General features: G+C 62.9%; 120 protein-coding genes, 1 tRNA gene and 3 pseudogenes (1 of these 124 cut by a window edge). 59 read left to right on the top strand and 65 right to left on the bottom strand.

What is annotated here, in order from left to right; translation table 11 throughout:
- Nucleotides 1-40: 40 nt before the first annotated feature.
- Nucleotides 41-478: a DUF2267 domain-containing protein gene (locus tag NKJ08_RS03130; protein ID WP_352529097.1), complete on the bottom strand. Its 438-nt coding sequence runs from the start codon at nucleotides 476-478 to the stop codon at nucleotides 41-43.
- Nucleotides 479-669: 191 nt separating this feature from the next.
- Here NKJ08_RS03130 and NKJ08_RS03125 point away from each other — a divergent pair, with 191 nt between their 5' ends.
- Complete coding sequence (locus NKJ08_RS03125) at nucleotides 670-1227, top strand: Hsp20/alpha crystallin family protein (RefSeq protein ID WP_352781202.1); 558 nt, start codon at nucleotides 670-672, stop codon at nucleotides 1225-1227.
- A gap of 85 nt (nucleotides 1228-1312) precedes the next feature.
- Here the strand turns inward: NKJ08_RS03125 and NKJ08_RS03120 are convergent, their stop codons facing one another.
- Nucleotides 1313-1741: a CBS domain-containing protein gene (locus NKJ08_RS03120; protein WP_023677862.1), complete on the bottom strand. Its 429-nt coding sequence runs from the start codon at nucleotides 1739-1741 to the stop codon at nucleotides 1313-1315.
- Nucleotides 1742-2098: 357 nt separating this feature from the next.
- Between NKJ08_RS03120 and NKJ08_RS03115 the strand changes: the two genes are divergently transcribed.
- The 4 genes and pseudogenes from NKJ08_RS03115 to NKJ08_RS03100 all read left to right on the top strand — a co-directional run bounded on the left by NKJ08_RS03115 (nucleotide 2099) and on the right by NKJ08_RS03100 (nucleotide 6899).
- Complete coding sequence (locus NKJ08_RS03115) at nucleotides 2099-2851, top strand: phosphoribosyltransferase (protein WP_352781200.1); 753 nt, start codon at nucleotides 2099-2101, stop codon at nucleotides 2849-2851.
- An 11-nt stretch (nucleotides 2852-2862) separates the two neighbouring features.
- Nucleotides 2863-3546, top strand: coding sequence for a dienelactone hydrolase family protein (locus NKJ08_RS03110; RefSeq protein ID WP_352781198.1), 684 nt, complete (start codon nucleotides 2863-2865; stop codon nucleotides 3544-3546).
- A gap of 127 nt (nucleotides 3547-3673) precedes the next feature.
- Entirely contained in the window at nucleotides 3674-4174 is a 501-nt protein-coding gene (locus tag NKJ08_RS03105) for a DUF6496 domain-containing protein (protein ID WP_352781196.1), read from the top strand.
- 192 nt (nucleotides 4175-4366) lie between these two features.
- Nucleotides 4367-6899: pseudogene (locus NKJ08_RS03100) on the top strand (NAD-dependent epimerase/dehydratase family protein).
- Between the two features lie 134 nt (nucleotides 6900-7033).
- Here NKJ08_RS03100 and NKJ08_RS03095 read toward each other — a convergent pair.
- Together NKJ08_RS03095 and betI are read right to left on the bottom strand one after the other, a co-directional pair.
- Entirely contained in the window at nucleotides 7034-8335 is a 1302-nt protein-coding gene (locus NKJ08_RS03095) for a flavin monoamine oxidase family protein (protein ID WP_352529109.1), read from the bottom strand.
- A gap of 76 nt (nucleotides 8336-8411) precedes the next feature.
- Entirely contained in the window at nucleotides 8412-9128 is a 717-nt protein-coding gene (gene betI / locus NKJ08_RS03090; RefSeq protein WP_502896071.1) for a transcriptional regulator BetI, read from the bottom strand.
- Between the two features lie 113 nt (nucleotides 9129-9241).
- Here betI and NKJ08_RS03085 point away from each other — a divergent pair, with 113 nt between their 5' ends.
- The gene (locus NKJ08_RS03085) at nucleotides 9242-9460 is read left to right on the top strand and encodes a hypothetical protein (protein ID WP_352529177.1); all 219 of its coding nucleotides are present in this window, start codon (nucleotides 9242-9244) and stop codon (nucleotides 9458-9460) included.
- A gap of 2 nt (nucleotides 9461-9462) precedes the next feature.
- Entirely contained in the window at nucleotides 9463-9723 is a 261-nt protein-coding gene (locus tag NKJ08_RS03080; protein WP_352529113.1) for a hypothetical protein, read from the top strand.
- 54 nt (nucleotides 9724-9777) lie between these two features.
- Here the strand turns inward: NKJ08_RS03080 and NKJ08_RS03075 are convergent, their stop codons facing one another.
- The 4 genes from NKJ08_RS03075 to NKJ08_RS03060 all read right to left on the bottom strand — a co-directional run bounded on the left by NKJ08_RS03075 (nucleotide 9778) and on the right by NKJ08_RS03060 (nucleotide 12893).
- Nucleotides 9778-10836, bottom strand: a complete 1059-nt coding sequence (locus NKJ08_RS03075) for a dipeptidase (RefSeq protein WP_352529115.1) — start codon at nucleotides 10834-10836, stop codon at nucleotides 9778-9780.
- Nucleotides 10837-11022: 186 nt separating this feature from the next.
- A complete protein-coding gene (locus tag NKJ08_RS03070; protein WP_352529117.1) occupies nucleotides 11023-11322 on the bottom strand; it encodes a GNAT family N-acetyltransferase in 300 nt (99 codons plus the stop codon).
- Nucleotides 11315-11950: an alpha/beta hydrolase gene (locus NKJ08_RS03065; RefSeq protein ID WP_352529119.1), complete on the bottom strand. Its 636-nt coding sequence runs from the start codon at nucleotides 11948-11950 to the stop codon at nucleotides 11315-11317. The genes NKJ08_RS03070 and NKJ08_RS03065 overlap by 8 nt, the downstream gene beginning before the upstream one ends.
- A 10-nt stretch (nucleotides 11951-11960) precedes the next feature.
- Nucleotides 11961-12893, bottom strand: a complete 933-nt coding sequence (locus tag NKJ08_RS03060) for a VOC family protein (protein ID WP_352529121.1) — start codon at nucleotides 12891-12893, stop codon at nucleotides 11961-11963.
- A 222-nt stretch (nucleotides 12894-13115) separates the two neighbouring features.
- Between NKJ08_RS03060 and NKJ08_RS03055 the strand changes: the two are divergent.
- Nucleotides 13116-14660, top strand: a pseudogene (locus tag NKJ08_RS03055) (alkaline phosphatase family protein); the annotation flags it as partial.
- Nucleotides 14661-14735: 75 nt separating this feature from the next.
- Here NKJ08_RS03055 and NKJ08_RS03050 read toward each other — a convergent pair.
- The gene (locus NKJ08_RS03050) at nucleotides 14736-16094 is read right to left on the bottom strand and encodes a PRC-barrel domain-containing protein (RefSeq protein ID WP_352529125.1); all 1359 of its coding nucleotides are present in this window, start codon (nucleotides 16092-16094) and stop codon (nucleotides 14736-14738) included.
- Between the two features lie 253 nt (nucleotides 16095-16347).
- On the opposite strand from NKJ08_RS03050, the gene NKJ08_RS03045 reads away from it, so the two are divergent.
- The gene (locus tag NKJ08_RS03045; RefSeq protein ID WP_352529127.1) at nucleotides 16348-17268 is read left to right on the top strand and encodes a diacylglycerol/lipid kinase family protein; all 921 of its coding nucleotides are present in this window, start codon (nucleotides 16348-16350) and stop codon (nucleotides 17266-17268) included.
- A gap of 44 nt (nucleotides 17269-17312) precedes the next feature.
- Here NKJ08_RS03045 and NKJ08_RS03040 read toward each other — a convergent pair whose 3' ends face one another.
- Nucleotides 17313-17486 carry a hypothetical protein gene (locus tag NKJ08_RS03040; protein WP_352529129.1) on the bottom strand — a complete coding sequence of 58 codons (174 nt, stop codon included), beginning with the start codon at nucleotides 17484-17486 and terminating at the stop codon, nucleotides 17313-17315.
- Between the two features lie 146 nt (nucleotides 17487-17632).
- Here NKJ08_RS03040 and NKJ08_RS03035 point away from each other — a divergent pair, with 146 nt between their 5' ends.
- Complete coding sequence (locus tag NKJ08_RS03035; RefSeq protein WP_502896072.1) at nucleotides 17633-19159, top strand: sensor histidine kinase; 1527 nt, start codon at nucleotides 17633-17635, stop codon at nucleotides 19157-19159.
- A gap of 58 nt (nucleotides 19160-19217) precedes the next feature.
- Here the strand turns inward: NKJ08_RS03035 and NKJ08_RS03030 are convergent, their stop codons facing one another.
- Both NKJ08_RS03030 and NKJ08_RS03025 read right to left on the bottom strand, forming a co-directional pair.
- Nucleotides 19218-19697, bottom strand: a complete 480-nt coding sequence (locus NKJ08_RS03030) for a hypothetical protein (RefSeq protein ID WP_352529131.1) — start codon at nucleotides 19695-19697, stop codon at nucleotides 19218-19220.
- A 10-nt stretch (nucleotides 19698-19707) separates the two neighbouring features.
- On the bottom strand, nucleotides 19708-20034 hold the full coding sequence (locus NKJ08_RS03025) for an ElaB/YgaM/YqjD family protein (protein ID WP_352529133.1): 327 nt from the start codon (nucleotides 20032-20034) through the stop codon (nucleotides 19708-19710).
- A 301-nt stretch (nucleotides 20035-20335) separates the two neighbouring features.
- Between NKJ08_RS03025 and NKJ08_RS03020 the strand changes: the two genes are divergently transcribed.
- On the top strand, nucleotides 20336-20656 hold the full coding sequence (locus NKJ08_RS03020) for a response regulator (RefSeq protein WP_502896073.1): 321 nt from the start codon (nucleotides 20336-20338) through the stop codon (nucleotides 20654-20656).
- 31 nt (nucleotides 20657-20687) lie between these two features.
- Here NKJ08_RS03020 and NKJ08_RS03015 read toward each other — a convergent pair whose 3' ends face one another.
- Both NKJ08_RS03015 and NKJ08_RS03010 read right to left on the bottom strand, forming a co-directional pair.
- Entirely contained in the window at nucleotides 20688-21239 is a 552-nt protein-coding gene (locus NKJ08_RS03015; RefSeq protein ID WP_023678544.1) for a sigma-70 family RNA polymerase sigma factor, read from the bottom strand.
- 3 nt (nucleotides 21240-21242) lie between these two features.
- Nucleotides 21243-21446, bottom strand: coding sequence for a NepR family anti-sigma factor (locus NKJ08_RS03010; RefSeq protein WP_023720919.1), 204 nt, complete (start codon nucleotides 21444-21446; stop codon nucleotides 21243-21245).
- Between the two features lie 216 nt (nucleotides 21447-21662).
- Between NKJ08_RS03010 and NKJ08_RS03005 the strand changes: the two genes are divergently transcribed.
- The 5 genes from NKJ08_RS03005 to NKJ08_RS02985 all read left to right on the top strand — a co-directional run bounded on the left by NKJ08_RS03005 (nucleotide 21663) and on the right by NKJ08_RS02985 (nucleotide 25162).
- A complete protein-coding gene (locus NKJ08_RS03005) occupies nucleotides 21663-22457 on the top strand; it encodes a response regulator (protein WP_352451151.1) in 795 nt (264 codons plus the stop codon).
- Between the two features lie 236 nt (nucleotides 22458-22693).
- Nucleotides 22694-22858, top strand: a complete 165-nt coding sequence (locus NKJ08_RS03000; RefSeq protein WP_352529136.1) for a DUF1328 domain-containing protein — start codon at nucleotides 22694-22696, stop codon at nucleotides 22856-22858.
- Nucleotides 22859-23049: 191 nt separating this feature from the next.
- Nucleotides 23050-24084 carry a sensor histidine kinase gene (locus tag NKJ08_RS02995; protein WP_352775531.1) on the top strand — a complete coding sequence of 345 codons (1035 nt, stop codon included), beginning with the start codon at nucleotides 23050-23052 and terminating at the stop codon, nucleotides 24082-24084.
- A 423-nt stretch (nucleotides 24085-24507) separates the two neighbouring features.
- Nucleotides 24508-24834 (top strand): hypothetical protein, encoded by a 327-nt coding sequence (locus NKJ08_RS02990; protein ID WP_352529140.1) that lies wholly within the window; start codon nucleotides 24508-24510, stop codon nucleotides 24832-24834.
- A gap of 82 nt (nucleotides 24835-24916) precedes the next feature.
- Nucleotides 24917-25162 (top strand): YMGG-like glycine zipper-containing protein, encoded by a 246-nt coding sequence (locus NKJ08_RS02985; RefSeq protein ID WP_006328050.1) that lies wholly within the window; start codon nucleotides 24917-24919, stop codon nucleotides 25160-25162.
- 96 nt (nucleotides 25163-25258) lie between these two features.
- On the opposite strand, the gene NKJ08_RS02980 is transcribed toward NKJ08_RS02985, so the two are convergent.
- The 4 genes from NKJ08_RS02980 to xylF form a co-directional block, all read right to left on the bottom strand.
- Nucleotides 25259-26899, bottom strand: a complete 1641-nt coding sequence (locus tag NKJ08_RS02980) for a CHASE domain-containing protein (protein WP_352529142.1) — start codon at nucleotides 26897-26899, stop codon at nucleotides 25259-25261.
- A 122-nt stretch (nucleotides 26900-27021) separates the two neighbouring features.
- The gene (locus NKJ08_RS02975; RefSeq protein WP_352529144.1) at nucleotides 27022-27822 is read right to left on the bottom strand and encodes an ATP-binding cassette domain-containing protein; all 801 of its coding nucleotides are present in this window, start codon (nucleotides 27820-27822) and stop codon (nucleotides 27022-27024) included.
- A 119-nt stretch (nucleotides 27823-27941) separates the two neighbouring features.
- Entirely contained in the window at nucleotides 27942-29273 is a 1332-nt protein-coding gene (locus NKJ08_RS02970; protein ID WP_352529146.1) for a sugar ABC transporter permease, read from the bottom strand.
- A 142-nt stretch (nucleotides 29274-29415) separates the two neighbouring features.
- Nucleotides 29416-30456: a D-xylose ABC transporter substrate-binding protein gene (xylF, locus tag NKJ08_RS02965; protein ID WP_352529176.1), complete on the bottom strand. Its 1041-nt coding sequence runs from the start codon at nucleotides 30454-30456 to the stop codon at nucleotides 29416-29418.
- A 285-nt stretch (nucleotides 30457-30741) separates the two neighbouring features.
- Here xylF and NKJ08_RS02960 point away from each other — a divergent pair, with 285 nt between their 5' ends.
- Entirely contained in the window at nucleotides 30742-31986 is a 1245-nt protein-coding gene (locus NKJ08_RS02960) for an ROK family protein (protein ID WP_352529148.1), read from the top strand.
- Nucleotides 31987-31995: 9 nt separating this feature from the next.
- Here NKJ08_RS02960 and phoB read toward each other — a convergent pair whose 3' ends face one another.
- The 6 genes from phoB to pstS form a co-directional block, all read right to left on the bottom strand.
- Entirely contained in the window at nucleotides 31996-32685 is a 690-nt protein-coding gene (gene phoB, locus NKJ08_RS02955; RefSeq protein WP_031212149.1) for a phosphate regulon transcriptional regulator PhoB, read from the bottom strand.
- Between the two features lie 16 nt (nucleotides 32686-32701).
- Complete coding sequence (phoU, locus tag NKJ08_RS02950) at nucleotides 32702-33409, bottom strand: phosphate signaling complex protein PhoU (RefSeq protein ID WP_352529150.1); 708 nt, start codon at nucleotides 33407-33409, stop codon at nucleotides 32702-32704.
- Between the two features lie 32 nt (nucleotides 33410-33441).
- Nucleotides 33442-34245 (bottom strand): phosphate ABC transporter ATP-binding protein PstB, encoded by an 804-nt coding sequence (gene pstB / locus NKJ08_RS02945; protein WP_352529152.1) that lies wholly within the window; start codon nucleotides 34243-34245, stop codon nucleotides 33442-33444.
- Nucleotides 34242-35093 (bottom strand): phosphate ABC transporter permease PstA, encoded by an 852-nt coding sequence (pstA, locus tag NKJ08_RS02940; RefSeq protein WP_352529154.1) that lies wholly within the window; start codon nucleotides 35091-35093, stop codon nucleotides 34242-34244. Before pstA ends, pstB begins: the two co-directional genes overlap by 4 nt.
- 3 nt (nucleotides 35094-35096) lie before the next feature.
- Complete coding sequence (gene pstC, locus NKJ08_RS02935) at nucleotides 35097-36065, bottom strand: phosphate ABC transporter permease subunit PstC (RefSeq protein WP_502906301.1); 969 nt, start codon at nucleotides 36063-36065, stop codon at nucleotides 35097-35099.
- A gap of 80 nt (nucleotides 36066-36145) precedes the next feature.
- A complete protein-coding gene (gene pstS / locus NKJ08_RS02930; protein WP_352529158.1) occupies nucleotides 36146-37207 on the bottom strand; it encodes a phosphate ABC transporter substrate-binding protein PstS in 1062 nt (353 codons plus the stop codon).
- 658 nt (nucleotides 37208-37865) lie between these two features.
- Between pstS and NKJ08_RS02925 the strand changes: the two genes are divergently transcribed.
- A complete protein-coding gene (locus NKJ08_RS02925; RefSeq protein WP_352529160.1) occupies nucleotides 37866-38219 on the top strand; it encodes a hypothetical protein in 354 nt (117 codons plus the stop codon).
- A 91-nt stretch (nucleotides 38220-38310) separates the two neighbouring features.
- On the opposite strand, the gene NKJ08_RS02920 is transcribed toward NKJ08_RS02925, so the two are convergent.
- Complete coding sequence (locus tag NKJ08_RS02920) at nucleotides 38311-39306, bottom strand: DUF2865 domain-containing protein (RefSeq protein WP_352529162.1); 996 nt, start codon at nucleotides 39304-39306, stop codon at nucleotides 38311-38313.
- 331 nt (nucleotides 39307-39637) lie between these two features.
- On the opposite strand from NKJ08_RS02920, the gene NKJ08_RS02915 reads away from it, so the two are divergent.
- Nucleotides 39638-39853, top strand: a complete 216-nt coding sequence (locus NKJ08_RS02915; RefSeq protein ID WP_352529164.1) for a hypothetical protein — start codon at nucleotides 39638-39640, stop codon at nucleotides 39851-39853.
- A 146-nt stretch (nucleotides 39854-39999) separates the two neighbouring features.
- Here the strand turns inward: NKJ08_RS02915 and tolA are convergent, their stop codons facing one another.
- The 6 genes from tolA to NKJ08_RS02885 form a co-directional block, all read right to left on the bottom strand.
- Nucleotides 40000-40404 carry a cell envelope integrity protein TolA gene (gene tolA / locus NKJ08_RS02910; RefSeq protein ID WP_352529166.1) on the bottom strand — a complete coding sequence of 135 codons (405 nt, stop codon included), beginning with the start codon at nucleotides 40402-40404 and terminating at the stop codon, nucleotides 40000-40002.
- Nucleotides 40405-40754: 350 nt separating this feature from the next.
- A complete protein-coding gene (locus NKJ08_RS02905; RefSeq protein ID WP_352529168.1) occupies nucleotides 40755-41621 on the bottom strand; it encodes a glutathione S-transferase family protein in 867 nt (288 codons plus the stop codon).
- 27 nt (nucleotides 41622-41648) lie between these two features.
- Complete coding sequence (locus tag NKJ08_RS02900) at nucleotides 41649-42230, bottom strand: VOC family protein (protein ID WP_352529170.1); 582 nt, start codon at nucleotides 42228-42230, stop codon at nucleotides 41649-41651.
- A gap of 282 nt (nucleotides 42231-42512) precedes the next feature.
- Nucleotides 42513-42587 (bottom strand) — tRNA-Glu (locus tag NKJ08_RS02895).
- 90 nt (nucleotides 42588-42677) lie between these two features.
- A complete protein-coding gene (locus tag NKJ08_RS02890; RefSeq protein WP_352522778.1) occupies nucleotides 42678-43085 on the bottom strand; it encodes a VOC family protein in 408 nt (135 codons plus the stop codon).
- Nucleotides 43082-43465, bottom strand: a complete 384-nt coding sequence (locus NKJ08_RS02885) for a fimbrial protein (RefSeq protein WP_352781188.1) — start codon at nucleotides 43463-43465, stop codon at nucleotides 43082-43084. The genes NKJ08_RS02890 and NKJ08_RS02885 overlap by 4 nt, the downstream gene beginning before the upstream one ends.
- Before the next feature lie 26 nt (nucleotides 43466-43491).
- Here NKJ08_RS02885 and NKJ08_RS02880 point away from each other — a divergent pair, with 26 nt between their 5' ends.
- Complete coding sequence (locus tag NKJ08_RS02880; protein WP_352775520.1) at nucleotides 43492-44532, top strand: RluA family pseudouridine synthase; 1041 nt, start codon at nucleotides 43492-43494, stop codon at nucleotides 44530-44532.
- 187 nt (nucleotides 44533-44719) lie between these two features.
- Nucleotides 44720-45631, top strand: coding sequence for an RNA polymerase sigma factor RpoH (rpoH, locus tag NKJ08_RS02875; protein ID WP_023720954.1), 912 nt, complete (start codon nucleotides 44720-44722; stop codon nucleotides 45629-45631).
- A gap of 54 nt (nucleotides 45632-45685) precedes the next feature.
- Here rpoH and NKJ08_RS02870 read toward each other — a convergent pair whose 3' ends face one another.
- A complete protein-coding gene (locus NKJ08_RS02870; protein ID WP_352523063.1) occupies nucleotides 45686-45814 on the bottom strand; it encodes a DUF2274 domain-containing protein in 129 nt (42 codons plus the stop codon).
- 534 nt (nucleotides 45815-46348) lie between these two features.
- Here NKJ08_RS02870 and NKJ08_RS02865 point away from each other — a divergent pair.
- The gene (locus NKJ08_RS02865) at nucleotides 46349-46756 is read left to right on the top strand and encodes a hypothetical protein (RefSeq protein ID WP_352522781.1); all 408 of its coding nucleotides are present in this window, start codon (nucleotides 46349-46351) and stop codon (nucleotides 46754-46756) included.
- A 183-nt stretch (nucleotides 46757-46939) separates the two neighbouring features.
- On the opposite strand, the gene NKJ08_RS02860 is transcribed toward NKJ08_RS02865, so the two are convergent.
- The 4 genes from NKJ08_RS02860 to NKJ08_RS02845 all read right to left on the bottom strand — a co-directional run bounded on the left by NKJ08_RS02860 (nucleotide 46940) and on the right by NKJ08_RS02845 (nucleotide 49436).
- Complete coding sequence (locus NKJ08_RS02860) at nucleotides 46940-47812, bottom strand: MBL fold metallo-hydrolase (RefSeq protein ID WP_352522782.1); 873 nt, start codon at nucleotides 47810-47812, stop codon at nucleotides 46940-46942.
- Nucleotides 47813-47962: 150 nt separating this feature from the next.
- On the bottom strand, nucleotides 47963-48619 hold the full coding sequence (locus tag NKJ08_RS02855; protein ID WP_352522783.1) for a peroxiredoxin: 657 nt from the start codon (nucleotides 48617-48619) through the stop codon (nucleotides 47963-47965).
- Between the two features lie 174 nt (nucleotides 48620-48793).
- The gene (locus tag NKJ08_RS02850; protein WP_254816554.1) at nucleotides 48794-49159 is read right to left on the bottom strand and encodes a cell division protein ZapA; all 366 of its coding nucleotides are present in this window, start codon (nucleotides 49157-49159) and stop codon (nucleotides 48794-48796) included.
- A 4-nt stretch (nucleotides 49160-49163) separates the two neighbouring features.
- On the bottom strand, nucleotides 49164-49436 hold the full coding sequence (locus tag NKJ08_RS02845) for a DUF4164 domain-containing protein (RefSeq protein WP_006200774.1): 273 nt from the start codon (nucleotides 49434-49436) through the stop codon (nucleotides 49164-49166).
- A gap of 260 nt (nucleotides 49437-49696) precedes the next feature.
- Here NKJ08_RS02845 and tkt point away from each other — a divergent pair, with 260 nt between their 5' ends.
- The 3 genes from tkt (at nucleotide 49697) to NKJ08_RS02830 (ending at nucleotide 54975) form a co-directional block, all read left to right on the top strand.
- Nucleotides 49697-51688: a transketolase gene (tkt, locus tag NKJ08_RS02840; RefSeq protein ID WP_352775512.1), complete on the top strand. Its 1992-nt coding sequence runs from the start codon at nucleotides 49697-49699 to the stop codon at nucleotides 51686-51688.
- Between the two features lie 158 nt (nucleotides 51689-51846).
- The gene (gene gap, locus NKJ08_RS02835; protein WP_352775509.1) at nucleotides 51847-52857 is read left to right on the top strand and encodes a type I glyceraldehyde-3-phosphate dehydrogenase; all 1011 of its coding nucleotides are present in this window, start codon (nucleotides 51847-51849) and stop codon (nucleotides 52855-52857) included.
- Nucleotides 52858-53085: 228 nt separating this feature from the next.
- Nucleotides 53086-54975, top strand: a complete 1890-nt coding sequence (locus NKJ08_RS02830) for a potassium/proton antiporter (RefSeq protein WP_352781187.1) — start codon at nucleotides 53086-53088, stop codon at nucleotides 54973-54975.
- Nucleotides 54976-55257: 282 nt separating this feature from the next.
- Here NKJ08_RS02830 and NKJ08_RS02825 read toward each other — a convergent pair whose 3' ends face one another.
- Nucleotides 55258-56175: a polyprenyl synthetase family protein gene (locus NKJ08_RS02825; RefSeq protein ID WP_352522787.1), complete on the bottom strand. Its 918-nt coding sequence runs from the start codon at nucleotides 56173-56175 to the stop codon at nucleotides 55258-55260.
- A gap of 78 nt (nucleotides 56176-56253) precedes the next feature.
- Between NKJ08_RS02825 and NKJ08_RS02820 the strand changes: the two genes are divergently transcribed.
- From NKJ08_RS02820 to NKJ08_RS02810, 3 genes are all read left to right on the top strand, one after another.
- On the top strand, nucleotides 56254-57012 hold the full coding sequence (locus tag NKJ08_RS02820; protein ID WP_352522788.1) for a transglycosylase domain-containing protein: 759 nt from the start codon (nucleotides 56254-56256) through the stop codon (nucleotides 57010-57012).
- Nucleotides 57013-57151: 139 nt separating this feature from the next.
- Nucleotides 57152-57334, top strand: coding sequence for a 50S ribosomal protein L32 (gene rpmF / locus NKJ08_RS02815; RefSeq protein ID WP_006203806.1), 183 nt, complete (start codon nucleotides 57152-57154; stop codon nucleotides 57332-57334).
- A gap of 197 nt (nucleotides 57335-57531) precedes the next feature.
- On the top strand, nucleotides 57532-57933 hold the full coding sequence (locus NKJ08_RS02810; RefSeq protein WP_352522789.1) for a hypothetical protein: 402 nt from the start codon (nucleotides 57532-57534) through the stop codon (nucleotides 57931-57933).
- A 10-nt stretch (nucleotides 57934-57943) separates the two neighbouring features.
- On the opposite strand, the gene NKJ08_RS02805 is transcribed toward NKJ08_RS02810, so the two are convergent.
- From NKJ08_RS02805 to NKJ08_RS02795, 3 genes are all read right to left on the bottom strand, one after another.
- A complete protein-coding gene (locus tag NKJ08_RS02805) occupies nucleotides 57944-58375 on the bottom strand; it encodes a GlcG/HbpS family heme-binding protein (protein WP_352522790.1) in 432 nt (143 codons plus the stop codon).
- Between the two features lie 100 nt (nucleotides 58376-58475).
- Nucleotides 58476-58706 (bottom strand): hypothetical protein, encoded by a 231-nt coding sequence (locus NKJ08_RS02800; protein WP_023678501.1) that lies wholly within the window; start codon nucleotides 58704-58706, stop codon nucleotides 58476-58478.
- A gap of 77 nt (nucleotides 58707-58783) precedes the next feature.
- The gene (locus NKJ08_RS02795; RefSeq protein ID WP_352781185.1) at nucleotides 58784-59308 is read right to left on the bottom strand and encodes a winged helix-turn-helix transcriptional regulator; all 525 of its coding nucleotides are present in this window, start codon (nucleotides 59306-59308) and stop codon (nucleotides 58784-58786) included.
- Between the two features lie 97 nt (nucleotides 59309-59405).
- Between NKJ08_RS02795 and NKJ08_RS02790 the strand changes: the two genes are divergently transcribed.
- Together NKJ08_RS02790 and NKJ08_RS02785 are read left to right on the top strand one after the other, a co-directional pair.
- Entirely contained in the window at nucleotides 59406-60248 is an 843-nt protein-coding gene (locus tag NKJ08_RS02790; protein ID WP_352522792.1) for an alpha/beta fold hydrolase, read from the top strand.
- Nucleotides 60249-60309: 61 nt separating this feature from the next.
- Nucleotides 60310-60966 carry a glutathione S-transferase family protein gene (locus NKJ08_RS02785; protein WP_352522793.1) on the top strand — a complete coding sequence of 219 codons (657 nt, stop codon included), beginning with the start codon at nucleotides 60310-60312 and terminating at the stop codon, nucleotides 60964-60966.
- A gap of 42 nt (nucleotides 60967-61008) precedes the next feature.
- Here NKJ08_RS02785 and NKJ08_RS02780 read toward each other — a convergent pair whose 3' ends face one another.
- The 3 genes from NKJ08_RS02780 to NKJ08_RS02770 form a co-directional block, all read right to left on the bottom strand.
- On the bottom strand, nucleotides 61009-61296 hold the full coding sequence (locus NKJ08_RS02780; RefSeq protein ID WP_352522794.1) for an ArsR/SmtB family transcription factor: 288 nt from the start codon (nucleotides 61294-61296) through the stop codon (nucleotides 61009-61011).
- 31 nt (nucleotides 61297-61327) lie between these two features.
- Complete coding sequence (locus NKJ08_RS02775) at nucleotides 61328-62575, bottom strand: MFS transporter (protein WP_352522795.1); 1248 nt, start codon at nucleotides 62573-62575, stop codon at nucleotides 61328-61330.
- A gap of 96 nt (nucleotides 62576-62671) precedes the next feature.
- Nucleotides 62672-62866, bottom strand: a complete 195-nt coding sequence (locus tag NKJ08_RS02770) for a DUF1192 domain-containing protein (protein ID WP_023678495.1) — start codon at nucleotides 62864-62866, stop codon at nucleotides 62672-62674.
- Between the two features lie 108 nt (nucleotides 62867-62974).
- Here NKJ08_RS02770 and NKJ08_RS02765 point away from each other — a divergent pair, with 108 nt between their 5' ends.
- The 3 genes from NKJ08_RS02765 (at nucleotide 62975) to NKJ08_RS02755 (ending at nucleotide 65311) form a co-directional block, all read left to right on the top strand.
- Complete coding sequence (locus NKJ08_RS02765) at nucleotides 62975-63985, top strand: NAD(P)H-quinone oxidoreductase (protein WP_352522796.1); 1011 nt, start codon at nucleotides 62975-62977, stop codon at nucleotides 63983-63985.
- Between the two features lie 132 nt (nucleotides 63986-64117).
- On the top strand, nucleotides 64118-64258 hold the full coding sequence (locus NKJ08_RS02760; RefSeq protein ID WP_023720976.1) for a DUF1127 domain-containing protein: 141 nt from the start codon (nucleotides 64118-64120) through the stop codon (nucleotides 64256-64258).
- 357 nt (nucleotides 64259-64615) lie between these two features.
- Nucleotides 64616-65311 carry a DUF1013 domain-containing protein gene (locus NKJ08_RS02755; RefSeq protein WP_352522797.1) on the top strand — a complete coding sequence of 232 codons (696 nt, stop codon included), beginning with the start codon at nucleotides 64616-64618 and terminating at the stop codon, nucleotides 65309-65311.
- Nucleotides 65312-65370: 59 nt separating this feature from the next.
- Here NKJ08_RS02755 and NKJ08_RS02750 read toward each other — a convergent pair whose 3' ends face one another.
- From NKJ08_RS02750 to NKJ08_RS02740, 3 genes are all read right to left on the bottom strand, one after another.
- Nucleotides 65371-66090, bottom strand: coding sequence for a helix-turn-helix transcriptional regulator (locus NKJ08_RS02750; protein ID WP_023678491.1), 720 nt, complete (start codon nucleotides 66088-66090; stop codon nucleotides 65371-65373).
- 18 nt (nucleotides 66091-66108) lie between these two features.
- Nucleotides 66109-66516: a hypothetical protein gene (locus tag NKJ08_RS02745; protein WP_352522798.1), complete on the bottom strand. Its 408-nt coding sequence runs from the start codon at nucleotides 66514-66516 to the stop codon at nucleotides 66109-66111.
- 142 nt (nucleotides 66517-66658) lie between these two features.
- Complete coding sequence (locus tag NKJ08_RS02740) at nucleotides 66659-66826, bottom strand: hypothetical protein (protein ID WP_254816537.1); 168 nt, start codon at nucleotides 66824-66826, stop codon at nucleotides 66659-66661.
- Between the two features lie 204 nt (nucleotides 66827-67030).
- On the opposite strand from NKJ08_RS02740, the gene NKJ08_RS02735 reads away from it, so the two are divergent.
- Nucleotides 67031-67192, top strand: a complete 162-nt coding sequence (locus tag NKJ08_RS02735; protein WP_352522799.1) for a hypothetical protein — start codon at nucleotides 67031-67033, stop codon at nucleotides 67190-67192.
- A gap of 13 nt (nucleotides 67193-67205) precedes the next feature.
- Here the strand turns inward: NKJ08_RS02735 and NKJ08_RS02730 are convergent, their stop codons facing one another.
- From NKJ08_RS02730 to NKJ08_RS02695, 7 genes are all read right to left on the bottom strand, one after another.
- On the bottom strand, nucleotides 67206-67937 hold the full coding sequence (locus NKJ08_RS02730; protein WP_352522800.1) for an SGNH/GDSL hydrolase family protein: 732 nt from the start codon (nucleotides 67935-67937) through the stop codon (nucleotides 67206-67208).
- Between the two features lie 84 nt (nucleotides 67938-68021).
- Nucleotides 68022-68759 (bottom strand): DUF899 domain-containing protein, encoded by a 738-nt coding sequence (locus NKJ08_RS02725; protein ID WP_352522801.1) that lies wholly within the window; start codon nucleotides 68757-68759, stop codon nucleotides 68022-68024.
- 147 nt (nucleotides 68760-68906) lie between these two features.
- Nucleotides 68907-69932 (bottom strand): class I fructose-bisphosphate aldolase, encoded by a 1026-nt coding sequence (locus NKJ08_RS02720; RefSeq protein ID WP_352522802.1) that lies wholly within the window; start codon nucleotides 69930-69932, stop codon nucleotides 68907-68909.
- Nucleotides 69933-70072: 140 nt separating this feature from the next.
- On the bottom strand, nucleotides 70073-71269 hold the full coding sequence (locus NKJ08_RS02715) for a phosphoglycerate kinase (protein WP_352522803.1): 1197 nt from the start codon (nucleotides 71267-71269) through the stop codon (nucleotides 70073-70075).
- A 265-nt stretch (nucleotides 71270-71534) separates the two neighbouring features.
- Nucleotides 71535-72389 (bottom strand): lytic transglycosylase domain-containing protein, encoded by an 855-nt coding sequence (locus NKJ08_RS02705; RefSeq protein ID WP_352522804.1) that lies wholly within the window; start codon nucleotides 72387-72389, stop codon nucleotides 71535-71537.
- Nucleotides 72390-72393: 4 nt separating this feature from the next.
- Nucleotides 72394-73647, bottom strand: coding sequence for a flavodoxin-dependent (E)-4-hydroxy-3-methylbut-2-enyl-diphosphate synthase (gene ispG / locus NKJ08_RS02700; RefSeq protein WP_352522805.1), 1254 nt, complete (start codon nucleotides 73645-73647; stop codon nucleotides 72394-72396).
- 201 nt (nucleotides 73648-73848) lie between these two features.
- Complete coding sequence (locus tag NKJ08_RS02695; protein WP_023678481.1) at nucleotides 73849-74028, bottom strand: YdcH family protein; 180 nt, start codon at nucleotides 74026-74028, stop codon at nucleotides 73849-73851.
- Between the two features lie 239 nt (nucleotides 74029-74267).
- Here NKJ08_RS02695 and NKJ08_RS02690 point away from each other — a divergent pair, with 239 nt between their 5' ends.
- Nucleotides 74268-74471, top strand: coding sequence for a YdcH family protein (locus tag NKJ08_RS02690; protein ID WP_023678480.1), 204 nt, complete (start codon nucleotides 74268-74270; stop codon nucleotides 74469-74471).
- Nucleotides 74472-74503: 32 nt separating this feature from the next.
- Here the strand turns inward: NKJ08_RS02690 and NKJ08_RS02685 are convergent, their stop codons facing one another.
- A complete protein-coding gene (locus NKJ08_RS02685; protein ID WP_352775495.1) occupies nucleotides 74504-75307 on the bottom strand; it encodes an IclR family transcriptional regulator in 804 nt (267 codons plus the stop codon).
- Between the two features lie 128 nt (nucleotides 75308-75435).
- Here NKJ08_RS02685 and NKJ08_RS02680 point away from each other — a divergent pair, with 128 nt between their 5' ends.
- From NKJ08_RS02680 to NKJ08_RS02625, 12 genes are all read left to right on the top strand, one after another.
- On the top strand, nucleotides 75436-76317 hold the full coding sequence (locus NKJ08_RS02680; RefSeq protein WP_352522807.1) for a transporter substrate-binding protein: 882 nt from the start codon (nucleotides 75436-75438) through the stop codon (nucleotides 76315-76317).
- Nucleotides 76318-76388: 71 nt separating this feature from the next.
- On the top strand, nucleotides 76389-77054 hold the full coding sequence (locus NKJ08_RS02675) for an amino acid ABC transporter permease (protein WP_352522808.1): 666 nt from the start codon (nucleotides 76389-76391) through the stop codon (nucleotides 77052-77054).
- A gap of 1 nt (nucleotide 77055) precedes the next feature.
- Nucleotides 77056-77706: an amino acid ABC transporter permease gene (locus NKJ08_RS02670; RefSeq protein WP_352522809.1), complete on the top strand. Its 651-nt coding sequence runs from the start codon at nucleotides 77056-77058 to the stop codon at nucleotides 77704-77706.
- A 4-nt stretch (nucleotides 77707-77710) separates the two neighbouring features.
- Nucleotides 77711-78505 (top strand): amino acid ABC transporter ATP-binding protein, encoded by a 795-nt coding sequence (locus NKJ08_RS02665; protein ID WP_352522810.1) that lies wholly within the window; start codon nucleotides 77711-77713, stop codon nucleotides 78503-78505.
- Nucleotides 78506-78539: 34 nt separating this feature from the next.
- Nucleotides 78540-79001, top strand: a complete 462-nt coding sequence (locus NKJ08_RS02660; protein ID WP_352781181.1) for a RidA family protein — start codon at nucleotides 78540-78542, stop codon at nucleotides 78999-79001.
- Nucleotides 79002-79025: 24 nt separating this feature from the next.
- The gene (locus tag NKJ08_RS02655; protein WP_352522812.1) at nucleotides 79026-80231 is read left to right on the top strand and encodes an aminotransferase class V-fold PLP-dependent enzyme; all 1206 of its coding nucleotides are present in this window, start codon (nucleotides 79026-79028) and stop codon (nucleotides 80229-80231) included.
- A 176-nt stretch (nucleotides 80232-80407) separates the two neighbouring features.
- Nucleotides 80408-81355 carry a metallophosphoesterase family protein gene (locus NKJ08_RS02650; RefSeq protein WP_352781179.1) on the top strand — a complete coding sequence of 316 codons (948 nt, stop codon included), beginning with the start codon at nucleotides 80408-80410 and terminating at the stop codon, nucleotides 81353-81355.
- 11 nt (nucleotides 81356-81366) lie between these two features.
- Entirely contained in the window at nucleotides 81367-81714 is a 348-nt protein-coding gene (locus NKJ08_RS02645) for a cupredoxin domain-containing protein (RefSeq protein WP_352522814.1), read from the top strand.
- 25 nt (nucleotides 81715-81739) lie between these two features.
- Complete coding sequence (locus NKJ08_RS02640) at nucleotides 81740-82297, top strand: sigma-70 family RNA polymerase sigma factor (RefSeq protein ID WP_352522815.1); 558 nt, start codon at nucleotides 81740-81742, stop codon at nucleotides 82295-82297.
- Nucleotides 82294-83127, top strand: a complete 834-nt coding sequence (locus tag NKJ08_RS02635) for an anti-sigma factor family protein (RefSeq protein ID WP_352775487.1) — start codon at nucleotides 82294-82296, stop codon at nucleotides 83125-83127. Before NKJ08_RS02640 ends, NKJ08_RS02635 begins: the two co-directional genes overlap by 4 nt.
- Before the next feature lie 124 nt (nucleotides 83128-83251).
- Nucleotides 83252-83749 (top strand): 5-(carboxyamino)imidazole ribonucleotide mutase, encoded by a 498-nt coding sequence (purE, locus tag NKJ08_RS02630; protein ID WP_352522817.1) that lies wholly within the window; start codon nucleotides 83252-83254, stop codon nucleotides 83747-83749.
- Nucleotides 83746-84822, top strand: a complete 1077-nt coding sequence (locus NKJ08_RS02625; RefSeq protein ID WP_352522818.1) for a 5-(carboxyamino)imidazole ribonucleotide synthase — start codon at nucleotides 83746-83748, stop codon at nucleotides 84820-84822. Before purE ends, NKJ08_RS02625 begins: the two co-directional genes overlap by 4 nt.
- A gap of 9 nt (nucleotides 84823-84831) precedes the next feature.
- Here the strand turns inward: NKJ08_RS02625 and NKJ08_RS02620 are convergent, their stop codons facing one another.
- Nucleotides 84832-85251, bottom strand: a complete 420-nt coding sequence (locus NKJ08_RS02620) for a lysozyme inhibitor LprI family protein (protein ID WP_352522819.1) — start codon at nucleotides 85249-85251, stop codon at nucleotides 84832-84834.
- Nucleotides 85252-85489: 238 nt separating this feature from the next.
- Here NKJ08_RS02620 and ykgO point away from each other — a divergent pair, with 238 nt between their 5' ends.
- The 3 genes from ykgO to NKJ08_RS02605 all read left to right on the top strand — a co-directional run bounded on the left by ykgO (nucleotide 85490) and on the right by NKJ08_RS02605 (nucleotide 87443).
- Nucleotides 85490-85615, top strand: a complete 126-nt coding sequence (gene ykgO, locus NKJ08_RS02615; protein WP_006327841.1) for a type B 50S ribosomal protein L36 — start codon at nucleotides 85490-85492, stop codon at nucleotides 85613-85615.
- A 95-nt stretch (nucleotides 85616-85710) separates the two neighbouring features.
- Nucleotides 85711-86295 (top strand): tetratricopeptide repeat protein, encoded by a 585-nt coding sequence (locus NKJ08_RS02610; RefSeq protein ID WP_352522820.1) that lies wholly within the window; start codon nucleotides 85711-85713, stop codon nucleotides 86293-86295.
- An 86-nt stretch (nucleotides 86296-86381) separates the two neighbouring features.
- Nucleotides 86382-87443, top strand: coding sequence for an alpha/beta fold hydrolase (locus NKJ08_RS02605; RefSeq protein WP_352775484.1), 1062 nt, complete (start codon nucleotides 86382-86384; stop codon nucleotides 87441-87443).
- A gap of 21 nt (nucleotides 87444-87464) precedes the next feature.
- Here the strand turns inward: NKJ08_RS02605 and pyk are convergent, their stop codons facing one another.
- Entirely contained in the window at nucleotides 87465-88895 is a 1431-nt protein-coding gene (gene pyk / locus NKJ08_RS02600) for a pyruvate kinase (RefSeq protein WP_352522822.1), read from the bottom strand.
- On the bottom strand, nucleotides 88892-89338 hold the full coding sequence (locus NKJ08_RS02595; protein ID WP_352703963.1) for a DUF1036 domain-containing protein: 447 nt from the start codon (nucleotides 89336-89338) through the stop codon (nucleotides 88892-88894). The genes pyk and NKJ08_RS02595 overlap by 4 nt, the downstream gene beginning before the upstream one ends.
- A gap of 287 nt (nucleotides 89339-89625) precedes the next feature.
- Here NKJ08_RS02595 and NKJ08_RS02590 point away from each other — a divergent pair, with 287 nt between their 5' ends.
- The 4 genes and pseudogenes from NKJ08_RS02590 to NKJ08_RS02575 all read left to right on the top strand — a co-directional run bounded on the left by NKJ08_RS02590 (nucleotide 89626) and on the right by NKJ08_RS02575 (nucleotide 92628).
- Nucleotides 89626-90423 (top strand): N-formylglutamate amidohydrolase, encoded by a 798-nt coding sequence (locus NKJ08_RS02590; RefSeq protein WP_352522823.1) that lies wholly within the window; start codon nucleotides 89626-89628, stop codon nucleotides 90421-90423.
- A gap of 27 nt (nucleotides 90424-90450) precedes the next feature.
- A complete protein-coding gene (locus NKJ08_RS02585; protein WP_352522824.1) occupies nucleotides 90451-90759 on the top strand; it encodes a DUF1244 domain-containing protein in 309 nt (102 codons plus the stop codon).
- 62 nt (nucleotides 90760-90821) lie between these two features.
- A pseudogene (locus tag NKJ08_RS02580) lies at nucleotides 90822-91276 on the top strand (cupin domain-containing protein).
- Between the two features lie 170 nt (nucleotides 91277-91446).
- Entirely contained in the window at nucleotides 91447-92628 is a 1182-nt protein-coding gene (locus NKJ08_RS02575; protein WP_352522825.1) for an MFS transporter, read from the top strand.
- Here NKJ08_RS02575 and NKJ08_RS02570 read toward each other — a convergent pair.
- Complete coding sequence (locus tag NKJ08_RS02570) at nucleotides 92586-93497, bottom strand: LysR family transcriptional regulator (RefSeq protein ID WP_352522826.1); 912 nt, start codon at nucleotides 93495-93497, stop codon at nucleotides 92586-92588. The genes NKJ08_RS02575 and NKJ08_RS02570 overlap by 43 nt on opposite strands.
- Before the next feature lie 93 nt (nucleotides 93498-93590).
- Between NKJ08_RS02570 and NKJ08_RS02565 the strand changes: the two genes are divergently transcribed.
- Nucleotides 93591-94550, top strand: coding sequence for an SDR family oxidoreductase (locus tag NKJ08_RS02565; protein WP_352775480.1), 960 nt, complete (start codon nucleotides 93591-93593; stop codon nucleotides 94548-94550).
- A 65-nt stretch (nucleotides 94551-94615) separates the two neighbouring features.
- On the opposite strand, the gene NKJ08_RS02560 is transcribed toward NKJ08_RS02565, so the two are convergent.
- The 6 genes from NKJ08_RS02560 to NKJ08_RS02535 form a co-directional block, all read right to left on the bottom strand.
- Nucleotides 94616-94774 carry a DUF3309 family protein gene (locus tag NKJ08_RS02560; protein ID WP_023678456.1) on the bottom strand — a complete coding sequence of 53 codons (159 nt, stop codon included), beginning with the start codon at nucleotides 94772-94774 and terminating at the stop codon, nucleotides 94616-94618.
- Between the two features lie 93 nt (nucleotides 94775-94867).
- Nucleotides 94868-98044 carry an efflux RND transporter permease subunit gene (locus NKJ08_RS02555; protein WP_352781174.1) on the bottom strand — a complete coding sequence of 1059 codons (3177 nt, stop codon included), beginning with the start codon at nucleotides 98042-98044 and terminating at the stop codon, nucleotides 94868-94870.
- A 2-nt stretch (nucleotides 98045-98046) separates the two neighbouring features.
- Entirely contained in the window at nucleotides 98047-99258 is a 1212-nt protein-coding gene (locus NKJ08_RS02550) for an efflux RND transporter periplasmic adaptor subunit (protein WP_352522829.1), read from the bottom strand.
- Nucleotides 99259-99540: 282 nt separating this feature from the next.
- Nucleotides 99541-100671 carry a patatin-like phospholipase family protein gene (locus tag NKJ08_RS02545; protein ID WP_352522830.1) on the bottom strand — a complete coding sequence of 377 codons (1131 nt, stop codon included), beginning with the start codon at nucleotides 100669-100671 and terminating at the stop codon, nucleotides 99541-99543.
- Nucleotides 100672-100697: 26 nt separating this feature from the next.
- Complete coding sequence (locus NKJ08_RS02540) at nucleotides 100698-101480, bottom strand: 3-hydroxybutyrate dehydrogenase (RefSeq protein WP_352522831.1); 783 nt, start codon at nucleotides 101478-101480, stop codon at nucleotides 100698-100700.
- Nucleotides 101481-101680: 200 nt separating this feature from the next.
- Nucleotides 101681-102769 (bottom strand): citrate synthase/methylcitrate synthase, encoded by a 1089-nt coding sequence (locus NKJ08_RS02535; protein ID WP_352522832.1) that lies wholly within the window; start codon nucleotides 102767-102769, stop codon nucleotides 101681-101683.
- 91 nt (nucleotides 102770-102860) lie between these two features.
- On the opposite strand from NKJ08_RS02535, the gene NKJ08_RS02530 reads away from it, so the two are divergent.
- Nucleotides 102861-104009, top strand: a complete 1149-nt coding sequence (locus NKJ08_RS02530; protein WP_352781172.1) for a citrate/2-methylcitrate synthase — start codon at nucleotides 102861-102863, stop codon at nucleotides 104007-104009.
- A 66-nt stretch (nucleotides 104010-104075) separates the two neighbouring features.
- Here the strand turns inward: NKJ08_RS02530 and phaR are convergent, their stop codons facing one another.
- Nucleotides 104076-104684 carry a polyhydroxyalkanoate synthesis repressor PhaR gene (phaR, locus tag NKJ08_RS02525; RefSeq protein ID WP_352522834.1) on the bottom strand — a complete coding sequence of 203 codons (609 nt, stop codon included), beginning with the start codon at nucleotides 104682-104684 and terminating at the stop codon, nucleotides 104076-104078.
- 278 nt (nucleotides 104685-104962) lie between these two features.
- Here phaR and NKJ08_RS02520 point away from each other — a divergent pair, with 278 nt between their 5' ends.
- The 3 genes from NKJ08_RS02520 to NKJ08_RS02510 form a co-directional block, all read left to right on the top strand.
- On the top strand, nucleotides 104963-106150 hold the full coding sequence (locus NKJ08_RS02520) for an acetyl-CoA C-acetyltransferase (RefSeq protein WP_352522835.1): 1188 nt from the start codon (nucleotides 104963-104965) through the stop codon (nucleotides 106148-106150).
- 91 nt (nucleotides 106151-106241) lie between these two features.
- Nucleotides 106242-106967, top strand: a complete 726-nt coding sequence (gene phbB / locus NKJ08_RS02515; RefSeq protein WP_352522836.1) for an acetoacetyl-CoA reductase — start codon at nucleotides 106242-106244, stop codon at nucleotides 106965-106967.
- Between the two features lie 729 nt (nucleotides 106968-107696).
- On the top strand, nucleotides 107697-108713 hold the start of the coding sequence (locus tag NKJ08_RS02510; protein ID WP_352775472.1) for a helicase-related protein. The gene runs 2385 nt beyond the window's last position; the window shows 1017 of its 3402 coding nt (coding positions 1-1017); it begins with the start codon at nucleotides 107697-107699; the stop codon falls past the right edge of the window.

Raw genomic sequence — 108713 nt, 5'->3', positions numbered from 1 at the left:
AGAATTACGATCGAGAACCCGCTTCGAGGACGGGCGCCATTCACGCCGCTTGCTGAGCTTCCGCGACACGTCTGATTTCTCCTGGCAGGGATTCCCAGATCTTGTGCATCTGTCCCTCTCCGACATGACGGGCAAGCACCTTTGACACGACCCTGAACGCATCCTTGGAATCGACCGGACGGGTGAATTCCAGCTCCGCCTTGATCTTGGCCAGAAACTCATCGAGCGACCGCATCTTCTCGGGAGCTTTGGAAGGCTGATATCGGTCGTAGTAGGCGCCGCGCACGAGAAGCGGCAGCTGCGAGCCGAGGTGGGCTGCAACATCCGGCTGCATGCGGTCCCGCAGGGCGTGGAGCACCGCTCCGAGAACGTGCCAGGCGATCTGCCGATCCGGCCCAATCTCGTCCATGATCTCGTCGAGCCAGATGTTCGTGGTCTGCAGTGTCTTGTCGAATACGTCGAGTCCGGTGGCGCTCATCGAAATCCTCCTTCCGTTCAAATCCGATTACGGCGGATGTGACCAAACAGTCCTGCCTGCCGGTTGTTCCCCGATGCGCATTCCGCGGTGCACATTCCCTGTCGTCGGCGGCTCCGTTCTGACGGGATTCGAGCTGGCTTTTGCCGCCGGTTTTCGACCCGCCTTTCTCGGCCGGCGCTCGGAACATCCTCATGGGTGGACGAGTTTTATTTGCTGTCGCCGATTGCATGGCGGCGAGCGATGCAAACAGGAAAAACAGGAGAAGAACCATGGCAAACCGTGACTTGGCGTCCTGGACGCCATCCCGAAGTCTCTATCCATCCGGACGAGATCCGCTTACGTCATTCCACCGGCAGATCGATCGCCTGTTCGACGACTTCTTTGCGCCAATGGCCGAAGCGACTACGGCCGGCGATCTTTGGCCGAGCGTCGACGTATATGAAACAGACCAAGCCTATAAGATTACCGCCGAATTACCGGGGCTCGAGCAGAAGGACGTTGAGCTCAAGCTGCGCGACAACACCCTCTCCATAACGGGCGAGAAGCGTTCCGAGCACAAGGAAGGCGTTGGCGGCCGCACCTATAGCGAACGCAGTTATGGCCGGTTTCAGCGGACCATCCCCCTGGATGTGGAGGTCGATGCCGACAAGGTACAGGCCACTTTCAAGAACGGCGTTTTGGCCGTCGAGCTTCCGAAGAACCCCGCTGCAAAGGACAAGACGCGCCGCATAGAAGTGAAAGCGCGATAGATGCCAAACTGAAGGCTGCCTGAGCAGGCGGCGTTCAGCCCGATGGAGAAACGGCCAGCACGGCGGCAACCGCGCGGGCGAGTGTCTAGCGCCGGGGATCGTCCGTCGCCTCGGAAACGCCTTCGAGTGCGATCTTGGCGGCTTCCTCATCGGTCCGACCGAGGTCGGCCAGGGCAATGACGCCGACGAGGCGCTTGTCATGGTTGATCACCGGAAGGCGCCGCACCTGATGCTTGGCCATGATCTTCGCCGCATCGGTGATATCGGCATCGTCGAAACACCAATAGACATGCTCGGACATGACCTCGCGGACGGTCGTGTTGCCGGCTGAGCGCTCCTCGGCGACGCCGCGCATCACGATGTCGCGGTCCGTCACCATGCCGACCAGCCTGTCATTCTCGCCGACCGGAAGAGCCCCGAGATTGTCGGCCCGCATTTTCCGGGCGGCATCCCTGATTGTCGTGTTCGGGCCGACCAGTTCGGTCCGACGGCTCATGATCTCCTGAACTTGCATGGGATATTCCTCTCTCTGATTGCCGAGGCAACAAGTCGCCAAAACGCGGCCGTTGCTGCGGATCGCGAGATTGCCGGGTGGCCGGACGAGGCTTGTACGGATCACTATCTGCAGTCTTCTTCTCGATCCGCGCCAATGCGTGTGCCGGCACCTCGCGATCGAAACTATTCTTGGAACGTCCAAGCAGCGAGCGAGTTCCAAAATAGTGCCGGCGCAGCAGGCTTGCTCACGGGAGTAGCCGCAGGCTTGCTAACGGGAGTAGCCGCAGGCTAGCCGTACTGGTTGACTTGGCCAAGGCTCAAGCAGGCTGGTGAAAAACATCCACTGGGAAAAACAGATGCACGCGGATTGAAGATCATGGCTATCATCTTTTCAGATCGCCGCGAGGCCGGGCGGCGACTCGCCGGGGAGCTCGTTCGCTTTGCCGGGCGCGACGACGTCATCGTGTTGGCGCTGCCCCGAGGCGGCGTGCCGGTCGGCTACGAGGTCGCGCAGACACTCAAGGCACCGCTCGACGTCTTCATCGTGCGCAAGCTCGGCGTTCCCGGTCACGAGGAGCTGGCCATGGGGGCGATCGCGCCCTCCGGCGTACGTGTCCTGAACGACGAAATCGTCAGCGGTCTCGCGATCCCGCCACATGTCGTCGACGCGGTCGCCGCAAAGGAGGAAAAAGAGCTTCTGCGCCGCGAGCACCTCTATAGGGGCGGGCGGCCCCCACCGCAGTTGAACGGACAAACCATTATCCTCGTGGATGACGGGCTTGCGACCGGATCGACCATGCGGGCGGGGATCAAGGCGCTTCGAAAAAGCCACGCCGCCCGTATCGTCGCGGCCGTTCCCGTCGGCAGCCCCGACACTTGCGACGCGATGCGGGCAGACGCCGACGAGGTCGTTTGCGCGACGACGCCGGAGCCGCTCCTCGGTGTCGGCCGGTGGTACGTGGATTTCTCACAGACAAGCAATGAAGAGGTCCGCGTGCTCCTCGCCAAATCCGTGCCCAAGCCCGCTGCTTCCAAAGAGGTCTCGCTATCCGAAGAGGCCCCGCTATCCGAAGAGGCATCAGCCGGGCACGCGGCCGCCGGCTCGGTGCGCAGCAAAAGATCAACGTAGCGGAGGTGGGAATGGACCGGGTTTCACTCAGCGAGCAGGTCGTGCGTGTTCCCGCGGGTCGCGTAACGCTTGAGGGCAATCTGTCGTTGCCCCCGGATGGCCACGGCCTTGTGCTCTTCGCCCATGGCAGCGGAAGCAGCCGCCACAGCCCGCGCAATCGCTACGTGGCCGAACGGCTAAACGAGGCGAACCTCGCCACGTTCCTCGTCGACCTGTTGACGGCCGAAGAGGAGCGGATCGACCAAGTCACGGCCGAGTTGCGCTTCGATATCGGGCTGCTCGCGGACCGGCTGGTCGGCGTCACGGACTGGCTCGGCGCCTCGCCGGACACGTCGGTGCTGCGTCTTGGCTATTTCGGCGCGAGTACGGGCGCCGGTGCCGCCCTGGTGGCGGCGGCCGAGCGGCCCGACCAGGCCGCGGCCGTGGTTTCGCGTGGTGGCCGGCCCGATCTTGCAGCGCTCGCCCTGCCGCACGTCCGGGCGCCGACCTTGCTCGTCGTCGGAGGCGCGGACACGCAGGTGATCGCGCTCAACCGCTCGGCGCTGGCGGCGCTCCACTGCGAGAAGGAGCTCGCCATCGTCCCTGGCGCGACGCATCTGTTCGAAGAGCCTGGCGCCCTGGACGAAGTCGCGGACCTCGCGAGCCGATGGTTCTTGCGCCATCTGATTTCGGAGAGATCGGCGTCGACGTCCTGACGGCTGGGTCTTGGATCACCAGCTCTGGGATCATTTGCGTCGTCAACGCGTTAGGGCCTCCGATAGGACAGAGACAGCGCGCACTCGCAACCCGAATGGCTGCCGCAACCTGTATGGGAGAAGGGCAATGCCGGACAAGAAAACCATCGAGAAGGCCCGAAAGGACAAGCGCGAGGGCAAATCGCCGAGCACGCAGGCTGGCGAGTTCGTGCACGAGGAGATCGACAAAATCCGCCACGGTGAGCACGGCGCACGCTCAACCCAGCAGGCCATCGCCATCGGGCTTTCCGAGGCGAGACGCGCAGGCGTAGACCTGCCCCCGCCCAAAAAGGGCAAGGTGAAGGAGAGCACGCGCAAAAGCGCCGAATACGCCTATGAGGCCGGCCAGGGCGAACGCAGGCCGAAACGCCGCCCGCGGGTCTCGAAAGCCGTCTCCAAGGTGCTCGAGCACGAGCCGAAGAGCACGGCGTCGCACGAGGCGCTCTCGCAGCAGGCCAAGCGTGCGGCCGCGCCCCGGCCGGCGGAGGCGCGCTCGGCCGCCGCGAAGAAGGCCGCCGAAACGAAAGGCGCTCGCGGAAGGAAGCAGGCAGCGCAGAAGGCCGCCAGAACGCGGGCACGCCACGCATAGTTCACGACGGCAGTTCGCCTCCAGGAAACCCGATATGGCTGCCCGAACGACCGATATCGAGCTCCGTTCCGGCAACATGATGCCCTGCATGGGCCTTGGAACGTGGCAGCTCACGCAGGACATGAACGTCGCGGCCTTGGTATCGGCAATAGTCGGCAGGAGACCGGTCAAGGCAATCGAGTGTGCCTCGAGATGACCGGCAAAACCCGTCCCACCGTCCTGATCACAGGCAGCAGCGGGTTTCTGGGCCAGGCGATTGCTCGCGGCCTGATGGAGCGCTACGACATCATCGGCCTTGATGTTGCCAGGCGGCCCTTGCCCGGCGTCGAGACGATCGAGATCGACATTACCTCGGACGCGAGCGTGGCGAAGGCGCTGGCCGAGGTGCGCGAGCGGAGCGGCGGCCGCATCGCGTCGGTGATCCATCTCGCGGCTTATTACGACACGACCGGCGAGGACAATCCGAAGTATGGCGCGGTGACCGTCGAGGGGACGCGCCGGCTGCTGAACGCGCTGAGGGGGCTCGAGACGGAGCAGTTCGTGTTTTCGAGCACGTTGCTGGTGCATGCGCCGAGCCCGGCGAAGGGCGCCAAGATCGACGAGGAGTCGCCAATCGATCCGGCCTGGGCCTATCCGAGATCGAAGGCCGAGACCGAGACGCTGATCCTGAAGGAGCACGGCGACATCAAGATTGCGATCCTGCGACTGGCGGGTGTCTATGACGAGGATTGCCACGCGGCCTTCATCGCTCAGCAGATCGCCCGCATTTTCGAGCGCATGCCGACCGCCTATCTCTTCACCGGCGACATCACCACCGGCCAGCCCTACCTGCACCTGGACGATCTCGTCGACGCCGTGGTGCGCACCGTCGACCGCCGCGACGAGCTTCCCGACGAGACCGTACTGCTGATCGGCGAAGAGCGGACGCCGTCTTACGACGAGATGCAGAAGCAGATCGGGCGACTCTTGCATGGCGAGACCTGGCGGACCCTGTCCCTGCCAAAAGAGGTGACGAAGCTCGGCGCCTGGATGCAGGAGAAGATCCTCGACCAGGAGACCGACATCAAGCCATGGATGATCGAGAACGCCGACGACCACTATGAGATCGACATCTCCCGCGCCGGGCGCCTGCTTGGCTGGAAGCCGCGGCACAGCCTGACCGCTACCTTGCCGCAAATGATCCGGCGGCTGAAGGCGGACCCCACCGACTGGTACAAGAAGAACAAGCTCGAACCGTCGGCGGGCGCCGCTTCCGCGCCCGAACTCGACCAGGCCGCCGAAAGGCTGCGGCGCCCGCTCGAGCGCTCGGACGACGAGGTCGAGGCGGAAACCGAACGCCACCGGGCCGCAACCCTCTGGGCGCCGCTGACCAACATTGCGATCGGGCTGTGGCTCGTGGCATCGCCCCTTCACGCTCGGCCTGTTCGATCCCGCCGCGGCGCCGATTCCGCCGGCGCTCGGGCATGAGATCGCCTCGCCGGAGATGCGAGACGGCAGGCTCGGCATCAGCGAGATCGTATCCGGCCTCGCCATCCTGTCGCTGACGCTTCTCGGCATGCGCCGGCGCTGGCACGGCCTGCAATGGATCACGGCCATGATCGGCGTTTGGGTGATGTTCGCGCTGCTCCTGTTCTGGACCACCAGCGCCGGGGCCTACGCGACCGACACGCTGGCCGGCATGCTGATCGTCGCGTTCGCGGTGATGATCCCGCCGACGCCGGGCATCAGCCGGCGTGCCCCTGCCGCCGATGACGACCGGCCGCTCGGCTGGAGCTATTCGCCCTCCCTCTTCACCCAGCGCATCCCCATAATCGGCCTCGCCTTTGTCGGCCTGTTCGTCTCGCGTTATCTCGCTGCCTATCAGCTTGGCCACATCGATGGCCTTTGGGATCCGTTCTTCGATCCGGGCGAAGCGCCGGCCGGCAATGGCAGCGAGGCGGTGGTCACCTCCTGGGTCTCCAAGGGCTTTCCGATCGCCGATGCCGGGCTGGGCGCCTTCGCCTATGCGCTGGACATCCTCGCCGGCGCGATCGGCGATCGCCGTCGCTGGCGCACCATGCCGTGGATGGTGCTGCTGTTCGGCTTGCTGGTCATCCCGCTCAGTGTGGTCAGCGTCGGCTTCATCATCATCCAGCCGCCGCTCATCGGAGCGCTGTGCACGCTCTGCATCGTCCAGGCCGCCGTCACGGTCGTGCTCATCCCCTATTCGGTCGACGAGGTGCTGGCGAGCTGTCAGTATCTTTGGCGTGCGAAACAGGCGGGAGAGCCGTTCTGGCGCACATTCTGGTGCGGCGGTCCGGCACTTTCGGAGGACCAGACGCCGACGCCGGATCTCGACCGGCCGCTATCGGCTGTGGCGCGGGACTTCGTCACCGGCGGTGTGAACTTCCCGTGGACCGTTGTCGCGAGCACGCTCGCCGGCGCCCTGCTGATGATCACGCCGCTTGTCTTCGGCACAAACCCGCCGCTCTACTTCAGCGACCATGTCACCGGCTGCCTGATCATTATGGTCGCCGTTACGGCGATGGGCGAAGTGGCGCGCGCCGTTCGCTTTCTGAACATCGCGCTTGGAGCCTGGGTTGCCTTCTCTCCCTTCATCCTCGCCGGCGGCGCGGCTGCGAGCCTCGCCAATCTGGCGATCGGAGCGCTGCTGGTCGGGCTCAGCCTGCCGCGCGGCACGCGCAGCGCTGCCCATTATGGCGGCTGGGACCGGGCCATCGTCTGAGGACATTCGGCAGCGCCGGACGTGTCGAGATGAGAGATCGCCGAGGCTAGTCAAAGTAGGGTCGGCGGCTTGACCAGCAGGCCGAGCTGTGGCAATGCGCGTCGATCCCGCTCGGCACCTCGATACCGCCTCGCTTATGACCCCGAGGCTCTGCTGGCGATGGCCGACTTAATAATTTTTCGAGCAGCAATGCGGCCGGCGACGATGGCGCCCTCGACATAGCCCGGAAATGATGGCGACAGCTCCGACGAGGCGAAATGGATCGGCGACGCGCCGGCGCGGATAATGCGTTCGGCATCGGTTGCCGTCGCATCGACAATCAGATCGCTGTAACCGCCGCCGCTCCAGCGATCCCCAGTCCAGTCGCGATAACTGAGATCGATAATGCCAGCCGCCTCGATACCAAGCGCCTCTTCCAGCTTTGACGTCACCTTTGCGCGTAATGCCGCGTCGTCCAGATCCCGCCAGCGCTGCGCCAGCGGCCCGCCGATGAAGACGACAAGTGCTGCATGATCCTCGTCCCTACTGGCATCGCAGGCAAAAAGCCCGTGCGGGTCGCGCCACATCACCATGCCGCTCAAGCCCCTGTCGCGCCAGAAAGCCCTGGGGTAGCGCACCAGCATTTTGATCACCGCGCCGCTTTGCCAGAAGCCGAGGGCTCTCTTCAGCACAGCCGGCAGCGGCGGCACGAAATCCACTCTCGAGGCCATCATCGGCGGTACGGCGACCAGTACCGCTCGTGCCTCGATCGCGCCGGCAGGCGAAACGACGCGAACCCCTCCCGGCCCGTGCTCAATGGCCTCGACAGCTGTATTCAGCCGCAGTCGATCGCCGAGATCCCGCGCAAGATCATCCGCCAGCGAATGCATGGTTTCGCCCACGAAATACTGCAGCTCCGACACCTCGTTGGTGATGCGGCGATCATTGTCGATCAAGTACCACAGCGGCAGCCTTTCCATTGCCAGGCACCACAGGCCCTCGATCATCGACCGAAAGGCGGCCTTCGCATCATCGGGATCGGCCTGGCGATCGAGCCATGCCGCGACCGTCAAGCCGGCAATGGTCGGGTCGTTCGGTGCGATCGCATTCATCCGCTCGCGCATTCGCATCGCGGTGCCGTAAGTGCGCCCGGCTTGCGCCTCGCTCATTCGCGGCTGCGTGACGAATTCGCCTGCGACATGGGTCTCGACCAATGTCTTGCCGCGCGTTCGCACCAGCGCCATCAATTCCGGCATGTCTTCGCACAGGAACTGGCCGCCGCTGTCGATCCGCTCGCCGAGCCCGTTCTGCACGGCTTCGACGCGGCCGCCGACACGGTCGCGGGCTTCGAGCAGCACGACATCGATCCCGGCGTGGTTCAATTCACGCGCGGCCGACAGGCCGGTGAAGCCGGCGCCGACAATGGCCACATCGGCTCGTTCGATCTTGAACTTCATTAGCCGGCCTTGATCTTCTCGAATGTCAGGGGCCGGATCATTGTCTTCATTGCTGGTCCACCCTCTTTTTGATGGTTCACGCCGGCCTGGCACCGCGGGCTGCAGAGTTCGGATAGTGCTTGGGGAATGCCGCAGACAGGAACTCGTTCGCGGCCCGCAGCGCCACCTCGCGTGTGCTGCCTTCGGTGCCCATCATCAAACGCAGCCACAGACCATCCAGCATGGCGCTGAGCGCCAGCGCCATGACTTGCGGCTCATAGGCATAGAAGCCGCTCTGCTTGAGCGCCGCGCAAAGATCGATGAAGATGTTCTGGTAGACGGCATCGCGTGCGCTGCTCAGCGCCTGATATTTCGGTCGCGATTTGGCCTCGCCCCAGAAGGCACACCAGGCAGCCAGCTTGCGCTTGTTGCAGATCGAGCGGTCGAAATCGGCCGCCACCAATGCCTGCAGCTGGCGGGCGGGATCATCGCCGGCCTTTTGCAAGGCGCTGCGCCAATGCGCCGAATACTCGTCATGCATGTATTGCAAAGTGGCGACGAGCAGCTTCTCCTTGCTCTCGAAATGGAAATTGACGATGCCGCGCGACAGGCCGGCGCCGTCGGCGACGTCGGCCATAGTCGTTTCCGAATAGCCGCGCTTGGCCAATGAATCGATAGTCGCTTCGATCAGTTGAACCTGCCTTGTCTCTTTCGCCGCTTTGCGGCCGCGCTTATCGGAATCGCTTTTTCGCGCCGGTTCGAGGAGGGCTTTGCGCGCCTCTGTTGTCTTCATCGGGGTGATGGTCTCCAGCATCGCCGGCTAGCCGACTGGCTTCGGCCGCGAAGATCAGTGGGACGGTGTTTGGCACTGTCAAGCACCTTCTGCATGGCAGCCCATATTCGAATGTTCTCGTCGAGATTGCATCCTTGGAGAAAACGACGTCGAAGGCACCGTCGGCGAAAGGCAGCGATCCCGGCGATGCAGACCAGATCAGCGCCGCCGAGCCCGCCTGCAGCGGACCTTGGGTCGAGATCTACGCCAGGCGCGAGCTGCAATATCAAAAGCTGCTTAAGCGTGCCAAACTGGTGCCGCGGCTGGTCGTCAGGCTCGACCGCCGCACTGCCAATCCGCCTGCGGATTTCTGAATATGGCCGACGACACCGACAGTCACGAAATCGATGCCGAGGCCGCCGAGCAGTGGCAGCTGGTCAACACGCCGCTCGGCGAAAAATGGTCGGGACGCACCCGCTACGCCGCGGCCATGTTCTTCTACAAGCGCGGCGAGATGAACGCTGAAACGCTGGAGGTCTATCGGATCTGCGCGCGGCTGGATTCGACCGATCCGCTGCCGATCATCCGCGACCGCGGGGTCGGCCAGGACTGGCTGAAGCGCATGGGCTTCGAATAGCCCAGGGCATGTTGAAAATCACGTCAGGCCTGCATCACTGAATATCGACATGCCCTAGCCGATGGTCTTTTCCAGCATGCCGAGCCAGTTGCGATAGGCGATCTTCTCGATCAGCGCGCGCCCGAAGCCGCGGGCTGCGAACGCGTCGAGCAGCCTTGGGAGGCCGGCGACATCGCCGATCGCGGCCGGGATCATGGCGCCGTCGAAATCAGAGCCGAGACCGACGCCGTCTTCGCCCAGCGCCTGCAGCAGCGAATCGACATGGCGCACCATGATATCGAGGCTGGTGTCGGCGTTCATCCTGCCATCCTCGCGCAGGAACCCGGTGGCGAAGTTCAGCCCGACCATGCCGCCCGTCTCGCGGATCGCGCCGAGCTGCCATTCGGTGAGGTTGCGGGAATGTCCGCAGATCGCGTGCACGTTGGAATGGGTCGCAACCAGTGGCGCATCGCTGATCTCAGCTACATCGCGAAAACCTTTTTCATTGAGATGCGAAAGATCGATCATGATCTTCAGCTGGTTGCAGGCTTTCACCAGCGCCTTGCCGGCATCGGTCAGCCCGGGCCCAGTATCGGGCGACGACGGGAAACGGAACGGCACGCCGTGGCCAAACGCATTGGGACGGCTCCAGACGATGCCGAGCGAGCGCAGGCCGGCTGCATGCAGGACGTCGAGCATGGTGAGCTCGGGGTCGATCGCCTCGACCCCTTCAATATGGAAAACCGCCGCGATCGAGCCTTGCGCCATCGCCTTCCTCACGTCGCCGGCGCTGCGGCAGACGGTGAGCGCCGAAGTCCGCTCCAGCCTGAACAGGATCGAGGCCATTGCCACGGTGGAGTTGAGCGCATCGGCGCGCGGAACCTCAGGCGGCAGCGGCTCGCTGTCGCTCGGCGCCAGCGGCACCGCGCCGCGTTTGGATTTCTCGACAGGCGGCGGGAAGATCGCGAACATGCCGCCGGCAAATCCACCTTTCTTCGCGCGCGGCAAGTCGATATGGCCACCCGGCGTTCCCTCGATGAACAGCTTTTCGACGTCCGCATCCTTGGACTGGTAGAGCCTGAGCAGCGTATCGTTGTGGCCGTCGAAGACGGGAACGAGATCGGATTCGGTCATGGAGGGCCATTCGGTTGAAGTGGTCGGGCCGCGCTCGGCGAGCCGGTTTGCTGGCAATACTTAGGCAAGACGGGCGCTGTGCGCAAATCCCGCATATTTGCGGTCGTGTTTGTACGCCTCCAATGGCCGAAGGGGCACGCGGTAAAGCCGCGCACCCTTTCTTCCGTCATTCGTCGAGGGCTGTCCTTACCGTTTCAGCACGTCCGCCCATTCCGGATGGCGGCGAAACTGGGCGTTGGCGAACGGGCAAAGCGGGATGATCTTCTTGCCCGCCGCGCGCGCGTCCTCGACGGCGCGGGTGACCAGGCGAAGCCCCGCGCCCTGGCCCCGAAATGCATCCGGCACTTCGGTATGGTCGATGATGATCTGGTGCTCGCCGATCTTGGTGAAGGTCATCTCCGCCTCGGCGCCGTCCGGCCCACACAGGAGGTAGCGGCCCTTCGAGCCGCGGTCCTCCAGCTCGATCTCCGGCAATAGGTCAGACATGGCTTACGGTCCTTTCGTCCGGCGCAACGGCGAACAACCGCCGCGCCGCCTCGATCTCATTCGGCCGCACCTCATGGCCGCCGTCATGCCACTCGACTGTGACATCGGCGCCATCGGCGCGCAAATAGGCTTCGAGCCGCGCCGTCAAATTAGGCGGGCAGATCGGGTCCCGCCTGCCGGCGGTGACCAGGATGCGGCTGCCGCCAAGGCTGCCCTCGACCTCCGGCTCGAACGGGATCAGCGGATGCATCAGCACTGCCGCGTCGAACAGCGACGGTTCGGCAAACAGCACCGAAGCCAGGATGTTGGCGCCGTTGGAGTAACCGAGGCCGAGCACCGAAGATGGTTTTGCCGCCTCGACATGCGCCTTGACGAAGCCGGCCATCTTGTCCGTCGCTCGCGTGAGGTCGCCCATGTCGTAGACGCCCTCGCCGGCGCGGCGGAAGAAACGCGCAGCGCCTTGTTCCGAGACATCGCCGCGCGGCGAAACGACCGTCGCTTGCGGCGCAAGATCGCGCCCAAGCGACAGAAGCTGGGTCTCGTCGGCTCCGGTGCCATGGAAGACGAAGAGCAGCGGTCCGCCCGGCGAACCGGGCAGCACCTTGTGAATATACGAATCCTTGCTCATGACTTGGCCCTCAGTCTTCCAGTTTCTGCAGATGCTGCTCGAGATAGGGCCGCAAATGCTGGTGTTGCGACGGCAGCTTCAGCGCCTCGCCGAGATGGGCGGTATCCTCGTCACGGTCGAAGCCGGGCTCGTTGGTGGCAACTTCGAACAGCACGCCGCCCGGCGTGCGGAAATAGATCGCCCAGAAATAGTCGCGGTCGATCACCGGCGTCACCTGGTAACCGGTGTCCATCAGTGCCTTGCGCACTTCGAGCTGCTTGGCGCGGTTCTCGACGGCGAAGGCGACATGGTGGACCGAGCCGGCCCCGAGATTGGCGACGCCGGCCCCCGGCAGCGATTCGATGTCGACGACATCCGCGCCATTGCCGTTCTTCACCGCCAGCCGCCTGACATTGCCGGATTTGTCGACCTCCTCATAGCCCATGAACTTCAGCAGCTCTTCGGTGGCGCCGCCGTCTTTCAGCCTGAGCGATACGGAATGAAAGCCGCGGATCGCGTCGTCGGTCGGAATGCCACCCTTCGCCCATGGCGCACGGCTGTCCACTCTGTCCTCGACCAGCGCAAAGGCGTCGCCGTCGGGGCCGGCAAAGGCAAGACGCTTCTCGCCGAACGTCTCCTCGCGAGAGAGCCCATTGACGCCTTGCTCGGCAAACCGCTTTTCCCAGTAGCCAAGCGTGCCCTCAGGCACCGAGTAGGCGGTGGTGCCGACTTCGCCGACGCCATGGCGGCCCTTGCCGATGTTGGGGAACGGGAAATAGGTCATCACCGAGCCGGGCGTGCCAACCTCGTCGCCGTAGTAGAGGTGATAGACGTCCGGCGCGTCGAAGTTGACTGTTTTCTTGACCCGGCGCAGGCCGAGCTTGCCGGTGAAGAATTCGTTGTTCTGGCGCGCATCGCTGGCCATCGAGGTGACGTGATGCAGGCCCTTGATCTGCTCGAGCATGTTTCTGCTCCTTCCCTTGTGCTGGTGCGGCCCTTGCCGCTGTCCACGCCAATATGAGCATCCGCCTCCTGGCCGCAAAGGCGACAAACACAGAATGGACTGTGCTGTTAAAGTGAACGATCAAGCGCGTTTTGTTCACATTCGGCAAACCGGACCGGCTTGCATACTCGCCGAAATTGGGCTCCATGAGCGAGGCATGTAGCCAGCGTGAGGATACCGCGGTTGACTGGAAAACGCCCCAACATTCTCCTGATCACATGCGACCAGTGGCGCGGCGACTGCCTGTCGGCTGCTGGCCACAAGGTGGTAAGGACGCCGAATGCCGACGCGCTGGCTGCCGAGGGCGTTCTGTTCAAAAAGCACTATGGCGGCGCCGCACCTTGCTCGCCGGCGCGCGCCTGCCTCTACACCGGCCTCTACCAGATGAACAATCGTGTCTGCCGCAATGGCACGCCGCTCGACGCCCGCCACGGCAACATAGCGCTCTGGGCGCGCGTCCTCGGCTATGATCCTACTCTGTTCGGCTATACCGACATGTCGCGCGATCCGCGCACGCTGTCGCCTGGCGACTCGCAGCTGAAGAGCTATGAAAGCGTGCTGCCGGGCTTCACAGTGCGCCAGGTTCTGCCCGAGCACCAGAAGCCCTGGCTGTCATGGCTCAAGGCGCGCGGCGTCGATGCCAGCGCCGGCTCTCCCGACATCCACCGCTCGGCGGGCGAAATCCTGGAAAACGACGGCGGGGTTAGCAATGCCCCGCCAATCTATTCGAAGGACGAGACGCCGTCGGCTTTCCTAGCCGGCGAATTCATCCGCTGGCTCGGCGAGCAGGAGCCCGATGCCCCGTGGTTCGCGCACCTTTCCTTCATCAGTCCGCACCCGCCCTTCATCGTACCGGCGCCTTACAACGCCATATACGATCCGGCCAGCGGTCCGGCTTTCCATCGCGCCGAAAGCTGGCAAGCCGAAGCAACAAGCCACCCCTATCTCGCCTATGAATTTGAACGGCAGGAACGGTCGAAATTCCGTCCCGGCGCCACAGGCAGGGTGCGCGACTGGGGCGACGATAATTTTCGCCGCATCCGAGCGCTCTATTACGGCATGATCTCGGAGGTCGATGCGCAGCTTGGCCGTGTCTGGCAAGCGGTCAAGGCAGCCGACGCATGGGACGACACCGTCATCGTGCTGACCTCCGATCATGCCGAGCTGATGGGCGACCATTTCATGCTGGGCAAGGGCGGCTTCTTCGACGGCAGCTTCCATATTCCGCTGATCATTCGCGATCCGCGCCGCCGCAAGGCTGCCGGCACCAGCGTCGAGCGCTTCACCGAGGCGGTGGATTTGGCGCCGACCTTGCTCGAGCTCACTGGCGGCGAAGTGCCGCCGCATCTCGACGGCCGCCCGCTGGCGCCCTTCCTGGACGCAGCGGAGCCGGACAATTGGCGCGACGCGGCGCATTGGGAGTTCGATTTCCGCTCGATCGCGGATGGCGATGCCGAACGGTATTTCGGCATCGGTCCGCGCCAGTGCAATCTCGCCGTCATCCGCACGCAAAAGTTCAAATACGTGCATTTCGGCGGTGGCCTGCCGCCCTTGCTCTTCGACCTGGAGAAAGATGCCGGCGAGCTGACCAACGTCGCTGACGACCCAGCCTATCTGCCGGCCCGGCTGGAACTTGCCGAAGGGCTGCTTGCCTGGCGGGCGGAGCATCTCGACCAGTCGCTGGCGCTCGCCGAATTAACGCAGGGTGGCATTGCCGGCGATGTCGCCGGCCTGCCTTTCCCTCGACATGAGGAAACCCGCGCCGTTGCCGGCGCGGGCTTATCTGTTCGACCAATATGCAGCTTAGCGCATAAGCATGCGCTGTTTGTCGCGGTTTTGCGCATAGGTGCCCTTGTCATAGGCGGCCTGCGCCTCGAGCTGCTCCTTGGTGAAGTTCGTGTAGAGATAGCGCTTGCCGTTCTTGTCGGTCATGAATTTGAGGTTGTCCATGCCGACCGCCACCTCCTTCTCGCCGATGCCGAGGAAGCCGCCGACGTCGATGATGACTGCATCGACCTTCTTGTCGCCGCTCAGCACGACGTCGCCGATCTCGCCGACATTGGCGTCGTTGGCGCCGTAGACGGTGGTTCCGACCAGATCCTCGGCCCGGATTTCGCCGATCGGCATTTCAGTCAGCGTCGACTTGTCGATCGACCCGGTCTTGGTCTGGTCTGCCGTCGTTGCGGGCGCTGGGGCATTTTGAGCCGTCTTACTGGCCTGGTCAGTGTTGTTGGTCGTCGCAGTGTTATCGGTCGTGGTAGTGTTGTTGGCCGTCACGGTAGGCGTGACGATGGCCGGCGCATTAGCCGCGGCATCGTTCGACGCTGTGGTCGCCGGGGCCGGATCATAGGGCTTGCGGTTGAAATCCGGCTGCGCCGTCAGCTCTTCCCTGGTTGTTTGGGCAACCAGCCAGCGATCGCCGTTCCTCTCGGCCCACTGGGCCTTGTCGAAATCATAGGCGACGTTCTTTTCGCCTAGACCGAGGAAGCCGCCCACGCCGATGACCAGCGATTGCGCCTTGCCTTCCTTGTTGAGCACGATGTCGTTCACGTCGCCGATATTCTGGGCGTCGTCGCTGGTGCCGTTATAGACGCTCTCGCCGATGATATTGGTGGCAAGATTGCCCTCGGCTCGCTTCACCGGCTCGGCTGGTGCTGCGGGCGCAGGCGCTGTGTTTTGCGCGCTGGTCGTAGTCGAAGGCGCGGCCGGCACCGCATTATCGGTCGAAGCTGCTGCCGGAGCCGGATCATAGGGCTTGCGGTCGAAATCCGGATGAGCCGTCAGCTCATCCTTCGTCGTTTGCGCTATCAGCCAACGGTCGCCATTTCTTTCGGCCCATTGCAGCTTGCTGTAGTCGAAGGCGACGTTCTTGGTCCCTATGCCAAGAAAACCGCCGACGCCGATGACGACGGATTTTGCCTGGCCGCGCTCGTCGAAGACGACATCGGTGACCTTGCCGATATTCTCTGCATTGTCGCCGGTGCCGTTATAGACCGATTCGCCGATGATGTTGGTGGCAAGGCTGCCCTCGGCACGTATTGCCGAAGCAGAGTCTTGGACGGCGGGCGCTTGCGCCGGCGCCGGGGTCGTCGCCGATTGCGCAAATGCACCCGTCGCAATCAATGTTGCGACTGCTGTCGTGGTTAAAAGGGTGCGGATCATCTTAGTGTCTCCTCGTCGGTGATTTCGTGCACGCTATTCCCGCTTGGCGTCGCTGCGGGCGCAGCGTCTTCTGCATGTTCACAACGTTGTGACCACACTGTTGTTCCGAAAAAAGCCGTGGCGCACCCGGTGCGATGTCGGCGGTTCTCGGATTCGCCGCGCTGGTCGAAAGGAACATTTTCTCGGCCGCCCCGTTCCACTCCCGGCTGGGGCCCCGTCCCGGCCGAATAGGTGCTGGAAAAATGGAGCGGGCATGCGCTTTGCAGCGGTGCTGAACAAGGACGGCGGCACCCTGCGCAGCATCGATCTTGAGGCCTTCGCCGGCCGGATGCGCGGAACGCTTGAGACTGCCGGTCACTCGATCGATATCGAAATCGTCGCCGGCAAGGATATCGTCGCCACGCTGGACGGCGTAGCTTCCAGGCGCGGCATCGACGTCGTGCTGGCGGGAGGCGGTGACGGCACCATCTCGGCCGCGGCAGCTCGTTTGATGAATGGGGAGAAGGCGCTGGCAATCCTGCCGGCTGGCACAATGAACCTTTTTGCGCGCGGCCTCGGCATTCCGCAGACCCTCGATGCGGCACTGAAATCGTTTGCCGACGGCGAGGTGATGGCGATTGACATTGCAACAGCCAACGGCCGGCCTTTCGTGCATCAATTCTCGATCGGCATGCACGCCAGGATGGTGCAACTGCGCCAGAAGATGGAATTCGGCTCGCGGCTGGGGAAGATGCGTGCCTCGGTGCGGGCTGCTTGGGCCACGATCAACAACCCACCGGCGATGAGCGTAACGCTGACGATCGGTGAGGCCGAGATCAGAACGCGGATCACCGGCATCGGCATCACCAACAATCTGTTCGGCGAGGGCCATCTACCCTATGCCGATAATCCGGCAGGCGGCGTGCTGGGCATCTATGTCACCGTGGCACGGCGGCGCGGCGAGTTGATCAGGTTCCTCTTTGACGTCGCCCGTGGCAAATGGCGCGGCAACGAGCATGTCGAAATTCATCAGGCAAACCGGGCCGTTTTGAAAATCCATTCCACGAACAGGAAAATTCAGGCCGTGATGGACGGCGAACTGGTAAAGCTCGATCGCGAAACGACCGTCGAAATCCATCCGCGCGCGTTGAATGTTCTCGTCCCGGCGCGCGCCGCTGAGGCAAAGGTTGCGTGATGTGGGGTTGCGTGATGCGAGCTGGCACGACCGATGGGGAGAGCTTAGCCGCTGGGCGTGTTGCCCTGCTCGGTCTTCGGCGTCTCGATCATCCAGCCGTAGATTTCGGCGACGCCCCAGGCGATGAAAACCAGCAACAGCGCTGCGATGAGAATACGAAGGACATGACGACCCCGCCGCCCTTGACGGGCTTTGTTTTCAGGAATGGTTTTTGGCATGGTCTGGCTCCATATTTGGCGCCGGCAGGCGTAGCTAGCGAGGCATTGGCTGGTAACGGCTCCCCGCTGCGAAAGTTCCGGCTCGGCAAGATAGCAAACGGGCCGGTTGGCCTGCCTAATCAGCGGGGCGGGCCGTCGGGGGTGTAGTGGACGACAATAGCCAGAAAACGCCAGGCCTGCCGGTCGATATTCGCAGTGTGGTGGGCGCCGCGGACCGTCTTGCCGTGCTGCACGGCCTCAACGCGCTGGATACGGCTGCCGACCCCGATTTCGATCGCATCAGCGGTCTTGCCGCTTCGGCGATGCAAACGCCTGTCGCACTGATCGCGCTGGTCGATGCCGAGCGGCAGTGGTTCAAATCCTGTATCGGCCTCGACGCGACCGAAACCGCAACCGAGACATCGTTCTGCGCTCATGCCATCGCAGCCGGCGACGAGCCGTTGGTGGTGGCCGACGCCGCGGCGGATCCGCGGTTCAAAGCCAATCCGCTAGTCACCGGCGAGCATCACATCCGCTTTTACGCAGGCGTGCCGATCATGGTCGACGGCGCACTGATCGGCACGCTCTGCGTGCTCGACCGGAAGCCGCACGCACGTCCCTCTTCTGTCCAGCTCGACCAGCTGTCGGCGCTGGCTGGCCTCGCCGCCAGCCTGTTCACGCTGAAGGATGCCACCCGGAGCGCGGCGATTGCCGAGGCCGCACTGGTTCGAGAGGAAAAGCGGCGCGCTATCGCGCTCGACGCGGCTTCGCTCGCCAGTTGGGCATGGGATATCCGTAGCGACATGATCGACTGCGATGTGCTGCTGCCCGAATTGTTCAATCTGCCCAAGTCGAACAGGCTGAGGGCGCGCGACATCTTGACCGCCATCGACCCGCGCGACGTTCACCAGACCGAAACACGCTTTCGCGACGCGCTGACCGGCAGCGATGATTATTTTGGCGAATACCGTGTCAAAGGCCTCGATCCGCCACGATGGATCGCAACGCGCGGCCGCGTCATAGAGCGCGACGGCGAGGGCAAGCCGACGCTGATCTTCGGCGTCAATTACGACATCACCGAACGCAAGCTTGGCGACGAACGTCAACGGCTGTTGTTGCGCGAGCTCAATCACCGGGTCAAGAACACCTTGGCAACCGTTCAGGCGCTGGCGACGCAGACCGTTCGCCATGCCCGTCAGCCAAGCGAATTTCTCGAGGCATTCGGCGCCCGGCTGCAGGCGCTGGGCGTCGCGCACAGCCTGCTATCGGACCGCGAATGGCGCGGCATCGGCATCCACGAGCTGGTGGAGATCGAGGTAAAGCCGTTCCAAACCGTCGGACAATCGCGTGTAGCTATCTCCGGCGCCGACGTCCTGCTCTCCCCCGACCAGGCAGTAGGGCTCGGCCTGATCCTGCACGAACTGGCCAGTAACGCGCTGCAATACGGGTCGCTGTCGGCTGCTTTCGGAAAGGTCGATCTCGATTGGAAGGTACAAGGCAAGAAGGGTGCACGGCGTCTGGTGCTGGCCTGGCGTGAAAGCGGCGGCCCGCGGGTTGCGCCGCCCGAACGCCATGGCTTCGGCTCGATCCTGATCCGCCGCAGCCTGGCCAAGGTCATTTCCAGCGAGGTGACCCATGAATTCCGGCCGGACGGCGTAGTCGCCGAAATATCGATGCCGCTCGAAGATTTGTGACGCGAAGATTTTACGACCGGGCGCCAGAATCGTTCGCCCAGAACTATCCCCCTCCGAACTATTCCCCTTTGCCGGTATCCGGATCGTCGGAGCCGGGCTTCATGTTCTCGCGGTAGATGGCGTAGGCTGCGAGTGCTATCGCCGGGACGAGAATGGCGCCCAGTCCGGCCTTCCCCGAGCCACCTTTGCCCTTGAGCAGCGCCGGCAGTACGGCGAGTGCTGCGGCGATGCCGACCGCCTTCATGTCGGCGTTGCGTCGCTTCGCCCGGCGCCTGGCGCGCGAGCCGGCCGACATCCGGTAGACGAGCAGGATGAGACCGGCGATTGCCAAAAAGGCGATCCCGAAGCTCAGCGAGGCTGCCATCGGCCCATAGCGGCCCGCCGTCCAGATATAGGCCGCCCCGACCAGGAAGCCGAGGCCGCACAGCGCCGCGAGCGCTGCAACCGTATAGACCATCGCAGCGACGCGCGCGCGTTGCACCGCCGCAATGGTTTCGCCCGAGGCGAGGCCCGAGATCAGCGATGCAAGCATTCGCATGCGTGCAGAACTAGCGGCGCGCGAGGAGCGCGAAGAGGAATCCGACGCCTGCGGCGATCGCCAGCGAAGTCACCGGCTTTTCGCGCATATGGGCTATCATCTGCGCTTCGATGTCCTTAGCGTTGCTGCGCAGGCTGTCGAAGGCTGCTTCGCCCTGGGCGCGCAGTTGCTCGACCCCTTCGGTGGCGGCGCGCCGCGCCGTTCCGTAGCCGTGTTCACCGGTCTTGGCCAACTGCTTGGTGAGTTGTTCGATATCGGCCTTCAGTTGTGCAATGTCAGCCTCAAGATCCGAATTCGTACGGGCTTCGTTCGCGGCCTTTCCTGCGGCAGTCGCCATGGCTTCGCTCTCCTTGTTTTGCTCGGTCGAAACGCTCGACAGACCCCAAGGTTCCGGCGCGAACCTCTTTGAACCTTATCTCCGGCAGCGCTCGTTGCAAATGCCTTGCAAGGGCCGAGGCCAACGTATCCGCGCCAGCACGTCTTTTTAAATGACAGCATGCCAATTAGCGATCATGACTTCCCCGGTTTCAAGATCCCCCGTTTCAAGATAGAGACGCATTTAAAGGAGATATTGCTGCGTGCGCCCATCGCTTGACGGTTTGCGGATTCTTATCCTGGAAGATGAGTTCCTGATTGCCATGGATATCGAGCAGCTTTGCCGCGACTACGGCGCGCTCGATGTGGTCGTCGCCCGGGATCTGGCTGATATCGAACAGCAAGACGTTGCCACTCAGTTCGATGCGGCCATCGTCGACCTCATGCTGAGCGGCGTTTCGACGCTCCAATTTGCTTCGCGGTTGCGTGAAGCGGGCATCCCGTTCGTCTTCGCGTCGGGCTATTCGGATATCGACGAGATCAAGAAATCCTTTCCCGGAGTCAGACTGGTCACCAAGCCCTATTCGGGAGACGATCTCGTCGAGGCAGTGGCAGTGGCCTGCGAGCGAAGGCCTCTCCCCTGAGGCGCGGGAGCGGTTCGAACACCTCCACGCTTCACGCAGCCGTCGACCCCGTCACCTGAGCCGAAATTGCGTCCGGGCCATACTCGTCTTCACCGGAGATTTTCAGGATTTCCTGCAGCCGCGTGCGGGCGCGGCTGACGCGGCTCTTGATCGTTCCGACGGCGCAGCCGCAGATCTCGGCCGCCTCCTCGTAGGAAAAGCCCGATGCACCGATGAGGATAATGGCTTCGCGCTGGTCTTCGGGCAGCAACTCGAGCGCGCCGCGAAAGTCCTCGAGATCAAGCTGGCCGTGCTGGGCCGGATGAACGGCAAGCCTGGCCGTCATGACGCCATCGCTGTCCTGCACCTCGCGGCCGCGCTTGCGCATCTGCGAATAGAATTCGTTGCGCAAGATCGTGAACAGCCATGCCTTAAGATTAGTGCCGGGCTGGAAGCTTTCATGCTTGTCCCAGGCCTTGACCAATGTTTCCTGCACCAGATCGTCGGCCTTGTCGGCGTTTTGCGTCAGCGACACGGCGAAAGCCCGCAGGCTCGGGATCGAGCCGAGCAAATCGGTCTTGAAGCCCTGGGAGACGGCCGCCATGCCTCAGTCCTTCTTCTGTACAGGTTCGGCCTTTTCCAACTGGCTGAGCAGTTGGGCGAAGCGATCCGGCACATTGTCGGAGACCAGCTCGTCGTAGTATTGTTTGAGTTTGCGGCCGATTTCCGAGTTCGGCCCAAGCGGGTCGCGGGAAGCAGCCCGGCGCCCGTTGCCAACGCCAGCCGTGGTAGCTTTCGTCATGTTCTTCATTTCGCCCTTCGTCCCAGCCTTAAGCCGCCCTTCAACACATAACGCAAGGCAAGCGGCAGCCTCGTCTGGTTGCCCAACCCGCCCTTAAACGCCAGCCCCACATATTAGTTCCGCACGATTGGAACCTTTTTCAAGGAGCCAGCGTTTTATCTATTAGGCTTGCAAACCGCATTTAGCTGTAACATGCAATCACGTCATATGAGGGAGACGTCCAATATGAGCCTATCAGCAACCATCGCTCCGCACCTGCCGTTCCTGCGCCGCTTCTCGCGCGCCGTATCCGGATCGCAAGAGAGCGGCGACGCGCTGGTCGCCGCAATGCTCGAGGCCATCATTGCCGATGTCGACATCTTTCCGGACGCATCGAACGACCGCATCGCGCTTTACAAGGTCTTTGCCAAGCTCTTCACCTCGGTGGCCATTCGCGTTCCGCAAGAGCATGCCCAGTCGGCATGGGAGCAGCGCGCCGCGGCCAATCTGAATGCAATCGCGCCGCGTCCCCGCCAAGCCTTCCTGCTGGTCGCCGTCGAAGGCTTCAGCGAAGACGAGGCGGCGGAGATTCTCGACGTCGACGAACAGCAATTCTCCGAACTTCTCGCTCAGGCGAGCAACGAGATCTCCCGTCAGGTGGCGACCGACGTGCTGATCATCGAGGATGAGCCGCTGATTGCCATGGATATCGAGGAAATGGTCGAAAGCCTCGGCCACCGCGTCGTCGGAACGGCGCGCACCCACGCCGAGGCGGTGGCGATGTTCGGCAAGGCGCGGCCAAAGATGGTGCTTGCCGATATTCAGCTTGCCGACGGCAGTTCGGGCATTGCGGCCGTGAATGAGATCCTGTCGTCCACCTCGGTGCCGGTGATCTTCATCACCGCCTTTCCCGAGCGCCTGCTCACCGGCGAGCGGCCGGAACCGGCTTTCCTCGTCACCAAGCCGTTCAATCCGGACATGGTCAAGGCTCTTATCAGTCAGGCCCTGTTCTTTGACCGGCACGCGAAGGCCGCGGCATAAAACAGCTAGCGGTCGCGCTGCGGCCGCCAGGGTGTGGGATAGCCACTCCTCTTGGATCAGAGGGGGCGTAATTCACTGGCAACCAACTGGTGCCGAACCTGAGAACCTGACAAGAAGCTTTTCGCACACCGCAACAATTCGGGCCGTAAAGATTTTCAGCATCGTCTTTTTCGGGAAATGGTGGAACAAACGGAGGCGAATCACGTTTTCACCGCAGCATTGGAAGGAGATGGATCATGCTTTACTGGGCGCTCGTATTTCTCGTCGTGGCGATCATCGCCGGTGCGCTTGGTTTCGGCGGCATCGCTGGCACCTCGGCCGGCATAGCGCAGATATTGTTCTTCGTCTTTCTCGCTTTCCTGATCATATCGCTTATTGCCGGCCTGATCAGACGAGCGTGAATGCCAAGCGGCCATTTAAGCGAACACTGGAAGCCGCACCCCTCAAACGGTTTCCAGCCACCGCCGGGCAGTGTCCTCCAACGGGACGCCGCTCGGCGGACCGCTTTTTAAGGCTTTATACGAAGCGCCTCCTTTTGGAACCCATTTCTCCGCGAGCCGTTCAGCCCGACATGGGTTGAGCAAGATGACCGATGCGTTCCAGAGTCGGAAAGATGAAAGACCGCGGCCAGAGTGATGAGATCATCGCTTTGCATCCCGCCGAAAGCGGAATGCAGCTTGGCCGAGCCCTTCTCCACGCCCTGCACAATGCCGGGATTTCCGTTCTATACCAGGATCGCGAGATGAAGACGGTGTGGGCGCGCAACATGCGCGCACCATGGACCTCCGATGCCTCCGATAATAACGGCATCTTGCCGCCTGCGCAGGCAGCGCGTATCGGCGCCGCCAAGCACGACGTCATCGTCTCCGGCAATCCCCAACACCTCGAACTCAGCGTGCCGGCCGATGATGGCGCCCGCTGGTTTCAGGTGTGGATAGACGCCGACCGCAACGAGACCGGCGCAGTGCAGGGCGTCGTGACCACCATGGTCGAAACGACCGAGCAGAAACGCCGGGAGCAGACGCTGAAGGCGCTGCTGCGCGAGGTCAGCCACCGCTCCAAGAACCTCTTGGCCATCATCCAGAGCATCGCCACCCAGACGGGCCGCTATTCGGGCAGCATTGACGATTTCCTGACGCGTTTCCGGGGCCGATTGCAGTCGCTGGCCTCCTCGCAGGATCTGGTTACGTCATCCAACTGGCGGGGAGCAGCGCTGCGTGAGCTGGTTTCCGGTCAGGTCGGCAGGTACGGCGCGGACCCCATGCACAGCCTGCGTTTCCGCGGCGCAAATCCGTATCTCAATCCCAATGCTGCCTTGCACATCGGCTTGGCCATGCATGAGCTCGCCGTCAATTCGGTCAGCTATGGCGCACTGTCGCGCACCGATGGCTTCGTCGAGGTCACGGCTGATCTGACGGCCGCTTCCGCTGGCGAGCCTGCTCTGTCACTGACATGGGCCGAAGTGATCGGAGCCAACGACAATCAGCGCAGCGAGAAGCGTTTTGGCAGCGTCGCGCTTGAACGCGTCGTGCCCACATCGTTGAATGGAACGGCGACACTCGAAATCACCGGCAACCGCCTCGAATACCGCCTTGTCGTTCCTCACGGCAATTTCGAGACGGATTGAACGAACGGCGGCCGCCCGGAAGAAGGCTTGCTGCGCATCGCCCCACCTTAACCGACTGTTCACCATAAAGTCCGATCCTGTCTGAACGTGCCGATCCGCCGGATCTCGATCGCAGTTTGGCGCAATATGAAAGGAATAGGCCTTGACGGCTGCAGACTTGAACAGAATGGAACAGGCCGCTCGCATTTCGATGGGCGGGTTTCAGGACCCCGACGCGTTCGCAGCGCCCGTGCCTCGCGCTTCGCCGCTCCGCTTTGCCGTTTACGCGCTCATAGCCGCGCTCGTCCTGGCGGCCGCGTCCCAGTTGATTTGATCGAGCTCGCCAAGATTGCCGGCAGCTTCTGCCTGCTCACGTCGGCTTGATCGCACTGTCCAGGAACTTTGAGGGATTTGGACCGTTTCCGTGGCGAGAGGTCCCTTGCCATGGAGCACATTGCCGCTTTGCTGTTGGTTGTCGGCTGTTCGAACGGCATGACCGCGTGTCGTGAATTGCCTACGCCGGTAAGCGTTTTCGAAACCGAGGCGGAGTGCATGGCCGCGCGCCCGCTTGCGGTGACCAACCTCCGCGATCAAGCCCAGCATATCGTCGCCAAATGCCTTGCCGTCGATCCGGCGCTCGAGGACGATTATGACCGGATCGTCTGGAGCGTGCGTCCGGACGGCACGCTCGATGCCTCCTTGGAGATTTCCAACTTCATGGTAGCATCGAACGCCGCGCGCCCCGAAAAAGACTATCTTAATCAACAATGAAATCGTGCGGGCAAAGGCCGTGCTTTCATGCTAAATGGCGGCTGGAGCTTACTAAAGTGAGGACAAAGTGAGGAGTGACTTCATGCGGAAGATGATTATTGCCATGGTTGCCGTGGTTGCGGTCAGCGGCTGCACCACCACGGAGGAGAACGTGGGTATCGGCACTGTGGGCGGCGCGCTCATCGGTGGCGCCGTCGGCGGCGGCAAGGGCGCTTTGATCGGTGCTGGCGCTGGTGCGATTGGCGGCCTGCTCGTTCGCCGTCTGCAGAATGGCTATTGCCAATACAGAGATCGTCACGGCCGGATCTACACAGCCCGCTGCAACTAGTTTCGAAAAACAGGCCAACGTCAAACGCGGAGGCAGATATGTCTCCGCGTTTGCGCGCGCAAAGCGCTCTCGTGATGCGGCTCATGGAATGAAGTTTCAGGCCGGCAGCGGAATCCTGATCTCCACGTTCAGACCGTCCTCACGAAAGTCGCGCCTGATCGTACCGCGTAATTCGCGCGTGACGTTGAGATCGATCAGTCTGGTTCCAAAACCGCTCTTTGCCGGTGTCTTGAGCTTTTTCTGCCCGGCCTCACGCCAGTTGAGGACCAGTGTGCGGACGCGTCCGCGGCCTTCGAGCGACCAGTCGACCTTGAGCGCCCAGCCGCCCTTGAGGGTGTTGGCCGAATTGCCGGCTTCGCCATATTTTAACGCGTTCGTCGCCAGTTCGTGAAAGACGAGGCCGAGCGCCTGCGTCGTCTTCTCGTCGAGAAGAACCTCCGGTCCCGACAACAGCTCTTCGGGAAGCTCATTGCCGAACACTTGGCCGAGCTCGATGCGCAGCAGGTCGCCAAGATCGGCTTTCTGCCAGCGTGAGCGCGTCAGCATGTCCTGGGAAGCCGCCATTGCCTGCAGCCGGGCCGAGAAAGACGTCGAGAATTCCTGGACGTCGGCGGCGTGCGATGCTGTCTGGCGCGCGATTGCCAGCACCCGCGTGATCGAGTTCTTGATGCGATGCTTCATCTCCTGCAGCATCAGGTCTTTTTCCAGTAGGCTCTTCTCGGTCGTTTCGTGAAGCAGCGAGACCGCCTCATAGGCCCGCTCCTGATAGCGGGCCACCAGCGCGATGGCGCCGGCAAGCAGCAGGCCGAACAATCCCAGCATCACCGGAATGGCGCGCGAGGAAGGTTGCGAAAAAGCACTTGTCGGCCTGAACAGGACAGTCCACGGCCGGCCGGCAACAGTGATTTTGCGGGTGACCAGCAGCCTGTCGCCGAGGGCCGAAACAGGCGGCGTTTCCGACTGGAACAGCAGATTGTCGCTGTTCACCACGCCGTCGTAGACCTCGGTATTGACCGGCAACAGTGGCGCCCGGCTGAGCGCGGCCTGGAACAGGTCCCGGGAGCGGAAGGCCGCATAGAGGAAACCGGCAGTTGAGGATCTCGACGCGTTGACGGCGTCCGGCGCGGTTTCGACATTAAGCCGGACGAAGACGAAGAACCCGGTGAAGGTCTGCGCGGCACCCGTTTCCTTGCCGAGCTGCGCAAGCCCGCTGGCATGCTGCTGGTCGTCGGCCAACGCTTTTTCGATCGCCTCGCGCCGCACCGGCTGGGTGAACATGTCGTAGCCGATGCTGGATTTGTTGGACGGATCCAGCGGCTCGAACAGCACGATGGGCGTACGCCAGGGCAAGTTCGTGTCGGGATAGATCGCATGGCTTGCGCCGTGGTCGTGCAGGATGTCGCGCTCGACCGCCGCGTCGTTTTCAGTTTTCGCCAGGCGGAGGAAGCCGATGCCGCGCAGGCCGGCGAAATTATTGTCGATGTCGAGTGCGTTGAAGAAAGCCTTGAACTCGCCTTGCGAGATACCGCCATTGCGCGCATCGAACAGCGCCTGGGTCGAGCGCAGCAGCGACAGGTCCAGGTCGATGCGGCTTTCGATCCGGTTGAGCGCGTCGTCTGCCGTCGCCTCGAATTTTATGCGGGCCGCTTCCTGGGTGGCAAAATAGGCAAAACCCGCCATCGTCAGGCTGATCAGCGCGACGGCGATGAAAGCGACGGTCGGAAAGAGCTTTTTCAATTGCTGATACGGGCCATGGAAGGTTCTTTATGGGCAAGTCCCGGCGTCAACACAATGGCGAGGCCAAAGCATGGTGACGACTGGCACATTACGCCGCATTTGATTAGCCGGCTAATTCTTGTTCAAGCGGCGATCTTCAGGGCCCCCGGGCCCGGTATGGCGCCGGGCGGGCATTTGCCGAGAATGATCATGCCGAGCACCTCGTCCTGGGTGACGTCGGTTGTGCGCGCCGTGCCGACAACCCGACCGTTCTTCATGACGCAGACGCGGTCGGCAAGCTCGAACACGTCGTGAATGTCGTGGCTGATCAGGAAGATGCCGATGCCGTCGGCCTTGAGCTGCTTGACCAGTTCGCCGACCTGCGCAGTTTCTTGCGGCCCCAGTGCCGCCGTCGGCTCGTCCATGATCAGGATGCGGGCGTTGAACAGGATGGCGCGGGCGATCGCAACCGACTGCCGCTGGCCGCCCGAAAGCCTTATTACCGGCTCCTTGAAGCGTTGGAAACGCGGATTGAGCCTGCCCATCACCTTGCGCGCCTCGGCCTCCATGGCGACGTCGTCGAGCGTACCCCAGCCGGTCATCAGCTCGCGGCCGAGAAACAGGTTGGCGGCCGCGTCGACATTGTCGGCCAGCGCCAGCGTCTGGTAGATCGTCTCGATGCCGTACTTTTTGGCGTCGCGCGGGTTGGAGATCGAAGCCTCCTCGCCGTTGACGAAAATCTGGCCCGCATCGCGCTTGTAGGCGCCAGACAAGATTTTTATCAACGTCGATTTGCCGGCACCGTTATGGCCGAGCAAAGCCATCACCTCGCCCGGGAAAAGATCGACCGAGGCATCGTCGACGGCGCGAATGCCGCCGAAGGCGATGGAAATGTTGCGCATCTCGATCAGCGGCGTGCCCGTGGGAGCGGTCTTGTCTGCCATGCTCGTTCCTCCTCCCTATAGATCTTGCTTGAGCATGATCTTGTCCGAACCGAAGGTCAGCGGCAGCAAAAACCGGTTTCCACTTTTCGCTGACGCGGATCTTCGGTTCGGGATCATGCTCAGACCCGTTTGCGATAGACGGTATCGAGCCACACCGCGACCACCAGCACGGCGCCGACAACGATGCTCTGCAGCGGCGAATCGATGCCGAGCAGCACCATGCCGGATTGCAGCGACTGCATCAGAAGCGCGCCGAGCATGGCGCCGAGCACCGTGCCGGAGCCGCCGGCGAGCGACGTGCCGCCGATCACGGCCGCCGCGATGACCAGGAGCTCGTCCAGGGTCCCCAGCGCATTGGTCGACGCGTTGAGGCGGGCCGATGCGATCGCCGCACTGATCGCGGCCAGCACGCCCATGATCATGAACACCTTCATGGTCACCCAGCGTGTGTTGATGCCGGCGAGATTGGCAGCCTCCGGATTGCCGCCGATGGCGAAGACATAGCGGCCGAAACGGGTGCGCCTGGTGATGAAGGTCATGACAATGCCCGCGGCCACGGCCATCAGCACCGGTATGGCGATGCCGTGGGCGATGAACAACCCGCCCTCGGGAATGGTGATGCCGTTCTGCTGGGCATATTGGCGTACGATGCCGACCGGCCAAGGATAGGAATTGGCGATCCAGACGGCGCCAAGGATGGCGGCGCAGGCTATCACGCCGAGCAAGGTTTCCGCCCAGACAGGGCGCAGCGGGAACTTGAACCGCTTGCGCTGCGAGCGGCCGTTGAAGAGCACGAAGGCAACGGCCGCGCAGGCGACGACACCGACGATCCAGCTCCAGGTGGCGCCGATCGAGCCGCGTGGTCCGCCGCCCATCAGCTGGAAGGTCCTGTCCAGCGGCGCAACGGTGCGCCCGCTGGTAATCAGCCATGCCATGCCGCGCCAGATCAGCAATCCGCCGAGCGTCACGATGAAGGCAGGAACCTCGAGATAGGCGATGATGAAACCCTGAAACGCTCCGATAGCCAGGCCGAGCACCAGGCCGGCGGCCAGTGCAATGACCCACAGCCAGGGGCTGCCAAGCTGAAACCCCATGACGCGGACGAGGAATTCGGCCTGCGCCACGCCCATCACCATGCCGATCACGCCTTCCACCGAACCGACGGAAAGATCGATGTTGCGCATCACGATGACCAGCACCATGCCTGTCGCCATGATCGCCACCGAGGAGGTCTGCACGGAAAGGTTCCAGAGATTGCGCGGCGTCAGGAAGAGCCCGCCTGACAATATGTGGATCCCGACCCAGATGACCAGCAGCGCGCCGACCATGCCGAGCATGCGCGTGTCGAGTTCGGTTGCCTTGAGAAATCGGGCAACGACGCCGAGCTCGGATTCACGCGCCCGGTCTGCGGTCGAGCTGTCGACCGGCGTGTTGGAAGTCGTGTCGGTCATGATGTTTCTCCCGCCGGGTTGCCGTCTGCCGCGGATGCCGGAAGCAGCCTAGAAGTTATCCGCCGGAAGCGGAAAAACAATTCTTCTTGAAAAAACGCCGCGGCGAGCAGCCGCGGCGTTCGGACTTCTCGGAAACGTCGGATCAGTTGCAGACCGGAACAGTGCCCGCCGCCACGCCGGCGCAGACTTCTTCTTTCTTGATCCAGCCGGCGTCGATGACGACGTTGAGGTTGTCCTTGGTGATGGCGACCGGGGTCAGGAACAGCGACTTGACGGTGTTGCCGCCGGGCGTGGTGAAATCCTTAACGCCCGCAACGTCGGTCATCTGCTTGCCGTCGGCCAGTTGCGAGGCGATCTCGGCGGCGTTCTTGCCGAGCTCGCGCGCGTCCTTCCACACCGACACGGTCTGTGTGCCGAGCGCGATGCGGTTCAGCGCGGCGTGGTCGCCGTCCTGGCCCGAGACCGGAACGGATCCGGCCAGCCCTTGCGCCGTCAGCGCGGCGACGACGCCGCCGGCGGTGCCGTCATTGGCGGCGACTACGGCATCGACCTTGTTGTCGTTCGCGGTCAGGAACTGTTCCATGTTCTTCTGGGCGTTGGCCGGCAGCCAGCCGTCGGTATAGGCCTCGCCGACATTCTTGATCTTGCCGCTGTCGATGGCGTCCTTCAGCACTTCCATCGAACCGGCAAACAGGAAATCGGCATTCGGATCGGCGCCCGAGCCCTTGATGAAGACGTAGTTGCCTTCCGGCTTCACCTTGAACACTTCGCGGGCCTGCATGCGGCCGACCTCCTTGTTGTCGAAGGTCAGGTAAAAGACGTCTTTGTTCTCGATCAGCCGGTCGTAGCCGACGACCGGAATACCTTCGTCCAGCGCCTTCTGCACAGCCGGCCCGATCGCCGAGGCGTCCTGCGCCAGGATGATCAGTGCGTTGGCACCCTGCGAGATCAGGCTCTCGACGTCGGTGAGCTGCTTGCCCGGGTTGGACTGTGCATCGGCGGAAATATACTTGTCGCCGGCGGCCTCGATGGCGGCCTTCATTGCGGCTTCGTCGGTCTTCCAGCGCTCCTCCTGGAAATTCGACCACGAAACGCCGATGACCTTGTCCTTAGCCTGCGCCACCGACGCGAGCGTCAGCGTCATGGCGACACCCGCCAGAATGGCGGTCGTGAATTTCTTCATCATATCCTCCCTGCGCCGCGTACGGCGTGACCAATTGGCCCAAAGACCAGCTAGAGGCGTTAATTTTTTCGAGCCTCGAAAAAATACTGACCCGATCTCCGGCTGCTGTCAACATCGATTCTGATGGATTTTGATGACTCTCCGAGTTTTTTCGAGTGTCGGAATAAACGATGACAGCGCCGCCGGCATCTGACACTATTTGCCTGTATCTGACACTATTTGTCGGACATTACCGACGGCTTCCGGTTCATGAGCGGCCGCGGCAACCGGGAGGAAAGCAAAACGATGTCGGTCGGAATCCGCCATGACGATTTGCGCCGGCGCAACCGGGCGATGGTGATCTCGGCGGTGCGCCGGGCCAGCCAGCCGTCGCGTACGGAGATCGCTGCAACCACCGGCCTCAGCCATTCGACCATATCGGCGATCTCCTCCGACCTGATACGGGAAGGCATCCTCGCCGAGAGCAAGGCAAACGAGCCCGTTTCGTTGAAACGCGGTCGTCCGCAGGTCGGCCTCGCCCTCAACCCGGAAGCGGCGGCGGTGCTGACCGTGGTGTTGTCGCTGAATTTCCTGTCGGCCGCCATCATCGACTATGCGGGACAGGTGGTCGTCGAGGAACAGCGCCGGCTGGACACGCTGACCATGCCGCGCGACGAGCTGATCCGCGAATGCATGGCCATCGTCCGGCGCCGGCTGGAAGATCCAGACCTTGACGTCCGCAGTGTCGCCCGCATCGCCCTGGCGATTCAGGGAATTACCGACTCCCCTGCACGCGCCATGCTGTGGTCGCCGATCACGCCGCAGACGGACATCGCCTTTGCCGACATGCTGGAAGACGAATTCGGCATCCCGGCCACGGTGGAGAACGATTGCAATATGATGGCGGTGGCTTTGCGCTGGCGCGATCCGGATCGCTATCGCGACGACTTCATCGCCATCCTGCTTTCGCACGGCATCGGCATGGGGCTGGTGCTGAAGGGCGAGCTGTTCACCGGCACGCATTCCTCGGGCGGCGAGTTTGGCCACATGATCCATCGTCCAGGCGGCGCGCTCTGCCGTTGCGGGCGGCGCGGCTGCATCGAGGCCTATGCAGGCAATTACGCCATCTGGCGCAACGCTACGGGGATGAGCGAAGACAGCAAACCGGTCGCCGACGTCAGCGACGCCGACATGCGCGCGTTGGCGGCCCGGGCCCGCGAGAAGGATGGGCCGGAACGCGAGGCCTACCGCAGGGCCGGCGAAGCGCTGGGTTTCGGTCTCGGCTCGTTGTTCGCGCTGATCGATCCAGCACCGGTCGCGATGGTCGGCGTCAGTGCCGCCGCCTTCGATCTGATCGAGCCGGCCTTGCGCAAGGCCATCGCCCAGACCGCCGGTGGCCAGCATTCGAGCTCGATCTCCTTCGACACCGAGCCGAACGAATTGCCGCTGATCCGCGAAGGCTGCGCGATGCGGGCGTTAAGCTTCGTCGACCAGGAGATTTTCGCGCCGGGCGCGCAAATGAGGCCCGGCATCAGAAAGAACGTAGCCTGACCAGGCAGGTCAATCTTCCCTGATCGCATAGCCGGCACCGCGGATGGTGCGGATGACATCCGGCATGCGGCCGTTATTGACGGCTTTGCGCAGCCGCCCGACATGCACGTCGACGGTGCGTTCGTCGATGTAGATCGTCTCGCCCCAGACATTATCGAGCAACTGGCTGCGCGAGAAGACGCGGCCGGGATGCCGCATCATGAATTCGAGCAGCCGGAATTCGGTCGGCCCGAGCCGGATTTCGCTCTTCTTGCGATAGACCCTGTGCGATTCGCGATCGAGCACGATGTCGCCGACCTTCAGCACGCTGGACAGCACTTCCGGCTTGGCGCGGCGCAGCAGCGCCTTGACCCTGGCCATGAATTCCGGTGTCGAAAACGGTTTGACCAGATAGTCGTCGGCGCCGGTCGAAAGACCGCGCACCCGGTCGCTCTCCTCGCCGCGCGCGGTCAGCATGATGATCGGCAGCCGCTCGGTTTCGGGGCGCACCCGCAACCGTCGGCAGAGCTCGATGCCGGAAACCGCTGGTATCATCCAGTCGAGCACCAGAAGATCGGGCACATTCTCCTGCAAACGGATCTCGGCTTCGTCGCCGCGTGTCACCACCTCGACCTGGTAGCCTTCGGATTCGAGATTGTAGCGGAGCAGCACACCCAACGGCTCCTCGTCCTCCACCACCATTATGCGTGGTGCGATCATCGGCTGGGCACCCCCATCATGTCACCGGTGCGGACATTGTCGTTTCGTCCTGCTTCGGACGATTGACAGGCAATTGCTCGCCGGTCAGCACATAATACGCATTTTCGGCGATGTTGGTGACATGGTCGCCGATCCGCTCCAGATTCTTGGCGCAGAACAGCAGATGCGTGCAAGCGGTGATGTTGCGCGGGTCTTCCATCATGTACGTCAACAGCTCGCGGAACACGGACGTGTATTTGACGTCGATGCGCTCGTCGGCGGCGCGTAGCTTGGCCAGCGCGGCCGCATCGCCGGCAGCATACTCCTCGATGACGCCCTGCACCTGGATGAGCACCAGCTGCGCCATCGCATCGATGGAATGCGATAGGTCGCGCGGCGTGACGCTGAGGCCGACCGCACTCACACGCTTGGCGATATTCTTGGCAAGGTCGCCGATGCGTTCGAGGTCGCCGGCCATGCGGATCGCCCCGACGACATGGCGCAGATCGTGGGCCATCGGCTGGCGCTTGGCGATCAGGGTGATGGCGCGGTCGTCCAGTTCGCGTTGACGCGCATCCATGATGGCGTCGTCCGAAACAACGCGCTGCGCCAGCGCATTGTCGGAATTCAACAGGGCCTTGGTCGCCCCGCCGACCATCGAACCGGCGAGATCGGCCATGTCGCGGATCAGCTTGCTGATCTGCTCGAGATCCTCGTCGAAAGACGCGACTGTATGTTCGGCCATGATATTGTCCTCGTCTGCGTGATCGGCACCGCTCAGCCGAAGCGGCCGGTGATGTAGTCCTGCGTGCGCTTCTCGCGGGGCGACGTGAAGATCTTCTCGGTCCGGTCGAACTCGACCAGCTCACCCAGATACATGAAGGCAGTCTGGCGCGACACGCGCGCCGCCTGCTGCATGTTGTGAGTGACGATGACGATCGTGTAGTCGGCTTGCAATTCGTCGATCAGTTCCTCGATCTTGGCGGTCGACAGCGGGTCGAGGGCCGAGGCCGGTTCGTCGAGCAGAATGACTTCCGGCTTCACTGCCACGGTGCGGGCAATGCAGAGCCGCTGCTGCTGGCCGCCGGAGAGGCTCAAGCCGCTGGCGTTGAGCTTGTCCCTGACCTCGCCCCAAAGCGCGGCACGCTTCAACGCCTGTTCGACGCGGCCGTCCATCTCGGACTTGCCGAGATTCTCGTAGAGCCTGACGCCGAAGGCGATGTTCTCGTAGATCGACATGGGGAACGGCGTCGGCTTCTGGAACACCATGCCGATCTTGGTCCTGAGCAGGTTGAGATCCTGCGACCGGTCGAGAATGTTCTTGCCGTCGAGCAGGACCTGGCCCTCGGCTGTCTGTTTCGGGTAGAGCTCGTAGATGCGGTTGAAGACGCGCAGCAGCGTCGACTTCCCGCAGCCCGAAGGCCCGATGAAGGCCGTGACACTGCGCTCGGGCAGCGACAGGCTGATGTCCTTCAGCGCCTTGCTCTGGCCGTAGTAGAAGTTGAGGTTCTTGACCTCGATCTTCGTCTTCTCGGCGACCGTTTCGGTCATCGTCATGTCCGGGGACAACATCTGTGTCATCTGTCCTCTCTGCGTCCGGTAAGGCTGCGGGCGAGGATGCTCAAGCCCAGAACCGTCAGGGTGATTATGAGTGCGCCGGTCCACGCCAGCTGCTGCCATTCCTCGTAAGGGCTGAGAGCGAACTGGAAGATGGTCACCGGCAGGCTGGCCATCGGCGCGTTGATATTGCTGCTCCAGAACTGGTTGTTGAGCGCGGTGAAGAGCAGCGGCGCCGTCTCGCCGGAAATGCGTGCTATCGACAGCAATATGCCGGTGACGATGCCGGACAATGCGGCGCGGTAGGCGACCGAACGGATCACCACCCAGCGCGGCGCGCCGATCGCGGCGCCGGCTTCACGCAACGCGTTCGGCACCAGGTTGAGCATGTCTTCAGTAGTGCGCACGACCACCGGAATGACCAGGATGGCAAGCGCAACGGCGCCGGCAATCGCCGAGAAATGCCCCATTGGCCGCACCATCAATTCATAGACGAACAAGCCGATGATGATCGACGGCGCCGACAACAGGATGTCGTTGATGAAGCGGACGACGGTGGTGATGCGCGAAAAGCGTCCATACTCGGCCATGTAGGTGCCGGCCAGAACGCCGATTGGCGTGCCAACGATAACGGCGATGACCGTCATGACCAGGCTGCCGGCGATGGCGTTGAGCAGGCCGCCAGCTTCGCCCGGTGGTGGCGTCATCTCGGTGAAGACCGCGAGCGAAAGCCCGGCTGTGCCCTTATAGACCAACGCGCCGAGAATGAGCGCCAGCCAGGCAAGCCCGATGCCGGCGGCGACGACGCAAAGCGTCATCATCACCGAATTCCTGGCTTTGCGGCGGCTGTGGAGCGATGAGGATGTCGACATCGGTCAGGCTCCCGTACGGGCGTCGATCCGCATCAGCATATAGCGGGCGGCGGCAAGGATCAGGAAGGTGATGACAAACAGGATCAGGCCGAGCGAAACCAGCGAAGAGGTGTAGAGGTCGCCGTCGGCCTCGGTGAATTCGTTGGCGATGGTCGCCGAGATGGTCGTGCCCGGAGCGAACAGGGAGGCGCTGATGCGGTGGGCGTTGCCGATAACGAAGGTCACCGCCATGGTTTCGCCGAGCGCGCGGCCGAGGCCAAGCATGACGCCGCCCATGATGCCGATGCGGGTATAGGGAATGACCACGCGCCGGGTCACTTCCCATGTCGTGCAGCCGATGCCATAGGCCGATTCCTTCAACACCGCCGGCACCGTATCGAAGACGTCCTTGGTGATCGAGGTGATGAAGGGCAGCACCATGATGGCAAGGATCAGCGCGGAGGTCAGAAGGCCGATGCCGTAGGGAGGGCCGGCGAAAAGGCTGGATAGTCCCGGCACACCATGGAAGAGGTTGATGACGAAGGGCTGTATCGTCGTCTGCAGGAACGGCGCGAACACGAACAGGCCCCAGATGCCATAGATGATCGAGGGAATGCCGGCCAAGAGCTCGACCGCTATGCCGATGGGGCGCCTCAGCGGACGCGGGCAGAGTTCGGTGAGAAAGACCGCAATGCCGATGCCGATCGGCACCGCGATCAGGATGGCGATGGCCGCCGTGACGATGGTGCCGTAGATCGGCGCCAGCGCGCCAAATTTTTCCGTGACCGGATTCCAGCTTTCGGTCGTCAGGAAAGAGAAGCCGAAGGCCGACAGCGCCTGCCACGAGCCGGCAAACAGCGACATCGCGACACCGCCGAGGATGACCAGCACAAGAATTGCAGAAGCGCGGGTGAGTCCGCGGAATATGGCATCTGTGAGCGCGAAGCGCCGCACCGTAGCTTCCCTGGCCCGGGCTGCTGCAGATGATGGCATGGCATCGGAAGCGATGGTCATTGGGTCCTCGCGATTGAAGGCAACAGGGAGGGCGCCGTCGACGCCCTCCCTGGAGGAGATTACATAGCCGAGTAGAGCGGCTTGCCGTCGCTGCCGACGACTTCCTTGGCCCACATGGCCTTGACGCTCTCGACCACCTTGTCAGGCATCGGAACGTAGTCCAGCTCGCCGGCCATCTCATCGCCCTTGTCATATGCCCAGGCGAAGAATTTGAGCGCTTCGCCGGTGGTCGCGGCATCGTCCGGCTTTTTGTACAGGAGGATCCACGTCGCCGCCGTCATCGGCCAGGACTCGGCGCCCGACTGGTTGGCGAGGATCACGCCATAGCCTGGCTTCGAGCTCCAGTCGGCGTTGGCTGCGGCCGCCGAGAACGCCACTGCGGTCGGCTCAACCTTCTTGCCGTCCTTGTTGATCAGATCGGTGTAGGTGAGCTTGTTCTGCTTGGCGTAGGCGTATTCGACATAACCGATCGCGCCGCCGGTCTGGGAGACGTTGTTGGCAACGCCCTCATTGCCCTTGGCGCCGATACCGACGGGCCATTCCACTGCCTTGTCGACGCCGACCTTGTCCTTCCAGTCCGCACTGACGTCGCCAAGATAGTATGTGAAGTTGAACGTGGTGCCCGAACCGTCGGAACGGTGAACGACCGCGATCGCCTGCGAAGGCAGCTTGACGTCGGGATTGAGCTTCTTGATCGCCTCGTCGTCCCACTGCGTGATCTTGCCGAGGAAGATGTCGGCCAGCGTCGCTCCGTCGAAAACCAGCTCGCCCGGCTTGACGCCTTCCAGATTGACGACGGGAACGATGCCGCCCATCACCATCGGAAACTGGGCCAGTCCGGACGATTCAAGCTCGTCGCCGCTGAGCGGCGCATCCGAAGCGCCGAAGGTAACCGTCTTGGCTTTGATCTGCTTGATGCCGCCGCCGGAACCGATCGACTGGTAGTTAAGGCCAATGCCGGTGTCTTTCTTGTAGGTGTCGGCCCACTTCGCATAGATCGGGTAGGGGAAGGTGGCGCCGGCGCCGGAGATGTCCGCGGCGAGCGCGGCGGACAGGGTGAGGGTGGTCGTCGCCGCAGCCATTGCAATCGCAACGGCCGCCGAGCGGATGAAATGTCTCATGTGGCCTGCTCCTGTTCGGAATATGGTCTCTCGGCGCCATTCCTCCGGCGCCCGCTGAGGCCAATAGCCCCCGATTATTACAGTCGCATGACAGTTTCATGTCGCTCCGGTAACGTTGTCCAGCCGGGGTAAGAAGGAGCGGCCGCGGGCTTTGTCGGAATGGCCGCGGTTTGCCGCTGGAATCAGCAGCTTGCGTGAATTCCGGCCAACATTATCCCCTCGGAGATCGCAGCAATCGGCCTCGAAAAGAAAAACCGGGCGAGAGCGCGTTGCATGCAGCCAGAAGGTGTCATGGCCGCGCCATCGCCGAAACAGGTCCGTTGGGGTAAATCTGACCCTGTTTCTTGCCGGCGGTCGCTGCTCCCGCCCGTAACTGGAGGAGCGGAACTTCGAATATCCTATTGTCGCGACTGAGCGCGGCATTGGTATGGTGCGATCGCACCATGGCCTTACGCTGGAAGCGTTGACGAATCGCAAGGTTTAACTCGCCTCGCGCTGGATCTCGCCATCCGCGCCCGACCCGGTGCTCGATCTTTCGAGCAGAGCCTTCGACTGGAAGTGCGACGATTTCTACTTCACCGTACCTACTCCCTCTGCACTATTCCGCCGGTTGTCGGTTAGGCCGAAGCGGCGTTATAAGCTTGCAGGGGTGTTGCTGATGTCTCGACGGATTCCGCCTGTCTTCCTGTGCCTGGTGCTGCTTTTGGGAAGCGGCTGCGCGCGCAGCTATGATGGTACCGTGATCATTCCCAAGCCGCTCGACGTTCGCCGTTTCTGGGACCGGCCTTCTTCGCAGGCGCAAGCCGATCAGTCGCAGTTGGAGACCGACGTCTTTCCCGTGGCGCCGCAATCGCCGAAAAGGCCGGCGGTGCGCAGGAGCGCAGCTTCCGTTGCAGCGCCACGGAGGGGGGTCGCCAACAACCCGCCCATGCTGTCGTCGGAGCCGGCAAAGCCGCTCACCTGCAGGAATGTCAGCGAACCCGGCAAACGGGCCCGTATGGTCTGCGAATAACCAACCGGCCGTCCGTCGATGCGTGGGGCTTTACGCCTTGAAGCGGCTATCCGGCCACCCGTTCGCCGTCTCGGAACATCGCCCGCCTTGGTCAGTCCGCCGGGAAAAAGGCCGGCCCGACCACTCTCACCGGCCGCGCGCTAATCGCTCTTTCGACCGACTGATGCTGGGCAGCCCCTTGCACCTCGGCAACCGGCGTTTTTGCCTCTGCGAGAGCGGCACCGGCAGTTTCGATCCCGGATTCAGGAATTTCCGCGACGATGCCAAAATCCGGCTTTGCCGTCGGCAACGGAATGAGGGCGTTGGTCATGTTGGCCGGTGTCACGGTTCGTGCCCTGAGTTCGGCGACGCGCTGGTAATAGCGCTTGACGTCGCAGGCCTTGAAGTTCGCGTCGTCGCGGTAGCTGAAGGCTGTCGCAAGCTCCACATAGGGCCTTTGGGTCTCGAGCGCGATCATCTCTTCAGTTTCGCGGGTGGCATCGCTCAGCGTATAGAGTTCGATGCCGGCATCGTCGCAGATGTAGCGGCACTGATCGACCGTTTCCTTCAGATCGTCGTTCTTGGCGAACTGCGATTTTGGCGCGGGGAAGAAATATCCGTCCGACAAGCGAACGCAAAACAGCATCCGATTGCCACCCATTGTTGCGCCTGCGGACTGGGGTTTGGGTGCTGTGCGCGGCTGTGCCTGCCGTTGGTCTTGCGGCGCTTGCTGCTGCTTCTTGGCAGCGGGTGCGGCGCAGCCCAGCGCGACGAACCTGGCCTTCAGGCCGGACGTGTCCCTTCCCGAATTCGACAGTCTGGCGATCTGCCGTTGCACCTCCGCCTTGCTGCTGACCAGGTCGGCGCAGGGATTGAAGAAGAACCCGGCCGTTTTCGCCGTGCATCGACGCTGTCTCTCCAGCCTTTGAATCGCGGCGAGTTGACGGCGCAGTTGGGCAAGCTCGGGGCTGGTCCCGCCGCTGCGCCCCGCCGAAAGCAATTGGCTCTTGATGGCGCCGCAGCTATCCGCGTAGGAGGAGGACGTGCCGAGCGCAACGGCTATTGCCGCCACCAGCATCAGAATCGTGAGAGGCCAGAGGCGTGTCATTGGAGCGACCATTGTGCTTGTTGCGCCGAGAACAGGATTTCTTTGTCGACTATGAATAAGAACTAGCTAAATCAGTTTTATCTAATTGAAGAGGGCCACATCGCCGCCAGAGACTTTGGTTCTAGTGTATTATATCTACTCGCGTAAATTCAATATTACATTTTTATTTCAAGATTGAGACGAACCGGCAACAACGCCGCGACTGCCGCCACGGCGAAGTTTGAAGCGCCCGGCGGATTCCGCACCACGATCAATCCGGCGTTACCGGCCGCCCCCTGCTGAAACCTTAGTCCCAAGTTCGACGTTGAGCGGTCAAAGGAGGAGACCGCAAATGTCGATCCACTTCACTGTCTCGGAGCTGACCAAAAATCTGTTCCATTCACTTGGGCTGGACCGTGAGCGCGCACCGAGGCCACTTGACCACGAGCAAAGGCTTTTGCTGGAGTGCTATCTCGCCGGCCAGATTCCGGAATCGGCCTGGAGCGACTATGTCTTCGAAATGCCGGAACTAGCACGACATGTCGAGGCCAGACGAAGCCGCCACTAGAGCATGATCCCGAACCGAAGGTCCGCGTCAGCGAAAAGTGGAATCCGGTTTTCGGAAAAGATCATGCTCAAACAAACAGCTATTCTAGAGCTCCATCCCGAATCTATCGCGGCTCTGAGATCCCTCGAACGCATCTGGCCCGCTCTTCAAGGCGAAGTCTGCACTCGCGGTGCAGGCTGTTTTTGTTTGGGCGAGTTGAATTGCAGAGTGAACACCTTGCCCGGGATGCCTTGAGCCAGCGCTGGTGAAAAGCTCAACGGCAGGCAATGTTCCACGGCTGCGGTCGCCGCGTCGACAAAAGCTTGCCGCGCCTTCTCGTCGCCGGCAACGCGGATGGCGGTCGGCTTGGGCCGGCCGATCAATGTACCATTGCGCCTGAAGCTGAAGCTCAGGGTGACGGTGGAATTCCCGGCATTCGCCGGCGGTGTCCAGCACGCCTGGATGGCAGCCCCGACCTCGGGCATGGTGTTGAGCGTCGCTGCGTTCGATTGACTGGTTGCGTCCACCAGCATGGCGCCTGCAATCACAATCATTCCAGCAATGCTTTTCATGGCAGGGCCTCTGTCCTTGAACCGCCCTCGAGGACGGGACTAACTTCGATGGTAGGGCCAACATCGGCGATGACAAGATGGCGACGCGGTTCATCAGCCATGCAGGCGTCGTGAAGCGCCGTCAGGCGCAACTTCGGCAGGGGCTGGAACAAGCAAAAGGCCGGCGCGCAGCCGACCTTTGCTTCCCATCCGCGCCAGTACATCCGTGGTCGCGGGCTGGAGGTGGATTCAGTAGAAGGGGTTTAGGTTAACGAAACCTTAAGCTCCCCACATCGTGCAAACAGGGGAGATTAAAAAAAGTTCATTACCGGCTCCTGCAGACGTGCGGACGACCGCTATTGGCATGTGCCTCAGGCGTTGGCCTGCGACCTCACATAGGCGATATAGCCGCGCACGTCGCCGGCCGGCTCCGCATAGGCCTTGCCGAGCTTCTTCTCGATCGCCGCCATATAGTCTTTTGCCCATTGGGGCAGCGCGTAGTCGATGACGGCCAGGAATTCGAGCGTCGCCGCCAGGCGGATGTCGGCGATCGACGGGTTCTTGCCGCCGATGAACGGCTTGCCGTTCCTGAAGAAGCTGTGGAAGACCTCCAGCGGCTCGGCAATTGCGGCCGCCGCGGCTTTCTGGGCTTCCGATTTCCTGTCGGGGTGGGCATCGCTGTGGCCAACCTCGCCGGCATATTGCGGAAAATTCAGTGCAGGATAGGTGGCGCGCGCCACATAGGGGTAGAGCGTGCCGATCAGGTAGAACATGGCGCTGTCGATCATTGCCCGCTTGGCGGGCGCCTTAGGATATAAGTTCTCCAGCCCGTGCTTGTTGGCGAGGTACTGCATGATGGCGCAGCTTTCCCACAGGACACCTCTCGGCAGACCCTTGTCCTCGATCATCGGCGTCAGATGGGCCGGGTTCCGCCCCATATATTCGGGCGAGCGCGTTTGGCCCCATACGTCGGTCTCGGAATGGTCGAGCCCGGCGGCGCGTGCAAACACCCGAACGCTCATATTGTTGACGCTCGGCTTCAGCATGCTGAGCGTGAGCGCGGGCTTTTTCGCCGGTTTCGCCTTGGCCTTCGGCGCCAGCTTCTTGGCGGAGACCTTGGCCGCCGGCTTTGCCACTTTCGCCGCTGACTTGGCGGCGGCTTTGGCCGCAGGTTTCGCTCGGGGCGTGGCTGTCTTGGCCACGGGCTTCTTCGCGCTCTTCGTTGCTGTCTTTGCCATTATATCCTCCCTTTGTTTGGCGTGCCGTCAGTACGGATTTTTCGGTGCGCGATCCTCCGACAAGGTCGCGCGGGAGCGCTCGACGAGCGCCTGGATCGCATCGGCAAGGTGCACTTCGGCGATGTTGTAATCGCCGCGCGCGACGCGGACCTTGTGCGCCTGCATCAGAACGTCGGCATGGGTGAAGCCCGCCGGCGGCTCGAAACGGTAGGAGGCGAGTTCGATCAGCAGGCCGAGCGGATCCTCGAAGTAGATCGAGTCCATAAAGCCGCGATCCTTGACGCCGCTGTGCTTGATTTCACGCTCGTCGAGCCGGGCGACCGCCTGCAGAAAGGTGACGCGCGACACCGCGAAAGCAATGTGATGGACGCAGCCCGTATCGGTCGGCGTGCGCCGCTTGACCGGCGTCCGGCTCTCGTCGGTGAAGACCGTGATCAGCCGGCCGTCGCCCGGATCGAAATAGAGATGGCTTTCGCTGGCCTTGTCGAGGTTGGGCTGCTCGAAGGTGAAAGGCATGCCAAGCACGCCCTCCCAGAAATCGATCGAGGTCTGGCGCCCGGCGCCGACCAGCGTGATGTGATGAACGCCCTGCGACTGCAGTTTCTGCATTGGCCCTCTCCTCCCTGCGATCTCGTCATATGACACGGGCGACATCGATCCGTGCCGATCAAGTTGCGGCAGCGCTCCACACGATCGGCAATCCGCATTGCGGATACGGGTGATCGCCTATCCGGCCTCTCGAGCCGTTCCCTGCCCGGCGTTCTGTGCGCCGGTTTGAGCCTCCCGGCTCATAGTTCATGACGTGATGCTAATTCAATTGCGGGCGCTGCGCCAGAAGCGTCGCCCGGCATGGCCAAGCCGATGCCGGCGCATATGAATATTGTGAGATCTTGGTACGCCCAAGGGGAATCGAACCCCTGTTCCCGCCGTGAGAGGGCGGTGTCCTGACCGCTAGACGATGGGCGCGTTCAAGAACCGGCGATATAGGCTGACGGCCGGGAAAAAGCAACTAGCCTTCGGGCTGCCGATCGCACCGGCGAAATATCTGCTGCAAGCCTAGCGTTTTGGCTCGATCAGGTCCCAGAGATTTCCATAGAGATCGGCGAAGACCGCTACAGTGCCATAGGCTTCATGGCGTGGCGCCTCGCGGAATTCGACGTCCTTTTCGAGCATCAGCGCATGGTCGCGGGCAAAATTGTCGGTTTCGAGGAACAAAAAGACCCGGCCGCCGGTCTGGTTGCCGACGACGCCCCCTTGCGCATCGCCGGATGCTTCTGCCAGAAGCAACCGCGCACCCTGCCCGTTGCCCGGCGTGATCGTGACCCAGCGTTTGCCGCCGCCGAGGTCGACATCTTCGGCGATGACAAAACCCAGCCGGTCGACATACCACGAGATCGCCTCGTCATAGTTTGCGACGACGAGCGCGACCGTGGCAATGCTGCGGTTTTCGGCAAAACCGGTCATCTGTTCCTGATCGAAAAACGGCCGACGATGCGGCGTTCGGTAATATCATAAACGAAAATGGCACGGCTGCCGTCGGCAAGCTCGGCATCGATCGAGAGGCGATTGCCGGAAAGCGACTGACTGATCACCTTGGCGCCGACCGGCAGCACGATGTCGCCGCTGACCGGCTCGCCGGCCGGGACCTGGACGTCGCTCGTCAGCGGCGGGGCGACAGGCGGCGCGTTGGGCGCTTTGTAGACAAGCGCCGCGATCACCACCATAAGGGCGAGGAACAGCAGGCCGAGATTGATGGCGACGAAGCGGACGAGCTTCCTCCGCACCTTTTCGACCTCGGGGTCGAGCGGCTTTTCCTCGTCTTCGTCGGCAAGCGGCCGGGCCATGGCAGCAGATTCCGGAACTGTTTTCGATGAGCGCTCATAGCGAAGAGGTCAGACAATTAATAGGGGCCGGACCGATCGTGCTGGAGGCGGGCGCCGATGCCGCCGGCCAGCGGCTCGACCAATGGCTGGCGGCCAAGCTCGGCCCCGACATGTCGCGCAGCCGGGTGCAGATGCTGATAAAGCAGGGCGCGGTCAGGATCGGCGGCAGGCAGGTCGAAGAGACGAAGCGCAAGATGGCACAAGGTGACAGCGTGTCGGTCGACATGCCGGAGCCTGAACCGGCGGCGCCGCAAGGCGAAGATATTGCGCTGGACGTCCTCTACGAGGACAACGCGCTGATCGTCATCAACAAGCCGGCCGGGCTGGTCGTACATCCCGGGGCCGGCAACTGGACCGGTACGCTGGTCAACGCGCTGATCCATCATTGCGGCGACAGCCTGTCCGGCATCGGCGGCGTGAGACGGCCGGGCATCGTCCACCGCCTCGACAAGGAGACCAGCGGCGTCATGGTCGTCGCCAAGACCGACCGCGCCCACAAGGCGTTGTCGGAGGCCTTTGCCGACCACGGCCTGACCGGCAATCTCGAGCGCGCCTATCTGGCGTTGGTCTGGGGCATACCGGCAAGGCCGACCGGGACGGTCGACGCGCCGCTCGGCCGCGCCGCCGACCGGGTACGCCGTGCCGTAGTGCCGCAAGGCCGCGACGATGCGCGCCATGCCATAACGCATTTCACCGTCGTCGAGCGCTTTGGCGAGCAGCAGCAGGAATTCGCCACGGCGAGCCTGGTCGAATGCCGGCTGGAGACCGGTCGCACCCACCAGATACGCGTCCACATGGCCCATGTCGGCCATCCGGTGATCGGCGACCCCGAATACGGCCAGGCTTTCCGCACCAAGGCCAATCGGTTGCCCGAGCCGCTAAGGAGCAAGGTAAAGGCGTTTCCGCGACAAGCTTTGCACGCCCGCCTCCTTGCATTTCGCCATCCCGATACCCATCTAACGATGAGGTTCGAAGCACCGATACCGTGGGACATGGAGGAACTCGTCGACGGCTTCCGCAAGCTCTGAACCAACCACCTGAAAACCTGACCGGCGTTGTTCACTTCAGCGTGACACACTGTTTCGTGTTGAACAAATGCCTGTCTTTCTGGTTTTGTTCCTATATATGTCGGTTGGCGCGAATGTGCCTTTGGCATTCGTGCCACATGCCCGCCGCGTTTCGGGGGCATCACTCCAGTAGAGAGGGGGCGCTGTCATGGCCCAGTCATTACCCAGTATCGTTTCCGGCGAAGGCGGTCTCAGCCGCTACCTGGAAGAAATCCGCCGCTTTCCGATGCTTCAGCCGCAGGAAGAGTACATGCTCGCCAAGCGCTACGCCGAGCATGAGGACACCACGGCTGCGCACAAGCTCGTCACCAGCCACCTTCGGCTCGTCGCCAAGATCGCCATGGGCTATCGCGGCTACGGCCTGCCGATCGGCGAGGTGATCTCGGAAGGCAATGTCGGCCTGATGCAGGCCGTCAAGAAATTCGAACCGGAGCGCGGCTTCCGTCTGGCCACCTATGCCATGTGGTGGATCAAGGCCTCGATCCAGGAATACATCCTGCGCTCGTGGAGCCTGGTCAAGATGGGCACCACCGCCAACCAGAAGCGGCTGTTCTTCAACCTGCGCAAGGTGAAGGGCAAGATCCAGGCGCTCGACGAAGGCGATTTGAAGCCCGACCAGATCACCGAGATCGCCACCCGGCTGAACGTCTCGGAAGCGGAAGTCGTGTCGATGAACCGCCGCCTGTCGGGCGACGCCTCGCTCAATGCGCCCATCCGGGCCAGTGAAGGCGAGTCCGGCGAATGGCAGGACTGGCTGGTCGACGACCACGAAAGCCAGGAAGAGATGCTGATCGAGCAGGACGAGCTGGAAAACCGGCGCGGCATGCTGTCCGGCGCTCTTGCCGTGCTCAACGACCGCGAACGCCGCATCTTCGAGGCGCGCCGCCTCGCCGATGAGCCGTTGACGCTGGAAGAGCTGTCGGCCGAATTCGATATCAGCCGCGAGCGCGTGCGCCAGATCGAGGTGCGCGCCTTCGAGAAGGTGCAGGACGCGGTCAAGGCCGCGGCCAAGCGCCAGATGCAGGCGCTGCGCACCATTGAGGCGCAGCCGGCGGCGTAAGGCCTTCCGATAGAAACAAATAACGGCGGCGTCAGGTAACTGGCGCCGCCGTTTTTAATGGGTCCTCCGACTGCCGGGAGAACTGTCCCTTGGTGCCATATCTAGCTGGGGTTGCCGGTTCCGCCGCGCCTTCACGAACGCCCGATCCGTCGCCATAAACCGCTCAATCATCGGTGTGACCAGCTGGCCGGCTCTGGGGCGACAGGAAGCCGGCGAATACTCTCATACCTGTGTCTGCGTTGGCCCTCGAAGGCATGCTGGTTGAGATCGACGTGATCGCTGCGGTTCCACGGTCAAAGGCTTTGATAGACTGGGCGGCAGTGTCGGTTATTTGCCCGCTCCATGGGACGCGCTACCGCTTCACCAAAGATGCCGGCGGGTCCGCTCGCTATCGCGTTCGCAAACGATCTCATTCACAGCGGCATTATAGCAATTTTCCCCAAGCCCTGGAAACCGCAACGCTGCAAGTTGTGGCGGCAATGTTCCGGCGCCGACACGGGCTGCCGTCGCAAAATTCCACGACGCGGCGCTTGCGGCGGGCGGGCGCGACAATGGGCCGCCGGGCTGCGCTGGGCAGTTGAGCTCGTCTGTTTGGAAACGAAAGGCGGTATGACGATGACGATTTCTCCGTTTCTCACCGCTCTCGGATCCGAAGGTCCCCCAGCCGACCGAGCGAAAGACATGGACCTGTATGGATGGCTAATCGGAAGTTGGGAAATGGACTCGGTCCACTACCTCGACGACGGCACAATCCAGAAATGGAATGGAGAATGCCATTTTGGCTGGGTGCTCGAAGGCCGCGCGATTCAGGACGTTTGGTTCAGGCCCAAGCGCCCTGCGCCGTCCACGATGTATGGCACGACTTTGCGCATCTTCGATCCTGGGATCGATGGCTGGCACATCATATGGAACGACCCGCTCAACCGAGATCACTCGCGCCAGATCGGCCGGGCCGAGGGCAAGGATATTGTCCAGCTCGGCAATGACTCGCGCGGTCTGAAAACTCGATGGCGTTTCACGGAGATCACTGACAACAGCTTCCATTGGATCGGCGAGGAAAGATCTTCCGAGAGCGAGCCTTGGCAAATCACGTATGAACATCTAGCCCGCCGAACAAAACCCTGACGCTGGACTGGCTGGCGTCTGCGCCGCTCCTCATCCGGCTGCCGCCACCGTCTTCCCGTACGGGACCTATCGGATTCAAACGTCGCAAAAATCGATCAGGATCAATACTTAGGTGACCATCGCAGGGCGATGAGCGGCGGCGCCGAGTTTGCAATAGAGTTGTGGCGCCAGCGATCCATCTCATCACAGGCAATCCAACGGAAACTTCAAATACCGGCGCCCGTTGGATTCCGGTTCCGGCAAACGTCCGCCGTCCATGTTGACCTGGAGCGCGTGCAGGATCAGCCGCGGCATTGGCAATGTTCTGTCGCGGGCCTCGCGGAGCGCGACGAAGTCGGCTTCCATCTTGCAGGCGGCAAAATGGATGTTGCCAGCTTTCTGCTCCGCGACCGTGCTTTCCCACCGCGCTTCGCGGCCGCCCGGCTGGTAGTCGTGACCGACGAACAGACGTGTCTCGTCCGGCAGGGCGAGGATGTCCTGGATCGAGCGCCAAAGCCGCTGGGCGCTGCCGCCGGGAAAATCCGTCCTTGCTGTACCGCTGTCCGGCATGAACAGCGTGTCGTGGATGAAGGCGGCGTCGCCGATGACGTAAGTGATCGAGGCCAGCGTGTGGCCCGGCGAAAACAACACCCGTGCCGGAAGGCCGCCGACCGAAAATGTAGCGCCGTCGGCGAACAGCCTGTCCCATTGCGAACCGTCGGCGGGGAATTCCGGCCAGTTGTAGATCACCTTCCACAATTTCTGGACGTCGACGACCTTTTCGCCGATTGCCGTCGGCGCTCCGGTTCTCCCCCTCAGATAGTGGGCGGCGGAGAAATGGTCGGCATGCGGATGTGTGTCGAGGATCCACTCGACCTCCAGTCCGCTTTCCCTGACGAAGTCGAGCAGGGCGTCGGCGTTTTTCGTCGACGTTGCACCGGACCTTTCGTCGAAGTCGAGCACCGGATCGACGATGGCGCATCGGCGCGTCGCCATGTCGGCGACCACATACTGGACGGACCCGCTCAGCTTGTCATAGAAGCCGGTGACCTGCGACCTGGCCGATAATGCGTCCAATCCCAGCCCCCTTGATCCTCACCGTGGCAGGAATGACTTTCTCTGCCACGGCAAATGAAAGGCATGGTTGTCCGTCAACCAGGCGCCGTCAAGCATCCCATGCTCATACGGCCAAGAAAACCGAAAATTCTCCGTGCCGCCTCTGCCTGCTCAGGAAGGCTGCTTGGTTTTCCTGAGATATGGCAGGATTGTCTCGTAGGCGCCGAAGCGCTTGATGGCATCCTCATTCGAGACGGCAGCGGTGATGATGACGTCCTCGCCCTGCTTCCAGTTCGCCGGCGTCGCCACCTGGTGCTTGGCGGTCAGCTGCATGGAATCGATGGCGCGCAGAATTTCGTCGAAGTTGCGGCCCGTCGTCATCGGGTAGGTGAGAACCAGCTTGATCTTCTTGTCGGGTCCGATGACGTAGACCGAACGCACCGTGGCATTGTCGGCGGGCGTGCGGCCTTCCGAGCTCTCGCCGGCACCCGCCGGCAGCATCTCGTAAAGCTTGGCGACCTTGAGATCCTTGTCGCCGATCAGCGGGTAGTTCACCGAATGGCCGGTCGCGGTCTTGATGTCGTTCTGCCACTTTCCATGGCTTTCGACGGGATCGACCGAGATGCCGATGATCTTGACGTTGCGCTTCCTGAACTCGCCTTCGAGCCCGGCCATTGTGCCGAGTTCGGTCGTGCAAACCGGCGTAAAGTTCTTCGGATGGCTGAACAATACCGCCCAGCCGTCGCCGATCCATTCATGGAAGCTGATTGGTCCTTGCGTGGTCTCAGCGGTGAAGTCCGGTGCGATATCGTTGATACGAAGGCTCATGGCGTGTCCCTACCCTGTGAGTGCAGATCGCAGCCGGCGTTGACCGGCGCTGCTTTTGCCTTTCTATCACTCCGGCGTCATCCTTCAAACGCCTGTTGCGCCGGCATCAAGGCCGGCGGCGAAATATTTTCATTGCTTCTCGGCAAATGCAGCAGGAATTTTTGCTGCGCTGGCTCAGGCCTTGTTCACTGCCAGCGTCGTCGCCAGGTCTTCCATGCGCTGGGCCAGCGCGCCGAGCGCCCCGGTCAGCACGGAATCGTTCTTGTCGGCCTTGGTCAGTGCGTCGTCGCGCGTCTTGCGCAGCGTCAGCACTTCGCTTTCCATGCCCTTGACCCGCTTTTGCAGTTCCGAAAGCTCGTCCATGACCATGATGCCGGCCATCACGGTCAGCCGCTGGTCGCCGATCTCGCCAAAAGAATCTTTCAGATGCGAGACATAGCGGTCGAAGCGCTCGGCGAGGTCGATCAGATGCTCTTCCTGGCCCTCGTCGCAGGCCATCCGATACTGCTTGCCGTCGATGGAAACCGTGACTTGTGCCATTTGCCTACCTGTCCAGTACCGCGCGGATGGTTTCCATGGCTGTCACCAGCCTTCGCGACACTTCCTTGTTGGCATCTTCCAGCCGTTCGGCGCGGGCCTCGGAATTGTCGAGTTCCTGCGCCAGCCGCGAGCGGTCGGCGTTCATCCGCTGCACTTCGGCCTCGGCTTCCGAATAGTCTCGCTCATGCTCGAGCTTGGCCGCGACGGCGTTTTCCAGCCCTTCGATAGCCTTACCCAGCCTGGCAATGACTTCCTTGAGGGTCGTTTCCCCGGTCATGGCTTTCGTCCTGCGCCCTGCCCATCACCGAATCATTCACGTTCAGAACGCGTTATCCCTGAAACATTACGCGCCGTGTGAACCGCACGTCAATAAAGCTGTCGCGACTGTCCCCTGCTAACGCTAATGTACTGGCGCATGGCCATCACAAGACCGGCAAAAGCACACCGATTTGTTGACTAAAAGGCCGCGCCTGCTATGTGTCGCGCACCCTTTTCAAGGGCTCTCCCAAGGCCCCAAACCCCCATTTTGGAGGAAGCATGACCTCGCGCGAACAACATGACCGGATGGCCAATGCGATCCGTTTTCTCGCCATGGACGCCGTCGAGAAGGCAAATTCCGGCCACCCCGGGCTGCCCATGGGCTGCGCCGACATCGCCACTGTGCTGTTCACGCGCTTTCTGAAATACGATCCGAAGAACCCGCATTGGCCGGACCGCGACCGCTTCATCCTGTCGGCCGGCCACGGCTCGATGCTGCTTTACTCGCTACTCTATCTGACCGGCTACGAAGACATCACCATCGACCAGATCAAGCAGTTCCGCCAATTGGGATCGAGGACCGCGGGCCACCCGGAATATGGCCATGCCGCCGGCATCGAGACGACGACCGGCCCACTCGGCCAGGGTCTCGCCAATTCGGTCGGCTTCGCGCTCGGCGAGCGCATCATGAATGCCGCTTTCGGCAACGACCTCGTCGACCACTACACCTATGTGCTGGCCGGTGACGGCTGCCTGATGGAAGGCGTGTCCCAGGAAGCTATCGCGCTTGCCGGGCATCTGAAGCTGAACAAGCTGATCGTCTTCTGGGACAACAACAACATCTCGATCGACGGCCCGGTATCGCTGGCCGACAACACCGATCAGGTCGCCCGCTTCCAGGCATCCGGCTGGAATGCCAGCCATATCGACGGCCAGGACCCGGAAGCGATCGCTTACGCCATCGAAGCGGCCCGCCACTCCGACAAGCCGACGATGATCGCCTGCAAGACGACCATCGGCTTCGGCGCGCCGACCAAGGCCGGCACCAACAAGGCGCACGGCTCGCCGCTCGGCGCCGAGGAAATCGCCGGCGCCAGAAAATTCTTCGGCTGGGATTATCCTCCCTTCGAGGTTCCGGCCGATATCCTCGACGCATGGCGTACCGCCGGCCAGACCGGCGTCAAGGCACGCACCGACTGGGAAAGCCGCCTTGCCAAGGCCGATGCCAAATTGCGCGGCGAGTTCGAACGCCGCACCAGTGGCATGCTGCCGGCCAACTTCGACGCTGTCATTGGCGATTACAAGAAGAAGCTCGCCGCCGACAAGCCAAAGGTCGCCACCCGCAAATCGTCGGAAATGGCGTTGGAGGTCATCAATGGCGCCGTGCCCGAAACCATCGGAGGCTCGGCCGATTTGACCGGCTCCAACAACACCAAGACCAGCCAGACCAAGAACATCACTGCCGACGATTATGGCCAGCGCTATGTCCACTACGGCATTCGTGAGCACGGCATGGCGGCCGCGCTCAACGGGCTGACGCTGCATGGCGGCATTATCGCCTATGGCGGCACTTTCATGTGCTTTTCCGATTATGCCCGTCCGGCGATGCGGCTTGCCTCGTTGATGGGCATCCGCTCGATCTTCGTCATGACCCATGATTCGATCGGCCTTGGCGAAGACGGCCCGACCCATCAGCCGGTCGAGCATCTGGCAGCACTTCGCGCCATCCCGAACCACAATGTCTTCCGCCCGGCCGACGCGGTCGAAACCGCGGAATGCTGGCAGTTGGCCATTGAGTCGGAAAAGACGCCTTCGACATTGGCGCTGACCCGGCAGAACCTGCCGACGGTACGCAACGACTTCGTTGCGGAAAACCTCAGCAGCCGCGGCGCCTATGAACTTGCCGCCGCCAGCGGTGAAGCCGCGGTGACGATCTTCGCTTCGGGCTCCGAGGTCGAGATCGCGCTGGCCGCCCGCGAGGCGTTGGAAAAGCACGGCCATGCGACCCGCGTCGTCTCGGTGCCGTGCTTCGAATTGTTCGATAAGCAGAGCGCCGACTATCGCAGCAGAACGATCGGCAATGCGCCGCTCAAGATTGCCATCGAAGCCGGCATCCGCCAGGGCTGGGATCACTTCATCGGCACCGACGGCATCTTCATCGGCATGACCGGCTTCGGCGCCTCCGGCACCATCGAACAGCTCTATCCGCATTTCGGCATTACCGCCGAAGCAACGGTGCAGGCGGCGGAAGCCCGCCTGCACCGCAAATGAAAGTGAGCCCCGACCGGCAAAGGCTGGCATAGCGGTTTTGCCGGCCGGTGGAGCACTAATCGATTTAAATCCGAGCCTCGGCGGCTGGATTCTTTGCCCGTCCGCCGTTATGAAGCTGCGGACTTGATCTTCGGCCTCCAACTCCCAGGGAGAGAACAATGACCGTCAGAGTTGCCATCAACGGATTCGGCCGCATCGGCCGCAATATCCTGCGCGCCATCCACGAATCTGGCCGCAAGGATATCGACGTCGTCGCCGTCAACGATCTCGGCCCGGTCGAAACCAATGCGCATCTGCTGCGCTTCGACAGCGTGCATGGCCGCTTTCCGCATGAGGTGACGGTGGACGGCGACCAGATCATCGTCGGCAAGGAAAAATTCAAGGTCACCGCGATCAAGGATCCGACGCAACTGCCGTGGAAGGAACTCGGCATCGACATCGCGCTCGAATGCACCGGCATCTTCACCGCCCGCGACAAGGCCGCCGCCCATCTCACGGCCGGCGCTAAACGCGTTCTCGTCTCCGCCCCAGCGGAGGGTGCCGATCTGACCGTCGTCTATGGCATCAATCACGACAAGCTGACCAAGGACCACATCGTCATTTCGAACGCCTCCTGCACCACCAACTGTCTGGCGCCGCTGGCGGCCGTGCTGAATGAGGCCGTCGGCATCGAGAAGGGCATAATGACGACGATCCATTCCTACACTGGCGACCAGCCGACGCTGGACACCATGCACAAGGACCTCTACCGCGCCCGCGCCGCGGCGCTGTCGCAGATCCCGACCTCGACTGGCGCCGCCAAGGCCATCGGCCTGGTACTGCCCGAGCTCAAGGGCAAGCTCGACGGCATCTCCATCCGCGTGCCGACCCCGAACGTCTCGCTCGTCGATTTCAAGTTCATCGCCAAGCGGCCGACCACCGTCCAGGAAATCAACGACGCGGTAATCGCCGCTTCGAACGGCAAACTGAAGGGCATCCTCGCCGTCACCCGTCACCCCAATGTTTCGATCGACTTCAACCACGATCCGCATTCCTCGATCGTGGCGCTCGACCAGACCAAGGTCATGGACGGCAACTTCGTTTCGGTGCTGTCCTGGTACGACAATGAGTGGGGCTTCTCCAACCGCATGGGGGATACCGCCGTCGCCTTCGGCAAGACCATCGCCTGATCGCAGAATCGTCTTCTCGATTTTGAAACGCCCGGCTCCGTCCGGGCGTTTTTCGTTGTAACGCGATCGTCGGAAGCAGGCTCCCGTGCCAGGAGCGCGAGATGCGCCAACCGTCCGCAAATCAGCGGCATAGGGCAAAAAACCACGTCGCCGCCTTGCAGCGGCCATGTCTTCGCCCCACTCTCCCGTGATGCCGGAGGCATACCGATTAGAGGGGGCGATCAACGAATGGAGCATGGGATCTATCTCGTGACGCTGGTTGGCGCAGCGCTTGTCGTTGCCGCCGCGTTTTCGAGCCTGATCGCCTTCCGCTTCGGCGCCCCTCTCCTGCTGCTGTTTCTCTGCATCGGCCTCGCCACCGGAACCGACGGTCTCGGCATCCACTTCGACAATGCCCGGTTTGCTTATTTTGCCGGCTCATTGGCACTGGCGGTCATCCTCTTCGATTCCGGCTTCGGCACGCCGCTCAACGCCTTGCGACAGGCGGCCGGGCCGGCGCTGTCGCTGGCGACCTTCGGTGTCCTTTTGACCACTGGCCTGTTCGGCGCCGCCGCCTATTATTTGCTCGACCTGACATGGCTGGAATCCTTCCTGCTCGGTGCCGCCGTCGCCTCGACCGACGCCGCGGCGGTGTTCTTCCTGCTGCGCGCCGGCGAGATCAATTTGCGCGAGCGCGTACGTTCCACCCTCGAGGTGGAATCCGGCACCAATGACCCGATCGCCATCTTCCTGACCATCACGCTGGTCGAGGTCATCGCCGCCAACACCCACCCCGAGGCCAAGGTGCTGGTCACCGATCTTGCCGTCGGTTTCCTTGTCAACATGGGGCTCGGCGCTGTCATCGGCATTCTCGGCGGCATGGCCATCGTGCGCCTTGTCGATCGCCTCAATCTCGATCACGGCCTGCTGCCGATCTTCGTGCTGACGCTGTCGCTGATGGTGTTCGCTGCCGCCGGCGCCGTCGGCGGCTCCGGCTTCCTGGCAGTTTATCTCGCAGGCCTGATTGCCGGCAATTCCGATATCCGCGCCGTCACTATTCTCAAGCGCTTCCAGGACGGCATGTCGTGGCTGGCGCAGATCATCATGTTCCTGATCCTCGGCCTGTTCGCGACGCCTTCGCAATTTCCGGCGATCCTGGTGCCGGCGGTGCTGCTCGGCCTGTTCCTGATATTTGTGGCACGGCCAATCGCCGTCTGGCTCTGCCTGATGCCGTTCCGTCTGCCGCGCCCGGAAGTCGCCTTTGTCTCCTGGGTGGGCCTGCGTGGCGCCGTGTCGATCCTGCTTGCCATCACGCCGCTGCTCGGCGGCCTGGAGAACGGCCGCCTCATCTTCAACACCGCCTTCATCATCGTGCTGGTCTCGCTGGTCATCCAGGGATGGACCGTCGGACCGCTGGCGCGCCGCCTCGGCCTGATCGTGCCGGCCCGCCTGGGACCGCTCGACAAGGTCGAATTGGAACTCCCGGGCTCCGCCCATCACGAGCTTCTCGCCTACCGCGTGGCACCCGGCCGCCCGGTGGCGCGCGGCGAACGCATTCCGCGCTGGGCGCGGCCGTCGCTGGTGCTGCGCGACGGACGCTCGATGCGCTTCCAGGACATGGGCCGGCTGGCGGCCGGCGACCACGTCTACATCTTCGTGCCGGACCGCTATCCGCGCTTGCTCGACAAGCTGTTCGCCAGCCGTGCCGTGGTCGATCCCGAGGACGCGGATTTCTTCGGCGCCTTCGCCGTCGATCCGTCACGCTCCGCCGAGGAACTGGAGACCGCCTACGCGCCGGGCCTGACCGAGGCGGAACGCAAGCTCACCATTGGCGATCTGGTCACGGCGCGACTCGGCCGCCACGCCGAATATGCCGACCGCGTGCTGCTCGGCCCGATCGAGCTGATCGTCCGCGACGTCGACGACAAGGGCAGGATCACCGGCCTTGGCCTGTCCTTCGAGCCGACCGCGCCGGTGGCGCGCGTTCCGGTGTTCCTCAGCGCCGGCGAAATCCGCGACCGCATCGCCGCCTTCATCCGCAACCGGCGCAAGCCGGCCGAAGCGCAGGCGGACGAGGCGGCGGCCGAGCCGGAACCGGTTCCGCAGCCGGTGGTGGAAAAGACAACTGGCGAAGGCTGACCGCTGTCGACCCGAGCCGCGGAACCCTGCCGCCGAAGAATGGCTCGAGTGGATGCCGGAACGGTCCGAACGGGAGCTGAGGCATCCCGAGCTGGGTACGATAAGAGCGTGGAATGATTTCCGGCGCGATCCCGCTGCCGGCGTCATCACTTACTCGACTGGCGTGGCGAGCCATATGGTCCGACATCGCCGGAAATCATCCCGATCGGCCGGCTGCGCTAAGGCATTTGGCCTAACAGTCGCCAATTCTCCGTGGCTCACGGCGCGCCACAGGGAGCAGCTCTAATTGTTGCGGGCCGCCACGAATTTCGCTGCTTGCTTCAGAAGCGCGGCGTGTTCGCCATAGGGCTCGAGCAGCGCATGAGCCTGGTCGACGAGGCCCTGGAGTTGGTCCCGCGCCCAGTCCGGTCCGTGCAGCGCGACCAGCGTCGCCTTGCCGGCCGCGGCATCCTTGCCGGTTGCCTTGCCCATCTGATGCGCGTCGGCGGTCAGGTCGAGCAGATCGTCGGCAAGCTGAAAGGCAAGCCCGATCGCAGAGCCGAACTCGGCCAGCCTTTCGCGGTCGCCCGACGGCGCGCCGGCAAGGATGGCGCCCGCTTCGCAGGCAAAGCGGATCAGCGCACCGGTCTTCATCGCCTGAAGCCGGATGATGCCAGCCTCGTCCGGCCGGCTTTGTTCGGCCTCAAGATCGAGCATCTGGCCGCCGACCATGCTGCCCGCCCCTGCGGCGCGGGCCAGTGCCAGCACCAGCGCTGCCCTGCGCTCGGCCGGCAGCATTGTCGCCTCGTCGGCAAGGATGTCGAAGGCAAGCGTCAGCAAGGCGTCGCCGGCAAGAATGGCGGTCGCCTCATCGAAAGCCCTGTGCACCGTCGGCTGGCCACGGCGCAAATCATCGTCGTCCATGGCCGGCAGATCGTCATGGATCAGCGAATAGCAATGCACGCATTCGAGCGCCGCCGCGACGCGCAGCGCCGGCTCGCCGTCGGCTGAAAACAGTGCAGCACTTTCCATAACCAGGAAGGGACGCAGTCGTTTGCCGCCGTTCAGCACGCCATGTCGCATTGCCGTCATCAGGCGTTCGGGCCGCGCGATCTCGCCTGAAAGCGTGCGTCCGTCGAGCAGCTGTCTCAGCAGCACCTCGAGCGGAGCTGCCCGGGCAATAAGTGCGGCCTCGAACGCCATTTGGTCGTCTTTCGTCATGGCCGGGAGCGGTAGCCGACACTCAGACGTTGCGCAAGAAGCCAAGCGCCATTATGCCGGGGCAGGGAGTAGCGCGGATTGGGTAGTTTGGCGGAACCGATCGTCGATCACGAAACCGAAGGGTTGGACATGGCGAGACCGAGACGCGGCAGCCGCATCGGTCTTCAACGCTGGGTCCGGCGCGGCATCGCCGTCGCCACCGTGCTGGCGCTGGTGCCGGTGGTGCTGACCTTCCTGTACCTGCCGTCATTCGTGCATCCGGTGTCGACATTGATGCTGAAGGACCTGGCGACGTTTTCGGGCTACGATCGGCGCTGGGTTTCTATCGACGATGTCGCGCCGGTGCTGGCATATTCGGTCATCATGTCGGAGGACGGGCAGTTCTGTTTCCATCGCGGCGTCGATCTAGGCGAGTTGCGCGGCGTCGTCGACGATGCGCTCGCCGGCGAGATGACGCGTGGCGCCTCGACCATCACCATGCAGACGGTAAAGAACCTTTATCTATGGTCGCGGCCCCTGGGCTCGGTCCGTAAGGTCGTCGAACTGCCGCTGGCCGTCTATTTCGATGCGGTGCTGTCGAAACGGCGGATCATGGAGATCTACCTCAACATCGCCGAATGGGGGCCGGGCATCTACGGCATCGAGGCCGCCGCCCAGCACCATTTCGGCGTCTCAGCAAAACAGCTGTCGCGCCGGCAGGCAGCACTGCTTGCAGTCGCCTTGCCGAACCCGATCGCGCGCAATCCGGCGAAGCCCGGGCCGGGACTGAGGCGGCTTGCCGCGTTGATCGAACGGCGCGCGGGCCGGGCCGGCGCCTATGTCGGTTGCCTGCGATAGTGTCAAAAAAAATCACGGCGACGCTGGCCAAAACGCCGTCAGGCGTGTATAGGCACCCGACTTTCTCAGATTCCGGCCCCTGATGTGGCCCTTTCACGAGGGCAGCGGGGGCGTTTTGACCATGTAGTGGAGCATATCCATGGCCGTTCCGAAACGAAAAACCTCTCCGTCGAAGCGTGGCATGCGCCGTTCGGCCGACGCACTGAAGGCCCCGACATATGTCGAGGACAAGAACTCCGGCGAGATGCGCCGTCCGCACCATATCGACCTGAAGACCGGTATGTATCGCGGTCGCCAGGTTCTGGAGCCGAAGGAAAGCTGAGAGAGCTTTCGACGGTTTATGATTGCAAAGACCGGCCACTGGCCGGGCTTTTTGCGTTTGTGACCACTGATCATATCGGCCGGGGGCTGACATTGTTGTTTCACGCCGTCTTTGTCCGTGTTTGCGGGCCGCACGAAAATTCTTGACGGCGAACGCCGCGGGCATTCTACAAAGATCAGTCCAACCGGAGCCGCCACATGTTCGGTGCCATTCCGCTGCTGATCGTGCCTTTCATCCTCTACAATCTCGGGCTTCTGGGAATATTCGGCAGCGGCGACGATCCGTGGGCGACCGAAATGTTTTCGGTCCGGATGATGTCGGGCGGGGTGTTCTCGATGACCCTCGGCGATCTCATCGTGTTGATCGCACTGATCTTCTTGTTCGTCGAAGTGGTGAAGTCGACGCGAACAACGAACGCCTCGATCATGGACCACCTTTTGTCGACCTTCGTTTTCGTGGCGTATCTGGTCGAGTTCCTGCTGGTGAAGGGCGCCGCCCATACCGTCTTCTTCACGCTGATGGTTATAGCACTGATCGACGTGCTGGCCGGCTTTTCGGTGTCGATGCGGTCGGCCAGCCGCGACATCAACATGAATTAAAAGCCTTGGCTCAGCCTGGATCGGCGCTGAAGCCGGCCGCCTCAATGCCGGCGATGGCAGCTGCCTCGTCATTGTCCGACGTGTCGCCGGAAATCCCGACGGCGCCGATGACAGCGCCGGCTTTGTCGCGGATCAGCACGCCACCGACGACCGGCAGGACGCGCCCGCCCGACACGTCGGAAACGCCGGCGATCAGATGGGGGCGCTCCTTGGCGAAGGCTTCCACCCGGCGCGAGCCCATGCCGATAGCGAGCGCGCCATAGGCCTTGCCGGCCGACATTTGCGGACGCAGGAACGAGGCGCCGTCCTGACGCTGGAACGCGACCAGATGGGCGCCGGCATCGAGCACCGAGACGCCCAGCGGCCTGAGCTTGAGCTCAGCACCCCTGGCGAAGGCAGCATCGATGATCTCAATGGCTTTATCGAGCGTCAGTTCGGTCATGGCAGTCTCCTAAACGCATCAGTCATCGACCGGCAGAACAGATCCCAGTGAAACTGTTTCGCGTACGAAAGGAAGCTATGCGTTCTGGGGAGCGCCGGGCCTACTTCTTCTTGGCGCGAGGCTTCTTCACCGGGGCCGGAGGCGCATTGGCCAGGTCTTCCGCTTCCTTGGCGAGGCGCAGCGCCCGCAGCTTGTTGGTTTTGGCCTGGCGAGCGTCGCTCTCGGCGACATATTCCGCCATCGCCTTCTGGCGAACCGTAGCTGCCTCTTCCTGTTTCTTGAAACGCAAATCGGCCCGCGCACGGGCAGTATCCTTAGAGTTCTCGACCAAGAGCGTTATCCAATCCCGTGAATTATTTTCAGCCCCCTTGATAGCAGAGCCAGCCCTTAATTGGGAAAATAAGTTGATCACGGCGCCGGATCGCAGCCAACTCGCTGCGCCTTGCGGGCGATCACCGCATCGTATCCGGCCTGCAAGGTCGCACGGACGGTGGGTCCAGATGGCGCGGGAGACGTGCCCAGATGCTCGTGGCGCAGCTCGTTCATGAACTGCTCCCACATCGGCGGGCCGCCTTTTTCCAGAAGCTCGGCACGGATCGAGAGCTCGTCGCTAACCGGCAGCCAGACGCGGCCCCAGGCGCCGAGATGCGCCAGGATCGGCACCAGCGTGATCGCCATTTCAGTCAGGCTGTAGATCGCCTTCTGCTTGTGGGAGGGATCGTCCGCCTTGGTCAGCATACCGAGCTCCATCAGCCGCTTCAGCCGGTCGGCGAGGATGTTGGAGGCAATGCCCTCCACCGAGCCGTTGAGCAACTCGCGAAAGTGGCGTCTGCCGCCGAAGATGATGTCGCGAAGGATGATCAGGCTCCACCGGTCGCCGAACACTTCGAGCGACAGGTTGATCGGGCATCGGGACCGGCGATCGATGTTCATGCGAATCTCCAAAAACCGGTTGCATTATCGTATCGGTTTTAATATCGTGCAACTGATTGCAAAATGCAATCGGATTCGGAGCGCAAGGAGGAAAGCCGTGAGAAATGCGAAACAACCCGAAATCGTGTCCCAGACATTCGGCGATCCGGCACATCCGGCGGTACTGTTGATCATGGGCGCCATGGCTTCCATGCTTTGGTGGCCGGAAGCGTTTTGCCGGAAGCTGGCCGGCGAAGGTCGCTTCGTGATCCGCTACGACAATCGCGATACCGGCCGTTCGACCAAATACGCACCGGGCGAGCCGCCTTATACATTCGACGACATGGCAGGCGATGCCATCCGCGTCCTTGACGACCATGGAATCCGAAAGGCGCATGTGGTCGGCATGTCGATGGGCGGCATGATCGCGCAGCTCGCTGCGTTGAAATACCCGTCGCGTGTCATTTCGCTTACGGTGATCAGCAGCTCGCCCTTAGGCATCGATACGTCGCATCTGCCCGGAACCACCGAGGCCTATAGGATGCATTCGGCCGAGGGCGCGAAGGTCGACTGGTCGGACCGCCGCCAGGCGATCGATTTCATCGTCAAAGACGCGCGTGCGCTCGCCGGCACCGCGCATACCTTCGACGAGCAGCGAACGCGGGCTTTCGTCGAACAGGATTACGACCGGTCCGGTGGTTTTCTAAGCGCGACCAATCATTTCATGCTCAAGGGCGGCGGGCAGGACTGGAAGGGGCGGCTGCGCGATATGAAGACCCCGCTCCTCGTTGTCCACGGCACCGACGATCCGATCTTTCCGGTCGAGCATGGCGCTGCTCTGGCCGACGCGGTCGCCGGCGCAAGGCTGGTCCGGATCGAGGGCGGCGGCCACGAGCTGCATCCCGATGATTGGGCCGCGATCGTCGATGCCATCGTCACCCACAGCCAAGGCAGTAAATAGCGGGCCGAACCCGGACATCGGATGTCCGCGAGACGAACCACCAAAGGAACGAGCAAAAACAATGTCCCTGACGATGCATTTTCATCCGCTGGCCTCCTTCTGCTGGAAGCCACTGATCGCGCTCTATGAGAACGGCACGCCATTCACATCGGTCGTCGTCGACCTCGGCAATGAACAGTCGCGCGCCGCGTTCCTGAAATTATGGCCGGCCGGCAAGATGCCGGTGCTGCGCGATGATGCGCTGGGCCGGACCGTGCCGGAATCGACGATCGTCATCGAATATCTCAACGCGTATTATCCCGGACCGGTCGAGCTGATCCCCGCCGATGTCGATCTCGCCCGCCAGACCCGGCTTGCCGACCGCTTCTATGACTTCTACGTCCAGGAACCGATGCAGAAGATCGTCGTCGACCGCCTGCGGCCGGAAGGCAAGACCGATCCGTTCGGCGTCGAGGAGGCACGCGCCCAACTGCGCAGCTCCTACGCCATCATCGAACAGGACATGCAGTCGCGGACATGGGCGGTGGGCACGAGCTTCACCATGGCCGATTGCGCCGCCGCCCCGGCGCTGTTCTACGCCAACAAGGTCGAGCCGTTCGGCGACAGATATCCCGCGGTGAGACGCTATCACGACCGGTTGTTGCGGCGCCCGTCGGTTGCCCGTGTGATCGAGGAAGCGCAGCCTTATTTCAAGCTCTTCCCCTACAACAATGGCTAGGCCCGATGCTGCATGAGCTGCTCGACGCGCTGACGACACCTCTCAGCTTCCGGGTGTACCGAGCTGCTCCGCATCCCAGAACTGGTCGAGCCAGATGTTGAGCTTCAGAAAGCCGGCATTGCTGACCGTATAGACGCGCCTGGTGCCTTCCGGCTTGGCGTTGACCAGCCCGGCATCAAGCAGCACCTTCAGGTGCTGCGAAACGGCCGGACGGGACACCGGCAAGCCGGAGGCCAGTTCGTTGACGGTCTTCGGTCCGCGCCGGAGCTCTTCCAAGAGATAGCGCCGGTTGGGATCGGCAATCGCCATGAAGGCGTCGGAAAGCATCATGCCTTATTTGTGGGGCAAAGCGTCTCGAATCTCAACCGTCGGTTTCAGCTTTTCTGCGCGGGTCGAGCCGTAACGCTTCCGGCGTCACCGAGCGGTCGGCCGGCTGGGTCTTGAAGGCATCGCGGCCTTCGATCGGCACCGGCGCGCGACGGCTGATGCGCAGCAGCGTGTAGCCGGCCAGGCAGAGATGCGCGAGCGCAGTAGCCAGGAACAGCCCCTCGGGACGCATCCAGCCCATCAGGCCGGCGGCCAGCAGCGGACCGATCATCGTGCCAAAGCCATAAAGCAGCAGCAGGCCGCCCGACACTTTGACGAAATCTTCCGATCGGGCATGGTCGTTGGCATGCGCCACCGCGATCGAATAGAGCGTGTAGGCGAAGGCGCCGTAGGCGGCGGTGCAGACGATGACGAAGACGCCGGAGCGCGGTTCGAACAGGAAGATGGCGATGGCGAACAGCGCAGCGCCGAACGCCGCGCCCGCCAGCACGAAACGACGGTCCGTCGTGTCGGAGAGCCGCCCGGCCGGAAGCTGCATGGCGGCGCCGGCAATGACCACGAGGCTCATCATCAGCGCGATCTCGGCCGTCGAGATGCCGATGCGAGCTCCGTAGACGGCACCAAGTGTACCCCAGGCGCCGTTGGCGATGCCGATCAGCACGCAGGCGATCGCCGAGACCGGTGAATTGACATAGAGCCCTTTGACGTCGAGCGACACGTCCTGCAGCGGCTTGGGGTGCGACGCCGTCGAGACCGCCGTCGGGATCAGCGACAGGCAGAACAGAATCCCGGTGATCATGAACAGCGAGGCCGACTTCACATCGCCGCCGGCAACGATCATCTGACCGCCCATGATCGAGGCATAGGTGACCATCATATAGAGGCCGAAGACGGTACCGCGGTTTTCGTTGGTGGCCTTCTCGTTCAGCCAGCTTTCGATGACCATGAAGGCGCCGGCCATGGTGAAGCCGGTGAAGGCCCGCAGCAGGATCCAGGTATATTCGTCAATGATCAGGCCGGTGAGCAGCGCGACGATCGCTCCCGACGCGGCAAAGGCGCCGAAAGCCCTGACATGACCGGCACGGCGCACGATGCGCGGCGCAAAGAAGCAGCCGGTGACAAAGCCGCCGGCCCAGGCTGTGCCCATCAGGCCGAGTGATGCCGTCGAGAAGCCTTCCAATTGGCCGCGCAACGGCAGCAGCAGCCCGTGCAGTCCGGATGCCGCAAGGAGGAACGCGGTGCCGCGCAGCAGCGAGAGGATCGGTCTGTAGCTTGCGAACATTTTTCAATCCGGCTGGAGTTCGGGGCACAGGTCTGGAGACAGCCGCATTCGGGCTTTTCGGCGGCATGCCCCAGCTTTTGGAATTACTCTCAGAAACTATCCGCGGCGAAACAGCGCCTCTGCCGCCGACTTGGTGGAGCCCTTGGTCTTGAGCTCGGCTTCCAGCCGCGCAATCTCGTCGCGCAGGATGCCGATCCGTTCGGACAATTCATCGACGGAAAGCAGCGACAAATCCTGGCCGATCTCGTGCGGGCGCGCTTTTTTCTTGGGTTCGTCGTCGAAGATCGCCATCGTCGCTCCTCCGTGCCCATTTGCCTGATTTGCCAATGAGCATACATAGGGCAACGGCGCTGATGCAAATAGCCGGCAAGAAATCGGCGAAATACGACGGGACAATTCATGGTGAGCGGACAGAAAATTCCGGCGAAGATGACGGCGATCGCAATCTCGGAACCCGGCGGGCCGAGAGTGCTGAAACCGGAAATGCGCGACGTGCCGGTACCCGGCCCCGGCGAGATCCTGATCCGGGTGCGTGCCGCCGGTGTCAATCGGCCGGACATACAGCAGCGCAAGGGCGCCTACCCGCCGCCCCCCGGAGCATCAGATCTGCCGGGCCTCGAAGCGGCGGGCGAAGTCGCCGCCCTTGGTGACGAGATATCGCGCTGGCGCGTCGGCGACCGGGTCTGCGCGCTGACGCCGGGCGGCAGCTATGCCGAATATGTCAAAGTCCACGCCGGCAGCGTGCTGCCGCTGCCCGCCGGCTTTACCCACACCGAAGCGGCGGCAGTGCCCGAAAACTACTTCACCGTCTGGCACAATGTGTTCGAGCGCGGCGGCCTGAAGAGCGGCGAGACGCTGCTCGTCCATGGCGGCTCCTCCGGCATCGGCACCACCGCGATCCAGCTTGCTTCCGCATTCGGCGCCTATGTCGTCACCACCGCCGGCAGCCAGGAGAAGTGCGACGCATGCCTGAAGCTCGGCGCCGACCGGGCGATCAACTATCGCCAGGAGGATTTCGTCGCCGCGGTCAAGGAAGCAACCGCTGGCCGCGGCGCCAACGTCATCCTCGACATGGTCGGCGGCGACTATGTGGCGCGAAACCACGAGGCCGCGGCTTTCGAAGGCCGCATCGTCCAGATCGCCACGCAGGCCGGGGCGGTGGCCAGCGCCGATTTCTCGAAGATCATGGTCAAGCGGCTCATCCATACCGGTTCGACGCTGAGGCCACGCACCGTCGAGTTCAAGGCGGCAATCGCCGCCGCGCTGGAGGCGCAGGTGTGGCCGCTGCTCGGCACCCGCAAGGTGGCACCCGTCATGGACATGATCTTCCCGCTCAAGGAAGCCTGGCGGGCGCATGAGCGGATGGAGGACGGTGAGCATATCGGCAAGATCGTGCTCGATGTCGCCTGACGGCCGGCAAACAGACTGAACGAAAGCTTAATTGTGCAATGCAACAAACGCATTGCGGCCATGCAAAAGCGTCTGTTCAATTTTTCATCGCCGATGCCTATTTGAGTGGCATCGAAACGATGGAGGACTACCATGAACCCGATCCGCGCTTTCCGTAACTGGCGCATGTACAATGAAACCGTGCGCGAACTGAACCGGCTGAACGCTCGTCAGCTCAACGACCTCGGCATCAACCGCGGCGACATCGAGAGAATCGCCCGCCAAGGGCTTTGATCTCGAGCATGATCTCGCCCGACGACCGGGCGCTGCTTTTCTGCAGCGCCGAGTCGCGGTTCGGGATCAAGCCTTAGAAGCCAGAGCCGCCGCAGACGGATTTCCGTCGCCGGTTCCGAGCCCGCCTGACCTTGGTCCGGCGGGCTTTGTCTTTTTTGAAGCTTTCGACCGCATCGCTTCAGTGCGTCCCGACCCTTGGCGGTCTGCTGGTCGCTGCGCTGAGGTCCTTGACGCGCGTCTCCCAAAAACATTGCGAAACGGCGAGGGAGCGGTTATATAGGCCACGATTTTCCCATTTTTGGTGGCTCTAAACCACCGCCCGCGCGGGAACGCGGGCGAACGAGAAGGATTTTTGTAATGGCCAATACGCTGCTGATGCCAAAGGCGACCGCCGTCTGGCTGGTTGACAACACAGCGCTCTCCTTCGAGCAGATTGCGCAGTTCTGCGGACTGCATCCGCTTGAGGTCAAGGCGATCGCCGACGGCGAGGCGGCGCAAGGCATCAAGGGCATGGACCCGATCATGACCGGCCAGCTCACTCGCGACGAGATCGCGCGCGCCGAGAAGGACCCGAACCACCGGCTGAAGCTCTCCGATCCCAAGGTGCGGGTGCCGGAATCCAAGCGCAAGGGTCCGCGCTACACGCCGCTGTCGAAGCGCCAGGACCGGCCCAACGCCATCCTCTGGCTGGTGCGCAACCATCCCGAGTTGAAGGATGCGCAGATTGCCCGCCTCGTCGGCACGACGAAGTCGACGATCGACCAGATCCGCGACAGAAAGCACTGGAACTCCGCCAATCTCCAGCCGATGGATCCGGTGACGCTCGGCCTGACGTCGCAGATCGACCTCGACATGGAAATCAACCGCGCCTCGCGCGGCCGCGAGCAGGCCCAGCCGGCCGGCGATACGCTGCTGCCGGCGGCCTTGACCGAACGGCTGGTGCCGGCGCCGGAAAAGCCGAAGGACGAGGACCGCGAACTCGACGCCAACGCCGTCTTCGCCAAGCTTTCGGCGCTGAAGTCGAAGGACAAGGACGCCGACGAAGAGGAGTAGGGTCTCGCATCCAAAACAAAAAGCCCGCTTTCAAGCGGGCTTTTTTGTGATCTCCCGTGTCAGCTTCGCGCCGCCCGGTCGGGCGCCATGCCGTAGTCCTCGCTGCGTTCCACCGCGCGGTAGAAATCGGCGAGCTGCTTGCCGCGCTCCGGCTTGAAGGTGCGACCGGCGATGACCACCGAGGCGATGCGGTCGATGCGGAAGGCGCGGAAATCGCCGCGCATCTCGCACCAGGCGACCAGCGTCCACACCTTACCCCAGAACCACAGGCCAAGCGGGCGGATGTCGCGCGCGGTGCTGCGGCCGGCCTCATCCGAATAGTCGATGGTCAGCACCTGACGTTTCTCGATGGACCGCTCGATCAGGTCGATGGCTTCGCGGGCGGCATCGCTTACCACCCACATCGGCGTGTGGATCTCGGTACGGGCGATCCTGTCCTTTTCGGCGTCGGGCAACACGGCGCCTATTTTGACCAGCGCCTCGTCGGCGGCTCGCGCCATGGCCGCGCCGCCAAAGGCGCGCACCATGCGGGCGCCGGCGACCAGGGCGACGATCTCGTCACGCGTGAACATCAGCGGCGGAAGGTCGAAACCCTCCCTCATCATATAGCCGACACCAGCCTCGCCGTCGATCGGCACGCCGGTCGACTGCAAGTCGGCGATGTCGCGATAGATGGTCCGCTCGGAAACCTCGAGCCATGTGCCCAGCTTCTGGGCGGTGACCAGACGGCCACCGCGCAGATGCTGCACGATCTGGAAGAGCCTGTCGGCGCGGCGCATCGTATGGTCCCTCGGCGTCTATTGTTCCAGCCCTTCGCGCTTGCGCTGCGCGGCGACGAAGGCCGCGCCGAAGGATAGTTTCCTCGTTGTCGGCGTGTCGGCGTCGAGCACCCGCCAGAACGGCGCAATGTCGCTCAGCGCCATGCCATGCTCAAGATCCTCGTTGGCGGCCTCGGCGACGGTGCGCAGATGATAACCGATGGTGACCGGACATGTCACCTCGGCACCGTGCTCGATGGCAAGCGCGGTGCGCAAAGCGCAATCATCCATGGCCATGCCTTCGGGGATGGAGCGGACGAATGCATCGACTTGGCGAGCTGTCGGAACCAGCATCGGTTGGCCTTCGACGACGTCAGCCATGGCGCGTGGCGACGGTTTTATGCCGTTGATGCCAGGCGTGTTCAGCCTGTCGTTCCAGCTTTTCATCGATCGCCCTCTCGGCCGTCCGTCTCTGACGGCCATCGCACTATGGCACGAGCCTCCTGACACCATCCTGTCAGGAGGCTTCAGCATGCCCACTTAAGCTCGTCGCCGGGCCGCATCCAAACGCCGTGCAGAAAAGACTGCCTCAATTGCCGCCATTGCGGCGGTCGCCATACATGTCCGGCCAGCCAATGTCCTTACGGATGTCCGCCGGCAGGGTATTCATGAAACGCTGTGTGCGGATCTCGTTGCGCATCGTCCGGATCTTGCCGACATAGTGCTGCACGCTGCGCAGAATGGTAAAACCGTTCATGGCTGGTCTCCTCTCTTTCGATGGAGACACTATCGCACACCCCTGCTGACAACAGTCTGTCAGGAGGGTGCGGCTCTCATGACCGGCGTTCCGATTTGTCCGCCGAAGTGATCAGGCAGCGCTGAAAAAAGAGGCTTGCCGCAATGGAAAGATGGCGATCCCGGAGCGCTTTGACAGCCAGCCGCGATGCTGATCAAAGGCTGCATGTCGAAACTTCTCGCGCTCGTCATCATCGCCATGATGGTCATCCAGCTCATCAAGCCGCTCGGCTGGCTGGGGCTGAAGCGGCGCAGCGATTTCTGGAAGCTGGCGCTGCTGGCGATGGCGGCGATTTCGATAACGGCGGTGCTCGGGCATTGGACGTAGTGCCGACGGCCCATTACGCGACGCCGGGTTCGTTGGCGAGCACCAAGCCGACCAGATGTTCCGCCCAGGCTCGGTAGCCGGCTTCCGAAGCATGAAATCCATCCGACGCAAAGCCGGCCTCGGCATCGGTGATCGGCAGGCGGGGTGCCGGTATCGCGCCGCGCTCGAGGCAAAGACGCTCGCCCATCCGGTTCATCTCGACGGCGCGGATTTCGAGGATCTTGCCGAGCAGCGGCGGCATTGCCGGCGCCCGGGTGAACTCCAGCACCGGCGACCACACGACGCGCGCCTCCGGCCATTTGGCGCGCAGTGCGTAAAGCAGGCCGCCAAAATCGCGCTTGAAGCGCGGTACCGAATGAAAATTCTTGGCGTCGTTGGTGCCGATGGCGAGCACGATGTGCGTCCACGGATCGGCCGACAGATTGGGCAGCACATGGTCGCGGATCTGGCCTGAGGTTGCCGAGTTGAAGCCGGCTGCCCGCCAGCGCACGGCGCGGCCGGTGCGTTGCGCAATCAGAACGGCCAGTTGCGCAGCCAATCCGTTTTCGGAATGGCCGATGCCAACCGATGCGGCGGAGGAATCACCAAGCACCAGAAGCGAAATTGCCGGCGCCTGGCCTGATATCTCGTGGATGACCGGACCTTGTGCCGGCAGCATGCGGGTGGTGCGGCGACGCACGCCAAGCCCTTGCCAGACATAGACCGGAAAGGCGAGCCAGGTGAGAAGGGTCGGAAAGCGCCGCATGGCAAGTCCCTTTAGGGCATAGCGAACAGCACTTAGCGCATGTTGCACTGAAGGTGAACGACCTTGCAGCGACAGCCTGTCCCCTCAATGGCAGCAGTCATGCGTCCCGGACCGGTCTTCATATTCGTCATGCAGCCGCACCCAGTCACCAAGACTATGATGTGGGCCGGTTTCGTTGCGACCTTTCGGTGTCAAGTCGAGATAGTGATAGGCGCCGATCAGCGGATCGCCGCCCCTGGAGCGCGAGACGAAGGTCAGGAAGATGTCGCCTTTCTCGTCGCGATAGAACACGCTGGTGCCGGGAAGATCCTTCGATTGCCGCGCACGCCGCTCGAAATTGTAGGTCGTGTCGCCGGCTGCGATCTGCTTGTCGGTGAATGAAACCTGCATGTCGAAGTTGAAATCCGAGGCGTAGGACGACACCCAGTCGAATTTCCAGCCCATGCGCTGCTTGTAGGGCAGCAATTCGGCCAATGGCGCCCGCGCCACCACGACAAGTGAGACATCGTGATGCCTGAGATGCTGGTTGGCGCCATCGATGTGGTCGGCAAGGAACGAGCAACCCTCGCAACGATAATCGGCGCCCGGCCCGAACATGAAATGGTAGACGATCAGCTGGCTGTTGCCGCCAAACAGGTCGGGCAGTTTCTTTGGCCCTTGCTCGGTCTCGAAGACGTAGTCCTTGCGGATCTTCAGCCACGGCAATTCGCGACGTTCGGCGGCGATGCGATCGCGAAAGCGCGTCAATTCTTTTTCGCGCGCTAGATGTGCCTTGTGCGCCTGAAACCAGTCTTCCTGCGACACGGTCTTGTTGTTCGGCATAGGTCTGCTCCTCTTTTCACGGAGGACGTTCGGCAGCGACGCATGCCGACACAGAGCTGCATTTAGTTGCAAGTAATTGCAGCCCTTGCTGCTTTCGAACAAAACCCGGGCACGCGGCCCGGGATCGAGGAACCAAGACGGATTCGGTCAGGCGGCTTGCTCCAGCGTCGGCTGCCATTGTCCAAGCGCTGCCAAATGGTTCATGTGGGCACGATGGGCGAAGGCGGCCTGGGCGGCGGCGACATTTGCCGCCTTGCCGCTCCAGGCCTTCTGCGGGGCGGCCTGCAAGGCGCGGCCGTAGGAGAAGGTCAGCGTCCAAGGATGCGGGCCGATGGCGTTGATGGCATTGAGGTTGGCGGTCGCCTGCTCGTCCGTTTGTCCGCCCGACAGGAAGGCGATGCCTCCAATCGCGGCCGGCACCGTCTCGCGGAACAGTTTTATCGTCTTTTCGGCGACTTCGTCGGGGCTGCTGACCTTGCCCGATTTCTTGCCTGCGAGGATCATGTTCGGTTTCAGGATGGTGCCTTCGAGGACGACGCGAGCCGCATAGAGCTCGGTGTACAGCTTTGTCAGCGTTGCCTTGCTGATCTCGTAGCAGATATCGATGTCGTGGGCGCCGTCCATCAGCACCTCCGGCTCGACGATCGGCACGATGCCAGCCTCCTGGCAGAGCGCGGCGTAACGGGCGAGCGCATGGGCGTTCGAGCCGATCGAGGTGGCGGAAGGCACCCCCTTGGCAACATCGATGTCGATCACCGCGCGCCATTTGGCGAAGCGGGCGCCGAGCTTGTAGTACTCGGCGAGGCGTTCGCGCAGGCCGTCGAGGCCCTCGGTGATGGTGTCGCCGGGGAAGCCTGCCAGAGGCTTGGCGCCGGCATCGACCTTGATGCCGGGGATGGCGCCCGAAGCCTTGATGATGTCGACCAGCGGCGTGCCGTCGGCGGCATTCTGGTGGATGGTCTCGTCATAGAGGATGACGCCGGAAATATATTTGGTCATCGCATCGCTGGCGCGGAACATCATCTCGCGATAGTCGCGGCGGCTGTCGGCGGTCGACTCGACGCCGATGACGTCGAAGCGCTTCTTGATGGTGCCGGAGCTCTCGTCGGCGGCCAGCAGGCCCTTGCCGTCGGCCACCATCGCGGCGGCAATATCCTCGAGACGTTCGCTCATCGTGCTTCTCCTGAAACGGTTTGTCCGTCTCCAGCAGACCACTAGAGCAACGCAGGTTCAAGTCGAACGATTTCGTCGGGGAAGCGCGAATCGATTGAAAGTCGAAGGAACCTTCATTCGCAGCGTTGTTGCCGAGGCAATCAGCGCTTCAAGACGTCGACGCCGGGTAAGGGCTTGCCTTCCATCCATTCCAGGAAAGCGCCGCCGGCCGTCGAGACATAGGTGAAGTCGTCGGCGACGCCGGCATGGTTGAGCGCCGCCACCGTATCACCGCCACCGGCGACCGAGACCAGTCTGCCGGCCTTGGTGCGCGCCGCCGCGTGCCTGGCCGTCGCCACCGTCGCATGGTCGAACGGCTCGATCTCGAAGGCGCCGAGCGGCCCGTTCCAGACCAGCGTCGCGGCACGGTCGATCCATTCGGCAATGGTTTTCACGGTCTTCGCGCCGACATCGAGGATCATGCCGTCGGCCGGCACGTCGGCTATGGCGACGGTCTCGCTGGCGGCGCCGGCCTTGAACTCCCGGGCGACGACGCCGTCGACGGGCAGGATGATGGCGCAGCCGGCCTCAGCCGCCTCGATCATGATCTGCTTGGCGGTGGTCGCGAGATCATGCTCGCAGAGCGATTTCCCTACGTCGGTGCCGCGTGCCGCGAGAAACGTATTGGCCATGCCGCCGCCGATGACCAACGCGTCGACCTTCTTCACGAGGTTCATCAACAGGTCGATCTTGGTCGAGACCTTGGCCCCGCCGACGATGGCGACAACCGGGCGGACGGGATTGCCGAGGCCCTTTTCCAACGCGTCGAGCTCGGCCTGCATGGTGCGCCCGGCGAAAGCCGGCAACACATGCGCCAGTCCTTCCGTCGACGAATGGGCGCGGTGCGCAGCGGAGAAGGCGTCGTTGACGAAGATGTCGCCGTTAGCGGCGAGCTTTTCGGTGAAGGCCGGGTCGTTCTTCTCCTCGGCCTTGTAGAAGCGGGTGTTCTCGAGCAGAAGCACATCGCCGCTGTCCATGGCGGCGACGGCGCTCGCGGCCTTGTCGCCGATGCAGTCGGGGGCAAAGCCGACCGGGCGGCCGAGCACGTCCGCCGTCGCCTTGGCGATCGGCTCGAGCGAGAATTCCGGCGCCGGTCCATCTTTGGGACGGCCGAAATGCGCAAGCAGGATGACCTTGGCGCCCTTGCCGGACAGCTCGGCGATGGTCGGTGCAATGCGCTCGATGCGGGTGGCGTCGGTGACCTTGCCGTCAGTGACGGGAACGTTGAGGTCGACACGCACCAGCACACGCTTGCCGCTGATATCGCCGATGTCGTCGAGTGTCTTGAAGCCGGCCATGCTGATCCCTTTCGCGAAAAATCGCGGGGACCTTACCCCGCATCGACGACGATGCAAGACCTGCCTAAGGGTTCACGGAAAATATGATTCGCGTCTCGAAGATGAAGCGCCCACCGGGAGCGAGATGGGCAGCAATGGTGCGAAGCACCGCCGCTCGAACTTCTGACGTCAGAAACACCTGGAAGGCGTGTCCGGTCGTTAAGAAGGATGATCTTGGCGGCCATGTTTCCAGCTTCCAGATCCGACGAAGCGCCGACATATGGCTTTACCGGTTGCGCACCACAATGCATGCGCCGCCGACGCTCTGCAGCTTCTCGCAGATATCGTCGGCCTTGACTTTGGTGTCGGCGCCGATCCGCACCGCGTAGATGCCGCGCCTGCCGATCGGTGTGCGCACCCGGCTGACCACCGGATTGCGACCGCTGAGCAAGGCTGGAAACCGGCGTTTCACAGTGCTCCACTGATTGAGCGCCGCGGCGCGGCGGAAATTGCCGGCCACCTGCACGCCCCATGGCTTGATGTTGATCGACGACATCGGCACGGTTCTGGACATGATCACCGGCAGCTTGCGGCAGGCGGCAGCGAAGCTCGCCTTCTTGTCGAGCGGCCGGATGACGCCGGCATACGCGGCATCAGTGAACCTGTCGGCCGGCTCGCCCATGACGTCCAGGACGTAGCTTTCGGTCTCCATCGGCAAGAAGCCGCCGGAATTCAGCCAGCGCGACACTCGGGTCTCGCCGGCATTGTAGGCGGCTGCGGCGAGGCCCAGATTGCCAAAGCCGGTCTTCAGTTCGGCGAGATATTTTGCCGAGGCCGGGATCGCCTGCTCGATATCGAACGAATTGGTGAGGCCGCGTATCTTGGCGGTGCCCGGCATGAACTGGGCAATGCCTTCGGCGCCGACCGGGCTGACCGCATTGGGATCGAAACGGCTTTCCTTCCAGATCAGCCGGGCAAAGAAATCCTTGGGCAAGCCGTTCTGGTCTGCATGGGCCTCGATCAGATTGCAAACCTGGTCGATCAGCTTCTTTTTGGCGGGCCGTGGTGGATCGGCCTGAACGGCTGTCGCCCAGACCAGCCCGCAAATGAGAACCAGCGCCGCGCCCAGCAAACGCCGCATTGAACTACTCCGCCGCGGCCTTGTCGTGTTGCCCAAACCGCCGTTCGATATAATCGGCGACCATCTTCTCGAAATCCGCGGCAATCGATGGGCCGCGCAGCGTCGCCGCCTTCTTGCCGTCGACGAACACCGGGGCGGTCGGCGTCTCGCCAGTGCCGGGCAGCGAAATGCCGATATCGGCATGTTTGGACTCGCCCGGACCGTTGACGATGCAACCCATCACCGCGACCTTGAGGTTCTCGACGCCGGGATATTGTTCGCGCCACACCGGCATGTTCTTGCGCAGGTCGGCCTGGATGTTCTGGGCAAGCTCCTGGAACACGGTCGAGGTCGTGCGGCCGCAACCCGGACAGGCGGCGACGATCGGCACGAACTGCCGGAAGCCCATGGTCTGCAACAGCTCCTGCGACACCTGCACCTCGCGCGTGCGGTCGCCGTTCGGCTCCGGCGTCAGCGAGATGCGGATGGTGTCGCCGATGCCTTGCTGGAGCAGGATGCCCATCGCAGCCGATGATGCGACAATGCCTTTCGAGCCCATGCCCGCCTCTGTCAGGCCGAGGTGCAGCGCATGGTTGGAACGCGTGGCAAGTTCGGTATAGACGGCAATCAGATCCTGCACGCCGCTGACCTTGGCCGACAGGATGATTTTTTCGCGGACAAGGCCGATCTCTTCAGCCATTTCGGCCGACAGGATCGCCGACTGCACGATTGCCTCGCGCGTCACCTCCTGCGCGGTCAGCGGAAAGCCTTGGGCCTGGTTGTCGTCCATCAGCCGGGTCAGAAGCTCCTGGTCGAGCGAGCCCCAATTGACGCCGATGCGCACCGGTTTGTCGTATTTGATCGCCATCTCGACGATCGCCGCGAACTGCCGGTCTTTCTTGTCCTTGAAACCGACATTGCCCGGGTTGATGCGGTATTTGGCCAAGGCCTCGGCGCAGGCCGGATGATCGGCCAAGAGCTTGTGGCCGATATAATGGAAATCGCCGACGAGCGGCACGTCGATGCCTAGCCGTTCCAGCCGCTCGCGGATGGCCGGCACGGCGGCAGCACTTTCGTCGCGGTCGACGGTGATGCGCACGATCTCGGAGCCGGCGCGATGCAGCGCCGCCACCTGCGCGATCGTTTGGTCGACATCGGCCGTGTCGGTGTTGGTCATCGACTGGACGACGACCGGCGCGCCGCCACCGACCATCACGCCGCCGACGTCGACACCGACCGACCTGCGGCGCGGGAAGGGTGAGGAAAAATATCCGGTCATGCCGGCTGCCTTTATCTTGAAGGTCCGGGCATGAGGTGGAGGAGCAAAGATGGCTTGTCAATGGCGAGTGGCGCGCAGGCCTAGCAAATCGGTAATGACAAGACGACGGCTTGCCGCAAATCCACAGCCGTTTCCGGCAGCATAAAGATATGCCACCGGAAAGAGATCGCGCCGGGCGGCGCGGCTAGTCTTGGAAGGGCTTCAGTGCGTCGTCGGTTTCGCCTTCAGTTTTTCAATCTCGTCCTTGAGTGCCAGCTTGCGCCGCTTGAGATTCACGATTTCGAGGTCGTCGACCGATGGATGGGTCATCGCATCGTCGATTTCGCGCTCGATATCGCCGTGTTTCCGCTGCAGCTCATCAAGATGGGATGCAAGAGACATGATTGGTTCTCCCTTTCATGGTTTCCTCGATTGCAGCCGTCAAGGCAACGTCCACCGCAGGCTCGCTTCTGTGACGGCATAATGACAGTGTGCCACCATCGCGCGCCGATGTCGAATGCTGCGTGGTAGCATTCCACGACAATATGAAATGTGATATGGGCTGCGCGCCGGTGCAAGAGACGCTGGCCCCGCCCAATCAGGCCCATAGTTTGGGCGCCGCAGACGTGCAGACGGTAAAAATGTCCGATCAGGAACAGGCAGATATCCGCCTCGAATATTCCCGACTGAAGCAGGAACACGCCGATTTCGACGCGGCCATCAATGCGATGATCGCCATGAATTGCGACCCGCTGCAGATCCAGCGCATGAAGAAAAAGAAGCTTTTCCTGAAGGACAGGCTGATGGCGCTGGAAGACAAGATCATTCCAGACATTATCGCTTGAACGAACCCGCCGCTGGCTTCTGATCAGGCGGCTTATGCCGCGATCGAAAGCCGTGCGGCACGGTCGCGCAACAGTGCTATCAGATCATCGGTCTTCTCGGTCGAGGTATCGATGGGAACCACCAGGCACATCGTCGCCTCGATCTTGCCCGGTGCTGAAAAGACCGGCGCGGCCAGGCATTTCGTGTAAGCATCGACGAGGCCGGAGGTGACGCAGTAGCCCGCCGACTTGGCGACGGCGATATCGGTTATGAAATCGTCGAGCTGCAACCGGCGGCCGTCGGGCAGCACGAGATCGTCCTCGGAGACCATGTCTTCGATCGCTGCCCTTTCGAAGCCGGCGAGGAGCAGCCTTCCGGAAGCGGTCCAGGGAAGCGGTATCTGCAACCCCGTCGCCGAGCTGATCCGGAATGGCCTCGTTCCCGGGCTTGAATGGACGATGGTGTAACGGCCGCTTTGCAGCATGCACAGTTCCGAGGTCTCGCCGGTCTCGCGCGACAAATGGTCGACTTCCTGGCGCCCTCGCCTGAGCAGGTCGTTGCCCCGTACATAATCCATTCCGTAGAGATAAAGCTTCTTTCCGAAATAGACCCGATTGCCGTCTCCGGCCATTTCCAGCAGGCCTGCGTCGACCAGCGAGCGCACGAGCGTATAGGTCGTCGAACGCGGCGCATTCACCCCTTTGGCAAGATCGCCAATGCCGATCGCGCGCTGGGTCGCGTGAAGAAACTCCAAAATCTGGAGGACCCGGTTGAGACCCTTCTCCCGAGAGCCCGAATTCTTGTCTTCGTCCAGACCGACATCCGGTCGAGCGGCCAAGGCATTGCCATCTTGCATTATCGATTCCTGATGTTAATCTGTCTTGTACAGAGTACAGGCGTCTCTTGTAAGGGACAATGACGTCAGTTGCAATCGATGCATGCACTGCTGGTCCAAAGGGGAACACAACACGAAAGGAGGTCGCCGTGAACGACACATCCAAAAGGCGTGAATTTCTGAAACTGGGAATGGCCGGGCTTGCAACGGCCGGAGTGATGAGCGCGGCAACAGCGGTCGATGTTCAGAAAGCGGCAGCCCAGGCGGCGCCCGACAGCCTGCTGCGCACCGTTCTCGAGCGCGGCAAGGTGATCGTCGGCACCGGCAGCACCAACGCGCCTTGGCACTTCGAGAACGACGCTGGCGAGCTGGTCGGCATGGACATCACCATGGGGCGCATCCTTGCCAAGGGGCTTTTCGACGACCCGACCAAGGTCGAATTCGTCATGCAGGATCCGGCTCAGCGCATTCCAAACGTGACCACCAACAAGGTCGACATCACCATACAGTTCATGACCATGACCGCCCAGCGCTCGCAGCTGATCCACTTCTCCCGGCCCTACTACGTCGAGGGCATCGCCTTGCTGACCCTTCCGAACGCCGAAAACAAGACCTTCGACAAGCTGCTTGCCGCCGGTTCGGCGACCCGGATTTCCATCCTGCAGAACGTCGATGCCGAGGCAAACGTGCGTATCGTCCTGCCCGAGGCGCAGGTAATGCAGATAGACACGCAGGCCAACGTGCTGCAGGCGCTGGAATCGAAGCGCGTCGACGCCGCCGCCGTCGATCTGTCAACGGTCCGCTGGCTCGCCTCGCGCAATCCGGACAAATACTTCGATGCCGGCAAGAGCTGGTTCTCGATGCTTTATGGTGCCGCACTCCGGCAGGGCGACCTCGACTGGCTGACCTTCGTCAACCAGACCTTCACCATCGCCATGTTCGGCCATGAAACGGCGCTTTATGACGCGGCGTTCAAGGATTATTTCGGACAGGAGCCGCCGGCCCGCCATCCCGGCTTCCCGGTCATCTGATGCACGCAGGCGGATGGGCCGCGCCCTGCCGCCTGCTTCTCCTCGGCAGCCCTCAGCATTGCGGGAGACGCATGGGCTATACCCTCAACTTCAACCTGATCTGGCGGCATTTCGATAAGCTCTGGGGCGGGCTCCTGCTCGGCCTCGAACTGGCCGTCATCTCGATCGCGATCGGCATCGTCATCGGGCTGCTTCTGGCGGTCTGGTACGTGTCGGCCGGGCGGGCGGTTCGGACCGTCATCGCGGCCTATGTCGAGTTCATCCGCAACGTCCCGCTGATTCTGCTCGTCTACCTGGTCTTCTACGGCCTGCCGACTGTAGTCGACATCGCGTACAGCGCGCAAACCTCATTCATTGCCACGCTGTCGCTCTATAGCGGCGCCTATCTGGTCGAGGTGTTCCGCTCGGGGCTCGAAGCTGTGCCGCGCGGCCAGCTCGACGCCGGCAAGGCGATCGGCCTGACGCCATGGCAAAGGCTGGTCCATGTGCGCTTGCCGACGATGCTGCGCATAACGCTGCCGGCGCTTTCCAACACATTCATATCGCTCTTCAAGGATACGTCCGTGGCATCGGTCATTTCGGTGCCCGAGCTCACCTACGGCGCCCAGTGGATCAACTTCAACACCTTCCGCATCGTCGAGGTCTATCTGGTGGTGACGGCGATGTACCTGTTGACCGGCTATGCGCTGCTTTTCGCGCTGCGGTTGGTCGAACGCCGATTCAGGGCGGGGCACTAGGATGATTGGCCAGATCGCCTATGCCTTGCCTTTCCTGGGTCAAGGATTTGCCCTGACGCTGTGGGTGTCGCTGCTGGTCGTGGTGTTATCGCTCATCGCCGGCGTGCTGATGGGCGTCGGCCTCGTCTATGGTCCGTCTCCGCTGCGCTGGGTGGTGCGCATCTTCAGCGACACCATACGCGGCATTCCGATCCTGGTGCTGATCTTCTTCGTCTACTACGGCCTGCCGGCAGTAGGGCTGCATCTGGAATCCTTTTGGGCGGCCGTGCTCGCGCTTACCCTGTTCAAGACGGCGCAGGTCATCGAATATCTGCGCGGCGCCGTCGGCTCGATCCCCAAGGGTCAGTCCGAAGCGGCGATGGCGATCGGGCTGACCTTTCGCCAGCGGCTGGCCTACGTCATCTTTCCGCAGGCGTTCAGGCGTTTCCTGCCGCCCTGGATCAACGGCGTCACCGACGCGGTGAAGGGCAGCGCGCTGGTCTCGCTGCTCGGCATCACCGACCTGATGCAGGCAATCAACCAGGTCATCGGCCGCACCTACGAAGCGATGCCGCTCTACATCCTCGGCGCGCTCGTCTATTTCGCCGTCAACTACGCCCTCTCCTTGGCCAGCCGCCGGCTGGAGCGGCGTTTCTCCTTCATCCGGGAATAGCAAGATGTCCAACTCCGCCCACGCAAATCCGGCGCTTCTCGACGTCTCCGACGTGTCCAAAGCCTTCGGTCCCGTCGAGGTCCTGCGCTCGGTCAGCCTCAAGGTGGCGCGCGGCGAGGTGGTGACGATCATCGGGCCGTCCGGCAGCGGCAAGACCACGCTGCTGCGCTGCGTCAACTTTCTGGAGAGCTATGATAACGGCTCGATCCGTATCGATGGCAAAGAGGTCGGCTACCGCGAGGCGGGAACACGTCAGCGCCGCAGCGAGCGCGACCTCGCGGCGATGCGAGCCGAGACCGGAATGGTGTTCCAGAGCTTCAATCTGTTTCCGCATCTGACCGCGGCCGGCAATATCATGCTTGGTTTGCGCAAGGTGCGCGGCAAGAGCAATGCCGAGGCCCGCACCATTGCCGAGCACTGGCTCGGCCGGGTCGGCCTCGCCCACAAGGCCGACAGTCTGCCAGCCGAGCTTTCCGGCGGCCAGCAGCAGCGCGTCGGCATCGCCCGCGCCGTGGCGATGGAGCCGAAGATCCTGCTTCTCGACGAGATAACTTCGGCGCTCGACCCCGAATTGGTTGGCGAGGTGCTCGAGGTCGTGCGCAGCCTCGCCGAAGACGGCATGACGATGCTGATGGTCACGCATGAAATGGCTTTTGCACGCGACGCATCGAGCCGCATCGTTTTCATGGCGGATGGCGGCGTCAGTGCCGTCGGACCACCCGCCGAGATTCTGGCTGCGGAGTTCGACAATGAACGCCTTCGCAGCTTCCTGGCGCGATTTCGCGCCTCGCATTTTTGACATCGGACCGCGAAAGCTGTCGCAAGGAGCTTTTATGACGCCTTACATCCGGCTCGCGGAATTGGGCCTGACGCTGCCCGAGCCGCCGAAGCCCATCGCCAACTTCGTCACCTACGCCGAGAGCGGACGGCTGGTCTTCCTCTCCGGCCAGGGGCCGTTGCGCGCCGGTGGTGTGCTCTGCACCGGCAAAGTCGGCGAGGATATCTCCGTGGAAGAGGCCTATGATCATGCCCGTCTGACCGGCCTGAACCTGCTCGCCGTCATGCATGCCGCGGCCGGCGACCTCGGCCGCATCGTGCGCGTCGTCAAGCTGCTTGGCTTTGTCAATGCGACGCCGACATTCAGCGAGCACCCCAAGGTGGTGGATGGCTGTTCCGATCTTTTCGCCGCCGTCTTTGATAGGATTGGCGGACACGCCCGTTCGGCGATCGGTGTCGGCTCGCTGCCGGGCAACATCACAGTTGAAATCGAGGCGGTCGTCGAGATCGCCGCCTGAAATCCATGAATAGGATCTACAGAGATGACGACCTATGCCGCTGACCGTTCCAACACGACAATCCGCGAACGGCTCGGCCTTCGTCCGATCATCAATGTTTCCGGCACGATGACGGCGCTCGGCGCCTCAATCATTGTCCCCGAAGCGATTGCCGCAATGTCGGAAATGGCCTCGCAATGGGTAGAGATGGACGATCTGCAGCGCGCCGCAAGCACGGTGATTGCACGCCTCACCGGCGGCGAGGCCGGCTTCATCACCGCATGCTGCGCCAGCGGTATAACCATGGCGATTGCCGGCGCGATGACGGGTACCAACCTTCTCGCCATCGAGCGGCTGCCGGACGACACCGAGGGCCTCAAATCGGAGGTCATCGTTCAGCTTGGCCACATCGTCAATTATGGCGCGCCGATCGACCAGTCGATCCGGCTTGCCGGAGCCAAGGCAGTGCCTGCCGGCACGGTCAGCGTCACTCAGGATTATCATGTAGGCGAAGCGATCCGGGACCGAACGGCGGCAGCCCTCTACGTCGTTGCGCATCATACCGTGCAATACGGCATGCTCTCGCTCGAAGAGTTCTGCGAGATCTGCCACGCCAAGGGCGTGCCAGTGATCGTCGACGCCGCCTCGGAATACGATTTGCGCGGCTTTCTGGCGCGCGGCGCCGACATTGTCGTCTACAGCGGACACAAATTTCTCTCAGGGCCGACAAGCGGCATCATTGCGGGCCGCAAGGATCTGGTGCGGGCCGCCTATCTCCAGAACCGGGGCGTTGCGCGCGCCATGAAGGTCGGCAAGGAGAGCATTGCCGGCACCATGGCGGCCCTGGAAGCCTGGGAGCGGCGAGACCATGCCGGCATCCGCCAGCGGGAAGAAGCCGCACTGCAGCTGTGGCAAGCCGCATTGCAGGACCTTCCGGGCATCGCAGCACATATCATTCCCGATCCGACCGGAAATCCTCTCGACCGGCTGCAGATATTCGTTGCGCCCGAAAGCAGGTTCACCGCCGCCGGTCTTGCCTCTGCGCTGGCGGCGGGTTCGCCCCCCATTATCGTTCGCAACCACGAGGTCGAGCGCGGCCACTTCTTCCTCGACCCGTGCAATCTCCACCCTGGCGAGGCGGAGACCGTCGCCGAACGCCTGCGGGCGGTGTTGAGCGCAGCTGATCGTCCCGCCAATGCAATGAAGTCCGTTCGCAAGCAGTCCGCCGGCGCCTTGCGCTGGCCTGATTAGTCACAACGCTGAAGCCAGTCGATGGACGAACCGTGCTTTTCGAGCCTGGCTTCGCCAACCGCCCCACTGCGCCATCACGGCACTGTGAATGACCGCTTTGTCTTCGGGCGGGAATAAACCACCCCGCCCATTGGTCTCCCAAGCATACGCCATTCCCGGCGTTGCAGGAGACCGGTATGAACCACCACCACGACAATGAAGCTGACGGCATCAGCCGCCGTCACGCACTGGAATGCATGATCTGGGCCGGCACGGGAGTGCTTTGGACGATTTCGGCCGGCGTGCCGGTTTCGCTCAGCCTGCTCGGCGCGGCGGAAGCCGCCGAGGCAATGGCCACCGGTTTCACCTTCCTCCAGATCTCGGACAGCCACATCGGCTTCGACAAGGCCGCCAACCCGCACGCCATTGATACGCTGAAGGAGGCGATGGGCAAGATCCAGGCGCTGCCGCAAAAGCCCGCCTTCATGATCCACACAGGCGACATCACCCATCTGTCGAAGGCCGCACAGTTCGACAACGCTGCCCAGATCATCGGCGGCGCAGGCTTCGACGTGCATTATGTGCCGGGCGAGCACGACCTGATCGATGACGGCAACGGCCAGGCCTATCTCGAGCGTTACGGCAAGGGCACCAAGGGTGCCGGCTGGTATTCGTTCGACCAGAACGGCCTCCATTTCATCGGGCTGGTCAACGTCGTCAACCTGAAGGCCGGCGGGCTCGGCAATCTCGGTGCTGACCAGCTGGCATGGCTGGTCGATGATCTGAAGGCGGTCAGCGCCTCGACGCCGATCGTCGTTTTTGCCCACATCCCGCTGTGGGCTGTCTATCCCGAATGGGGCTGGGGCACCGACGACGCGGCTCAGGCTTTGGCTCTGCTCAAGCGCTTCGGCTCGGTGACCGTGCTCAACGGCCATATCCACCAGATCATGCAGAAGGTCGAAGGCAACGTCACCTTCCACACCGCGCGTTCTACCGCTTTCCCGCAACCGGCGCCAGGCACCGCCGCCTCACCCGGGCCGATGACCGTGCCCGCCGGCCAGCTGCGCGGTCTGCTCGGCACCAGTAGCGTGACGGTTAAGCAAGGCGGGCAGGACCTCGCCATCATCGACAGCACGCTGGCCTGAGAGGAAATGCGATGATCCGCTTCCCGACCCGCCTCTTCGTCGGATTTCCTGTCGCATTCAGTTTGGCTGCCATCCTGGCGATTGCTTCCGCGCCGCTGAAGGCCGCTGACGAGCCAATGGTCAAGATCGAGAACTTCGCCTTCACGCCGGCCGTGCTGACGGTGAAGCCGGGTACCGTCGTGACTTTCCAAAACGATGACGACATCCCGCATCTGGTGGTCGCCAACGATGGCTCGTTTCGCTCCAAGGCGCTTGACACCGGTGATACATATGCCCTCACCTTCACCAAAGCGGGCGACTATGCTTATTTCTGCGGGCTGCACCCGCACATGCAGGGCAGGATCACCGTCGCTCCGTGAGGATGTTCGGAAGGTCCTGCCCGGGATGCCGGGCGATGCGACGGTGTTGAACGACAAGGCCGCGGCCGAGCGCTTCCGCGAGGTGGTTCTGCCCCATCTCGCGGATGCGCTTTCGCTTGCCCGCTGGCTGACCGGCAACACCGCCGACGCCGAGGATGTTGTTCAGGACGCCTGCCTGAAGGCGCATGCCGGCATGGCCACCTATGCTGGCGGCAATGCCCGCGCATGGTTGCTGGCGATCGTGCGCAACGCTTCTTATTCCTGGCTGGCGCGCAACCGGCCGCGAAGTGTCGTCGCTGTCGGCGATCTCAATGATCTGGAAGATGTGGCCATGCGCAACAACGCCCTGACAGACCCGAACAGTCCGGAGGCAAGCCTGATCGCCAAGGCCGACACGGCGGCACTCGAGGCGGCAATCGCCGCGCTGCCGCAGCAATTTCGCGAGGCCTTGGTGCTGCGCGACATCAACGGCCTCAGCTATCGCGAGATCGCGACACTGCTTGGCGTGCCGCTGGGCACGGTGATGTCGCGGCTAGCAAGAGCGCGCGGCCTGCTGATGTCCCAACTTGGGAGGGCGCCATGAGCGCGCACAACGATGGATTGCCCGAAGACCCGGCGGGCATGAAGCTGATGATCCACGCTTTGGTCGATGGCGAACTCGACGCAGCGGCGGCATTGGCCGTCGAGCGGCGCATCGCCGCCGATCCGGCGCTCGCCGCCGAGCATGCCCGCACCTTAGCGCTGCAGACCGCTGTTGGCGGGCTGCCGAGGCCCGATGTCCGTGACGATTTCAAGGCTCGCATTGCGGCTATCGGGACAGCCGATACAACGAAAGTGGTGTCGACGCCCGCGCGCGACGGTCCGATGCTGCCGGCGCGCCGGGCAATGCGCCGTTTTGGCGCGTTCGACTGGCGAGCGCTGGCGGCATCGATCGTCGTCACCGCCGTGCTGGCCAGCGGCGCGACGCAATGGGTGATGCTCAGCCGGGCGCCCGACAGCTTTGCCGCCGCGGTCGCGAGCGGCCATCGCCGCAGCCTGCTGGCCGCCAGCCCGGTGGACGTCGTCTCCTCCGACCGGCATACCGTCAAACCCTGGCTCGATGCCAGGGTCGGCCTGTCGCCCCCGGCGCCTGATCTTGCCAATGACGGTTTCACATTGCTCGGTGGCCGGGTCGAGGTGATCGCCGACCGGCCGGTGCCAGCGCTGGTCTACCGGCACCGCGAGCACCTGATCACCCTCGTCGCCGCTCCGGAGGACACAGGTTCGACGACCGTGCCGGTCGATCTTTCGGCTGGTGGCTTCTCGCTGGTGCACTGGAGCGACAGCGCCTTTTCCTACTGGGCGATTTCCGATACGGAACGGCCCGAACTCGACGACTTCGTCAATCGCTTTCGAACGGCGGCCGCCCGGTGAAACGATCGGCCGTATGCATTTGCGTGCGACAGGAACCGGCATAGGCGGCTCGCCATCTCTGGCCATCCTTGCGGCTCCGCTCGAATTCCGCTAATGCGCGCCTTTGCCGCCGGGGAGCATAAGCTTGGACGATCACCGCGCCGACGTCGCCATCATCATGGGCAGCCAGTCCGACTGGGCGACGATGCGCCACGCCGCCGAGACGCTGGAGGCGCTTGGCATTCCGCACAAGCGGCTGATCGTCTCGGCCCACCGCACTCCCGACCGGCTCTATGACTTCGCCAAGGGCGCCAAGGCGGCCGGCTACAAGGTGATCATCGCCGGCGCCGGCGGCGCAGCTCATCTGCCCGGCATGACGGCGGCGATGACGCCGCTGCCGGTGTTCGGCGTGCCGGTGGAATCGAAGACGCTGTCCGGCCAGGATTCGCTGCTTTCCATCGTTCAGATGCCGGCCGGCATTCCGGTCGGCACTTTGGCCATCGGCAAGGCCGGCGCTGCCAACGCCGCCCTTCTGGCCGCCGCGGTGCTGGCGCTGAGCGACGAAAAGCTTGCCGCCCGGCTGGATAGCTGGCGCGCCGCGCAGACCGCCAAGGTGGCCGCAGAGCCCACGGACACGCCGTGAGCCTGCCCTCCGGATCGACCATCGGCATCATTGGCGGCGGCCAGCTCGGCCGCATGCTGGCGATGGCCGCGGCCCGCCTCGGCTACCGCATCGTCGTGCTGGAGCCGCAGCCGGATTGCCCGGCGGCACAGGTCGCCAACCGGCAGATCGTCGCCGCCTATGACGACGCGGCCGCGCTCGGCGAGCTGGCTGCGGCCAGTGCCGTCGTTACTTATGAATTCGAGAACGTTCCGGTTTCTGCCGCCGCGGCACTTGCCGCCACGGTTCCGGTCTATCCGCCGGCACGCGCGCTGGAAGTGGCGCAGGACCGGCTGGCGGAAAAGAAATTCCTCAACGGCATCGGCATACCGACCGCAGATTTCAGTCCTGTCGACAATGACGACGAACTGACGGCTGCGCTGAAAAAGTTCAACGGCAGCGGGATATTGAAGACGCGGCGCATGGGCTATGACGGCAAGGGCCAGCGTGTCTTCCGCAACATGGAAGCAGGCGGCTTTGCCGGCACCTGCGAGGCGATGGGCAACGTGCCGCTGATCCTGGAATCCTTCGTCGCCTTCGAGCGCGAGATTTCGGTGATCGCCGCGCGCGGCATCGATGGCTCGCTCGCCGCCTACGACCCTGCCTGGAATGTCCATCGAAACGGTGTTCTTCACAGTTCGACGCTGCCGGCCGGAGTAAAGTCCGAGACGGCGGCTGCGGCTCAAACCGCGGCGGCAGAGATACTTGCAGCGCTCGACTATGTCGGCGTCATCGGGGTCGAGTTCTTTGTCCTTGCCGACGGTTCGCTGCTGGCCAACGAGATCGCGCCGCGCGTCCATAATTCCGGCCACTGGACGGAGGCCGCCTGCGCCATCTCGCAATTCGAGCAGCACATCCGCGCCGTCGCCGGGCTGCCGCTGGGAAATCCCGCACGGCAGTTCGACTGCGTCATGGAAAACCTGATCGGCGATGATATCCGGCACATTCCGGCACTGCTCGCCGAGCCCGATCTTATGTTGCACCTCTATGGCAAGGCCGAGGCGCGGCCTGGCCGCAAGATGGGCCATTTTACGCGCGTGAGCCGCCGCAGCTAGAACCTACTCTTACTGGACATCGCTCTCGTCCTCGTCGGGGCTGGCGCAGCTCACATCGCCTTCCGCGCAGGTCGCATCGGCGGCGAGCTGCTTGGTGCGGTCGTCGGTTAGCCGCGTCAAGCATTCCGATACCAGCATCGGATAGATCGAGCCGCCTTCGCTGTCCGCGGCGGAATAGCTGCATTCCGCGTCGCGAAAGGCGATCCACGCGCGCTGCGCCGTCTGCAACAGCTTCATGGCCTTTGCATCGCTTGCGCCGATGAGCTCCTGGTAGGCCTTGTTGAGCTTGGCGTCGGCGGCCTTGTAGTCCGCGTCGGCACAGATGTTCATCATCTGCTGGCTGTCGTCGTTACGGTCGCATTCCTGCGCATGGGCAAGAGAGCCTGCCGCGAGCACCGCCAGACAGGCGGACAGAAGAATTCGGCGCATGATGATCTCCAATTCGCGGCAACCGCATCATTCCAGCCGGCTCAATCCCGCGCAATGCCGCAAGGCGCCAGTGGCGGATATTTGATGATACGAAACGGTCGGTATCGTTTAGGCAACGCGCTTGCGGTTGACACGGGCAAGGCTCCTCGTCTATGAGCCACGCACAGTTCAAAGGCGCGTCTGTGGGCGCGCCTTAATAATTCGGCCCGTGACCGGGCCCAGACCGACGGGCAAGACCATGAAGATCAAGAATTCGCTCAAGGCGTTGAAGGCGCGTCACCGCGACAACCAGCTGGTTCGTCGCAAGGGCCGCGTCTACATCATCAACAAGACCGCGCCGCGCTACAAGGCGCGCCAGGGTTGAGTTTTCGACCGGAGGCTGCGCGCCTCCGCTCGCACGATGGCTCTTTCACGCTAAATTCAGTTTGACGATCCGCCGTCGGGGGCTAGATTCCCGCGATGCGGATTCTTTTTGCATTTTTCACGGCTTTCTTCGTTTCCAGCGCTGTCTCGCTGCCGGCGTGGGCCGACGATCCGACAGCACCTCCGGTTGTTGTGACGAAACAAGGCCGGCTCGATCAGCTGTTTGCCGATCTCAAGCGCGAGCGCAATGAAAAGGCCGCCGAGCGCATCGCCGGGCGCATCGGGAGCGAGTGGTCCCAGTCGGGCAGCGCCTCGATCGACCTGATGATGCAATGGTCGCAAAAGGCGATTGAAAACCAGAAATTCGATGTCGCGCTCGATTTCCTCGACCAGGTGGTGACCCTGCAGCCAACCTATGCGGAAGGCTGGAACCGCCGCGCCACTGTTCATTTCATGATGAAGAACTACGGAAAATCGATGTCGGACATCGACCGCACCCTGCAGCTCGAGCCACGCCATTTCGGCGCACTTTCGGGCTTGGCGCAGATCATGGCCGAAACCGGCCACAAGCAGTCGGCGCTTGAGGCCTGGCAGCGCGTTCTCGGCATCTACCCGATGATGCGCAGCGCCCAGGACCAGGTCGCCGCACTTTCCGAAGAGCTTGCCGGTGAAGGCATCTGACGCCCCGCCCGGCAGGGCAATTCCGTCGGGCTGAAATTACCTTTATACCGGTGAACTAATTTCGCCTCGGGCCCGTATCTCTCCCCATGAACCTGATCTATGCCGCGCTCGCCTTGCTCATGGCGCTTGTGTTCACTCTTGCCGGCGTCACCCGCGCCGGGTCCTGGCTGATCGAGCGCCGCAACCCGTCGGTCGGCGGCTTCGCCGATATCGACGGTGCCCGTATCCACTATGTCCACATTCCGGCGCCGGAAAATGCCGACCTGCCGCCGGTCGTCTTCATCCACGGCGCCAGCGCCAACCTCAGGGACCAGATGCTGCCGCTGCGGCCCTTGCTCGAAGGCCGTGCGGAGATGGTTTTCTTCGACCGGCCTGGTCTTGGCCGGTCTGGGCGTGGATCCGGCAATGACACCCCGGAGGCGCAGGCAAACACCATCGCGGCGCTGATGAACAATCTTGGCATCAAGAAAGCCATCATCGTCGGCCACTCCTTCGGCGGCGCGATAACCACCGCCTTTGCGCTGCAACACGCCGACAGGACGCTCGGCCTGGTCTTCGTCTCGCCCGCCACCCATCCCTGGCCGGGCGGCGCCACCGCCTGGTACTACAATTTGACCACCATTCCGGTTGTCGGCCGGCTGTTTTCCGAGACGCTGAGCTATCCTGCGGGAATGCTTCGGATGGCCGCCGCCACCGCATGCGTCTTCTCCCCTAACCAGGTGCCGGACGGCTATGTCACTGAGGCCTCCATCCCGCTGGTGTTGCGGCCCAGCGCTTTCCGGTCGAACGCCAGGGATGTCGCCGGGCTCTATCGCTACGTCCTCGGCGCCGCTCCGCACTACCGCGACATCGAGGTGCCGACCGTGATTATCTCGGGCGATCGCGACAAGGTCGTCTATGCGACAATCCATTCGACCGGTCTCGCCCGCGACATACCCGGCGCCGAGTTGGTCTGGGTCCGCAATCTCGGCCACAAGCCGGACTGGATCGCACCCGATCTGGTTGCCGGTGCGATGGAGAAGGCGGCCGGACGGGATGTGGACCTGCACGCTCTAGCCAGAACTGTGGAAGCACGGATTGCCGGCGACGCCCATGCCGGCGAATGCGCCGATCTCAAAGCGCCGGAGGCTGAACTGGCGCCGACCTGACAGCCATATCGACGAGCTGGCCTAGCGGCCGACGTCCGACCCGACATAGGCGATGCGCAGCATATTGGTCGAGCCCGGCGTCCTCAGCGGCACGCCGGCCGTGATGATGACGCGGTCGCCCGGCTTGCCAAAACCTTCGTCGAAGGCGATGCGGCAGGCGCGGTCGACCATATCATCGAGATCGATGGCGTCGGGCGAGACGACGCAATGCGTGCCCCACAAAAGCGACAGCCGCCGCGCCGTGTTGACGATCGGCGACAGCGCCACGATCGGCACTTGCGGCCGCTCGCGCGCGGCGCGCAGACCCGTCGTGCCGGACGCGGTGTAGGTTATGATCGCCGACAGCTTCAGCGTCTCGGCGATCTCGCGGGCGGCGAGCGAGATGGCGTCGGCGCCGGTTGCTTCCGGTTCCGAGCGCTGCGCGTTGATGATGCCGGCATAGGTCGGGTCGGTTTCGACCTTGGTGGCGATCCGGTCCATCATCGCCACCGCTTCGACCGGGTAGGCGCCGGCGGCGGACTCCGCCGAAAGCATGATCGCATCGGCGCCTTCGAACACGGCGATCGACACGTCCGACACCTCGGCGCGGGTCGGCACCGGCGCGGTGATCATCGATTCCAGCATCTGCGTGGCGACCACCACCGGCTTGCCGGCACGGCGCGCGGCGCGGGTGATCTGCTTCTGGATGCCGGGCACGGCTTCGAGCGGCATCTCGACGCCGAGATCGCCGCGGGCAACCATCAGCGCATCCGAAAGCTCGATGATCTCGGCCAGCCGGGCGACGGCCTGCGGCTTTTCGATCTTGGCCATGATCAGCGCCCGGCCGCGCGCGATCTTGCGCGCCTCGGCCAGGTCCTCGGGCCGCTGCACGAAGGACAGCGCCACCCAGTCGACGCCTGTCGCGAGAACCGCATCGAGATCCCGGCGGTCCTTTTCCGTCAGCGCGCCGACCGGCAGGTCGGTGTCTGGCAGGCTGACGCCCTTCTTGTCGGAAATGGTCGTGCCGGCGACGACGGTGCAGACGATCGCCTTGCCGTTGCTGCTGACTGCCTTGAGCTCGAGCTTGCCGTCGTCGATCAGCAGGCGATGACCAGCCTCGACCGAACGCAGGATTTCGGGATGCGGCAGGTAGACCCTCGTCGAATTGCCGGGCTCGGGATTGTCGTCGAGCGTGAAGGTCTGGCCGACGGTCAGCACCTCTTTGCCGTTGGCGAACTTGCCGACGCGCAGCTTTGGCCCTTGCAAGTCGGCGAGAATGCCGATCGGCCGGCCGACCGTCTCCTCGACGGCACGAATGCGGCCGACTAGCGTCCGCATCAATTCATGATCGGTGTGGCTCATATTGATGCGGAACACGTCGGCGCCGGCTTCGAACAGCTTCTTCAGCATCTCCTCGGACGAGGAGGCCGGACCGATGGTGGCGAGGATCTTGACCTTGCGGCTGCGTCTCATTGACTGTTTGTTCCCGGGGCGGCTGGAGCGCCATCCGTTGCGGGCTCGTCAGTCAGCTGGACCATCCAGCTTGCCTGCTCGCCCGTGTCATATTCTTGGAATCCGGCGCGCTGAAAGCCCCGGGCGACGCAATCGGTAACGCCGGCGATCTTGAACTCTTTTTCGGCCACGCACATGTTGATCGGGCCATCCCAGCGTCCGCCGCGCTCGGCGTCTTCTGCATAAAGATAGTAAAACCTTGATGACAACGGCCCCTCGATCAGCGTCTTGCAGCTCGATCCTTCGATGTGCCACCAGCCTTCGGTGATCCAGCCGGCCTTGGCGCGATAGCCGATGCCGACGCCGACCAGGTTCTGCGTCGCGTTGCAAACGCGGAAATCGGCGCGTGCCGGCGAGGCCGTAATCACCGCGAAAAGGCCCATGGCCGGTATCAGGAGCGGCATGGCCAAGGCGCAGCGCACGCGCAGCCTGCCGGCGAAACCCATCCCGAAACCCCTCAAGAACCACATTTGCATCTCTCAACGCCCCTTTTCGGAAAAGTCCGGACGCATGTCAACGCGCCGATCTGTCCAATTCCAATCGATTTAGAAAGGCTCTGACGCGCTTGCGGTCGCCCCTGGTCAGTTTTTTGGCAGAAACCGTGGCCAAACAACGGCATTGCGCAAGCGTCCTCTTCGTGGAATGACGATACCACCCTCCCCGGAAGCCAGCGAACAGACCTTTCCCGCCAATGACCCGATCCACAGTTTTCGCGCCGTTCGACATCGTCGAAGGCGACCGCAAGCGCGGCATGGTGCTTCTGGCCGATCACGCCCGCCGCGACCTGCCGGAGGAGTATGGCAGCCTCGGCCTGCCGGCGGCGGAGTTCGACCGCCACATCGCCTACGACATCGGCGTCGAGACTTTAACCCGCGAACTCGCAAGTCTGCTCGGCGTTCCGGCGGTGCTTGCCAATTTTTCGCGACTGCTGATCGACCCCAATCGCGGCGAGGACGATCCGACGCTAATTCGCCAACTCTATGACGGCACCGTCATCCCGGGAAATTACCCCATCGCGCCGGAGGAGCGCGAACGGCGGCTGGACCGCTTTTACCGCCCCTATCATGATGCCGTCGGCGCCATGATCGCCTCAGTGGCGCAAGCGTCCGCGCAGGCACCCCTCATCTTTTCGGTGCATTCCTTCACGCCGACCATGCAGGGCTTCGTGCGGCCGTGGCACGTCGGCATACTATGGGACCTCGACGATCGCGTGGCGCGGCCGCTGATCGACATGCTCTCCGAGGACAAGAGCCTCCTCGTCGGCGATAACGAACCCTATGACGGCGCACTGCGCGGCGATACCATGTTCAGGCACGCCATCGTCAACGGCTTTGCCCATGCGCTGATCGAGATCCGCCAGGACCTGATCGCCGACCGGAAGGGTGCTCTCGCCTGGGCCGAACGGCTGGCGCCGATCGTTGACGCGATAGATGGACGTGCCGATATACATGCGGTGAAAATATTCGGCTCGCGCACCGAGCCGGTATGATGGAGACCCAAGGGAGGCCAACAAGACATGACCGAACTCAGCGACGAGCAAAAGCGCGATCTCGAAGCCGCTGCCTTCCGCCGGCTGGTCGCGCATCTGCGCGAGCGTTCCGACGTGCAGAACATTGACCTGATGAACCTCGCCGGCTTCTGCCGCAACTGCCTGTCCAACTGGTACCGCGATGCCGCCGAAGCCGAAGGTGTCGAACTCAGCAAGGAGCAGTCGCGCGAGATCATCTACGGCATGCCCTATTCCGAGTGGCAGGCACTGAACCAGATCGAGGCCTCTGACGCCAAGAAGGCCGAGTTCGAGGCAAGACGCCCCAGAGACCATTAGGTCGACCAATCGCGCCGGACCACCGTCACGAATGTTTTTGCCACCCAAATGGGAGGACTGGCATGCCTAAGATCGACATCGGCGCCGTGCCCGAGCGCAGAGGCTCGTCCTATCCGCCGCCATTCGATGCGCCTTGTGCCGAACGCGTGCGGCAGCGGCTGGGCAACGCCGGCGGGCTCACCGATTTCGGCATCAATCTCATGCCGCCGGGCAATTGGTCGAGCCAGCGCCACTGGCATTCGCACGAAGACAAATTCGTCTATGTGCTCGAAGGCGAACTGGCGCTTGTCGAAGATGCCGGCCAGACGGTGCTGCGCGCCGGCGATTGCGCGGCCTTTCCGAAAGGCACCGGAAACGCCATCACATGATCAACAAATCGGCTGCGATGGCGGTTTATCTCGAAGTCGGTTCGCGCTCGCCCGCCGACGTCACCACCTGCTCAGACATCGACATGATGAGCAGCAACGCCGATGGCCGGTTTGTGCACAAGGACGGCACGGCCTATCCCGAGCCGTAGGGCTTCGGAGTGGATTGCAGAGCTGGTCCGCCGATCCCTGGCAACGCAAATTCCATGACGGCGCCTAGTCGCGCGGCTTGGTCCAAACACTTTCGGCCGCGAGCGCTTGACTGCAGATTGAATCGATCTAATTTGCCGCGCAAAGCCATTTCCGGACCGGATTCTACCCGATGGACGCGCAGAAAATCATGCAGACCGCGATTCGTGGACGCTGGGCCGTGGCAGGCATCTTCCTCGCCAACGGCTTCCTGACCGGCAGCTGGGCGCCGCAGATCCCAGTGTTTCTGACCCGGCTGGACATCAGCAAGTTCACGCTCGGCCTGTTGATCCTGTTGTTCGGCGCCGGCGCCGTCACCGCCATGACCTGGTGCGGCCATCTGATCTCGAAGCATGGCTCGCGCAGCGTGCTGCGCTGGTTCGGACTTGCCGGCAGCTTCGGCCTTTTGGTTGTGGCTCTGGCCCCCAACGTGCCCCTTGCGGCCGTCGCCATGTTCATCTTCGGCGGTTCGATCGGCGGCATGGACGTCGCCATGAATGCCAACGCAGTGGCAGTCGAACGGCGGCTGTCCCGTGCCATCATGTCGTCCTCGCACGGCTTCTGGAGCCTTGGCGGTTTCGCTGGCGGCGCTTTGGGCGGTTTCGCCATCCAGAACTACGGTCACCTCGCCCATGCGACAGTGGTGACGGCTCTTGCCTTTGCCGTCATCGCCGTAGCGATCCGCTACCTGATCGACGAGGACAAGCACCCAGTCGCCGAGCACCACAAATTCGCGCTGCCGGCAAACCCGCTGGTCTATCTGGTTGGGCTGATGGCGCTGCTGACGATGATCTCCGAAGGTGCGGTACTCGACTGGGCGGCGCTGTATCTCAGGCAGGAGCTCGGCGCCGATCTTGCCATCGCAGGCCTGGCCTATGCCGCCTTTTCCGGAGTCATGGCCATCATGCGCTTTCTCGGCGATGGCGTCCGCAACCGTTTCGGTGCCGTTACGACGTTGCGCGCCTCGGCCCTTGCCGCTGGTGCCGGCATGCTGGTGGCCGGGCTGGCTCCCTCGCCTTGGCTGGCCATTGCCGCCTTTGCCTTTTGCGGCCTCGGCATTGCCAACATGGTGCCGATCATCTTTTCGGCCGGCGGCAACCAGGAGGGCATGGCGTCCGGCACCGGCATGAGCGTCGTCACCACAATGGGTTACTCAGGCATTCTGGTCGCCCCCTCGGCGATCGGCTTCATCGCCGAGCACTCGAGCTTCGGTCCGATCTTCGTCGCTCTGTCCGGGCTGCTGGTCGTCGTGCTGTTGATGGCCGGGCTCGCTCACCGCGCCGAATTCGCTGCCGAGCCCGCACCGGCCGAATAGCGCTTGAGCTCTTCGTGGAGGAAATCCGCCACGCGGCGGATGCGCACGCTGGTGCGGACGTCGCGATGCATGGCGAGCCACACCGGCAGCGTCGGCAGCGCGAGCCCCGGCAGCACTGTTTCCAGCAGTGCATCGCGATCGGCCAGCGGCTCCTGGCCAAAGCCGATGCCGTTTCCCGCCCGTAGCGCCTCCCACAGCACGATCTGATTATCGGTCCTGAAGCGGAAGGCATTGCGGGCGAGCGGGACGCCGAACTGGGCAAAGCCGCGAATGATCTCATCGCTGCGGTCGAAGCCGACCAGATCGTGGCCGGCAAGATCGCGGGCCTCGCGCGGACGGCCACGCCGGTCCAGATAGGATTTTGCCGCGCAGGCGCGGAGCGGAATGTCGGTCACCTTGCGCGCGACCAGTTCATTCTGCGCCGGCTTGACCATGCGAATGGCGATATCGGCGTCGCGACGCAGCAGATTCTCGACCTGGTTCGAGGCGACGATCTCGACCTCGATGCCCGGCTCCTCGAAACCAAGCCTCGCTGTGATTTCCGGCAGCACATAGGCCGCCACCACTTCGCTGGCGGCAATGCGCACCGTACCCTCTATCGCCTCGACCGATCCCAGCGCCAGCAGCGAAAAGGCGCTCGCCTGCTCGCTCACCGCGCGACCCCGTTCAAAGAGCGTGCTGCCTGCTTCCGTGAGCGCATAGCCACGCCGCCCGCGCCGGAACAGGGTGACGCCGAGCGCCTGTTCCAGCTCGGCGATGTGGCGGCCGAGCGTCGGCTGGCTTGCGGCAAGTTTTCGTGCGGCCGCCGACAGGCTGCCGGTCTCCGCCACCGTGACGAAACTCTTGATCAGATTCCAGTCGATATCCATTCAAAATTGAATATCAGATCGCCAGCTTAAGTCAATTTCCATTCGTTAGCGAAGAGATCACATTGGCGTCGTAACGCAACAAGGAGACGAACAATGACCAAGATCGCAATTCTCGGTGCCAACGGCCGGCTGGGCCGCACGGTGGCCAAGGTCTTCATCGATGCCGGCTACGACGTCCGCGCTGTCACCCGCAGCGGCAAAGTGCCGGCGGAGCTCGAAGGCGCCACGGCGATCGCCGGCGACGCGCTCGACCGCGATGCGCTGATCCGCGCCACCGACGGCATTGATATCATTTTCAACGGCCTGAACCCACTCTACACCGACTGGAGCAAATGCCTGCCGATGGCCGAGAATGTGATGGCTGCCTGCCGGGCGAATGGCGCACTGCATCTCTTCCCGGGCACCGTCTACAATTACGGCTCGCCGATGCCGGCGGTGATCGCCGAAGACACGCCGTTTCGCCCGACGACGGAAAAGGGCCGCATCCGCGTCGCCATGGAAGATCTGTTTCGCCGCGAGGCCGACGCGGGTCGGGTGCGCACGATCCTGCTGCGCGCCGGTGATTTCTTCGGTGGCACCGGCAGCGGATCGTGGTTCGATCTGGTTGTTGCCACCAAGATGACCAAGGGCGTCTATACCGCCCCAGGGCCGGTCGATCTCGTGCATGAATGGGCCTATCTGCCCGACTTGGCCAAGGCCTTCGTCGGGCTGGCTGACAATCTCGACAAGCTCGGCTCCTACGAGGCGCTGAACTTTCCTGGCCATGCGGTGACCGATCTGGACATCAAGGCGGCCGCGGAGAAGGCGCTCGGACGCACGCTGAAGCTGACGTCGATGCCGTGGTGGGTGCTGCGCGCCGGCAGCCCGTTCGTGGCGATGTGGCGCGAGATCGTTTCGATGTCCTATCTCCGCTTCGAGCCGCACCGGCTGGTTTCAGGCAGGCTGGAAAGCGTTATCGGTACGATCCCGCACACGCCGCTGGAAGATGCAGTGTCGGAAGCGCTCGAGGATATCGGCATCGCCACGCTTAAGACGACGCAAAAAGTTGCCTAACAACAAACCAAAAAAAGCGGATGGCCAGATGGTCATCCGCCGCTTGTCACGACCAATGATTGCGGTCAGATCCGGCCCATCAACAGCAGTACCAGGACAACGATCAGAATGACGCCGACGATGCCGGATGGTCCGTAACCCCAGGACCGCGAATGCGGCCATGCCGGAACCGCGCCGATCAGAATAAGAATAAGAATAATGATGAGAATGGTGCTGATCGTCATCAGAAAATCCTCGCTTTGAGGTTGCAATGACGGAACAATGCAGAAGGCCGCCCATTGTTCCCGGGCGGCCTTTGCTTGATTGGGGACGTCGATTTATTCGGCGGCCTTCGGGAAGGCGATCGCCGGTTCGGTGCCCAGATCGGCCTCCAGGCCCTCCGAGGTGATCTCGGGCTTGCGACGCCCGAACAGGCGGCTGAACCAGCCCCGACGCGCACCGGGTTTGATCTTGGCGCGAGTGAATACCATCAGCATCGACGGCGTCACCACCAGCGTCAGCACGGTGGCGAAGGACAGGCCGAAAACGATCGCCGAGGACAGCGATATCCACCATTGCGTCGACGGCGCGTTGATCGTCGTCTCGTGATGGAAGATTTCGAGGCCGAGGCCGAAAGCGATCGGCAGCACGCCGAGGATCGCCGACACCGCCGTCAGCACCACCGGGCGGGCACGTTCGCGGCAGGTCTGCAGAACGGCTTCGTATTTGTCCCAGCCCTCTTCGCGCAACCGGTCATAGGTGTCGATCAGCACGATGTTGTTGTTGACCACCACGCCGGCCAGCGCGATGACACCGATGCCCGACATGACGATGCCGAATGCCTCTCCCGTCAGCAGCAGCCCGAGGAAGACGCCGATCGTCGCCATGACCACGCACGACAGCACCAGCCAGACGCTGGTGAATTTGTTGAACTGCGCCAGAAGCACGAGGAAGATCAGGAAGATCGCTGCGCCGAAAGCCTTGCTGAGGAAGGCGCTGGCCTCCGCGCTGTCCTCGTTCGAGCCTGCGAGCTTCCAGCGTATGCCGCTGCCGAGATCCATCTCGGACACGGCCTTGGTGACCTCTTGCTGGACGGCAGCCACCTGGGCGCCGGCAGCGACGTTGGCCTGGACGACCACCGTTCGCGCACCGTCGATGCGGTTGAGGATACCGACCGTCGGCTCTGGCTTGCGCACGACGAAATTCGAGATCGGCACCGAGCCTTGCGCGGTCTGCACCCGCAGCTCGTCGAGCGTCGACAGCGTGCGCCGATCCTCGGGCAGGCGCAGTCTGATGTCGACGGCATCGTCGGCGCCGGCGGGCCGGTATTCGCTGAGCTTCAGCCCGTTGGTCACCAATTGCACGACCGTCCCGACCGCGGTTGGGCTGATGCCGTACTGCGCCGCCTTGGCGCGATCGACTTCAAGCGCCCAGTCGACGCCGGGCGGCGCCAGACCGTCGGAAATATCGATGACGCCGGGCACCTTGGCAATGCGCGCGGCGACCGCGCGGGCCTTGTCGTCAAGGCCCTTCGGATCTACGGCCGAAAGCCTGATCTGGATCGGCTTGCCGGTAGGCGGGCCGGCTTCCGGCACGCGAACCTCGACGTCGACACCGGGAATGCCGGCCATAACGCCGCGCAGTTCGTCCAGGATTGAGTTCGCCGATTTACGCTCGCGCCAGTCGACGAATTCGTACTGGATCACGCCAACCACGTCTTCCGGAACATCCTGGCCGCCGCCCTGCGTCTTGCCGACACGGGTATAGACAGACTTCACGCCCGGCCAACCGAGCAGCCGATTTTCCGCGGTCTTGGTGGCCGCGTCCATTTCGGCAAGCGAAAGATTGCCGCGGGCGTGGACATAGAGCAGGCCGTAGTCAGGCTCGACATTCGGGAAGAATTCGACGCCGGCGCCGAATTTCGAATAGGCGTAGCCGACGCCGAACAACAGCGCCACAGTGAGGACAAGCACGGTGATGGGATACTGCACCGCCTGCTTGACCACGGCCATGTACCAGCCGTCGCGATTGTCGTCGGGGTGATGGGCCGGCGCCTTGGCAAATATCGCGCCCAGCGTCGGCGCGAAGACCAGCGCATAGAGCATCGAGGCCGAGAGCGTCACGATCAGCGTGATCGGCATGTATTTCATGAAGTCGCCGATAATGCCCGGCCAGAACAACAGCGGCGAGAAGGCGGCAATGCGCGTCATCGTCGCCGCGATGACCGGGCCGGCCATGCGCTTGGCGGCAAGCGCGAACGCTTGCTCCTTCGGCATGCCCTCGCTCATGCGTCGCTCGGCGAATTCGGTGACGATGATGGCGTCGTCGACCAGCATGCCGACCGCCAGGATGAGGCTGAACAGCACGATCATGTTGATCGTGTAGCCCATCATTGCCAGCAACAGGATGCCGATCAGGAAGGACGAGGGGATGGCCAATCCGATCAACAGCGAGGCACGGCCAGACAGCGCGTAGAGAATGACGATGAACACCAGGATGACGGCGATCATCACGTGGTTCTGCAGGTCGCCGAGCAACTGGTTCACGAAGACGGACTTGTCTTGCGTGTAGGTGACGTGCATGCCCTCCGGCATGGTCTTGATGAAGGCGTCGGACACCTCCCTGACCTTGCCAATCGTATCGATCAGGTTGGAGCCGATGCGCTTCTTCACCTCGATGGCGATCGCCGGCTTGCCGTCGAGGCGGGTGACCGTCTCGGCGTCCTTGAATGTGGAGCGGATGGTGGCAATGTCCTTGGCCTGCACCACCGCATTGGGGCCGGCGACGACCGGAAGCGCCGCCACATCCTCTGGTGTCTCGATAAGCGAGGGGACCTTGACCGCGTATTTGCCCTCGGATCCTTCGATGTTGCCGGCGGCGACAAGACTGTTGGAAGCGCCGACCGCACCGATCAACTGGTCGAGCTGCAGCCCGTAGGACGTCAGTTTCATCGGATCGATGACCACTTCGACGAGGTCGTCGCGCGCACCCTGCAGCGAGCCCTCAAGCACGCCGGGCACTTCCTCGATGCGGTCGCGCAGCTCGCGCGCCGCTGCCGTCAGCACGCGCTCGGGCACCTCGCCCGATAGCGTCACGACCAGGACGGGAAATTCGGAGATGTTGACCTCGGAGACCACGGGCTCCTCAGCCGCTTGCGGCAGGTCGGCCTTGCCGTCCTGCACCTTGCTGCGCGTGTCCTGCAACGCGGTGGCGAGATCGGTCTGTGGCTGGAATTCGACCAGCACATAACCGCCGCCCTGGAAGGCGGCCGACCGCATCTCCTTGAGGCCCTTCAGGCTCTTCAGCTTGGCTTCCATCGGCCGCAGCAGGAGGCGTTCGGAGTCTTCCGGCGAGATGCCCTGGTAGATCAGGCTGACATACATCATCGGAATCGGAACGTCGGGTTCCGCTTCTTTCGGCGTCGACTGGTAGGCGACCGCACCCGCAAGGATGAGAAAGATCAGGACCGAAATGGTCAGCCGGGCATTGCTGATTGCAAGTTTGACGATGTCCATGATTACTGCGTCCCGGCCGTCGCTTCGCCCAACAGCTTTTGAATGGTCGCCTGGTCGGCTTCGACCGGCTTGACCACTTCGCCTTCCTTAACCAGCTCCTGGCCGGCGACGATGATGCGGGCGTCTGCCGCAATGCCGCCGAGCACCAGGCCGGTTGGCGTGTCGTCGACCAGGTCGATCGGGAAGAACACGACCTTGTTGTCCTTGTCGACGGCGCGGATGCCGAGGTCGCCCTTGTCGCCGAGCGTCACCACCGATCGCGGCAGCATCACGGCGTCGGTCGGCTGGGCGCTGAGCGCGATTTCTGCCGTCATGCCGGCCGGTACGGAACCATCGGCATTGGGGATAGCGACTTCGACGCGGAAGGTACGGGTTGCCGAAGATGCATCCCGGCTGATGTAGCGCACCGTGCCCTTGACGGTCTGGCCGCTGACCAGGCGCACATTGGCTTCGTCACCGATCTTCAGATAGCCGAGATCGCGTTCGCTGACTTCGGCGCGGGCGATCACCGGATCGAGCTTGAGAATGGTTGCCACCTCGCCGCCCTGCATCACGGAACTGCCAAGCTCCACCGGCACCCGGTCGATGACACCGTCGAACGGCGCCTTAACCTCGTTGCGGTCGAGCTCGGCTTGCACGGCGTCCAGTTGCGACTTGGCCAGCGTCAGGTTGGAGCGGGCCGTGTCGAGCTGCAGCTTGGGCAGATTGCCGGTTTTCATCAGCCGCAGGGCCGCAGCGAGCTCGGCCTCACGTTGCACGACAAGCTGCTTGGCGTTGTCGACCGCCGAGATTTTTTCCTCGGCGGCAAGCATTAGGATGAGGTCGCCGGTCTTGACGTGCTGACCCTGCTTGACCGGCAGCTTGTCGATGACGCCGGCGACGCGTGTCGCCAGGACGGCGCGCTTGTCGGCTTCGGTCAGTCCGGAAATGCGGATAGCGCGTGCATAGGTGCGCCGCGGCGGGGTTATGACCGCGACCGTGCGCAAGGGCGCCTTGGGCTGCTCTGCTTCGGCAGCCCCCGGTTTAGCAGCCCCCGGTTTTGCAGATTGGGGCTTGCCTGCGTCGGCTGCCTTGGGCTGCTCGACCTCTCCTGCCTTGGGCTTGTTATCGGCGGACGCGCTACCGACGGAAGAGAACTCGCCTGTCGCCATCCAGCCGGCGAACCCGATGAGCACAACAATGGCTGCAAGCTTGTGAAACCTGAATTTCGGCATCGTCATTTTTCCAGTGCGCGGGGTTCGGCCAGGCCGCATCTTCTAATTGGGGCGCGTCGCCGATATGGGTGCGCGCGAGGCCGTATTCAAATTGCCGTGATCGGCGAAGCGCGCTTCTACCTCAAAGTTGCATCGCAATATAGTCAGAAAAGTTGATGGATTGTTGCTTTGCCCGCAAAGATGCGGTTGCTGCATCGGCTCTCGATCGCCAAAAATAGCGGCATGGCAGCAAGTGTCAGGATGATTGAACAGATTGCGAATGCCATCTGCTTTGCGAAGCAGCTAGGCCGGACGGCGGGCGGCCTCGGGCTGCTTGCGCGCCGCCAGAAACTCCTTGACCCGCCGGCCCGGCGCCGGCCCGCGCACCGGCTTCAAGCCGTCGTCGAGCTCGCCGGACAGATCGATCGTCGGCCGCTTGCCGACGGCGTCGTAATTTTCTTCCAGCCAATCACTGGCTGCGGTGCGGCCGAGGTCGCGCAGATAGACAAGAAACGCCCATTCGGCATTGACCTTGGACGATGCCGACAGATCCTTGAACGCCTCGTCGGCATCGATGCGATGCATGCGGATGTCGCGATATTCGCCGTGCGGCAACCGGCCGGCGGCGATCAGTTCCTTGACGAAGGCGATCGAGCGGAATTCCCGCAACAGCCCGGCATTGAAGGTGATCTCGTCGATGCGGTTCTGGATTTCATTGGCGCTCTTTGGCGTCCCCTCGCGGACCACCGGATTGATCTGGACCAAAAGCACGTCCTCGGTGGCCGCCGTCTTGAAGAACGGGAACAGTGCCGGGTTGCCGCCATAGCCGCCGTCCCAATAGGGTACGCCCTTGATCTCGACGGCGCGGAACAATTGCGGCAGGCAGGCCGACGCCATCACCGTGTCGAGGTCGATCTCGCCGTCCGAGAAGACACGCAGCTGACCGGTCTCGACATTGGTCGCGGAAATGAACAGTTCCATCGACTTGCAGGCGCGCACATTGTCGAAATCGATCTCACGTTCGACCACGTCGCGCAGCGGATTGATGGCGAGCGGATTAGCGACATAGGGCGAAAATACCCGCGACATCGTATCGAACAGGAAATAGCCGGGCGTGTTCTCGATCGACCAATTGCCCCAGGCGACGTCCCAAGGCATGCGCTGCACCGGGCTGAAGCGGCCCTTTGCGGCCACCGCACGCCAGAAATCGTCGAGCTTCCGCCGTGCGCCCTCGACGCCGCCGCGGACGAAACCGTCGGCCAGCGCCACGGCATTCATGGCGCCGGCGCTGGTGCCCGAAACCGCCGTTATATCGAGGCGCCCGTCCTCCAGCAGCCGATCGAGCACGCCCCAGGAAAACGCCCCGTGCGAGCCGCCGCCTTGCAGCGCGACGTTTATCTTCTTTGGCTCCTCCGCCTTGCCGTTTTTCGTCATGGCGTGGCCCTCGACCGCTGGATGGCTCACTGAGCGGCCCAGCCGCCGTCGACAGAGATGTGTGTGCCGTTGATCTGCGCTGCCGCATCCGAGCACAGGAACACCGCGGCCGCCGCAACCTGCTCGACGGTGACGAACTCCTTGGTCGGCTGCTTTTCGAGCATGACCTCGCGGACCACAGTCTCGCGGTCCATCTTGTTGGCCTTCATTTGGTCGGGGATCTGCGCCTCGACCAGCGGCGTCAGCACATAGCCGGGACAAATGGCATTGCAGGTGATCTTGTCGCGCGCCAGCTCCAGGGCGACCGTCTTGGTCAGGCCCATAATGCCGTGCTTGGCCGAGACATAGGCCGACTTGAACGGCGAGGCGACCAGCCCGTGGGCCGAGGCGACGTTGACGATCCGGCCGCCACCGGTCTGTTTCATCAGCGGGATGGCGGCGGCGATGGTGTGGAAAGCCGACGATAGGTTGATGGCGATGATCGCATCCCACTTCTCGATCGGGAAGCTCTCCACCGGCGCGACATGCTGGATGCCGGCATTGTTGACCAGGATGTCGACCGAGCCGAATGTCTCGGCTGCCTTCACGACCAAAGCCCGGCACTCGGCCGGCTTCGACATGTCGGCCTTGACGTAGGCGGTCTTCACCTTGTGGTGCTTCGCGATCGCGTCGGCGATGGCGTGGTCATCGGCGGTGTCGGAAAAGGAATTGACGACGATGTTGCAGCCTTCGGCCGCGAGCGCGTGGGCAATGGCTAGGCCGATGCCCGAGGTGGAACCGGTGACGATGGCGGTTTTTCTGGCGATCAAGGCGGCTTATTCCTTTTGAGATGGGCTCACATGGAACCATGCTGCACTGCAGCATATAGGTTCTCTGTCACCCAAGAACAGCGGATGTGTGGAGCAATGACATGAAATTTTTTGTCATGAGCATACATCCGCGCCCTCGTCCAGAAGAGGGGCGCTGCCAGCCAAGCGGCTGCGGCGGCCGGTTCCGCGAGGGGAAATCCTCAGGCGACGAGGTCCGGCACCGGCCCGATATAGTGCGACTGCGGCCGGATCAGCCGTCCGCTCGTCTGCTGCTCTCGTGCGTGGGCGATCCAGCCGGCGACGCGCCCGGCGGCAAAGACGTTGGTGAACGCCTCTTTCGGAAAGCCCGCCGCTTCCAGCAGAAGCGCTGTGAAGAACTCGACATTAGTCTGGATCGAGCGCGACGGCTTGGCGATCCGAAGCACCTCGAGCGCCGCCTGCTCCACGCTTTCGGCAAAGGCCAGCCGGTGGCCGGCTTCGCCCTCGGCGCCAAGCTGGCGCACGACGGCTTTCAGCACGTCGGCACGCGGATCGCGCACGCGGTAGATGCGATGCCCGAAGCCCATGATGCGCTGGCCGCGCGCGATCTCGTCGCGCAGCCAGCCGCTAGCGTCGCCATGCGCCTCTATCGCATCCAGCATCTCGATCACCGGACCAGGGGCGCCGCCATGCAGCGGCCCTTTGAGCGCTCCGAGCCCGGCCAGCACCGCCGAAGTGAGTCCGGCCTGCGTCGAGGCGACAACACGCGTTGCGAAGGTCGAAGCGTTGAGACCATGGTCGCAGACCGTCACGAGATAGGTATCGAGCGCCTTCGCCAACGCCGGCGAGGCCGCAGCGCCGGTCAGCATCCGCAGCATGTCGGTGGCATGATCGGCCTTGGGATCGGGCGCAATTGGGCTTTCGCCGCGCTGAAAGCGCAGCAAGGCCGGCGTCAGCACGGCAGGTGCTGCAACCAGCCGGAGCGCGTCCGGCAATTTGTCGCCGTCCGCCAGCAGGGCAATGCCGGCGCGCATCGCGCTGTAGATGTCGAGGGACGCGAGAAACGGCGGCAAGGGCTCGATTTGCTCGAACACTTCGCTGCGCGCTCGACCGATCGCGTTCGCCAGCTCCTTGTCGCCGGGAAGATCGTCGAAAAAGCCGTCGAACAGCAGCCGAACCACGTCGGCGTATTTCCAGCGGCCTGCCAGTTCCGGCAGCGAATGGCCGCGGATGGTCAGGCGGCCGCCAAGGCCGTCGACATCGGAGAGCACGGTTTCCGCCGCCACCACATCATCGAGCCCATTCGCCATCGGTTTCTCCTTGACCATTTCCGTGTCGTAGATAAGGGTCGGCGACTAGACCATCAATCTTGATCAACTGAATCAACATGCCAAGGCTGACATGACCGAGTGGCTGACGCGGGAAGAAGCCCTGGAGCGCCTCAAGGTGCGCGCGCAGACACTCTATGCCTATGTCAGCCGCGGGCGCATCGGCATGCGGCCGGATCGGTCCGACCCACGCCGCAGCCAGTATCGCGCCGACGATATCGCGGCGCTGGCGAGCCGCCGGGCGCGCGGCCGAAATCCCCAGGCAATCGCCGAAAGCGCAATTGCCTGGGGTGAGCCGGCAATCGCCACCACGATCTCGACCGTTTTGCACGGCCGCCTCGTCTATCGCGGCCAGGATGCGGTTGCTCTCTGCGAGACTGCCACGCTGGAGCAGACGGCAAGCCTGCTTTGGGCATCTGACGCAGCAGTGTCGTTCGTGTCGGCGAGCCGCCATGGCAACGGCGCAACTGGCCGGCCGGCTGCCTTCGCGGAATTGGCCGCGTTGGCGGCGAAGGGCCGGCCTTCGCTCGGCCGCAGGGCGGCTTCGCTCAACCAAGATGCGGCCGGCGCCATCGCCGCTCTGGCTCAGGCGCTCGGCGCGGTTCGCGGAACCGGTGCCGTGCACGAAAGACTGGCGCAGGGCTGGTCCCTCGATGCTGCTGGCGCAGACCTGATTCGCCGCTCGCTGGTGCTGTTGGCCGATCACGAACTGAACGCATCGACCTTCGCCGCGCGGGTCGCCGCGTCCACCGGTGCACCTGTTTCGGCCTGCCTGCTTGCCGGCCTCGCCACGCTCTCCGGTCCGCGCCATGGCGGCGCCGCGGAGGCAGTCATGATGCTGGCGGAGGATGCGCAGAGATTGGGGCCGGATGCGGCTATCGGACGCTGGCTCGGTCACGACAGGCCGCTGCCCGGATTTGGCCATCCGCTTTATCCCGAAGGCGATCTGCGTGCGGAGCCGTTGCTGGCCGCCGTCGATGTCGACGATGGGCTGCTACGGCTTTGCGATGCGGCCTTTGCAGCAACGGGCATGCGCCCGAACGTCGATTTCGCCTTGGCCGCGCTGACGCGCAGCCTCCGCTTGCCGTCCGACTCGCCGTTCCGCTTGTTTGCACTCGGCCGCAGCATCGGCTGGGCCGCGCATGCCGTGGAGCAGGTGACAAGCAACGGCCTGATCCGGCCGCGCGCCCGCTACCAGGGACCGCTGCCGGAGCAGCTCTAGCCGCGCTGTGTGCGAAGTCTCAGCCGCACCTGAGGGGAGGTTCGACGCGGCGCCTCGCCCCGGCAATCACGACATCGTGTCGAGCTTGCGCTGCATCGCGGCGATTTGCTCCTTCAGCTCCTGAAGGTCGTCGGGTTTTTCCGGTGTTTCTTTCCTGGCCGGTTCGGCCGGCGCTGCTGCCGGCGCAGAGCCCGCAGGCGGGAACGGCGTGAACAGCCGCATGGCGTTCTGGAACATTTCCATGTTGCGCCGCGTCTGCTCCTCCAGCACCTTGATCGGCGTGGCGATCTTCATCATGTCCATCGGCGACTTGCCGAGGGCATCTTTCATCTGCTCGCGAAAGCGTTCCTGCTCCTTCGAGAAGGCCAGCATCGACTGCTCGAGAAAGCTCGGCACGATCATCTGCATCTGGTCGCCGTAATAGGCGATGAGCTGGCGCAGGAACGGGATCGGCAGCATGTTCTGCCCGTCCTTGTTCTCCAGCTCGAAGATGATCTGGGTCAAAACCGGATGCGTGATGTCGTCACCGGTCTTGGCGTCCTGGACAGTAAACTCCTCGCCTTTTTTGACCATTTCAGCGAGATCCTCAAGCGTCACATAGGTGCTGGTGCCCGTATTGTAGAGACGGCGATTGGCATATTTCTTGATAACAATAGGTTCGTCTTTTGCGGCCATCTGCATCCTCCCCGGACACCGGCCAGCTTAAGTAAGCCGCCGGTAACGATTACGCCTTTTTAAAGGATATGCGCAAAAGCGTCATGAATCCAAGCAGTTTGTGCAGTGCGGGAACATTTTATGCTGCGCAGCACGGATGAGCCGTCATCGCAGCGACGCGCGGCCCGCTTGCCGCGGAGGAACGCCCTGCCCATTTCGGATTTGACTCGGGTTGTGGAAAGGGCAAGAAAAGTCCCCGACCGCACCCGAAATCGCTCCCCGAAAGTATGGAGAAGAACATGTCCGCTTCCAACGCCATCGTTGTCGCCAGTGCGGCGCGCACGCCCGTCGGCTCCTTCAACGGCGCCTTCGCCAACACGCCGGCTCATGAACTGGGTGCCGTCGCTGTCAAGGAAGCGCTTGTTCGTGCCGGTGTCGACGGCAAGGAGGTGGACGAGGTCATTCTCGGCCAGATCCTGACCGCAGCTCAAGGGCAGAACCCGGCGCGGCAGGCGGCTATGGCCGCCGGCGTGCCGCAGGAGGCGACCTCCTGGAGCCTAAACCAGCTTTGCGGCTCCGGCCTGCGCGCCATCGCGCTCGGCATGCAGCAGATCGCACAGGGCGATGCAAAAATCATCGTTGCCGGCGGCCAAGAATCGATGTCGATGGCTCCACATGCACAGCATCTGCGCGGTGGCGTCAAGATGGGCGATTTCAAGCTGATCGATACCATGATCAAGGACGGCCTGACCGATGCCTTCTATGGCTATCATATGGGCAACACCGCGGAGAACGTCGCCCGCCAGTTCCAAATCACCCGCGACGACCAGGACCAGTTCGCACTGGCTTCCCAAAACAAGGCCGAGGCTGCGCAGAGAGCCGGAAAATTCAACGACGAGATCGTTGCCTTCACAGTCAAGGGCAGGAAGGGCGACACGGTAGTCGACCAGGATGAATACATCCGCCACGGCGCGACGATCGACGCCATGACCAAGCTCAAGCCCGCCTTCGACAAGGACGGCACGGTAACCGCAGCCAATGCTTCCGGCATCAATGACGGCGCCGCCGCCGTGGTGCTGATGACCGAAGCGGAAGCCGCAAGGCGCGGCATCACGCCGCTGGTGCGCATCGTTTCCTGGGCGACTGCCGGCGTCGACCCGCAGATTATGGGGACGGGACCGATTCCCTCCTCGCGCAAGGCGCTGGCCAAGGCCGGCTGGTCGGTCGGCGACCTCGATTTGGTCGAAGCCAACGAGGCCTTCGCCGCGCAGGCCTGCGCCGTCAACAAGGACATGGGCTGGGACCCGTCGATCGTCAACGTCAATGGCGGTGCCATCGCCATCGGCCATCCGGTCGGCGCGTCGGGCGCCCGCGTCTTCAACACGCTGGTCTACGAGATGCGCCGTCGCGGTGCGAAAAAAGGCCTTGCCACGCTGTGCATCGGCGGCGGCATGGGCGTCGCCATGTGCGTGGAAGCAATCGGGTGAATGGAAAATAGTGAATGGTGAATGGAAGACCAGAGGGCTTTCGCGACCATTCACTATTCACTATTCACCATTCACTCTGGGAGGGAGCATTATGACAAAGGTCGCAATCGTTACAGGTGGGTCGCGCGGCATCGGTGCGGCGATCTCGATCGCCTTGAAAAGCGCCGGCTATTCGGTTGCCGCAAACTATGCCGGCAATGACGACGCGGCGCAGAAATTCAACGCAATGACCGGTATCCCGGTCTACAAATGGTCGGTCGCCGACTATGAGGCGTGCGCCGCCGGCGTCAAACAGATCGAGGCCGAACTCGGTCCCGTCTCGGTGCTGGTCAACAATGCCGGCATCACCCGCGATGCGATGTTCCACAAGATGACGCGCGAGCAGTGGAAAGAGGTCCTCGACACCAATCTTTCCGGCGTCTTCAACATGACGCATCCGCTGTGGGGCGGCATGCGCGACCGCAAGTTCGGCCGCGTCATCACCATCTCCTCGATCAACGGCCAGAAAGGCCAGGTCGGCCAGGTCAATTATTCGGCCTCGAAGGCCGGCGACATCGGCTTCACCAAGGCGCTGGCCCAGGAAGGTGCGCGCGCCGGCATCACCGTCAATGTGATCTGCCCCGGCTATATCGCCACCGAAATGGTCAAGGCAATGGACGAGAAGGTGCTCAACGAGCGCGTCATCCCGCAGATCCCGGTCGGCCGCCTCGGCGAGCCGGAGGAGATCGCGCGCTGCGTCGTCTTCCTCGCTTCCGACGATGCCGGTTTCATCACCGGCTCGACCATATCCGCCAATGGCGGGCAGTATATTAGCTGATAACTTTATCTTTACGTTGAGACAGATACGCGCTGGACGAAACGGGCCGCAAAACGGCCCGTTTCCATAGCAGCCTTCCCGTTGAACGATCGCGGTGCGGCACGCTGCCCCAATCCGGCACGCAAAGGTTAATGGCCGCCGCGCAGCCTGTGCAAAAGCCGTCTCACTGCCTGTGGATTCTCGGTGGAAAAGCTGTTCACGACACAACATGTTGCGGTGAACAAATCGAGAAACTTTGCCTATCGCTGATTCGTCGCCGATTCGTTCCGGCTTTGAGCGGAATGTTAACGGCGAGTGCTGAAAACACCATTGAAATGATTAAGGCGCATTAAGAAACATCAATAATTTCACAATGTTGGACGAAGCGGATTGGCCGGCCACGATCATTCACCGGCAAAGGTTAACGGAGGTGCTCGCCTGGATGCTACCTGCATGAATCGGGCCAGTTTCTGTGATTCAGCATGTGGTGAGACTCGCCGGCAGAAAACCCAGATGTAGCCGTGAACAAAACCTGAATCAACGCGAGTCTGTGATTCGTCGCTGATTCGTTCCAGACTCGTTCCAACTGTTAATCGGGAACAGATTTGCGGCTTCGAACGAACCAATCGGCCTGCCTCGGCACATTCCGCTTTCGCTTCGCGCCCGAAATCCCTATGTGTCGCCTGTCATACGCGGCCAATATGGGCGCGCTCCCGACAATGCGAGGCAGAGAGCCTTATTTCCAGGCCGATGAACATCCATCCGAAACACACTGAACCGCTGATCCTGTCGGGTCGAGACGTGACGGCCGTGCTCGGCCCGACCAACACCGGCAAGACCCATCTCGCCATCGAACGGATGGTGGCGCATGAAAGCGGCGTCATCGGCCTGCCGCTCAGGCTGCTCGCCCGCGAGGTCTATACGCGCGTCTGCGAGAAGGTCGGCGCTCACAAGGTGGCGCTCATCACCGGCGAGGAAAAGATCCAGCCGGCGGGCGCGAAATACTCGGTCTGCACGGTGGAAGCCATGCCGCGCGAGACCGATGCCGCCTTCGTTGCCATCGACGAGGTCCAGCTCGCCGGCGATCTCGAACGCGGCCACATCTTCACCGATCGCATCCTGCATCTGCGCGGCCGCCAGGAGACGCTGCTGCTCGGCGCCGCCACCATGCACGGCATCCTGCAGCGCCTGCTGCGGGGCGTGTCGGTAGTGACACGGCCACGCCTGTCGCATCTTGCCTATGTCGGCTCGAAGAAGCTGACCCGCCTGCCGCGGCGCACCGCGATCGTCGCCTTCTCGGCGGACGAGGTCTATGCCATAGCCGAGCTGATCCGCCGCCAGCAGGGCGGTGCCGCCGTCGTGCTCGGCGCGCTAAGCCCGCGCACTCGCAACGCCCAGGTGGCGCTGTTCCAGTCGGGCGACGTCGACTACCTCATCGCCACCGACGCCATCGGCATGGGCCTCAACCTCGACCTCGATCACGTCGCCTTCGCCCAGAACCGCAAATTCGATGGCTACCAGTACCGCAACCTGACCTCGGCCGAGCTCGGCCAGATTGCCGGCCGTGCCGGCCGGCATTTGCGCGACGGCACCTTCGGCGTCACCGGCCAGGTCGATCCGCTGGATGAGGAACTGGTCAAGAAGATCGAGGCGCATGATTTCGACCCGGTGAAAGTGCTGCAGTGGCGCACCGCGCACTTCGATTTCGCCAACCTCGATGCGCTGAAGCGCTCGATCGAGACCAATGCTCCGGTCGAAGGTCTGACG

The organism is Mesorhizobium sp. M0244 (assembly GCF_040321795.1).
Lineage (GTDB): Bacteria > Pseudomonadota > Alphaproteobacteria > Rhizobiales > Rhizobiaceae > Mesorhizobium.
This window is presented reverse-complemented; position numbering and strand designations above follow the sequence as displayed.

Excerpts from the sequence above, each read along its gene's own strand:
- NKJ08_RS02905 (WP_352529168.1), bottom strand. The coding sequence starts at position 41,621 with ATGGCAAAGACAGCAACGAAGAGCGCGAAGAAGCCCGTGGCCAAGACA.
- NKJ08_RS03000 (WP_352529136.1), top strand. The coding sequence starts at position 22,694 with ATGCTTTACTGGGCGCTCGTATTTCTCGTCGTGGCGATCATCGCCGGT.
- NKJ08_RS03095 (WP_352529109.1), bottom strand. The coding sequence starts at position 8,335 with ATGAAGTTCAAGATCGAACGAGCCGATGTGGCCATTGTCGGCGCCGGC.
- NKJ08_RS02650 (WP_352781179.1), top strand. The coding sequence starts at position 80,408 with ATGAACCACCACCACGACAATGAAGCTGACGGCATCAGCCGCCGTCAC.
- NKJ08_RS02770 (WP_023678495.1), bottom strand. The coding sequence starts at position 62,866 with ATGGCGATCTTCGACGACGAACCCAAGAAAAAAGCGCGCCCGCACGAG.
- NKJ08_RS02985 (WP_006328050.1), top strand. The coding sequence starts at position 24,917 with ATGCGGAAGATGATTATTGCCATGGTTGCCGTGGTTGCGGTCAGCGGC.
- tolA (WP_352529166.1), bottom strand. The coding sequence starts at position 40,404 with ATGAAAAGCATTGCTGGAATGATTGTGATTGCAGGCGCCATGCTGGTG.
- pyk (WP_352522822.1), bottom strand. The coding sequence starts at position 88,895 with ATGAGACGCAGCCGCAAGGTCAAGATCCTCGCCACCATCGGTCCGGCC.
- NKJ08_RS03060 (WP_352529121.1), bottom strand. The coding sequence starts at position 12,893 with ATGCTCGAGCAGATCAAGGGCCTGCATCACGTCACCTCGATGGCCAGC.
- NKJ08_RS03045 (WP_352529127.1), top strand. The coding sequence starts at position 16,348 with ATGCGCTTTGCAGCGGTGCTGAACAAGGACGGCGGCACCCTGCGCAGC.
- NKJ08_RS02560 (WP_023678456.1), bottom strand. The coding sequence starts at position 94,774 with ATGACGATCAGCACCATTCTCATCATTATTCTTATTCTTATTCTGATC.
- NKJ08_RS02655 (WP_352522812.1), top strand. The coding sequence starts at position 79,026 with ATGACGACCTATGCCGCTGACCGTTCCAACACGACAATCCGCGAACGG.
- NKJ08_RS03080 (WP_352529113.1), top strand. The coding sequence starts at position 9,463 with ATGGCCGACGACACCGACAGTCACGAAATCGATGCCGAGGCCGCCGAG.
- NKJ08_RS03040 (WP_352529129.1), bottom strand. The coding sequence starts at position 17,486 with ATGCCAAAAACCATTCCTGAAAACAAAGCCCGTCAAGGGCGGCGGGGT.
- NKJ08_RS02960 (WP_352529148.1), top strand. The coding sequence starts at position 30,742 with ATGTCGGTCGGAATCCGCCATGACGATTTGCGCCGGCGCAACCGGGCG.
- pstC (WP_502906301.1), bottom strand. The coding sequence starts at position 36,065 with ATGCCATCATCTGCAGCAGCCCGGGCCAGGGAAGCTACGGTGCGGCGC.
- pstB (WP_352529152.1), bottom strand. The coding sequence starts at position 34,245 with ATGACACAGATGTTGTCCCCGGACATGACGATGACCGAAACGGTCGCC.
- NKJ08_RS03030 (WP_352529131.1), bottom strand. The coding sequence starts at position 19,697 with ATGCGAATGCTTGCATCGCTGATCTCGGGCCTCGCCTCGGGCGAAACC.
- NKJ08_RS02890 (WP_352522778.1), bottom strand. The coding sequence starts at position 43,085 with ATGACCGGTTTTGCCGAAAACCGCAGCATTGCCACGGTCGCGCTCGTC.
- NKJ08_RS02545 (WP_352522830.1), bottom strand. The coding sequence starts at position 100,671 with ATGACGAAAAACGGCAAGGCGGAGGAGCCAAAGAAGATAAACGTCGCG.
- NKJ08_RS02880 (WP_352775520.1), top strand. The coding sequence starts at position 43,492 with ATGAGCGCTCATAGCGAAGAGGTCAGACAATTAATAGGGGCCGGACCG.
- NKJ08_RS03120 (WP_023677862.1), bottom strand. The coding sequence starts at position 1,741 with ATGCAAGTTCAGGAGATCATGAGCCGTCGGACCGAACTGGTCGGCCCG.
- NKJ08_RS02575 (WP_352522825.1), top strand. The coding sequence starts at position 91,447 with ATGGACGCGCAGAAAATCATGCAGACCGCGATTCGTGGACGCTGGGCC.
- NKJ08_RS03115 (WP_352781200.1), top strand. The coding sequence starts at position 2,099 with ATGGCTATCATCTTTTCAGATCGCCGCGAGGCCGGGCGGCGACTCGCC.
- NKJ08_RS02590 (WP_352522823.1), top strand. The coding sequence starts at position 89,626 with ATGACCCGATCCACAGTTTTCGCGCCGTTCGACATCGTCGAAGGCGAC.
- NKJ08_RS03065 (WP_352529119.1), bottom strand. The coding sequence starts at position 11,950 with ATGAGCAAGGATTCGTATATTCACAAGGTGCTGCCCGGTTCGCCGGGC.
- NKJ08_RS02920 (WP_352529162.1), bottom strand. The coding sequence starts at position 39,306 with ATGACACGCCTCTGGCCTCTCACGATTCTGATGCTGGTGGCGGCAATA.
- NKJ08_RS02550 (WP_352522829.1), bottom strand. The coding sequence starts at position 99,258 with ATGCCGAAATTCAGGTTTCACAAGCTTGCAGCCATTGTTGTGCTCATC.
- phoB (WP_031212149.1), bottom strand. The coding sequence starts at position 32,685 with ATGATCGCACCACGCATAATGGTGGTGGAGGACGAGGAGCCGTTGGGT.
- NKJ08_RS02520 (WP_352522835.1), top strand. The coding sequence starts at position 104,963 with ATGTCCGCTTCCAACGCCATCGTTGTCGCCAGTGCGGCGCGCACGCCC.
- NKJ08_RS02775 (WP_352522795.1), bottom strand. The coding sequence starts at position 62,575 with ATGTTCGCAAGCTACAGACCGATCCTCTCGCTGCTGCGCGGCACCGCG.
- NKJ08_RS02780 (WP_352522794.1), bottom strand. The coding sequence starts at position 61,296 with ATGATGCTTTCCGACGCCTTCATGGCGATTGCCGATCCCAACCGGCGC.
- NKJ08_RS02740 (WP_254816537.1), bottom strand. The coding sequence starts at position 66,826 with ATGAACGGTTTTACCATTCTGCGCAGCGTGCAGCACTATGTCGGCAAG.
- NKJ08_RS02595 (WP_352703963.1), bottom strand. The coding sequence starts at position 89,338 with ATGCCGCTCCTGATACCGGCCATGGGCCTTTTCGCGGTGATTACGGCC.
- NKJ08_RS02555 (WP_352781174.1), bottom strand. The coding sequence starts at position 98,044 with ATGGACATCGTCAAACTTGCAATCAGCAATGCCCGGCTGACCATTTCG.
- NKJ08_RS02765 (WP_352522796.1), top strand. The coding sequence starts at position 62,975 with ATGGTGAGCGGACAGAAAATTCCGGCGAAGATGACGGCGATCGCAATC.
- NKJ08_RS03075 (WP_352529115.1), bottom strand. The coding sequence starts at position 10,836 with ATGACCGAATCCGATCTCGTTCCCGTCTTCGACGGCCACAACGATACG.
- NKJ08_RS02685 (WP_352775495.1), bottom strand. The coding sequence starts at position 75,307 with ATGCAAGATGGCAATGCCTTGGCCGCTCGACCGGATGTCGGTCTGGAC.
- NKJ08_RS02855 (WP_352522783.1), bottom strand. The coding sequence starts at position 48,619 with ATGAGCCTTCGTATCAACGATATCGCACCGGACTTCACCGCTGAGACC.
- NKJ08_RS02535 (WP_352522832.1), bottom strand. The coding sequence starts at position 102,769 with ATGGCGAATGGGCTCGATGATGTGGTGGCGGCGGAAACCGTGCTCTCC.
- NKJ08_RS02670 (WP_352522809.1), top strand. The coding sequence starts at position 77,056 with ATGATTGGCCAGATCGCCTATGCCTTGCCTTTCCTGGGTCAAGGATTT.
- NKJ08_RS02995 (WP_352775531.1), top strand. The coding sequence starts at position 23,050 with ATGCGTTCCAGAGTCGGAAAGATGAAAGACCGCGGCCAGAGTGATGAG.
- ykgO (WP_006327841.1), top strand. The coding sequence starts at position 85,490 with ATGAAGATCAAGAATTCGCTCAAGGCGTTGAAGGCGCGTCACCGCGAC.
- phoU (WP_352529150.1), bottom strand. The coding sequence starts at position 33,409 with ATGGCCGAACATACAGTCGCGTCTTTCGACGAGGATCTCGAGCAGATC.
- NKJ08_RS02760 (WP_023720976.1), top strand. The coding sequence starts at position 64,118 with ATGAACCCGATCCGCGCTTTCCGTAACTGGCGCATGTACAATGAAACC.
- pstA (WP_352529154.1), bottom strand. The coding sequence starts at position 35,093 with ATGTCGACATCCTCATCGCTCCACAGCCGCCGCAAAGCCAGGAATTCG.
- NKJ08_RS02530 (WP_352781172.1), top strand. The coding sequence starts at position 102,861 with ATGACCGAGTGGCTGACGCGGGAAGAAGCCCTGGAGCGCCTCAAGGTG.
- NKJ08_RS02705 (WP_352522804.1), bottom strand. The coding sequence starts at position 72,389 with ATGCGGCGTTTGCTGGGCGCGGCGCTGGTTCTCATTTGCGGGCTGGTC.
- NKJ08_RS02660 (WP_352781181.1), top strand. The coding sequence starts at position 78,540 with ATGACGCCTTACATCCGGCTCGCGGAATTGGGCCTGACGCTGCCCGAG.
- NKJ08_RS02635 (WP_352775487.1), top strand. The coding sequence starts at position 82,294 with ATGAGCGCGCACAACGATGGATTGCCCGAAGACCCGGCGGGCATGAAG.
- NKJ08_RS02620 (WP_352522819.1), bottom strand. The coding sequence starts at position 85,251 with ATGCGCCGAATTCTTCTGTCCGCCTGTCTGGCGGTGCTCGCGGCAGGC.
- NKJ08_RS02810 (WP_352522789.1), top strand. The coding sequence starts at position 57,532 with ATGTTCGGTGCCATTCCGCTGCTGATCGTGCCTTTCATCCTCTACAAT.
- NKJ08_RS02675 (WP_352522808.1), top strand. The coding sequence starts at position 76,389 with ATGGGCTATACCCTCAACTTCAACCTGATCTGGCGGCATTTCGATAAG.
- NKJ08_RS03050 (WP_352529125.1), bottom strand. The coding sequence starts at position 16,094 with ATGATCCGCACCCTTTTAACCACGACAGCAGTCGCAACATTGATTGCG.
- NKJ08_RS02725 (WP_352522801.1), bottom strand. The coding sequence starts at position 68,759 with ATGCCGAACAACAAGACCGTGTCGCAGGAAGACTGGTTTCAGGCGCAC.
- NKJ08_RS02990 (WP_352529140.1), top strand. The coding sequence starts at position 24,508 with ATGGAGCACATTGCCGCTTTGCTGTTGGTTGTCGGCTGTTCGAACGGC.
- NKJ08_RS02865 (WP_352522781.1), top strand. The coding sequence starts at position 46,349 with ATGGACTCGGTCCACTACCTCGACGACGGCACAATCCAGAAATGGAAT.
- NKJ08_RS02785 (WP_352522793.1), top strand. The coding sequence starts at position 60,310 with ATGTCCCTGACGATGCATTTTCATCCGCTGGCCTCCTTCTGCTGGAAG.
- NKJ08_RS02690 (WP_023678480.1), top strand. The coding sequence starts at position 74,268 with ATGTCCGATCAGGAACAGGCAGATATCCGCCTCGAATATTCCCGACTG.
- tkt (WP_352775512.1), top strand. The coding sequence starts at position 49,697 with ATGACCTCGCGCGAACAACATGACCGGATGGCCAATGCGATCCGTTTT.
- ispG (WP_352522805.1), bottom strand. The coding sequence starts at position 73,647 with ATGACCGGATATTTTTCCTCACCCTTCCCGCGCCGCAGGTCGGTCGGT.
- gap (WP_352775509.1), top strand. The coding sequence starts at position 51,847 with ATGACCGTCAGAGTTGCCATCAACGGATTCGGCCGCATCGGCCGCAAT.
- pstS (WP_352529158.1), bottom strand. The coding sequence starts at position 37,207 with ATGAGACATTTCATCCGCTCGGCGGCCGTTGCGATTGCAATGGCTGCG.
- rpoH (WP_023720954.1), top strand. The coding sequence starts at position 44,720 with ATGGCCCAGTCATTACCCAGTATCGTTTCCGGCGAAGGCGGTCTCAGC.
- NKJ08_RS02915 (WP_352529164.1), top strand. The coding sequence starts at position 39,638 with ATGTCGATCCACTTCACTGTCTCGGAGCTGACCAAAAATCTGTTCCAT.
- NKJ08_RS02900 (WP_352529170.1), bottom strand. The coding sequence starts at position 42,230 with ATGCAGAAACTGCAGTCGCAGGGCGTTCATCACATCACGCTGGTCGGC.
- NKJ08_RS02570 (WP_352522826.1), bottom strand. The coding sequence starts at position 93,497 with ATGGATATCGACTGGAATCTGATCAAGAGTTTCGTCACGGTGGCGGAG.
- NKJ08_RS02720 (WP_352522802.1), bottom strand. The coding sequence starts at position 69,932 with ATGAGCGAACGTCTCGAGGATATTGCCGCCGCGATGGTGGCCGACGGC.
- NKJ08_RS03105 (WP_352781196.1), top strand. The coding sequence starts at position 3,674 with ATGCCGGACAAGAAAACCATCGAGAAGGCCCGAAAGGACAAGCGCGAG.
- xylF (WP_352529176.1), bottom strand. The coding sequence starts at position 30,456 with ATGAAGAAATTCACGACCGCCATTCTGGCGGGTGTCGCCATGACGCTG.
- NKJ08_RS02975 (WP_352529144.1), bottom strand. The coding sequence starts at position 27,822 with ATGGCAGACAAGACCGCTCCCACGGGCACGCCGCTGATCGAGATGCGC.
- NKJ08_RS02970 (WP_352529146.1), bottom strand. The coding sequence starts at position 29,273 with ATGACCGACACGACTTCCAACACGCCGGTCGACAGCTCGACCGCAGAC.
- NKJ08_RS03015 (WP_023678544.1), bottom strand. The coding sequence starts at position 21,239 with ATGGCGGCCGTCTCCCAGGGCTTCAAGACCGATTTGCTCGGCTCGATC.
- NKJ08_RS02645 (WP_352522814.1), top strand. The coding sequence starts at position 81,367 with ATGATCCGCTTCCCGACCCGCCTCTTCGTCGGATTTCCTGTCGCATTC.
- NKJ08_RS03070 (WP_352529117.1), bottom strand. The coding sequence starts at position 11,322 with ATGTCTGACCTATTGCCGGAGATCGAGCTGGAGGACCGCGGCTCGAAG.
- betI (WP_502896071.1), bottom strand. The coding sequence starts at position 9,128 with ATGCTGGAGACCATCACCCCGATGAAGACAACAGAGGCGCGCAAAGCC.
- NKJ08_RS02715 (WP_352522803.1), bottom strand. The coding sequence starts at position 71,269 with ATGGCCGGCTTCAAGACACTCGACGACATCGGCGATATCAGCGGCAAG.
- rpmF (WP_006203806.1), top strand. The coding sequence starts at position 57,152 with ATGGCCGTTCCGAAACGAAAAACCTCTCCGTCGAAGCGTGGCATGCGC.
- NKJ08_RS02885 (WP_352781188.1), bottom strand. The coding sequence starts at position 43,465 with ATGGCCCGGCCGCTTGCCGACGAAGACGAGGAAAAGCCGCTCGACCCC.
- NKJ08_RS02735 (WP_352522799.1), top strand. The coding sequence starts at position 67,031 with ATGTCGAAACTTCTCGCGCTCGTCATCATCGCCATGATGGTCATCCAG.
- NKJ08_RS02755 (WP_352522797.1), top strand. The coding sequence starts at position 64,616 with ATGGCCAATACGCTGCTGATGCCAAAGGCGACCGCCGTCTGGCTGGTT.
- NKJ08_RS02585 (WP_352522824.1), top strand. The coding sequence starts at position 90,451 with ATGACCGAACTCAGCGACGAGCAAAAGCGCGATCTCGAAGCCGCTGCC.
- phaR (WP_352522834.1), bottom strand. The coding sequence starts at position 104,684 with ATGGCCGCAAAAGACGAACCTATTGTTATCAAGAAATATGCCAATCGC.
- NKJ08_RS03110 (WP_352781198.1), top strand. The coding sequence starts at position 2,863 with ATGGACCGGGTTTCACTCAGCGAGCAGGTCGTGCGTGTTCCCGCGGGT.
- NKJ08_RS03020 (WP_502896073.1), top strand. The coding sequence starts at position 20,336 with ATGGATATCGAGCAGCTTTGCCGCGACTACGGCGCGCTCGATGTGGTC.
- NKJ08_RS02805 (WP_352522790.1), bottom strand. The coding sequence starts at position 58,375 with ATGACCGAACTGACGCTCGATAAAGCCATTGAGATCATCGATGCTGCC.
- NKJ08_RS02730 (WP_352522800.1), bottom strand. The coding sequence starts at position 67,937 with ATGCGGCGCTTTCCGACCCTTCTCACCTGGCTCGCCTTTCCGGTCTAT.
- NKJ08_RS02640 (WP_352522815.1), top strand. The coding sequence starts at position 81,740 with ATGCCGGGCGATGCGACGGTGTTGAACGACAAGGCCGCGGCCGAGCGC.
- NKJ08_RS02845 (WP_006200774.1), bottom strand. The coding sequence starts at position 49,436 with ATGACCGGGGAAACGACCCTCAAGGAAGTCATTGCCAGGCTGGGTAAG.
- NKJ08_RS02610 (WP_352522820.1), top strand. The coding sequence starts at position 85,711 with ATGCGGATTCTTTTTGCATTTTTCACGGCTTTCTTCGTTTCCAGCGCT.
- NKJ08_RS03025 (WP_352529133.1), bottom strand. The coding sequence starts at position 20,034 with ATGGCGACTGCCGCAGGAAAGGCCGCGAACGAAGCCCGTACGAATTCG.
- NKJ08_RS03010 (WP_023720919.1), bottom strand. The coding sequence starts at position 21,446 with ATGAAGAACATGACGAAAGCTACCACGGCTGGCGTTGGCAACGGGCGC.
- NKJ08_RS02745 (WP_352522798.1), bottom strand. The coding sequence starts at position 66,516 with ATGAAAAGCTGGAACGACAGGCTGAACACGCCTGGCATCAACGGCATA.
- NKJ08_RS02695 (WP_023678481.1), bottom strand. The coding sequence starts at position 74,028 with ATGTCTCTTGCATCCCATCTTGATGAGCTGCAGCGGAAACACGGCGAT.
- phbB (WP_352522836.1), top strand. The coding sequence starts at position 106,242 with ATGACAAAGGTCGCAATCGTTACAGGTGGGTCGCGCGGCATCGGTGCG.
- NKJ08_RS02795 (WP_352781185.1), bottom strand. The coding sequence starts at position 59,308 with ATGAACATCGATCGCCGGTCCCGATGCCCGATCAACCTGTCGCTCGAA.
- NKJ08_RS02825 (WP_352522787.1), bottom strand. The coding sequence starts at position 56,175 with ATGACGAAAGACGACCAAATGGCGTTCGAGGCCGCACTTATTGCCCGG.
- NKJ08_RS02925 (WP_352529160.1), top strand. The coding sequence starts at position 37,866 with ATGTCTCGACGGATTCCGCCTGTCTTCCTGTGCCTGGTGCTGCTTTTG.
- NKJ08_RS03130 (WP_352529097.1), bottom strand. The coding sequence starts at position 478 with ATGAGCGCCACCGGACTCGACGTATTCGACAAGACACTGCAGACCACG.
- NKJ08_RS02750 (WP_023678491.1), bottom strand. The coding sequence starts at position 66,090 with ATGCGCCGCGCCGACAGGCTCTTCCAGATCGTGCAGCATCTGCGCGGT.
- NKJ08_RS02605 (WP_352775484.1), top strand. The coding sequence starts at position 86,382 with ATGAACCTGATCTATGCCGCGCTCGCCTTGCTCATGGCGCTTGTGTTC.
- NKJ08_RS03125 (WP_352781202.1), top strand. The coding sequence starts at position 670 with ATGGGTGGACGAGTTTTATTTGCTGTCGCCGATTGCATGGCGGCGAGC.
- NKJ08_RS02565 (WP_352775480.1), top strand. The coding sequence starts at position 93,591 with ATGACCAAGATCGCAATTCTCGGTGCCAACGGCCGGCTGGGCCGCACG.
- NKJ08_RS02830 (WP_352781187.1), top strand. The coding sequence starts at position 53,086 with ATGGAGCATGGGATCTATCTCGTGACGCTGGTTGGCGCAGCGCTTGTC.
- NKJ08_RS02850 (WP_254816554.1), bottom strand. The coding sequence starts at position 49,159 with ATGGCACAAGTCACGGTTTCCATCGACGGCAAGCAGTATCGGATGGCC.
- NKJ08_RS03005 (WP_352451151.1), top strand. The coding sequence starts at position 21,663 with ATGAGCCTATCAGCAACCATCGCTCCGCACCTGCCGTTCCTGCGCCGC.
- NKJ08_RS02665 (WP_352522810.1), top strand. The coding sequence starts at position 77,711 with ATGTCCAACTCCGCCCACGCAAATCCGGCGCTTCTCGACGTCTCCGAC.